The following is a 115343-nucleotide window of genomic DNA, read 5'->3' on the forward strand; positions in this document are numbered from 1 at the left end:
AACTATCGCCTTAATGGTACAAAAATGAAATAAGATGAGTTAAAATAGGGTAATGTAAAATTAACGGAGGTTTTACAATGTTTACAGGAAATAAATATATAAACAAAAAAACAGGACTGAAACTACTAGTCTATGCATTTGTGATCGGTCTATTCTGGTTGAAAATGTATTATATTCAAACAAACATTTTCACATTGGGTGTGGAGAATGCGAATGAGGCGAATATTCTGGCCTTCAACCCGCTCAGCAGTATATTCCTATTGTTCGGAGTTGGAATTCTGCTTGGACGCCGGCGAGGGATGTTTGGTGCCTACATTCTAGGATCCATCCTGCTTTATGTGAATGTGTTGTTTTATCGTGAATACAATGATTTCATCACTATTCCGATGTTAAATCAGGTAGCTAACCTGGCTGATCTCGGGGGAAGTATCACGACGATTATGAGTCCTGCTGACTTATGGTTGTTCGTTGATGTGATTGCTGCAGGCTTTCTGCTGTTTTATCTTAAACCTTCCCGTTTCCAGGCGTTCACACCGAAGCGGCCGGAGGGAATCGTTCTGGCCATCGTTGCTATTCCCCTGTTCATTGTAAACCTTCAATGGGCGGAGACAGAACGTACGGACCTGCTTGAGCGAACATTTGACCGCAACATGCTTGTCAAATACATTGGTGTATTGAACTATCATGTGTATGATATTGTTCTTCAAGGGAAGACCGAAATGAAGAAAACGCTGGCAGACAGCAATGAGCTTGTCCCGGTTATTAACTATTTGAATGAAAATCAGACAGAAGACAGTGACAGGCTGGAAGGTGCAGCTGAAGGGAAGAACGTCATTGCTGTTTCACTGGAGAGTACACAGACCTTTGTGGTGGATAACACCCTGCACGGGGAGGAGCTGACCCCTTACTTCAACGACCTGAAAGAAGAAGGGATCTACTTTGATAACTTCTATCACCAGGTTAAACAAGGGCGGACGTCTGATTCCGAATTTCTACTCGCAAACTCCCTTTATCCTCTAAACCGTGGCGCCGTGTTCTTTACGCACTCCGGTAACGAATATAAAGCGATGCCGAGCGTACTTGGTGAAAATGGCTACTTTACAAATTCCATGCACGCCAACGATAAGACGTTCTGGAACAGAAACGTGATGTATGACTCGCTGGGGTATGATGAATTCTTCTCCAAGGAAGATTATGAGGTAACGACAGAAAAGTCCCACGGCTGGGGATATCTTGATGAATACTTCTTTGAAGATTCCTTGAACAAAATGCAGGAGCTGGATCAGCCTTTCTATTCTAAAATGATTACGCTGACCAACCACTACCCGTTCACACTTCCTGAAGAGTTGAAACTCATTGAAGAAGGCGAAACGAGCAGTGGTACGTTGAACCGTTACTTCCAAACCATCCGTTATCAGGATGAAGCGTTGAAAAAATTCGTCGAGGACTTCAAGAATTCAGAGCTGTATGACAATACAATTCTCGTCATTTATGGAGATCACTTCGGCATTTCCGAGAATCACCAGGAAGCGATGGGTGAGTATCTAGGAAAAGAAATAAATGAATATGAACAGTTCCAGCTTCAACGTGTTCCTTTCCTTATCTACGGGAAAGACATCGAACCTGAAGAGAATCATACGGTTGGTGGACAAGTTGACCTGCGTCCAACCCTCATGAATCTTTTAGGGATTGAAGATGAAAACCCTGTCCAATTCGGTCATGACCTGCTGGATGAAGACCGCCGTCAGCTGATGATTACACGAGACGGAAACTTTGCCAACGAAGAATACGTTGGTATTCAAGGGACATGCTATGATCGTGAAACCGGAGAAGAAGTCGAAGATGGTGCTGCCTGTGAAGATGGCTTCACGGCCGCACAGGAAGAATTGGAGATGTCCGACTCCATCGTATACGGCGACCTGCTTCGCTATCTGGACGAAACGGAATTGGTCACAGAAGATGAACAGTCTCAATCGAACGAAGAATAAACCAAATCCCTCTGCTTGAAAGCAGAGGGATTTTTTTATGCCCTGCACTCAATAAAAAAGGTTTCCTAAAGTAGATGGGCATGTTCACCTCATAGATCAAGGGCGATGACTTCGAAGAACTTTCATATGGGTGGGGTTATACCCTTTCACTACACAAACGTCTTTAAAATGGAGGTAAGGTACCGGTAAATGAGGTGGCCACTCCTCCTGACCGGGTACAAGTTACATGTTTCCTATACCAGTAAGAAGATGCCGCTGGTATATGTGTATACAAACCTTTTGGCTTCGCTGTCATGAGGTATCTGGTTTGTTCTCCAGTTGTTGTAAGGAAGTATACTATGCTGCGTCTATGACTTCAAAACGCAAAAAAAGGGAGATTTTCTGCAAACAGAAAATCTCCCTTTTTTCAGGCTTATAATTGGTTCGGTTATGAGGAGCTTATCGGTGGTGACACCTGCGGGAAAAACATGCGCTGAAGTTCCATTTGGGCAGGTGATCTTCCTGTCCAAGTCAGCTGAGGCCGTGCCCGCGGCAAGCATCCACCGATAAGCGGAACATGACCGTCACCAGTTCATGTGAAAAGTACAATGGATAAGAAATCATTTATCGATCGTTCGAAAAGACGGAGAGGGTCCTTTTTAAAAGATGTCCATCCAGATCTTAACCGTCGATGCCAGGATCAGGACAGCAAGGACCGTCTGGAGAATCTTTGTATTCACTTTTTTACCAGCAGATGCTCCGAGAGGGGCCGCAATCAAACTAGCCACAATCATAATAGCAGCAGGCGCGTACTCCACCTGCCCGGTTGTAACCTTCCCAATCGTAGCACCAATGGAAGAAATGAACGTAATCGCCAGAGAAGAAGCAATCGTCATTCTTGTTGGGATCTTTAATACGACAAGCATAATCGGTACAAGCAGGAAAGCTCCGGCCGCACCGACGATCCCAGCCCCAATCCCAACAATCAGCGCAAGCCCGGCGGCCAGCGGTCGGTTAAATGTCACGTCGTCCATCTCCTGGTCATCCAGTCCATTTTTCGGAATAAACATCATAACGGTAGCAATAAGGGCGAGGATTCCGTAGACAAGGTTGATGCCTGCTTCCGGCATGAAGCGCGACCCGTACCCTCCGATAAAGCTCCCGATCAGAATGCTGATTCCCATATAAATAATCAGCGGCTTATTTAAGTAACCGCCTTTCCGGTATGCCCACACACCGCCGATGGTGGCAAAGAAAACCTGGACGGCACTGATCCCGGAAACTTCATGAGAGGTGAAAGCTGTAAAACCGACAAGGGGTGGAATATAAAGCAGCATCGGATATTTTATGATCGATCCGCCAATTCCGAGCATGCCTGATACGTAGGAACCGACAAAACCGATAAGGAAAATTGTAAGGATAAATCCAAATTCCATGAAGGTGACCTCCTTAAAAAAGGGAACCTCTACCGGTTCCCTCTGCATTTTTTATACGTGAATCTGTGTGCTTACTCGCCTTTTTGAATCCAGAACTTGAATAAGCCGTCTTCTTCTTCATGTTTCAGCAGTTCATGACCGCCGGACTTTGCCCATGCTGTCAAATCGCTTTTCGCACCTTTATCCGTAGCGTGAATTTCAAGAACTTCACCGGCTTCAACGTCTTTCATCGCTTTCTTTGTTTTTACAATTGGCATTGGGCATGCCAGACCTTTTGCATCAAGTACTTTTGCTGCGTTCATATTGTTTCCTCCTCATTTTTAGTTGGTTGCATGCGCCCGTAGTGGACGGACGCATGTGGAATGGTTTACCTTACAGCACAGCGGTTTGGTCCAATTTCCATTTCCCGCTGTTCTTCATGGTCGGGGCTGATTTTCCCCATATTCGTTTCGCGGATTTGTTGATAGGCGTTCGGCTGTGGAGGAAGGTTTTCTGTAACCATACGGCGGAATTCCTCTTCATTCGTTATATTCAAGCCGTGGTTGCGGGAAAACAAAGTTCCCAGCCTTTCCGCTACCGTGCCGTCCTCGTTCAATTCATCCATGATCATGAAGTGGGCAGGAAGGACGATGAGTTCATCAGAGAGCTCCTTATAACGGGTATATAGTGTTTCCCTCAGGTCGCCTACCCAGTCTTCAGCCTTTCCAGCCAGATCTGGGCGTCCGATGGAGTCGATGAATAGAATATCTCCTGTCATCAGAAATTTATCATCTACAACAAAAGAGGTGGACCCGATCGTGTGTCCCGGTGAATACAGGGCTTGAATATCAATATGGGACTGACCGATCTGCACATGATCCGCATCCCGGAGCGGCTGATAGTTGAAGACAACTTCGCCGGCATCCTCCGGTGGCAGCCAGTAAACTGCTCCCGTCGTCTCTGCGAGGCGACGCCCCCCGGAAATATGGTCCGCATGGAGATGGGTATCGAAAACATTCGTAATCGTTACCCCGAGCTTTTCAGCAAACTCTGTGTAGGCTTCGGTCATCCTTACCGCATCAATGATGGCTGCTTCGCCTCCGGATGTGACCATATAGGAAAGGCACCCTTTCCCAAGGCGGACAAACTGATACAGTTCACCACCATCTTTAAGGTCACTGACTTTCCTTGGTTCTAAATGTTCACTCCAGGCTTTCATGCCGCCCTCTACGGAATAAACGTCAGTCAGCCCTTCCTCAACCAACATCTCCGCAACCATTTGTGAAGAGCCGCCTTTGGCGCAGATGACAGCAATCGGCTGATTCTTCGGAAGTTGTTCCATGATCTCTTCGACACCATCAAGCAAATCGAAATAGGGAACATTCAAGTAGGAAAAATTCCCGCTTTCAATTTTCCAATCCTGATAGGCATCTTCAGTGCGGACATCCAAAAGGAACAGTTCTTCGTTATCCAGGACTTTATGAGCAATGTCTTGTATCGTCATATTTTTCACTGTCATATATTTACCCCCTTAGGTATTATTTTTGTCAAAAAAATTATTGATTCAGTGATTTGGTTTCTCCGTTCCAGCCGCTCATACCAGGAACTACGTTATAGACTGCGCCGAATCCTTTAGAGGTGAGGTTTTGGGCAGCCAGGTCACTCCTGCTCCCAGTCCGGCAGACCATATAAAGCGTCTTATTCTTATCCAGTTCATCGGCACGATCATCAAGTTCACCCAAAGGAATAGAGACAGCCTCAGGAATATGATGGAAGGCATATTCTGCCGATTCGCGCACATCCACAATGACGGAGTCGGGATTTGAGCGGGCAGCTTCCAGTTCTTCGTTGTTTACGACATCCGGATGCGTCGTCTCTACAGCTTCCTCATCACTTGATTTACGCACATAGTGCTTGAGGATTCCGTCTTCTTCAATGGTTCCCAGGTACTGATGACCGGCACTTTTCGTCCAAGCCTGCAGGTCGGCTGTGGACCCTTTATCTGTGGCTTGGACTTCAAGCACCTGTCCCGGTTCCATATCTTTCATCGATTTTTTTGTTTTCACAATCGGCATCGGGCAGGCTAACCCTTTGGCATCCAGTGTTGCATTTGTTTTCATATCCATGTCAATTCCTCCTCTACCCTTAAGGGTGGTGTTTTTATTTTGTCGGCCCTTCCCAGCTCATCATGCCGCCTTCCATGTTTGTTATATCAAACCCTTTTTCTTCAAGGATCTGGCTGGCACGGCCGCTGCGTCCACCTGAACGGCACACCATGATATAAGGTTTTTCTTGATCAAGTTCGTCTGCACGGTCTGCAATGGAACCCAGCGGAATGTGCGTGGCACCAGGGATCATACCTTCTGCGACTTCTTCGTCTTCACGAACATCTACAATGTTTAAAGTTTTACCTTCATTCAGCTTTTGTTCAACTTCTTTTGCGGTCAATGTCTTCATTCTTTATTCCTCCTTGATTATATAAACAGGTTAACAGCGCCGTCTTCAGCATCAGCGAGATAGGCAGCTACGCCGGCATATTGAATGTCATCCATCAGTTCTTCTTTCTGCAGTCCTAAAAGGTCCATGGTCATCGTGCAGGCCACAAGGTTTACATCTTGTTCCTGGGCCATGTCGATCAAGTCCGGCAGCGGCATAACGTTATGCTTTTTCATGACGTCCTTGATCATCTTGGGGCCGAATCCGGCAAAATTCATTTTGGAAATCCCCATTTTATTTACCCCTCTAGGCATCATCCGGCCGAACATTTTCTCCAGGAAATTTTTCTTTAATTGGATGGGTTCGTCTTTCCGTAACGCATTCAATCCCCAGAATGTGTGGAAAATGGTGACTTCATGATCGTAGGCCGCAGCCCCGTTGGCAATGATGTAGGCGGCCATTGCTTTATCATAATCCCCGCTGAATAAAATGATATTCGTCTTCTTTGTCTCGGACAATGTTATATCCTCCTTATACTATATACACCATGGGGTATATGGAATGCTAAAAAATTATCTGCTTTTGACGAGCAGTTGAACAGCCTCATTGATAGAGGCTTCTTTATCTTCCTGTTGGTCGGCTTCCTGGATGCACTCCACAAGGTTGGAACTTACAACAAGCCCAATCGTCCGGTCAATGGCACTCCGTGAAGCAGAAAGCTGCGTAATGACATCTTTACAGTCTTTATCTTCTTCCATCATCTTCAATACACCCCGCAGCTGGCCTTCGAGACGCTTGACTCTGTTCTTCATGGCGTCATTATACTCCATGTTTTTCCCTCCTTGTGAAGATGTTTGCTGTTGAACAGTACATGACACATAATATACCCCTATAGGTATAATGTCAACACCTTCGTCTGAATTAATGGATAGGACGAGAAGGAAGGGTGAAGCTAGGAAAGGAGGTGAGGGTCCATGGATTTATGGAAAGACCTGGTCATTGTCGTCCTTCGGATTGTTACGATTCTCCCGCTGATGCTCGGGGTTGGGATTTTTATGGGGAAACGTTCGATTGGGGAACTGCCGGTCTTTGATTTTCTCGTCGTGCTTGTTTTAGGTTCTGTCGTTGGCGCAGATATCGCGGATCCGGATATCGACCATATACATACGGTTGCTGCCATTATTGTTATAGCCCTGCTCCAGAAATTTATTGTTACGGTCAAGCTGAAAAACAGGAAGCTGGGCAGACTGCTGACATTTGAACCGACCATTGTCGTTTATGAAGGAAAAATGGTGGAGAAAAACCTCCAGCAGATCCGTTATTCTATTGATAACATTACTCAGATGCTTCGCGAACAGCAGGTCTTCGATCTCACTCAGGTGGAGCTTGGTATCGTGGAGGCCAACGGGCAGTTATCCGTGAAATTAGTGCCTGAAAAAGAACCGCCCACACGTGAGGATTTCCAGATGCCTTTAAGGGGAGGGGGGTATGATATCCCCATCATTCTTGATGGAACCCTCCAGCTTGATATCCTCCAGAGAATGGGGCGTGACCGTCGGTGGCTGGAATCAGCGCTGGGAGATCATCAGGTAGCAGATGTTTTCTTCGGAGCTTTAACAAGTAAAGGAGAATTTCATTACTCGTTAAAAGGAAGTCCTCCAGACAACCTTCCTCCGCTGAATCATTAAATAAGAGCTGCCACAAGGCAGCTCTTCAGATTATAGAAATAGTACTTTTCTTCTAGTGGAACTGGGGTTGTCATTTGTGGCTGGTCACGTTCCGCTTATCGGTGGATGAATGCTCCTCGTGTCGACGTTAGAATATAGAGGAGAGAAATTGTGCACGAAGCAGCTTCACAGATTCAAAAGAACGGCATGGTCTGCGCTGTTGCCGGTTGCGTGGAGAATAAAAAGGGAAAGAACAGGCGTTGATACGGCTGGATGCCGGACTATGAAAAAGATTGTCCTCCATCCAGCAAGGGTGAGCGGGGTGAAGGAGAGTCTTTTTCGATGTTAAAGAACTCCCAGGGAGTGGTGCCCCTTTCACTCCTGCGGAAGAACGAGTGGTCCGAGATCGCCGAGCGTGGGTTTTTCGAGGAAACTCGGGCGCTCGTCCGCGGAAAGGCAAGGGGATTTCGCTCCTGGCGGGAAGAAAGAAAAAAGCTTGTAAAGAAACAGAGGTTTCTCTACAAGCTGAGAGCTGCCACGAGGCAGTTCTTTTTACCCTTATATCGATTTGTCCATACAGCGGATCAAACGTGATTCAATATCTTCAGCCATGGCAAGAATTTGGTCGTCATTCACCATTTGTGTAAGGGAGGATGGTTTGGGCATCCCGATCCTTGTTTGCTCCTGCTCTTTATAAACAACCATTTTACAAGGCAGGAAGTATCCAGCCATTTTGTTCTGCTCCAGGACACGCTGGGCTTCTTTTGGATTGCACACTTCAAGAACCCGGAAATCGTCCTCAAAATCCAAGCCTTTCTCGTTCAACTTTCCCTTCAGGTCGAAATTCCAAAGGACACCGAACTGTTCCTCTTTCAAATTCGCTTCCAGGCTTTCGACTGCCTGCTCTACGCTTTTTTCTGTTTCAACCGTATAATGAAACATGTTCTCCCTCCTTATGAATTCTCCTTTACCATACCCGTTGCGGTATGTTGTTAATCATGTGCGATCGGAAAGGTGTGAATTGTAAGAAGGCCGGCCTTATATTAAAATGGAGTGTAGATATAGAGAGGACGTGACTGGAATGGCAGAAGATATCAAATTAATAGCCCTTGACCTTGATGGTACGTTGGTGAATCACGCAGGAGAGGTGTCAGAAGCGAACGCTGCTGCTGTGAAAGAGGCGAAGGAGAAGGGGATCCATGTGGTCCTGAGCACAGGACGCTCCCTTTCCCGGTGCCGGAATATTTCTGAAGCGCTTGGACGCTCGTCGTACATTGTCACCATTAATGGTGGAGAGATTTATAATCATGATTACGAATTGGTGGATCAGACGAAGCTCGATCACAGCCATGTGAATCGTTTGTGGGAATTGAAAAAGGAACATGGCCTTTATTTCTGGTCATCAACGGTCCAGGGGCTGTATAATACGCAGAATCCTTTTGACAATGAAATTGAAGACTACGACTGGCTCAAATTCGGTTTCGATATCGAAGATGATGAGGTCCGTCAAGTGATCCTGGATGAGCTTCAGGCCAATGATGCGTTGGAAGTGACGAATTCAAGTCCTACCAATATTGAGGTGAATCCCGTAGGCGTCAACAAGGCAGCGGCCTTGTTGAAAGTGTGCCAGTGGCTCGATCTTGATATGAAGAATGTCATGGCTGTCGGCGACAGCATGAATGATATAGCTATGATCCGGGAAGCGGGTCTGGGTGTAGCGATGGGCAATGCTCAGCAGATTGTCAAAGATGAAGCATCTTTTGTAACGACATCAAACAGCGAGGACGGCGTAGCCGCAGCAATTAAAAAAGTTATAGAATAACGAACAAAACCAGTCCGGCATGGGCTGGTTTTTTTGTCATTCGAAGCAGAAAAACAATTTTTTGTAAGCGTTTTCCGTCAAGGGCAGGAAAAACGAGGGAGAGAGGAGAAATAGGTGCTTAGTACAGGCGGGGAGGGTGGACATGAAAGCAGGATACATAACAGAAGAACATGAAATGCTCCGAGCTTCCTTCAGGAAATTTTTGAAAAAGGAGGCACTCCCATACTATGAGGAATGGGAGAAAAAGGGGGAAGTGCCCCGGGCCTTTTGGAGAAAACTCGGGGAGCAGGGCTATTTGTGTCCATGGCTTAGTGAAACCTATGGCGGGATGGAGGCAGATTTCGGTTATTCTGTCATCATTAACGAAGAGCTTGAAAAAGTAGGAACCGGTTTAATTGGAGTCGGCCTTCACAATGATATTGTCGTTCCTTATCTGGAAGCCTATGGAACGGAAGAACAGAAGGCAAGGTGGCTGCCGAAATGTGTGACAGGAGAGGTGATCACAGCTGTTGCCATGACGGAACCGGGAGCGGGGTCCGACCTTGCTGGCATTCGTACAACAGCAGTAAAGAAAAATGATACGTATGTCATGAATGGAGAAAAGACATTTATTACGAATGGGATTCATGCTGATTTAATTGTCGTTGTCTGTAAAACAGATCCTCAGGCTTCCCCGCCGCACAAAGGGATCAGCCTGTTCGTTGTCGAACGGGGGACGCACGGTTTTTCAAGGGGAAGGAAACTTGAAAAAGTCGGACTGCACAGTCAGGATACCGCGGAATTGATTTTTGAGGATGCCATCGTCCCTTCCTCCCAGCTGCTGGGAAAAGAGGGAGAGGGATTTTATTATTTGATGAATCAGCTGCAGCAGGAGCGGCTGATTGTAGGCATCGGGGCTGTTGCGGCCTGCGAACGGATGTTGGAAATAACCGTGGATTACGTCACTCAGCGTCAAGCTTTCGGAAGGTCCATCGCTTCTTTTCAAAATACTCAGTTCAAACTGGCTGAGCTTCATACAGAAATTGAAATCGGCCGCACTTTTCTGAACCGGACGATTGAAGCTCATATGCAGGGAGAAGACGTTGTAAAGGAAGTATCGATGTCCAAATGGTGGACGACAGAACTCGTGAAAAAGACAGCCATGGAGTGCATGCAGCTCCACGGCGGCTATGGATATATGGAAGAGTATGAGATTGCCAGGAGGTTTCGTGATGCCCCTGTAACGGCTGTCTATGCAGGGTCCAATGAAATCATGAAAACCATTATTGCGAAGAAGATGGGATTGGGAGGATCAAAGCATGAATGAAGTCGTAATTGTTGAAGCGGTTCGAACGCCTGTAGGGAAAAGGAATGGCGTGTTAAGTTCTATCCGCCCGGATATGCTTTTGGCCGGCGTTTTAAATGAGGTCGTAGAAAGAGCCGGTATTCCAAAGGGAGCCGTGGAGGATGTGATTGCGGGTTGTGTGTCACAGGTGGGGGAGCAGGCCCGTGACATTGCCAGAATTGCAGCCTTGACGGCCGAATTTCCTATTGAAGTTCCTGGGGTAACCCTTGACCGTCAGTGCGGATCCAGCCAGCAGGCTGTTCATTTCGGCGCACAGGCGATCGCATGCGGCGACATGGATGTCGTTATTGCCTGTGGTGTTGAAAGCATGTCCCGTGTCCCGATGTTTTCAAACATGAAAGGGATCTCCTTCAACGAGATGCTGACGGAGCGCTTTGACATGATTAACCAAGGGGTATCAGCGGAAAGAATCGCCGAACAATGGAAGCTTACGAGGGAAGAGCTGGATGCTTATGCAGCAGAAAGCCACCACCGGGCTTTGACAGCCATCCAGGCAGGGCATTTTCATAAGGAGATCATGGCTGTGGAAACAGAGGCCGGACGGGTTGAAGTGGATGAGGGGCCCAGACCAGGGACATCTGTGGAAACTTTATCCACCCTGACGGCGGCCTTTCAGGAAGGCGGCTGCATTACAGCAGGGAATGCCAGCCAAATTAGTGACGGCGCGGCAGCTATCCTGCTGATGTCGAAAGATAAAGCGGAACAGTTCGGACTGACCCCGAAAGCAAAAGTCCTTGCCCGTGCAGTGGTGGGATCAGATCCAACGCTCATGTTAACAGGGCCGGTTCCAGCAACCTGGAAGGTGTTGAAAAAAGCCGGATTGAGAATAGAGGATGTGGATGTGTTTGAGGTGAATGAAGCCTTTGCGCCCGTCCCGATGTTCTGGATGAAAGAGACCGGAGTATCTCATCAGAAATTGAATGTCAACGGTGGAGCAATCGCTTTAGGACATCCGCTCGGGGCTACTGGAGCCAAGTTGATGACGAGCTTGGTTCACGAACTAGAACGAACGGATAAGCGTTACGGATTGCTCGCTGTGTGTGAAGGACATGGCATGGCTAATGCCACAGTGGTGGAAAGGGTGGGGAGGCGGTCATGAATGTATCAGGTATGACAGCATTCATCACAGGCGGAGCTTCTGGACTTGGAGAGGCTGTTGCCCGGAAAATCATCCGGCAGGGCGGCTGTGTAGTGATTGTCGATCAGAATGAAGAGAAAGGAAAGGCACTTGCGCGTGAACTTGGAAGCCGGTCGCTTTTTATGCAGACGGATGTAACATCTGAGACAGAAGTCCAACAGGCTTTGGAGAACGGGGTGGATGTGTTTGGGGGCATTCAAGCGGTGGTCAACTGTGCCGGTATTGTCACGGCTGAAAAAGTAACAGGCAGAGAGGGGCCCCACTCGCTGGATTCGTTCCAGAGGGTCATCCAAGTCAATTTGATAGGCACCTTTAACGTCATCCGCCTGTCTGCTGAAGTTATGCAGAAAAATGAAGCTGTTGAAGACGGGGAACGGGGCGTCATCATCAATACTTCTTCTGTCGCTGCTTTTGAAGGCCAGATCGGTCAGGCGGCCTACAGTGCCTCAAAAGGAGGCGTTGCCGGGATGACGCTTCCTGTTTCCAGAGAGCTGGCACGCTGGGGTATCCGTGTGATGGCCATTGCACCCGGACTTTTTGAAACGCCGATGTTCGACCGTCTTCCGGAACAAGCTAGAGAAGCTCTCGGTCAAATGACACCATTTCCGAAGCGGCTGGGAAAACCTTATGAATTTGCCAATCTGGTTGTAAGCATCATAGAAAATTCTATGTTGAATGGGGAGGTGATCCGCCTGGACGGAGCCATACGGATGCAGCCGAAATGATTCTTCCGTGTCCTTGATTTCCTTGTTGAACCGGCAGCAAAGCCACGGGTAAAAACGAAAAGGAGTCGATGAAAATGGGACCAACATTAAAGAGCATGTTTGAGCAGACTGCTGCAAAATATCCGGATAAAGAGGGCCTTGTAGATGTTCGGCTTGGAGTGCGGTGGACGTTCAAGGAGTGGGAGGATGAAGTGGACAGGACAGCCGCAGCGCTTTCTGCTTCCGGTGTGGAGAAGGGGGATAAAGTATCAACCGTGCTGTACAACACAGCAGAATTTGCCACGGTTTTGTTTGCCTGTATGAAAATTGGTGCTGTATTCAACCCGATCAACTTCCGACTCACAGAAAAAGAGATCCGCTTTATTTTGCAGGACGCCGGCCCGAAAGTTGTCCTGTTTGAAAAAGCGACGGCTCCTCAAGTGGAGAAAGTGGCTGGGGGGATGCCGGAAGTGGAATTCTGGTCGATCGATGAAGCCTTTTCTTTTGCCTCTCATTATTATGATCGTATGGAACAAGTCCTGGAACGTCCGCCTGTTTGTGAAGTCCAGGAGGATGACCCTTACGCGATCATGTATACATCTGGAACGACCGGTCTGCCGAAGGGAGTCATTCATACCCACAGGGATATGGTGGACCAGGCGCTCATTATAGCGGCTTCCATGCGGCTGCAGGAAGAAGACAGAGGGCTGACCGCGGCACCTATCTTCCACTGCGCGGAACTGCACTGTGCCTTTTTCCCAAGAGTTATGATCGGCGCATCCAATGTTCTTCTCCATCATTTTGATGCCCCGGCAGTGATCGAGACCGTAAGAGAGGAACAGATTACAACGTTCTTCGCTGCCCCGACGATGTGGAATATGCTGCTGCAGGAAGACTTCTCCCATGAGGACTTTTCAACACTGCGTCAAGGGCTGTATGGCGGCGCACCAATGGCTCCAGCGCTTACTTTAAGACTGCATGAAGTGCTCGGAGTGGAACTGGTCCAGGCGTACGGGATGACTGAAATGGGACCGGCGATTACGGCGTTGTTCGACCACGAGCAGATCGAGAAAGCCGGATCGGCGGGAAGGCCGATTTTCCATCATGACATACGGGTCGTACGGACGAATGAACACGGTCCTGCAGAGCCCAATGAAATTTGTAAGCCTCAAGAACTCGGGGAAATTATCGTGAGGGGGCCGAGTATGATGAAGGAGTACTACAACAACCCGGAAGCGACGAAGGAAGCGTTGTATAAAGGCTGGTACCACACCGGGGATATCGGCTCCTTTGATGCAGACGGCTATTTGTGGGTGAGTGACCGGGTGAAGGATATGATTCTATCCGGTGGAGAGAACATCTACTCGCGGGAAGTGGAGGACTGCTTATTCGCACATCCGGGCGTCCTGGATGCCGCTGTTATCGGTGAGCCGGATCAGCTTTGGGGAGAGCGGGTGGCCGCTTATATCGTCAGAAAAGATCCCGGATTATCGGAGAAGGAGCTCGATGAATTCTGTATTTCAAGTGGACAGCTGGCCCGCTATAAGAGGCCGAGACGCTATGAATTTGTGGACGAACTGCCGCGGAATGCCAGCGGGAAGCTTCAAAAATTCAAACTGAGGGAATCCGTGGAAAAGGTAACAGAATAGCAGAAAGAAAAGGGTGCCCCTGATCAAGGCACCCTTTTCTAATGGAAAAATCCAACGCAGAAATCTGTGCGATCGGTTTAGGATATGATATAGGATAGGGGGAGAGATGGAAGAGAGGAGAGATGCTTATGAAGCGGCGCTTTCGCATCGGGGAAATGGCCCGGTTGTTTCAGATTTCTGCTTCTACGTTAAGGTATTACGATCAAATCGGGCTGTTTCGTCCGGGGTATGTGGATTCGGAAACACAATACCGCTATTACAACTTTGAACAGTTTGTCGTATTGGATACGATTATATTTCTAAAGAAGAACGGTTTTTCCATCGATGATATCCACCACCAGCTGGCAAACCGGACAGCTGAAAATACAAAAGAGCTGCTGGAGAGCAAACAAAGGGAAATCGAAAACGAAATGGCAAGGCTGAAGAAGGTTTCTGCTATGATTCAAAGCAAGATTGAGACCATTAATGAGGGACTTACGCTCCGCCAGTCACCTTCTTTCGTCTATCGTTATTTTCCAGAACGTCCGATTACGTATTTGTATAATGACCAACCCGTGGATCTTTTTGTAGCATCAGACGCCATTTTTCTGAAGGATCTGGAAGAACTCGCTTCTGCTGGTGGAGGTTATGACGGATTTTTCACGGGGGATATGGGAACGATGGTCGATATGGACAGCCTTCATGGAGAAGGGCCTGCTAAATATTTCGCTGTGTTCATATTTATTTCAAAAGACAAGGAAACAGCGGCGAGTCCCAGCCTTCCTGAGGGGACATATGCCTGCTACCCCCACCGGGGGCCTTATGAGACGATTAAAGAGAGTTATGCCGTGATGCTGGATCATTTGAAGGAGGACGGAAGGCAGATATCAGGGACACCTCTGGAAGTGTCTGTTCTTGATGAATCGGTAACGAACGATTCATCTGCCTATGTCACTTGGATTCAAATTCCTGTAACAAAAAACGATTGACCTTAAAGTTACTTTAAGGTTTATACTTTCTCTTGCAAACAGATGCAGGAGGTCATAAAGATGAGTGGAACACATGAGACGTTGAGAACCAAACCTGTAAAACAGGTATTCTTTCAATATTTCTTCCCGGCGTTGTTCGGGATGATGCTGATGTCGATCAACATCCTGATCGATGGCATATTCGTAGGCCGCGGTGTAGGTGAAGAAGGGCTGGCTGGTGTCAATCTTGCTATGCCGGTTTTCTCATTGATCTTCTCCATTTCCCTCTGGATCGGAATCGGAGGAGGGACGATTTATTCCATGCATATCGGCCGTGGAGAGCCTGACAAGGCGCGGAGTGTCTTTTCACTTTCCACTGCGGCATCTCTCGTTATACTGGCTGTAATTGGAACAGCCGGATACTTCTTCGTTGAGCCAATCGCTTATTGGCTCGGGGCCAATGCGGATACGTTTGCTCCTACCGTGGACTATTTAACGGTTTTATTTCTGCTGGGGTGGTTGATTGCCCTTCAGCAGCTCCTCAGTATCTTCGTCCGGAACGATGGAAGTCCGACCCTCTCGATGGTGGCTCTTGGGGTAACCGCCATCGTGAATATTGGATTGAACTATTACATGATTTTCATATTGGAAAAAGGGGTGTTTGGAGCGGCACTGGCGACCGTGCTTGCCAGTGTGGCAGGTCTTGTTGTGCTGCTGCTTCACTTTTTCAAGGAAAATACCCATCTGCGAAAGCCGGTTTTTCTATGGTCATGGAAGCTTCTCGGGGAAATTATGACCATCGGTTTTCCGAGCTTTCTTGCAGAGGCGGGGACGCTTGTATTTGTCGCTGGCTATAATATAGCCATTGGTGCATTGCTTGGAACCGAAGGTGTCGCCGCTTTTTCAGTAGTGAATTACCTGCACGGCTTTATGTTCTTATCCTTTTTCGGCATTGAGTCGGCCCTCCAGCCGATGATCAGTTATTACCATGGAGCAGGAAGCAGGGCTGCCATCAAGGATTCAGTGAGGATAGGTGAACGGACAGCTGCAGGTCTCGGCATCGTACTGCTTATCATAGGAGTTTTAGCTGCCCGTCCTCTTGTTTCCTTGTTTGGAGTGGAGTCCGAAGATGTCACGGATCTTGCGGTGAACGGCATCCGTCTGTTCTTTACCGGGTACTTGTTTTTAGGCTTCAACTTCGTTTATATGACCTATTTCCAATCCGTAGGCCAGATCCGCCCTTCGACAACGATTATTGTTCTGCGGAGCTTTGTATTCATCCTTCCGCTTTTATGGCTGCTTCCAAATTGGTTTGGAGCTGCGGGTGTATGGCTGTCTCTTCCTCTTGCGGAAATGCTCGTCGCTGTTCTGCTTGCTGTCATAACCCGGAAACAGGTGTTAAAGGCTTGAATCATAAGTCATAGAAGGCAGCTGAGGACCGGGAAGGTTGGAAAAAAGGAGGGTCGACCGCTGGGCTGCTCCTTTTTCCAACACCTCTACATAAAAAATTGAACCTCGAAATCCGTCTGCATGGGAGAAGGAATTGCGTCTTCTCCTATTTCCCGGGCAATATCCGACATCAATAGTCGAGCAGTGCTTGAATCTGATCCATAGGCTGTAGGGCTCTGGCTTTTTCATAGTCCTGAAAAGGATCCCCTCTTTTTTTGAGCCTTTCCATCATGTTCTCCACCGTGTATGACCGAGGGTTCAGCTCATCCTGTACTTCCTCCCAGTACAGAGGGGCGGCAATCGGAGCGCCGTCCTTCGCCCGTACAGAATAGGGAGCGATGATTGTCTTCCCTTCCCCGTGCTGGACGTAATCGATGTACAGTCTGTCTTTCCGCTTGCTTTTGAATCGTTCCACTGTGAAAAGATCCGGTTTTGTCTCAACGAGGAGCCGGGCTAATGTCTCTGTGATGACCCGCGTTTCTTCATAAGTAAGATCTCCCTCTTGGAACGGGAGATGAAGCTGGATCCCTTTGCTTCCCGATAGTTTAATGAAGCTGATCATGCCCAGCTCATCCAGCCATTTCCGGCAGAGAAGAGCGGCTGTGAGGCAGAGAGGGAAAGCATCTTTTTCTGGAGGATCCAGATCAAGAATGATTTCATCCGGGTGAACACCGCCTGCTTTTTCAAAAGGAAGATGAAATTCTACGGCTCCCTGATTCGCCAGCCAGAGAAAACCCTGGAGTTCTTCGCAGATCATATAAGGCTCTCCTTTTTCCATCCACAGTTTCAGTGCATCCGGCGCATAATCCGGCCGGTGTTTCTGGAAGAAGGATTCGTTATGGATGCCGTCAGGAAAGCGGATCACGGTCAATTTCTTTTCTTTCATGTAAGGCAGCATATAAGGGGCGATATGACGGGTGTACAGAAGGTAATCCCGCTTGGTCACACCTGGGAACAGCTCCTTTTCAAGGCTGGTCGGCTCAAAACGGTCGGGGAATAAACTTAAATCCCACGTCATCTTCCTGGATGTACATTGTTCTGGTGTATGATCGAAGCGGAAACGGTGAAACATCGGCTCTCGGAACTCTCCGTTTTCTGCTTCTAAGCAGTGGATGTCGGCACAGACGCTCGGCGGGAGTGTCCACTTGTTCTTCTCTTTTTTTCCTTTCTCCTTAAAAAATTGACGAAGAGTGCCAGCTTCTTCACGTGGAAGACCATGCTTAAAGCGGCCGGCTTTTCGGATCTGCTCCTCGTTATACACAGCTGTATCCACATATCCATTATCCGGGTCGAAGTGGGTGAGGAATACAGAAGCTGTTTTCCACTGCTTCCACTTCACCCAGTGCCGGGTCCTTTCTCCGAATTGGTAGGTGCTGGTGCTCCGTTTGGCAATGATCCCTTCACCAAAGTGCAGATGGATAATGTCTTTCAGTTTATCCACATGTTGATAAACGGCCACCATTTTAATTCCTGGGTGTTCCCACTTGGCAAGGAGTTCGGCCAGCCGTTGTTTTCTTTTTTCTAATGGAATTTGTTCCTGAACGAAATCAAAAGCTGCAAATAAGGCAGGCCGCTCCGCCGCTGCTTTTCGAATGTTCTCCGTATTTCTTAAACGTCCCCGCTTTTGGAGAAGGTCGAAATTGGCTTGGAAAGCTGTATTTAAAATGACAATTTCCCCGTCCAAGACGAAGGGAGTTGTATCCGGAGGAGGGGCGGCTTCGCTGATTTCAGGGAATTTATCTGTTAAATCCTTCCCGTTCCGGCTGATCAGGCGGATGCCTTCAGATGTACATTCGAGGAGTGCCCGGAAGCCATCATATTTTGGTTCATACATCCACTCCTGGCCTTCGGGTAGATCGTCGGACGGGGTGAGCAGCATCGGACGTTTCATACGTTTCCTCCTTTTTCCCTTAGGTTGTCCTTTCACGATGGAACATATTTTCACTTTGAACGCAAAAGCTAAGAAAAAAGGAGCCATCACTATGCACACCATGTGGAAAGGAACCATCAGTTTCGGTCTGGTCAACATTCCTGTGAAACTGCATGCTGCTACAGAAAATAAGGACATTAAGCTGAGGCAGCTGCATGAAGAGTGTCATTCGCCGGTGGAATATGAAAAGCGCTGTCCTGTCTGTGACAGGGAGATCGAGAGTGAAGAAATTGTTAAGGCCTACGAGTATGCGAAAAATAAGTTTGTTGTCCTGGACAACGAGGATTTAGAGCAGCTGAAAAAGGAACAAGACGATAAAGCGGTGGAAATCCTCGATTTTGTAAAACTGGAGGAGATCGATCCGATATACTTTGAACGGAGCTATTTCATCTCTCCAAACGAAGGCGGGGCCAAAGCCTACAGCCTTCTGCGCCAGGCTCTGGGGGATACCGGTAAAATCGGAATTGCCAAAATCATCATCCGCTCGAAGGAGCAGCTGGCTGTTTTAAGGGTGTATGAGAACACCTTAGTCATGGAGACCATTCATTATCCTGACGAAGTGCGCAGTGTCCAGGATGTCCCAAACGTCCCTGAAGAATCCGATTTAAGCAAAAAGGAACTGAGTACAGCCGTTACATTGATTGACCAGCTGACCACCGAATTTGATGCTGGGAAATATAAAGATGACTACCGGACAGCGTTGATGGAACTGATTGAAGCGAAGAAGAATAATGAAGAAATTACAACAGCGAAGGATAAACCGGCTCCGGATAACGTTACAAGTCTGATGGATGCCTTGGAAAAATCCCTTGAAAAGACAAAAGGACCCACGAAAAAGCGCAGGACAAAAGCACGAACGAAAACAACGACGTCCGGAAAAAAGAAATCATCTTGAATACATCAAGCCCTCCCTGTCACGGGAGGGCTTCTTTTGTAGAGGATTTTGAAAAGATTCCACACTCTGCCCCTTTTCCGACTATCGTTCCATCCCCTATAATGAGTAATAATCAGAATTTTTTATCTATTTACAGGGGGGAGTTATTTGGGAGAGATGGTGTTGAGAGATGTGTGGTTAGCGAGAAAACGTATCGAGAGCATCGTGAAACCGACGCCGCTTGTGTATTCGGAGTTTTTCTCCGAACGCTCAGGGCAGCCGGTTTATTTGAAAATGGAACAGTCCCACCCAGCAGGGTCTTTTAAAATAAGGGGGGCGGCAAACAAGCTGCTATCTTTAACAGAAGAAGAAAAAAAGCGTGGTGTGACAACATTTTCAACAGGAAATCATGGAATCGCCACCGCCTATGCGGCACGGCAGATGGGTATCTCTTGTACGGTTTGTATTTCCCGCCGTGTGCCAGAAGCGAAGCTTAGCCGTCTGAAACGTCTGGGGGCGGATATCGAACAAACAGGGGCCGGTCAGGATGAAGCTGCTGTTCGCTGCAGGGAGCTGGCATCTAAATATGGAATGACGATCATCCAGCCCTTTGATGACCCCGAGGTGATTGCAGGACAGGGAACCATCGGTCTTGAATTGATGGAACAGCTTCCTGAACTGAAAGAAGTGGTGATCCCGCTGTCCGGGGGCGGCCTTTTATCCGGGATCGGTTTCGTTTTGAAAAAGATGGATCCCACTGTTTCTGTGACCGGGGTGACGATGGAACGAAGTGCTGTCATGCAGGCAAGCCTGAAAAAAGGGGCGGTCGTTAAGCTGGAAGAAGAATACACCCTCGCAGACAGTCTGCTCGGGGGCATTGGCGAGGATAATCGTTATACATTTTCTATGACCCGGTCGTTGATGGATAAAGGGGTGCTTTTACAGGAAAACCGCATTAAAGAAGGATTATACAGTCTCCTTGATCATCATAAAATCATCGTAGAGGGAGCAGCTGCTGTTGGAGCCGGCTATCTTCTTGATCAGCCGGTTTCGGAAGGACCTGTGGTCTTGATCATTACGGGAAACAATGTAGATACAAATACGGTTAAAACGTGGATGGACAGCTGAAAAAGGGGGAGTGGGGATGGGTGTACCTGTTGAAGAGGTATTGAAGCTGCCGATGTTAGAGAAAGCGAACGTGCAGACACCTGTTTATGACCGTGATGTGGAGTGGATCTCTGTCATAGAGACGCCTGTCGAAAATTTTGTGAGAAACAATGAATTCGTTCTCAGCACCGGAGTGGGATGCGGGGAGAATATCCCGGCTCTGGAGGCCTACGTGAAGGATGTCATCCGGTCAGATGCTTCCATTCTGGCTTTTGCCACCGGCCGTCATTTGTTTAAAATCCCTGATCGTATCATTGCTCTAGCTGAACAACATGAGCTCGTGCTTGTGGAAATCCCCTGGGAGGTACGGTTTGCGGATATTCTTCAAGGCGTGCTGCAGTTAATCAATGAAGAGAAACAGAAGGTTCACAAGCATGTTGAAGGGATCCGTCAGGAATTGATCAATTGTGTCCTGAATGGGAAGGGACTCCAGGAAATCACGACCATCCTCTATCAATATACAGGGCTGCCCAATGCCATCAGCGACCATTTGAAGCACATCCGGGCCAATCAGCATTTTGATTCTTCCCTGATTGATGCGTTGAACGGACGTAAAGAAGCGGTTGTTTCCTTAATTGAGCATCCTTTCCATCTGGAGCACCCGCTTACACATTTTATAGAAGCTTATCAAATCGGTGAGGAATGCTGTTATCAGCTTACGATTCTATCCAACTATAAGAAGCAGGGATATCTGTTGTTTCAGCCGGAAAAGGATCAAGAGGTAACAACAGAGATGATGACAATTCTGGAGCACACGCTGACCGCCTGTGCCCTTTATTTCGTGAAGGAAAATGCCATCGAAATGACAGAAATCCGTCTCAAGGATAACTTTCTTTTGGATCTGGCGAAGCAGGAGCAGCGCATGGACAAGCAGCTGTTGTCGAAAGCCGGGCTTCTCGGCTATGATCTTGAGAAACCTTACGTCTGTTTTGTCGGAGAGGTTCTGTTCCATCAGCCGGCAAGCCGGTCGGTAGGAAACGACGGACAGCTTCCCTCTTCTTCTTCTCTACAGAGCCGCAATTATTACATCCAAAAGGAGGCTGCTTATGCCGGGCACATGGTGGGGCGGCAGGTGATGACGACCTTTGATGAAGAGAGAGTCATCATCTTTTTGGAGGCGGACAAAGAAGGCAGTGAGGAAGCAGCGAATCAATTTCTGGACCTTGTCGAAAGGCGTTTGTTCGAGCTGCTGGCAGGTGTCACGATTCAATGGGGGATTTCGTGTCATAAAGACGGGTATCAAGTATTCCATCACAGCTATGAGGAAGCGCGGACAGCCCTGCAGATGGGAGAGCAGCAGAACGAGGCAGGGGGACGGACATTCTTTAAGGAGACAAGGATGAACAGGCTTTTGATGGCCTTATCCCATAAAAAAGAAATCGAGGAAATTGTTCAGGATACTCTCCAGCCGCTTATTGATTACGATCAGAAAAGGCAGGCGGAGCTTCTCCATACATTTATGGTGTATAACAAGTACAACAGCAATGTCAGCCAGACATCGAGAGCTCTGAATCTGCACCGGCAGTCCCTTCTGCACCGGCTTAGGAATATTGAACAGCTGACGGGGTTGTCCCTGTTGAACGCGGATGATTTATTTTTACTGGAGCTGAGTGTGCGGCTGTGGCTCCTGAAAAAAGTAGAAAAGCCCGGGCCGCTGTGAACGGAAATGTTTTTGCTTGGAGGTCTCTCTGCCGGCTGTATGGAGCAGGAGAGGATGACAGATTCAACCAGTTTTGATATGATTGATGCAAATGAATAGATTTCAAAACTACTAGGGGAGCCTGAAGAGGCTGAGAGGAAAGCATGGACGCTTTCTGACTCTTACGTACCTGATCTGGTTAATACCAGCGGAGGGAAGTAGTCACATGATCGTCATTGATCGACTTCTTCTATCAAAACCAGGTCCCCGGAGGACCTGGTTTTTTTATTTTATTCACAGGAAGGAGCTGACCGATGAATAAAACCAGAATCCTTACATTCATGGCCGTCCTTGTGGCAGTAGGGACACTTGGCTCGCAGTTTTTATGGTTTCCCGCTGGAGTAGCAAAAGCCTATCCTGTCCAGCACGCTGTCAATGTCATGGCAGCCGTTATGCTCGGTCCGATTCCAGCGGTGGCTGTCGCTTTTGTCATCGGCCTGCTGCGTTTTCTGCTGGGGCTCGGGACGATTCTGGCTTTTCCCGGAGGTATGTTCGGGGCGTTTTTTGCCGGTGTATTTTATAAGGTATATGCACGGAAGCTTTCTGCAGCAGCCGGAGAAGTGCTGGGCACAGGTGTGATTGGTGCTCTGGCCGCCGCTCCCGCCGCCAACTGGTTCATGGGAAGCTCAGCAGCGGTCTTTGCGTTTCTTCCGTCGTTTCTAGTGAGTAGTCTGTCAGGAGCGGTCATTGCTGTGTTCGTTTTATCAAGAGTGAAGGTGGAAAGCCCGCTCCCGCAGTCCTGATGGAATCCAATTGAAAAGAATCATTTATAGGAAAGGAAGTGGTTCAATGAACCCCGCATGTGTATTAACAATTGCCGGTACGGATCCAAGTGGTGGAGCTGGTATCCAGGCCGATTTGAAGACATTCCAGGAATTGAAAAGCTATGGTATGAGTGTGGTGACTTCGGTTGTCGCCCAAAATACGACAGGAGTTAAAGATGTGCATCACCTCCCTGACTCCTTCATCCGTGAGCAGCTGTTTGCGGTTAGTGAAGATATGCCGGTACATGCTGTGAAAACAGGGATGATTGCCAATAAGGAAATGATGCAGGTCATTAAAGACTGGATGCAGACCATCGATGCTCCGTACATTATGGATCCTGTTATGATTGCTCAAAGTGGAGATCCGCTTGTCGAGCAGGAAGAACAGATCTATTTAAAAAGGCATCTTGTGCCAGAGTCGACGCTTGTGACCCCTAATATTCCGGAAACAGAAACCCTTCTCAATCGCAGGATCGATCATGAAGAAGATATGAAGGAAGCGGCTGTGGAAATTGTAGAACAGCTGGGAGCCGGTGCTGCGCTTGTAAAAGGCGGCCATTTAAAAGGGAAAGCGGTCGACTTTTTATATGACGGATATCAGCTGCACAGCTTCGAAGAAGAACGGATTGATTCAGCGAATACCCATGGCACAGGCTGCACGTACTCGGCTGCTATAGCCGCTTATATGAGCCAGGGATATCCGCTCACGCAGGCGGTAGAGAAGGGCAAGCATTTTGTTACAGCGGCCATTCGCCATTCTTTCGATCTTGGTAAAGGGGATGGCCCGACCAATCATTTTGCCGTACGCAGGGAGGTTTTTCATTCATGACACAAACGTTGATCCAGCAGCTGCGGAGTGAACGCCCTTTGATTCATAACATTACCAATGCGGTCGTCATGAATTATACAGCCAACGGCCTGCTTGCTCTCGGCGCTTCTCCGATTATGTCGAATGCCGTTCAGGAAGCCGGGGATGTCGCTCGTTTAGCAGACGGCCTTCTGTTGAATATCGGCACGTTGAACGAGCAGCAGGTGGAAGCGATGCTGGAGGCAGGAAAAGCGGCGAATGAGGCCGGCGTACCTGTCGTTCTGGATCCTGTGGGAGTGGCTGCCACCTCCTACAGAGCAGAGGCCTGCCGGAAAATATTGTCGACGGTTAATGTCGATGTGATCAAAGGCAATGCGGGAGAACTGGCTTTCCTTGCTGGAGAGAAAGTCGAAACAAAAGGGGTGGACTCTGGAGAAGCCTCCAACACCGATGAGATTGCTCTCAAAGTTTCTGAACTCTATGAGACGATGGCCGTCTGCACAGGAAAAACCGATGTGATCGGGTATCAAGGAGAAGTCTTCAATAACGATACAGGACATCAATGGCTTTCAAAAGTTACAGGATCCGGATGTCTGCTTGGTGCCGTTCTCACTGCGTTTCTTGCCATTGAAGGAGACCGCGTAGGAAACGTCAGGGCCGGTCTCTATCATTTTGGCAAAGCAGCAGAACAGGCCGCTTCTCATCCTCATGTGTCAGGATCCGGGACATTTGTTCCTGCGTTTATCGATGCTCTTGGAGCAGAAGAGGAGGCGGGCCGGTGAAATTGGAACAGCAGCTCAGAAAATACTTGATCATGGGTAGTCAGGACTGTGACAGAGACCCTTTATCCATCCTGGACGAAGCGATTGAAGGAGGTATTACGGCTTTCCAATTCCGGGAAAAAGGAGAAGGATCGCTGCAGGGAGATGAAAAATATCAGCTGGCAGCTGCATTGCAGCAGCGCTGTAAAACCGCCGGTATTTTGTTCATTGTAAATGATGATGTGGACCTTTTCCGCCGATTGAACGCGGAAGGCATTCATGTCGGTCAGTCGGATGAACATGTGAAGGGGATTCGGGAGGCACATCCTGATGCGGTGATCGGCCTGTCCGTCTCCGACCTGCATGAATGGGAAAACAGCCCTGTTGACCTCGTTGATTACCTGGGAGCAGGACCGGTCTATCCTACAACGAGTAAAAAGGATGCCAACCCGGTTTCCGGTACGGAATGGATCAAAGAATTAAAAGAAAGACAGCCGGACATGCCTGTGGTCGGCATCGGCGGCATCACGACGGAAAATGCACACAGAGTCATGGAAGCCGGAGCTTCCGGCACAGCTGTCATATCCGCCATTACGAAAGCGGAGGATATCCGGAAGGCAGTTGGAGAATTATAAATGTTGAAAAGGACCGGAATGACGCGATGACGAGCGTCGTTCCGGTCCTTTTTTTAGAATCAAATGTTTGTAAATGAATTACGGTACATCATGGCCCATGGAGCTCTGGAGAATTTCAAACCATTGATCATGATTGAGGGTGTAATCCAGGCTTCTTACGGACCCGGCAATCCGGTTCTTTTTACCGGATCCGACGATCGGCATAATCCGGGACGGATGGTTCAACAGCCAGGCATACATGACTTCATCTATGCCCTCGGCACCGATTTCCTCCTGGATCTTCGTGAGTGTGCCTCGCAGCCGCACGGCTTTGTCATCGTTGGATGTAAAGACTTCTCCGCCGGCCAGAGGGGACCAGGCCATAGGTGCGACGCGCTTCTGCTGACAAAGGTTTAACGTACCGTCTTCAAAGTTTTCCAGTTGATAGGCGGAAAGCTCCAGCTGGTTGGTTACGAGAGAAAACGGCAGATAGGATTCAAGCATCTGCCATTGATGATCCTTGAAATTGGACACACCAAAGGTACGTACTTTTCCTTCTTTCTGCAGCTGAATGAAGGCCTCAGCTGTGGATGCAGGGTCCATGAACGGGTCGGGGCGATGGATCAACAAAGTGTCTATATACTCTGTCTGAAGATCGGTTAGCGACTGTTCAACTGACTTGATGATATGTTCTTTCGTCGTATTGTAGTGATGGGACATATGCTCCGGGCGGTTTTCTGAAGGAAGTACGATGCCGCACTTCGTAACAATCTCCATCTGATCCCTGAGAGATGGTTTCAGGCTGAGTGCCTCTCCGAAAAGCTTCTCACAAGTATAGCTTCCGTAAATATCGGCATGGTCAAATGTCGTTATGCCTTGACCGAGATTATGTTCAATCAAGTCCAGTGTCTCTTCCTTCGATTGGTTCCAGTCGGCTAAACGCCATAATCCGTGTACAATGCGTGAATAAGAGAGGTCTTCTGCTATTTGTATGCGTTCCATTCTATCCCAACTTTCTTTAAGAATACTTTCATCATACCTTTCTTTTCAGAGCGTCACCAGGTTGAAGGACTGGAATATCCAGATCTACGGTGTCCGGGTATTTGATGCCGGCTCCGGTATTCAATACGACGACGTGCTCTTCTTCCTTGATCCAGTTTTTCTGCCGCAGCTGACGGGCAGCAGAAAAAGCAGCCGCTCCTTCCGGGCAGACGAATGTTCCTTCCATTTGTGCCGCCCGCTGCTGTTCTTCCCGAATCGATGATTCAGATACAGCAGCCGCACAGCCATTGGACTCATAGATTGCCTCCAATACAAGGAAATCACCGATGGCTTTAGGAACGTTGATTCCAAACGCCATCGTTTCTGCACCCTCCCAGAAATCGGACTCTTTCCGTCCCTCTTCCCAGGCCTTCACAATAGGGGCACAGCCCTCTGACTGGACAGCGACAAGTCGCGGCATCCGCCCGTTCTCTACCCATCCCAGTCGCTGGAGCTCCCGAATCGCTTTATAAATACCGATTAAACCGACTCCCCCTCCCGTCGGATACAAAATGACATCCGGCAGCTTCCATTCGGTCTGTTCTGCGATTTCAAGCCCCATTGTTTTCTTTCCTTCGATTCTATAAGGCTCTTTCAATGTGGATACATCATAGATGTCCGGGTCCTGCGCGGCCCGGGAAATGATTTGTCCGGCATCGCTGATCAAGCCGTTGACTAGGAAGAGTCGTGCTCCCGAGACCGCGCACTCGTTCCGTGTGATTTTCGGGGCATCGACCGGCATAACAATTGTAGGGGTGATGGACGCCCTGGCGGCATAGAGGGACCATGCCGCTCCTGCATTGCCATTTGTCGGCATTGCCAGTTCCTTTACGCCGAGTTCACGGGCTTTGGATACCCCGACGGCAGCTCCGCGGGCTTTAAAAGAGCCCGTTGGAATGACGCCTTCATCCTTCATATCCAGATGGGGGATGTTCATGTCTTTTCCGAGCGCGGGCAGAGAAAGAAGCGGTGTCATCCCTTCTCCCAGGGAGACCCGGTAAGATGGGTTCTGTAGTGGAAGAAGTTCATGATAGCGCCAGAGATCGGGATTACGGTCTCTGAGGCTGTCTTTTGACCAGGATGAAGACAGCGCTTCCAAATCATAGTTTACAAGCAGTGGTGAGCCGCATGTACATAAGTGGTGAGGTTCTGAGGTGTTGTAGGTTTTCGAGCATTTCGGGCAGTAAAGGTGAGAGATGTAACTGTACGTCATGGATCATCCTCCTACAAGCATTTATAAAGAGCATAACATCAAAGGGGACATCTGTGTCCATTGTGTAGCAAGGACAGCCTTGAAAATTCATACAATTTTTACATTACATAAAAAATTTCTGTTGAATACAATGGACGTAATAAAGATTTAAAATTCCGACTACTTGGATGGAGGGGATGGAATGGTTCTTCCGTTTGACATTTTGGAGTACCAGAAGCGTCTGCAGGCCGTCAAAGAAAATATGGCGGACAGAGGGATTGATGTGCTTCTGATAACGGATCCTGCCAATATGAATTATCTCTCCGGTTATGATGCATGGTCCTTTTATGTCCATCAAATGCTCGTGATCTTGATTGATGAACCTCAGCCGCTCTGGATTGGGCGGTACCAGGATGCCGGCGGTGCCAAAGTGACGACATGGATTTACGATGAAAATGTCATCGCCTATCCGGATTACTATGTCCACTCAGCCGTGTACCATCCGATGGATTTTGCAGCGGAAATTATCAGGCAGATCGGTCAGGGGAAACGGCGCATCGGTGTGGAGATGGATCATTACTATTTCACGGGTATGGCCCTGGAACGGCTGAAGCAGGGACTTCCGGACGCTTCTTTTGCGGATGGTTCACTTTTGGTCAACCAAGTGAGAATGGTCAAGTCAGACCAGGAAATTGAATACATGAGGCGGGCAGCCCGGATTGCGGATCTCGCCATGACTCAAGGGGTGGAAAGTGTCCGGCCCGGTGTCAGGGAATGTGATACGGCAGCGGAGATTTATTACCATCTCGTAAAAGGGACGCCGGAATACGGAGGGGATTATCCATCCATCGTGCCGCTGCTGCCGACCGGAGATCATACATCGATCCCTCATTTAACGTGGACAGACCGGCCGTTTGTGGAAGGAAGCGCCGTCATTATAGAACTGGCGGGGTGTTATAAGCGGTACCACGTTCCACTTGCAAGAACCGTAGCCATCGGACAGCCGAATGAGAAGATGAAACAGGTCGCTCCTGTGGTTCTCGAAGGTATTCAGACGGTACTTGATTTTGCGAAGCCCGGAGTCACCTGTGGAGAGCTTGAGGAAGTATGGCGGCACACGATCAAAAAATACGGATACGAAAAAGAAGCCCGTCTCGGGTATTCTGTCGGCATGAATTACCCTCCGGACTGGGGCGAGCATACAGCCAGTATTAGAAAAGGGGACCCGACTGTCCTGCAGCCTAATATGACCTTTCACCTCATCCCGGCACTCTGGTTTGATACAGATGGGATTGAAATATCGGAAACGTTCCGGGTGACGGACTCAGGCAGTGAACGTTTCACCACTTATCCTCAGGAATTAGTCATTCGTGACCATTTGGATTTGAGCGGACAAATCAGCTGAAAGGAAGTGGCCGTGATTCAATTGTATACCAGGGAGGAGATCGAGCGCCTCATACGTCTCGATCCTCCATTAATCAAAGTCATCGAACAAGCCTTTACGGCATTAGTCACAAAAAAGGTGACGATGCCGCCAATCATGCGTATGGATGTGCCGGAGCATAACGGAGAAGTTGACATCAAGTCGGCCTATATTGAGGGCGATGACAGTTTTGCTGTTAAATTATCTTCCGGCTTCTTTAACAACCCTTCCGTAGGACTTCCGACATCCGGGGGGATGATGATTCTGCTTGACAGCCGTACCGGACAGCCGCTTGCCGTTCTGGCTGATGATGGTCTTTTAACAGATCTGCGCACCGCTGCCGCTGGGGCCGTAGCAGCAGCATTCTGCATCAGGAAAGTGGCTGGTAAGGCCGGTATCATCGGGACAGGTGCCCAGGCAAGGCTTCAATTGAAGGCTCTGACGCTTGTCCGTCCTATCGATCACGTGTATGTGTACGGAAGGAGAAAGGATCAGGCAGCCATGTATAAAAAAGAGGTGGAAAACGAACAGGGACTGCCGGTAACGATCTGCTCAAGCGTGAAGCAGGTCGTCGATGAAAGCGACATCGTTGTAACGACCACACCATCCCGTGAGCCGCTCATTTATGCAGAATGGTTAAAACCCGGCCTTCACATCACAGCGATGGGATCGGATGCGGAACATAAGCAGGAGCTTGATCACGGGGTGTTGGAAAAAGCGGACAGCATCACCTGTGATGTTATTCATCAGTCCAGACGTCTCGGGGAACTGAGAGGGGTACCGGATCTGGAAAATCGAGCTCTTGAACTCGGAGAACTCACCAGCGGTCGTAAACAGGCCCGAACTTCTGATGAGGATATTACGATCTGTGACTTAACAGGAACAGGGGTGCAGGACACAGCTATAGCAAGGTTTGCTTGGAAAGCTTTGAAAAATAAAGGAGATGATCTTCGTGAAAGAAGCTAAAATGAGCACAAAATCCATCTGGGCTGGTGAAAAGGAACAGCTGGCTTTCGGAGCGACACAGGTACCTGTCGTCCACAGCGTATCCTTTGGTTATGACGACATGGATGAATGGTATGACGTTGCGGTAGGCGCAAAGCCTGGTCATATTTATGGCAGAAACACCAATCCGACGGTGCAGGCCTTTGAGGATAAAATCCGTATTTTAGAAGGAGCGGAGGCGGCCACAAGCTTTTCCACCGGCATGGCGGCCATCAGCAATACGCTCAGTACGTACCTGTTCCCGGGCGACAGGGTGGTGTCCATTAAAGATACGTACGGCGGAACGAATAAAATCTTTACTGAATTCCTTCCCAAGCAGCAGGTCGAGGTCGTCCTTTGTGAGACCGGAGATCACGAGTTGATTGAAGAGGAAATCGCGAAAGGGTGCAAGGTTTTGTACTTGGAAAGTCCAACCAATCCAACCGTGAAGATTACGGATATCAAGCGGATGGCTGAGGCCGGAAAGACTGCCGGTGCACTTGTCATCGTCGATAATACTTTTGCGACACCGGTCAACCAAAACCCACTGGAGCTTGGGGCAGACCTTGTCATCCACAGTGCCACGAAGTTCCTCGGTGGTCATGCCGATGCTCTTGGTGGAGCGGTCTGTGGCCGAAAAGAATTGATTGAGCCGATATACCACTACCGTGAAATCAACGGAGCCACCCTCGATCCGATGGCTGCCTACCTGCTTCTGCGCGGCATGAAGACGTTGAAGCTGCGCGTCGATCAACAAAACAAAAATGCTGCAGCCATCGCTGAATACTTGAAGTCCTTTGACGAAGTCGAGGCCGTCTTCTATCCGGGCCTTCCGGAGCATCCGCATCACCAGACAGCGAAAGAGCAGATGAGAGGATTCGGTGGCATGCTCAGCTTTTCTGTGAAAGGCGGAGTGGCAGGTGTCCGTGATTTACTGCCTAAATTGAATTACGCCAATAGAGCCGCCAACTTAGGGTCTGTAGAAACCGTCGTCGGCCCTTCGAGAACGACGAGTCATGTGGAATGTACACCAGAAGAACGAGCGGCCATGGGAATTCCTGAAGGCTTGATCCGCTATTCGGCGGGAATTGAAGACATTGAAGATTTGAAGGCGGACTTAGCCCAGGCATTCCAATCGATGAAAACCTATGTGAATCCTTAAGGGGGGAGCGGTGTGGAAACCAGAAACCCGGACTTGGCCTTGAGATCCCGTCAGTTGTTTGAGCAGCTGGTCAGCTGGAGAAGGGATTTCCACCGTTACCCTGAACTCAGTTTTCAGGAAAAGCGGACGAGTGAAACGATTGCTGCGGAACTTACGAAGCTTCCACTCTTTAAGGTGGAAGAAAAAGTAGGCGGCCATGGCGTGGTTGCTTCCATCCGTCATGGAGAAGGTCCGGTGGTCGGGCTGCGGGCGGATATGGATGCCCTCCCAATTCAAGAAACGACCACCCATTCGTTTTCATCCAGGAATCCAGGGGTGATGCACGCCTGTGGCCATGATGCCCATATGGCTGTACTGCTGGGTACCGCTCAGCTGCTGCATGAAGATGCTGAACGGGGGCGTTTCAACGGCACAGTAAAGTTGATCTTTCAACCGGCCGAAGAATGCTGTGACTCAAAAGGAGAAACCGGAGCTGTGAAAATGCTGCAGACAGGGAGACTGGATGATATTCAAAAAATGGTGGGGCTTCATATGTGTCCGTGGCGTAAACCAGGGGAGGTGCAGTGGCATGACGGGCCGAGTATGGCAAACAACGATGAATTTTCCATTATCATTCATGGATCCGGCGGCCATGCCGGTTATCCCCAGCATGTGAAAGATCCAATCTGGATGGCCTCGTCGCTGCTGGGAGCTTTATACAGCCTGAATGGGCGCCGGATGGACCCATTGGAAGTCGGGACACTCAGCATCGGCCGTGTTCAGGCTGGTGAAGCGGGAAACATTATCCCGGATCGGCTTTATCTGGAGGGTACCATCCGTTCTTATAAGGAATCCGTCCGAGAACAGCTGCTGGAAGAATTGAAGCAGACCCTTACCATCGTGACAGCTCTTGGCGGAAATTATGATCTTACTGTCCAAAGGGGAGAACCAGCCCTTGTGAACGACCGCGATATCAACACAGCCATCAAAACAGCCGCAGGTTCTTTGAAGCTTATCGAAGGACCTTTTGGCATGGGGAGTGAGGATTTCAGTTTTTACACGAAAACCATTCCCGGTGCGATGTTTTTCTTAGGCTGTGGCCTCACCAAAGAGAAAAGTCTGCATCAATCCGATTTTGATTTGGACGAACAAGCACTGCCCCATGGTGTTCAAGTCCTTTTAGGGAGTGCTTATGAACTATTAGAGCGAGGGGGATGACAATGCCTGTTAAAATCGCCTTTATCGGTTTTGGAGGAGTCGGGCGCGCACTTGCGGAAATCATCGAAGAGAAAAGATTCCACCTTAGGGAGGATTATGGCTTGGATGCTGTCGTTGTCGGAGTCAGTGATGTCTTGAAAGGGGCGGTGTATCATCCGGATGGACTTGATATTCCCATTCTACTGAAAGGGCTTAAAGACCATGGGACTGTGGAAGCCTATCCGGAACAAGCGGGTGTTGTTAAAGGCTGGGATAGTATGGAGATGATCGACCACTCTCATGCAGACGTTATCGTGGAAGTCACTTATACGAATGTAGAAACAGGTGAACCGGCATTGACCCACTGCCGCCGGGCTCTGGATCAAGGGAAAAGTGTCCTTACGACGAATAAGGGACCTGTCGCCCATGCCTATGAGGAGTTGACCCGGAAGGCGGAGGAGAAAGGTGCATTTTTCGGTTTTGAAGGCACGGTCATGAGCGGAACACCGGCGCTGCGTCTTCCAGAGCAGACACTTGCAGGAAATACCATCCATAAAATCAAGGGCATCCTGAATGGTACGACCAATTATATTTTGACGGAAATGGAACGAGGACTGGAGTATGGGGAGGCTTTGAAGCAGGCGCAGTGCCTCGGGTATGCAGAAGCTGATCCCACCAGTGATGTGGAAGGGTATGATGTCCGCTATAAGCTTGCCATCCTGTCCAGTCATGTGTTTGGTGTGGCGTTGTCCCCGGAAGATATTCCTTGTACAGGGATTACAGGAGTGACCGCATCGGATATACAGGAAGCGGAAAAAGTGGGAGAGAAATGGCGGTTGACCGGTACCTTAACCTTGGACGGTGACCGCGTTACAGGGGTCGTCAAGCCGGAACGCATCTCCGCCCACGAGCCTCTTGCAGGAGTATCAGGAGCCTTGAACGCCATTTTATATGACTGTGACATGTCCGGCCCCATTTTTATGACAGGAGCAGGAGCGGGACTGAAGGAAACCGGGTATGCCTTGCTGATTGATTTGATCCATTACCATAAACAGCAATCCAGAATAAAGGTGTAGGAAAGGAGCAGAGCCATGAAAACGAATCCTGTTGTTGAAAAAATGCTGTGCGCAGGGCGGTGGGTGGAAGCCGATTCCACCTTCCCTGTCTACAATCCTCAAGACGGGCGTTTACTTGCCGAAGTACCTTCCGCCTCCAAATCAGATATGGAAGAGGCGGTGGAAGGGGCGCATCGTGCTTTTACAGCCCGGCGCCCTTGGCCGACGCATGAACGAATGACTGTGTTGAAAAAAGCCGCCGCTTACGTCCGGGAGAATCAAGAGTCCTTTGCTGAAGTGATCGCCCTGGAAGGAAGCAAAACGATTACCGAAGCCAGGGGGGAAGTGAAGCGGGCGGTTCAGACGATTGAAATCAGTGCCGAGGAAGCGCGGCGGTTGAAAGGGGAAACCATCAATTTTGACCAGAATGAAGGCGGAGAAAACCGAGTCGGCTATTATCAGCGCTTTCCGATCGGTGTCATCGGAGCCATTACGCCGTTTAATGATCCCCTCAACTTAGTGGCGCATAAGATCAGCCCTGCGATCGCTGCGGGTAATGCGATTGTCCTGAAACCGGCCTCTGTCACTCCCTTAAGTGCTTTGAAGCTTGCTGAGGCTTTTACAGCCGCAGGGCTTCCAGAAGGGTATTTGTCCGTCATTACAGGCTCAGGAAAAGATATTGGTGACACATTAATTACTCATCCAGCCGTTCAGATGATCTCTTTTACCGGTGGTCCTGAAGCAGGTGATGCCATTACGAAAAAAGCAGGGACAAAGAAATTGAGTATGGAGCTCGGATCCAATTCCCCTGTCATCGTCTTGAACGATGCAGACCGGGAGGAAGCTGTGAAAGCCTGCGTTTCAGGGGCTTTTTCAGCGGCCGGGCAGAATTGCATCGGTGTGCAGCGGATTTATGTGGAAGAGCAGCAGTATGGAGCTTTTCTTGATGAGTTCGCAGCCGCGTCAGCTGCTCTCCATGTTGGTGATAAAATGGAGGAAAGAACGGATGTCGGGCCGATGATTCAGGAAAAAGAGGCGCTCAGGGTGGAAAACTGGGTGGAGGAAGCGGTCAGCGAAGGGGCGGAAATCGTCCTTGGTGGAAGAAGAGACGGAACCTTTTACTATCCGACCATTCTGACCGGCGTTCCGCACGATGCAAAAGTGGCTAAGGAGGAAATTTTCGGACCTGTTGTGCTCGTACACCCGGTTAGAAATCTGGATGAAGCGATTGAATTGTCCAATTCTGTGAACTACGGACTGCAGGCGGGCATTTTTACAAATAATATCCAAAAAGCGTTTGAAGCCATTCAGTATATGGATGTTGGAGGACTGATGATCAACGACAGCAGCGATTACCGGATTGATGAGATGCCGTTTGGAGGAACCAAGGGATCGGGGATCGGCCGCGAAGGTGTCCGCTTCAGCATGGAAGCGATGACCGAGCAGAAGGTCGTCTGTTTCCGATTGAATCATCGTTGATAAATACGTAGGCTGCGGGGTTCCGCAGCCTTTTTTATGCGGAAAAGCAAGGGGTTATGCTGGTACTTCTTTTCAGGGATAAGGTTACGGAAAGAGCAGATAGTATAGATGAACCTATTCCTTAAGGAGGATGAATATGAGCAAGAAAACCCTTGTGATCTTATCAGTCATCATGCTGCTCGGCTTGCTGGCTGCTTGTAATACAACAGAAGAACGCGCGCGGGAAAGTCAGCGCAACAATTTGAACCAGGTTACCTTCGACCCGGAAGATGAGAACATGCAGCAGGAACAAAGATATGCCGTGGATCCCCGTTCCAATGAACAGAGCCGCTTTGATGCCAACGTCTATTTTGAGGGCATCAATCCTAATGGTCCAAATGGAAGAATGGAAGGCCCGTACTTTTTCGATCAGGAAGGCCGTTATGACCAACGTCAGGCTGCACCATCCGGGGATAACCAAGGACAGCCGGAGTCTGCTGAGCGAAACAATAACCAAGCTGAAAAAGACTCCAGCCCAGGCGAAAGCCAGGCAGCATCCGGTGATTTTCAGAAAAAAGTCATTGAGTTAACAAATGAAGCCCGTAAAAAGAATGGGTTGGAGCCACTGAAGAATAGTGCAGAAGTAGAAGAGGTCGCCCAGGTGAAATCAGAGGATATGGCGGAGAATGATTATTTTTCCCACACGTCTCCAACCTACGGCAGTCCGTTCGATATGCTGAAGGACTTTGACGTCGACTATTCTACAGCGGCTGAAAACATAGCGGCAGGCCAGCAGTCTCCAAAATCCGTTGTGGATGGATGGCTGAACAGTTCCGGACACAGGAAAAACATCATGAACAATAGTGTCACCCACATTGGTGTAGGCTATGCCAAGGATGGGAACTACTGGGTTCAAATGTTCATAGCGAAGTAAAGGAAAGCGGCCGGCTCTGCCGGCGCCTTTCTACATAAACCAGCAAAGGACGATATACATGAAGAAGACAGGACTACTACTGTTTCTGCTCATATGGATGACGGGATCTGTCCATGTCTACAGCTTCTCTGAAAAGCAGATCACAGCGCTTGGTGACTCCATCCCATACGGGTATCACCTTACCCCCGTTAATAAACAGCCATCACCTTATGCTTTTCCTTATTTGATTGGGGAAAAAGGGAACATGTTCGTCAATAATCTCAGTGTCCCGGGGCTTACATCAGGAGAACTGCTTCAGGAGTTAAAAACAAATAAGGTTGTCCGTGAAGCGGTCGCTGATTCGGATTATATCCTTCTTTATATTGGAGGGAATGACCTGCTGAATTTCCTTAAGAAAAACGATAACCTTCAAGGGGTGGATCTGGAGAAAGCGGCCCCTGTCATCAGAGATCTTATTTATAATGTGTATTCGACAATCCTGGAAATCGACGCTCTGTCAGACGGGGAAATCCTTGTCTATAATCTATATAATCCTTATCCGGCAGCCTCTGACCAGTTGAGTGCACCCCTCTCCTACATTAATCAACAGTATCAATCGCTCGTCCAACTGGTCCGTCATTTTGCCTCTGTTACGTTGATTGATGCGTACGGAGCTTTTGAAGGACATCCGGAATACATCATTGAACGGGATGTTCACCCGAACAAAAAGGGACAGGAGAAACTGGCTGAGCTGGGCTGGAATCAACTGAAAAACAAGCGGTAAATATAGGGGTATCCCATGGTTTCATGTATAATGACCATAAGGAAGGGGCGGTGTATCGTTTTGAAATTTGCCATCATAGGAACAAATACCATTACCGAAAAGCTGATTGAAGCCGGGCGCAGCCATCCGGAATTTGAATTGACAGGGGTTTATTCAAGAAACCAGGAGCGGGCCGATGCGTTCGCTGATCAGTACGGAGCTCCACTCCGTTTCACAAAAATGACAGATCTGGCCCTCAGTGAAGAAATCGAGGCCGTCTACATAGCCAGTCCGAATGCTCTCCACGCCGAACATGCGGTCACTCTTATGAAGCATGGAAAACACGTACTCTGTGAGAAACCCATGGCGTCAAACCAGCAGGAAATTGCCGGGATGATTGATACAGCCAAAAATCAGGGGGTCGTCCTGATGGAAGCGATGAAGTCCACGCTGATGCCTGGATTTTCAGCAGTGAAGCAGCATCTGCATAAGCTGGGTCCTGTCCGCCGGTATGTAGGGAACTTTTGTAAGTACAGCTCCCGCTATGACGCGTATAAGCAGGGAGAGATTCTGAACGCCTTCAAGCCTGAATTATCCAATGGCTCATTGATGGACTTAGGGATTTACGGCATCTATCCGATGGCGGCTTTATTCGGGGCTCCACGCTCCATTAAGGCAAGCGGCCTGTTTCTGGAATCCGGAGTCGACGGCCAAGGATCGGTTACAGCGGACTATGGTGATATGGAAGGAGTCGTTATGCACTCCAAGATTATCGACTCCCATTCTCCTTCAGAAATTCAGGGGGAAAGAGGGACCATGATTATTCCGAACATTTCTGAACCGGAGAACATCTACATCCTTTACCGGGACGGAACACGGGAAGAACTGACCGCCGTTAGTGATTTTCCTCCTATGTATTATGAAGTGGCCGAGTTTATCGACGTCATTCGACGGGGCACGAATCAGTCTTCCGTAAACTCCTTCGAGCATACGTTGATCACTGCCCGGATTATGGAGGAAGCCCGCAGACAGATCGGTCTTCTATATCCCGCTGATGAATAAGACGAAGAGAAAAGAGGCACGTGTATGAACGTGCCTCTTTTTTCTTAAGATGTGGATTCGTCACCTGCCCGGTCAGGATAGGGCTGTGCAGCTTCCAATTCCTCCTGATGCTTGATTCCCCACTGGTTCATAGCATGGAGGAAGGAAGCTGTTGAGCGGCCGTAAGGGGATAAGCGGTATTCAACATGAGGCGGGACGGTCTGATGATCAATTCTTTCCACAAGTCCGTCATTCATCAGCTGTTTCAGCTCACGTGCCAGAATCCGCGAAGAAATATTACCATCAAGAGAACGGCGCAGCGCATTAAACCGCATTGATTCATCCTTAAGAAGCTTCCAGAGAATCAACCCCTTCCATTTCCCACAGACGACCTCCAGTGTGACACTAATGCCGACTCTGCCTCCCATCAGTCCCGCCTCTTTTCCATTTATTTTTTCTGCCCCTGCTTCTGCATGGCTTTTTCATAGCCTTCCATGACGCCCTGGGCATATACTCTATTTAATACCGTCATTGTTTGAGGAATGATTTTTTCTTCCTCTGATGGAGATATTTGATTCAACAAGTCCACAAGTTCGAGCAATTCTTCCGTAACCGGAAAAATAGGCTTTATATTGTCCAAATGGATCACCTTCCTGATAAATCGGAAAACGCTATTACTATAATTCTATTTCCTTTTCATTTACATCACAAGTAGTTACAAAAAGGTTAGTTTCAACATAGACCATTATGAACTAAAAATAGTTGGTTAAGCAACAACTAAGTCCGTGTTTTTGGTTTGTACAGCCTATTGGAAAGGGTTGTACAGGTTATACAAAAGTTATACTTATATAATAAATTTTAGGATTTTTGTATAAGTGCATGCGTCGAACCATACATAACATAGGGGCTGTATACGGAACATCTTGTACAGTGGGCACAGCCGGAAAGGAAGAAATATGAAACGAATATTTTCTTATGCCACTCCATATAAGAAATCTGTAGTTATCGCTTTACTGCTAATGGTGGTTGAGTTGATCGTCGAACTGACTCAGCCCATCCTTATGGCGAAGATTATCGATGATGGAATTGTCACGGGTGATTTATCGACGGTTACGATATGGGGACTTGTTCTGCTCGGGTTATCGTTTACCGCCTTTGCTGCCGGGATAACAAATTCCTTTTATGCCGCCGATTTCAGTCAAGGGGTGGGGCATGACCTGCGTCGTGACTTGTTTGAAAAGGTCCAGTATTTTACAGGTGATCAATTTCAAAGGATCTCGACACCGAGTCTCGTCACAAGAATTACAAACGATGTCATACAGCTGCAGTCCCTGCTTTTCATGCTTGTGAGAATCGGGCTTCGCGCCCCTCTTTTCATTATTTCTGCCCTTATTATGGCGCTGACCATTGATGTCCGGCTTTCAATGATATTAATCGGGGGTGTTCCCGTATTTCTCGTATTCTTATTTTTCATTTTAATGAAAGGGGTCCGGTACTTTAAAAAAGTGCAGGAAAAGCTCGATGCTTTGAATAATGTAATCAGACAGAATTTATCTGCCGTCCGCCTTGTGAAGGGATTCAATCGCAAAGATTACGAGGAAGAGCAGTTCCGCACGGCAAATGCGGGGCTCGTCGCTGAGAATAAAAAGGCGCTCTGGTTGATGGAAACCGCTATGCCGATGGTCATGCTCGGCATGAACGCGGTCATTCTCGTTCTGTTATGGACGGGCTCCGGTTTCCTGGCCTTCGGAAATCTGCAGCCGGGAGAACTCGTCGCCATTATCAATTATGCGACTAGAATTCTTTTCACATTCTCTGTGTTCACCTTCCTCATTATGATGGTTTCCCGCGGCCAGGCTTCTGCCGCGAGGGTGGAAGAGGTTCTTTTGTCATCTGTGGAGACCGACCGTGCTGCCGGTTCTTCTGCTATTGAACATGTCGAAGGTGGAATATATTTCTCAGATGTTTCTTTCCGTCGGGGCGGTCATCGTATTTTAAACAACATTTCCTTTGAAGCTGAGAACGGAAGCACCGTGGGAATTATAGGAGAAACAGGCTCAGGTAAAACGTCTCTCCTTCATTTAATACCCCGATTATACGAAAAAGAATCCGGTCAAATTCTTTTGGATGGAAAAGATATGGAGGATTACTCCCTGAAGGTGTTAAGGCAGTCCGTCAGTCTTGTTCCTCAGGAGGTCCAGCTTTTCTCAGGAACGGTTCGTGAAAATATCAGCTGGGGCAGACCGGGGGCGGACGAAGCAGAAATCAGGGAGGCGGCCGCTCAAGCGCAGATAGCCGAATTCATTGAATCACTTCCTGGTGGTTATGATACACAAATCGGGCAGAAGGGCGTCGTTTTTTCCGGCGGGCAGAAACAACGGTTGTCTATTGCCCGGGCCTTAGTGCGGAATCCGTCTGTTCTGCTGCTGGATGACAGCACCAGTGCCCTCGATGCCCATACCGAAAAGCAGCTGTTGAAAAGTCTGGATGATCAGTCCTGTACGGTCTTCATTACAGCGCAGAAGATCAGTTCCATCCAGCAGGCGGATCTGATTCTGCTGCTTGATCAGGGGAGGATGGCTGCGAAAGGGACGCATGAGGAACTGCTTGAAACAAATGCCTACTACAGGCGGGTGTTTGAGTCACAAAAGGAAGGGGTGATGTCATGAAGCGCCGGGAAGCAGGAGGAGGCCATCACTCGATCGGAATGTCAGGACAGAAGGCGGATCAATTTGGTTCGACTTTAAGGCGGATTTGGAGCTATATGAGTGGACACAAATGGGCTTTTTTCCTCGTTATAACAGCCATTGTACTAAGTGCGGGCCTTTCTCTTCTTGGACCATACCTGCTCGGAAGAACAGTAGATACCGTCATTGAGAGTCCGGGTAGAGGACAGCTGCTCATCATGCTTGGGCTCCTGTTTGGTGTGTATCTGCTGCACTCTGTCTTTTTATGGCTCCAAAATTACTGGATGATCGGGATTGCCCAGGAGGCCGTCCAGGGAATGCGGGACCAGTTATTTGTCCATGTCCAGCAGCTACCTGTCCTCTATTTTCAAACGATGCCGCAGGGGGAGTTGATGAGCCGTCTGACCAACGATATTGAAAATGTAAGTCGGACGCTGAACACAGCGGTTGTTCAATTCGTTACGAGCGTGTTGACCATTGTGGGTACAATCGGAATGATGCTTTGGCTGAGCCCGGTGCTGACTCTTTTGACAATGACGATCGTTCCGGTCATGTATGCGGGTATGAAATGGATTACGAATCGGACAGGTCCTTTTTTCAAGAAACAGCAGCGAAATCTCGGTGATGTGAATGGGTATGTGGAGGAAATGTTCACTGGTCAGTTCATCGTAAAAATGTTTTCAAGAGAACAACACGTCATTGAGGACTTTGCTGAAAAAAATAAGGCATTGAGAGAGTCCGGCTATTACGCACAGGTGTATACCGGGTTTATCCCCAAACTGATGAACATGCTGAATAACGTCAGCTTTGCCATTATTGTAGGAGCAGGCGGTCTTCTGGCGGTCAATGGATTCATCTCCATCGGAATTATTGTGACTTTCACAACTTATTCCCGTCAGTTCACCCGTCCCCTTAATGATCTTGCCAACCAATTCAATATGATCCTGTCGGCTGCTGCAGGAGCGGAAAGGGTTTTTCAAGTGATGGACGAACGGGTGGAAACGGAGGATGAATCCGGGGCTGTATCGATTCCCCTGCAAGGGGAAGTGGAGTTCCAGAATGTCTCGTTCGCCTACAAGGAAGGTCAGGATACATTGAAGGACATCAGCTTTAAGGTGAAACAAGGGCAGACGGTGGCCCTTGTAGGACCGACGGGGGCAGGAAAGACCACTGTGATCTCCTTGTTATCCCGCTATTTTGAACCTGATCGAGGAAGCATCCTGCTGGATGGTACAGCTTTGAGCGATATCCGCCGGGACAGTCTGCGCAGTCAGATGGGAGTCGTTCTCCAGGACGCTGTCATGTTTAACACGACGATTCGGGAAAACATCCGGTACGGCCGTCTTCGTGCTTCGGATGAAGAGGTGGAACAAGCCGCCATTTCTGCGCATGCTCATGATTTTATTGTCCGGCTTCCGGACGGCTATGATACGAAACTCGATTCGGATGGGAAAGGGGTCAGTCACGGGCAGCGCCAGCTCCTTTCTATCGCTCGGGCCATGATCGCTGACCCCGCACTATTGATCCTTGATGAAGCGACAAGCAGTATTGATACAGTGACGGAAATGAAAATCAATGCAGGACTGACGGAATTGATGAGAGACAGGACAAGTTTTGTCATCGCCCACCGTCTGCATACAATTCGATCGGCGGATGTGATTCTTGTTATGGAGAAAGGGGCCATTGTAGAGCAGGGGACCCATACGTCCTTAATGAAACAGGGCGGCAGATATGCGGGATTGATTCATGCTCAGTCCGGGACTCAGCGTTCATCAGCTCGGTGAAAAATACACCACCCGGGTCCCTGTGTCATATGGTATGACATAAGGGAGGGGAAGCGTATGTCCCGTAATCACAACTATCCACTTTGGACGGAACTGCCTTACGCAGGAGAAGATCATCCTCCGACGCTCGATTCCGGTGTTGAAGTGGAGGCAGGCGAATGGAAAACTTATTTTATTCACCACAGCCGCCGACATGGGTTCAAACGGCTCGATGGACATCCAATCCGTTTAATGATCCAGGACCCGGAAACGATCCACTGGCAGGAAGAGTTAAAGAAAGTGAAGAACGTACTAGCTGGTTTGACAGACCATGACATCCGTGTAGCAAAATATTGGGGGGAGGGGCCGGCTTCCAAGCAGTGGCTTCCGATTGCTGATCGTTTGATCGACACTTACGGGGTGGAAGCTCCACGGGCTGCCCGCATGTTAGGGGCCTTGTTCAGCGGGATGAATGATGCGTTCGTCGTCTGCTGGTCTTTGAAGTATAAGTGGCTTGTGCCGCGTCCGAACCAGCTTGATCCATCTCTGGCCACCGTCATCTGCACACCGGACCATCCTTCGTATCCGTCCGGCCACGCAACCATATCCGGAGCCGCAGAAGCCATATTAAGCTACTTCTTTCCGGCAGAAAGGAAAAAAATCAGGGAGCTCGCGGAGGAAAATGCCCGGTCACGGCTGCTCGCTGGTGTTCACTATCCTGTCGACAACGATCAGGGCCTTCGGCTGGGGCGCCAGATCGGCGGCATCGTTGTTGAAGAATTGAAGAAGGATCAAGTCCGGGGTGTCCCGCTCGATCGACCTTTCACCCAGTATAGAAATGCGGACGTGTACCCTGCGGATTATACGCAGGCTATACCATTTGATTATGATCAGCGGTGCCGGTCCCTGCTTCTCAGCGAAGACGATGAATCTTCGTCCTATACGGAATGGATTGATCCAAAGCTCTTTTTCTAATACGGATGAGAGAGAACAGCCGGGCGGCTGTTCTTTTTGTATGGGAAAAAAGAGACAAGTTCCCCCGGTGAACCTGCATATATATGTAAGGAACATCTACAGGAGGGATAAACATGGAAGCGTGGATATGGTCGGCAAAGAAAATCGGTCTGATCGGGGGAGCCCTTGTTATTGCACTGGCCGCTTATTTTATCGGTTCATTTTTTTGGAAAGGCGCCGTCTCGACAACGACAGCCCCGGCAGGTGAAGAACCGCGGGTTGTCCAGCTTGTAACAGGGGAATTCAAGGCGGAAAAAGCGGATGGCACAGAAATTGAAGCCTACCGATGGGACCCTGGAACGATTTTTATTGAAAAGGGAGAGGATGTTCAATTATCCATTTATGGAGTGAATGGGAAAGAGCATCCTTTCTATATTGAAGGTACAGACATCAAAGGAATGGTGGAGCAGGGCAAGGAAACGGTGGTGGATTTGAAATTTGATAAGGAAGGCATCTACCGGCTGATCTGCACAACGCACGCAGGGATTGATACCGACGGACCTATGATTGCCTACATTGTCGTTGATTAAATCTGCAGGGAGGAGAATGGATGGTTACTCTTCTTGCAGGTTCCATTGTCCTGGGATTGTCCATAGCAGCGCCTGTCGGACCCATTAACATAGAAATTATCCGGAGAGGGCTGACCTTTGGTTTCTGGCCGGCGCTTTGTGTAGGGCTGGGGGGGATGTCTTCCGACTTACTGCTGATGTTTGTGATGTTTTTAGGAGCAGGCATGGTGCTGTCATGGTCTTGGGTGCAGATTACTTTAATGCTTCTTGGATGTTTGGTTTTAACGCATGCCGGCTGGACAAGCTTCCGTAAACCTGTCGTATCGGAATGGGACGCAGCGGAAGGAAACAGGAGAAGCAGGGGTGCCTCTTTGGTTTCCTATGCCCGCGGCGTGCTGATCGCCGGCACCAATCCCATGAATATTCTTTTCTGGGTAAGCATTTATGGATCTGTGCTAAGCGGTGCGCTGCAGAAAGAGGACGTCCTTCACTCTTTTTTGATCAGCTCCATGGTCTTTATTGGAATCGGATTATGGAACATGAATCTCGCTTTTATTGTCCATTTCAGCAGATCCATCATGACCTTTACCCTCCTGAAATGGATACAGAGAACGGCCGGTCTTGTTCTCCTTTATTATGGAGTGAAATTCGGATTTGAAGCATGTCTTCTCATTGGAAAGTCCGGGTGGCTGTAGTAGACGGATATATATAAACAGATCCTTAAGACTGCCGGGAAGGTTCCCGGCAGTTTTTTGATGGACGAAGCTTGTTCACCTCTCTTTGTGAACGGCTCTCCGGGAGTTCTTTGATTTGTCAAAGCTTCTTATGAAAGACGACCATGTCGATCCCGCGGATGCCGTTTTCATAGAACGGTTCCGGATAGGACAGGAAGAAGTCTTTTTTTATAGAATGAAAGCGGAAGCCGGCTTTCTGATAAAACAAGAGGTTTTCAATGCTGGAGTTGGATGTTCCGACGATCACATCTGTTTTTCGTTTGTTCCTGTAAAGGGCTTCAATCTTTTTAATCGCCGCTTTCCCGATCCCCTGCCTGCGAAAAGCTTCCTTTAAAGCAATATTCTTAATTTCGATTGTAGATTCATCCGGGGAGGTACACACACATCCCCCTGCTGTTCTGCCGTCTACTGTAATCGCATAGAAATCGCCCTCCTTCATATACGACCGGATCAGCTCTTCGCTTTCATCAGCCAGCAGAAGGACATCCATGTAAGCAGCGGGTTCCCTTTTATGTATCATCACTTCATCGTTCAAGTATATCTGCTCCTCTCTACGAACATGCTGAGCATATGATAACATAAGACTAGCAGATCAAATTCTGAAATCTATCACTTTTCAGATAAGGAGTCGTGGATGATGGAGCAACGAGAAAAGGTTTATGACTTAATCGGTGTAGGGGTAGGACCATTCAATCTCAGTTTAGCAGCACTTTCTGAGCCGCTTGAAGATGTAGAGGCCCTGTTTTTTGAAAAACAGCCCGCCTTTGAATGGCACCCAGGCATGTTGATCGAAGGGACGAAAATGCAGGTCCCGTTTCTCGCCGACTTAGTAACGATGGCGGATCCGACAAATCCATACAGCTTTTTGAATTACATCAATAAAAATGGTCGGATGTATCCTTTTTATTTTCTGCAGCGCTTGGATATCCCGAGGAGGGAGTATAACGATTACTGCCAATGGGCGGCTGAACAGTTGACCAGCTGTGTGTTTGGAAAAGAGGTTGTGGGATTGACGCTTGAGGAAGAAAAGTCGTTGTATGCGGTTGAAGTCCGGGATGTAGGAACACAGGAAATCCGCACGTATTTCGCAGAAAATCTCGTGCTCGGCACAGGCAGTGTCCCTGTGATGCCGGCCTCGTTCCGAAAAGTGGAGGGCGGAGGAGTTTTTCATACGTCAGAATTTCTATCACACTATGACGACTGCAGGAATGCGGAATCGATCACAGTTGTCGGTTCAGGACAGAGTGCTGCCGAAACGTTTCGTGAACTTCTGAAAGAGCAGAGGAGCGGGGGCTACCGGCTGGATTGGATCACCCGCTCTGCCGGTTTTGAATCGATGGAAGAATCAAAGTTGAGTCTGGAGCATTTTTCTCCGGATTATGTGGATTACTTTTATCAGCTTTCCCAAAAGCAGAAAGATGATATTTTTGCCGGACAGGGATTGTATTACAAAGGAATCAGCAATCATACCATTAATGATATCTATAATTTGTTATACGAGCATTCGGTCGGTCGGGAGACATTGAACGTCGGATTGAAAGTGCTCAGTGAAATCAATGGAGTAGAAAGAAATGAAGCGGGGGGTTATACCCTTGAAGGCCGTCATATTCAGAAGGATGAAACATTCAGCCATGATTCTGAAGTGATTATTGCAGCTACAGGTTATCAGCCGTATGTTCCGGACTTTGTCACGGAACTCACCGATCTATTGGTGTGGGACGATGAGGGTCGTTATAAAGTGACAGAGGATTACCGTCTGGTGCAGCAGAAACCGAACTCCAATCATATTTATGTCCACAGCGGCATTTCCCACACCCATGGCGTTGGTTCCACGAATCTCGGGTTGTCGGTACACCGGAATAAGGTGATTATTAACCACTTGACGAAGAGAAACGTCTATCCTCTGAATGAGACAAACGTTTTCCAAACCTTTGACGTCTAATAACCGAAACGATGTGGCACATGCTGGACCATTTCATTGTATAGACAACCCTGTGATTTCTGCTTTGGCTGTTATGATCCATACGGATGGTTTTCCGGTGAAGGGGAAGCACATTTTTTCGCACCTATGACTTTATAGGATAAGAGAGGAGTTTTTCTAGTCAACAGAAAAACTCCTCTTTTTCATTCCGTCAAACCTTTTATGTGGAAAGATCCTTACCTTTTCTTAGATAGGGAGGGGCATATAAGACTTTGATTGTGGTTTTTGTGTATAAATGTGTGTATATGTGAATAAAAACAGAAGTTTTCAGGGATAGGTGTCAGTTATGCACATGTGGATAACTATGAGCTTGAAAAGCTGGGTGGATTGCAACAACCGCAGTCTATGAGATTACGACTCTGTAAAATCGTCAGAATGTGGCAGCTGCCTATTGACAGATGACTTCTAAGGGTTAATAATATTGTAAATATACAGACCTTATCATATTTATACATAAAGGTGGTTTTTTCGTTGAAAGCAGGAATTGTAGGGGCGACAGGATACGGAGGCATGGAACTGTTCCGGATCCTCAGCACCCATCCGCAGATCAGTCAAATAACGCTGTACTCCTCATCAAGGGCAGGAGAAGTTTATGAGGAAATGTTTCCCCGGTTTGCAGGGGGGAGCCGACACGAATTACAGGATCTTGACCCTGAAAAGATGAAGGAAGAGCAGGATGTCCTGTTCCTGGCAGCACCCTCAGGAGTGTCGGCAGAACTTACACCTGAACTGCTTGGAGGAAAAGCTAAAATTATCGATGTATCCGGAGATCTGCGCCTGCGGGATCCTGAAGCTTATCAGCAATGGTACAAAAAGCCGCCGGCTCCTGTTGAAACCCTTCAGGAAGCTGTTTACGGACTTCCTGAATGGAATGCAGAAGCCATTCGTGCAGCCGGAGTGATCGCTAATCCGGGTTGTTACCCGACGGCTTCTCTGCTCGGACTCGGTCCAGTGATATCCGAAAACCTTGCTGACCCATCATCTATTGTCATCGATGCGAAATCGGGTGTTTCCGGAGCAGGTAAAAATGCCAATCCATTGACGCATTTCGCTCATGCCCAGGAAAATTTCCAGATTTATAAAGTGAATCAGCATCAGCATATCCCGGAGATTGAACAGCAGCTTTCTGTATGGAGTGGAGACACGCGTCCGGTGACGTTTTCCACCCATCTGGTTCCGATGACGAAAGGAATCATGGCTACGATCTATGTAACCTTAAAAGAAAAAAAGACAGCCGAAGAACTGCATTCTCTTTTTCTCAAATACTATGAATCCAAACCATTCGTCCGTGTGCGAAGGCCGGGAGATTTTCCAGCTACAAAAGACGTATACGGGTCCAATTATTGTGATATTGGTGTAACGGTCGACCTAAGAACGAACCGGGTGACCATCGTCAGTGTCATTGATAACCTAATGAAAGGTGCAGCCAGTCAGGCCGTTCAAAATATGAATCTATTATTCCAGCTTGACGAAAGAACAGGACTTGCGCCACATCCTGTCTATCCCTAACTAAAGAAGGAGAGAAATGATTTGATACAAGTGGATAAATCAAAGCAGATGGAAAAAGTAACGGGAGGCTCCATTTTGTCTCCAAAAGGGTACCGTGCAGGCGGGATTCACAGCGGCCTCCGCTACCGTAAAAAAGACTTTGCCCTTCTGCTCAGTGAAACACCAGCTTCTGCTGCAGCCGTTTATACACAGAGTCATTTCCAGGCTCCTCCATTGAAGGTGACTCAAGAGAGTGTCAATGAAGAAGGAAAACTCCAGGGGGTTGTCATTAACAGTGCCGTAGCGAACGCCTGTACAGGAGAAGAAGGTTTGCAGAACGCCTATGAAATGAGAAAAATGATCGCCGGACGCTTTGGTCTGCCTGAACATTTCGTAGCCGTCGCTTCAACAGGTGTAATTGGACAGCAGCTTCCTATGGAGAAAATATCCTACGGGTGTGAAACCGTTGAAGTATCGGAAGAGGGGTACAGCGATTTTCAACAGGCGATTTTAACGACAGATACCTGTCAGAAATCTGCTTGCTACCAGGTAGTCATTGATGGGAAAACCGTGACCATCGGCGGCGCGTCCAAGGGTTCAGGGATGATTCACCCGAATATGGCGACAATGCTTGGTTTCATTACGACCGATGCGGCTATTGAACCAGCAGCGCTCCAACGCGCTCTCGGCCAATCGATAGATAAATCGTTCAATCAGATTACTGTGGACGGGGAAACCTCCACGAATGATATGGTTTTGACTCTTGCCAACGGCCATGCGGATAATGAACCGCTTGATGAGGATCACGAAGACTGGGATGCATTCCAAACGACCCTTCAGCTGGTGTGCGAGGATCTGGCCAAGCAGATCGCTAAAGACGGGGAAGGGGCTACCAAGCTCATCGAAGTGAACGTTTCCGGTGCTCGTTCAGATGAAGAGGCACGGATCATTGCCAAAAAGGTAGTCGGCTCAAGTCTTGTGAAGACGGCCGTCTACGGGCTGGATGCCAACTGGGGTCGGATTGTCGGTGCGATTGGTCACAGTGAAGCTGAAGTGAACGCGGAAGCGTGTGACATTTACATTGAGGATCAGCTCGTCTTCAGCAAAGGGACGCCGTGTCCGTTTTCAGAAGAGCAGGCAACGGAGGACCTGGACAATGAAGAAGTGCATATTTCCATCCATCTTGGTGAAGGGTATGGAGCTGGAACGGCCTGGGGGTGTGACTTAACGTATGACTACGTCAAAATCAACGCCAGCTACCGAACATAAACCAACCATTGTCATCAAACTCGGCGGCAGTATGCTCGATAAGCTGACAGACGATTTTTATGACAGTTTCCAGGAACTCCTTACCCATTACCGCTGCATCATCGTGCACGGTGGAGGACCTGCTATCAGACGGCTGCTTGATCGTCTGCAGATCAAAGGGGAGTTTATTGAAGGATTGAGGAAAACGACAGCAGATACGATGGAAGCTGTTGAGATGGCCCTTGGTGGTACCGTGAGCAGTCAAATTACAGGAAGACTTTCCGGACGAGGGGTAAAAGCTCTCGGTGTGAAAGGCTCTGAAGCCGAATTGTTGACCGCTGACTTTGTGGACGAAGCGCAGCTTGGTTTCGTTGGAAAAGTTAAAGAGGTCGATCCATCCGTGCTCGATCACCTGCTTGAGGGTGGATACGTACCGGTCGTCGCTCCATTTGGAAAAACGACAGACGGACGCACGGTAAACATCAATGCCGATACCGCCGCCGCCGCAGTAGCAAGAGCTGTTCAAGCAGAAAAGCTCCTCTTTGTCACAGATGTTCCCGGTATTTTAGTCGATGGGAAGCTGGTTGAGGGTACGACCCCGGAGGAAATTAATCAGTACATCCAGGAAGGTATCATTTATGGGGGGATGATTCCAAAGGTGCAGTCCGCCGTCGAAGCCTTATCCGACCGGCTTCAGGAAGTGTGGATTGTAAGCGGCGGGGATCGTCTTGTACAGGGCAGCCAACTGAAAGGAACCTCCATCCGTTCTGGCCGAAAGGAGACCGTATTATGAGTTTATTTCCGACATATAACCGTTTTCCGTTAACGATTGTATCTGGAGAAGGTACAAAAGTGACGGACGATCAAGGAAAGGAATACCTCGATTTTGTATCAGGGATCGCTGTCTGTAATCTCGGACACCGTCCACCGAAGGTCCAGGAAGCCCTTCAGAAGCAGCTCGATCAGGTATGGCACGTATCCAACCTCTACGAAATTCCTGCTCAGCGGAAAGCAGCGGAGCTTTTATGTAAAGGATCCGGTCTGGATTATGCATTCTTCTGCAACAGCGGGGCGGAAGCTAATGAAGCGGCTATTAAGCTGGCTCGAAAGCATACAGGAAGAGAAAAGATTATTTCCTTCAAACAGTCCTTCCATGGACGGACCTTTGCGACGATGAGTGCAACAGGCCAGGCGAAAATTCAGGAAGGGTTCGGAAGTCTGCTGCAGACGTTCGAATACTTTCCTTACAATGACAAGGAAGCCATTGAGCGCGTTCATGATGGTTCTGTTGCCGCCATTATGGTTGAGGTGATTCAAGGAGAAGGGGGCGTCATCCCCGGTACGACAGAATTTCTGCAGGCGGTTGAAGCCAAGTGCGACGAACTCGGAGCACTCATGATCATTGATGAAGTACAGACAGGGATCGGCAGGACAGGAAAACCGTTCGCCTACCAGCATCATGGTCTGAATCCGGATATCGTAACGACAGCGAAAGGGCTTGGCAGTGGGTTTCCTGTCGGGGCCATGATTGGAAAAGAAGAACTGGCCCCTTCCTTTTCAGCCGGGTCCCACGGCTCTACATTTGGCGGAAATCCGCTGGCTTCTGCCGCTGTGCAGGCGACGCTGGAAGAGATTTTTGTTTCTTCCTTCTTAACCGACGTAGAGGAAAAGGGGCACACGTTCGTTCAAGCGCTCCAAGAAGAGCTTAGCTCTCTAAACAGCGTCAAGGATATCCGTGGAAAAGGATTGATGATCGGAGTGGAGGTGGACACGCCGGCCATTGAGCTCGTCCACTCCCTCAGAGGCAGAGGACTGCTGGCTGTTGTAGCCGGACCGAATGTCCTGAGACTGCTTCCGCCATTAACGGTGGAAACGGAGGAACTACAGCGGGCTGCCGCTTTGATCAAGGCATCCCTTGTGGAACAGGAAAAAAACCTGCAGAACGCCTAAAAGATAAGACGGTGACTTTTAAGCACCGTCTTTTCCAGACACTCAATGTATAAAAATTCAGTATATATAATAAATATTCATTCAGCGAGGTGAAGGTCATGAAAAGTTACCTACATTTACAAGACGGCCGGACATTTACAGGAAAGGCTTCTTCGACGTTACAAGAACCCATGCAGGGGGAGATTGTTTTCTTTACCGGAATGACCGGATATCAGGAAGTTCTCACAGATCCCTCCTACAAAGATCAGATTGTCGTTTTCACGTATCCACTCATTGGTAACTACGGCATTAATGATACGGATGAAGAAAGCAGCGAAATTCAAGTGAGCGGAGTGGTCATGTACCAATGCACACAGCAGCCTTCTCACTTCCAGTCGACCCAGTCGCTCGGGGCGTATTTGGATGGGCAGCAGGTGCCCTATCTCACGGGCGTAGATACAAGGGAAGTTACGAAAGCGATACGGGCTCATGGGACACAACAGGCGGTCATGAGTCATCAGAATCATCACGACTTTTCCGAACCGTCTGATCAGCAGATATTCGCTGTACAGGGGGAGACGGTAGAGACGTATGGTGAAGGAAGTCTTCATGTCGCTTTAATCGATTTTGGCTGGAAAAAATCCATCCTGCAGGCTTTGCTGAAGCGCCAAGTGAAAGTTTCGGTTATTCCTTTTACACAGGTTGAAGCGGTTCATAAGGTGAAACCAGATGCCATTATTTTGTCCAACGGTCCTGGAGACCCGAAAGATGCTTTACCGAAGATTGAACAGATCAAATTCGTTCTCGACGAGTATCCGTCCTTCGGAATCTGCATGGGACATCAGGTTATTGCACTGGCCTACGGAGCGGATACGGAGAAGCTTCCATTTGGTCACCGCGGTGCCAATCACCCTGTCAAAGACGCCGTAACAGGGAAGGTTTTTCTAACGTCCCAGAATCATAACTACGTTGTGAAAAAAGACAGTTTATCAAAGACGCCGCTGTCAGAGCGTTTCTTTAATGTGAATGATCGTTCGATTGAAGGGTTGATGCATGATTCAGGACAGTTGATGTCGGCTCAGTTCCACCCTGAAGCCCACCCTGGTCCACAGGATGCGGAATGGTTGTTTGATGACTTCATTAGTCTTGTAGGCAGCAAAGGAGTGAAGGAACATGTCTAAAGTATTGGTTATCGGATCAGGTCCGATCATGATCGGTCAAGCCGCAGAGTTTGATTATTCCGGAACACAGGGATGTCTGGCGCTGAAAGAAGAAGGTCATGAAGTCATCCTCGTCAACAATAACCCGGCGACCATTATGACGGATTATGATGTTGCGGATAAAGTCTACTGCGAACCACTGACAGTAGCGAGTCTGGAAAAAATCATTGCGATGGAGCGCCCGGATTCCCTTTTAGCGGGACTGGGAGGGCAGACGGCACTGAACCTCGCCGTCGAACTGGAAAAGGAAGAAGTGTTGAAAAAATATGACCTCACCCTCCTGGGGACAGGAATCTCCTCGATTATGCAGGGAGAAGACCGTGAATTGTTCCGTGCCTTGATGAACGACCTTGATCAGCCGGTACCGGAAAGTGAGGTCATCACTACGACGGAACAGGCGCGCGTGTTCGCTGCGGAGGTCGGTTATCCAATCATCAGCCGCCCGGCCTACACCCTTGGGGGACGCGGTGGTGGAATCGTTCACGATGAGGCAGACCTGGATGAATTGATAGCTACAGGTTTAAAGGCGAGTCCGATTCATCAGGTCATCGTCGAAAAAAGCATTGCCGGCTTTAAAGAAATCGAATATGAAATCATGCGGGACCATAAGGGGACGTGTATTTCGGTTTGCAACATGGAAAACTTCGATCCCGTCGGTGTGCATACGGGGGATTCCATCGTCGTCGCGCCTTCTCAATCTTTGACAGATGATGACTATCAAATGCTTCGTTCCGCTTCAATAAAAATCGTATCAGCGCTTGAAGTCATTGGAGGATGCAATGTCCAGCTGGCCCTCGATCCTGTAAGCAAGCAGTATTACGTCATTGAAGTCAATCCGCGTGTCAGCCGCTCCTCCGCCCTTGCTTCAAAGGCGACGGGCTACCCGATTGCTAAAATGGCTGCCAAGATTGCACTTGGATACACACTGGATGAGCTGGAGAATCCATTAACAGGATATACGTACGCAAGTTTCGAGCCTGCTCTTGACTATGTTGTCGTCAAATTCCCAAGATGGCCGTTTGATAAGTTTCCACAGGCGGACCGTTCGCTTGGTACAAAAATGCGGGCGACCGGCGAAGTGATGGCGATCGACCGCACGATGGAGGGAGCGTTCCAGAAGGCTGTACAATCGCTCGATACGAAAATTCCTGAAGTGGACAATCATTGGTACCATCTGCACCAGCCGACGGACCTGCGCTTTTTTGCCATCTATGACTTGATTCGGAAAGGGACGTCGATGGATAAAATCCATCAGGAGACACAAATCGATCCTTTGTTCCTTCAAGTCATCCGTCATTTAGTCGATACAGAAATGGCTCTTGGTACGGAAGGACTGTCACAGCCGCTGCTTCATCAGGCAAAAGTCTACGGGTTTTTGGACGACCATATCGCAGCACTCGCCGGGTGCACAACAGCCGATGTGGAAGAGGCACGCAGAGAGTATGATATCCAGCGTTCCTTTAAACTTGTCGATACATGTGCGGCCGAATTTGAAGCCGCAACAAACTACGTATACAGTACTTTTGCCGGTATGAATGAAATTGCACCGCTTCCTTCAAAAGGGAAGAAGGCGTTGATTCTTGGTTCCGGGCCCATTCGAATTGGTCAGGGTGTTGAATTCGACTACAGTGCAGTTAAGGCGATTGAAAGCCTTCAGAAGCAGGGATGGACGACGATCATGATCAATAATAATCCGGAAACGGTCAGTACCGATTATGAAACCGCCGACCGCCTTTATTTTGAACCGATCCAAAAAGAAATCATCGCTTCCATTGTGGAACACGAAAGCATTGATCTTGTCTTCCCACAGTTTGGAGGACAGACGGCGATTAATCTGGCCGAAGACTTGGAGAAAGCGGGCCTTCCGTTAGCTGGGGTCCGCGCCGATGTGCTTGATGCCCTGGAGGACCGTGATAAATTTTACGCAGCGCTGAAAAAACTCGGTATCCCGCATGTGGCCGGAACGACCTGTCATTCCAAGCAAGAAGCGCTGGAAGCTGCGGATTCTTATACCTTCCCGCTTCTCTGCCGCCCCTCGTATGTCATTGGTGGTCAGGGAATGGTCATTGTACAGGATAAACAGGAGCTGGAGCAGGCGCTCGCTGAATCGGATGATCGTCATTATCCGATCGTATTGGACTCTCTGCTTCAAGGGGCGGAAGTAGAGGTGGATCTCGTGTCGGACGGCCATTCGATCTACCTGCCGGACATCATCGAACATATCGAACCTGGTGGAGTTCATTCAGGCGACAGTATGGCTGTATTTCCATCCACACTGACAGATTCATTGAAGCAGAAAATCCGCACGTATAGTGAAAAAATTGCGGTGGAATTCACCTATTGCGGCTTAATGAACATTCAATTTCTCATTCAGCAGGATGACGTGTACGTTCTGGAAGTCAATCCGCGGGCAAGCCGTACGGTTCCGATCGTCAGTAAGGTCGCAGATATCCCGATGGTGGACTGGGCCGTCCGGATCCTGACCGACGACGCTGAATTCAGTCTATCCCAACAGCCGGATCCCATTTTTCAGGAGACAGCTGTCAAATATCCGCTTTTCTCCTCTTATGCCATGACGGACCTGGATCATAAGCTTGGCCCGAACATGAAATCGACGGGTGAAGGCATGTGTCTAGGCAAAACGGTCGAAGAAGCTCTTGCCAAGGTATTCGCTCACCTCCCTGATCTGTATGACGTGAAGGAAGCGTGTTTAGTGGAACTGGAAGGAAGACACGTCCCGGAAGCTTCTGACCTGCCATTCGAGGAATGGATTACGAAAGAAGATGCTGCTGTTTATGTCAATGACCAATCGGGTGAGGAAGCAGAAAAACGCAGAATTACAGCTGTCAAAAACGGCCTGACCGTCATGAGCGAGGCAGCGACCTTTTATGCGTATGTAAAAGGATTGGAATGCAAAGATCCTGTCCCTGTCCCTCTGCCGCAACAATCCCTAGAAGGAGTGAAATCCCTATGAATTTAATGGAACAAATGCACGCAGCCAATGAATCCCTGCACGGCCGTCACCTGCTGACGTGGCTTGATTATACCCAGTCGGATGTCTCCCGGCTTCTGGCGGCCGCCCAGTATGTGAAGGAGAATCCTTACTCGCAGTCCATGAAAGGGAAGACGCTCGGCATGATCTTTGAGAAATCTTCCACAAGAACCCGGGTGTCCTTCGAAGTCGGAATGGTCCAGATGGGAGGGCACGCCCTTTACTTGAATTCAAGGGATATTCAAATCGGTCGTGGTGAAACGATTGCCGATACGGCACAGGTTCTGTCAGGGTATGTGGATGCGCTTATGTACCGGACCACCTCCCATGAGAAACTCGAGGAACTGGCTGCCCATGCTTCTGTCCCTGTCATCAACGGGTTGTGTGATCGCTACCATCCGTGTCAGGCTCTTGCGGATATCTTTACGATTCTTGAAATCAAGGGCCGTCTCTCTGGATTGAAAGTGGTCTATATCGGCGATGGCAACAATGTGGCCCACTCCTTGATGATCCTATCCGCTATGGTGGGGATGGAAGTGGTCATCTGTACACCGGAAGGCTATGAACCGGACACGGAGCTGACAGAACGGGCCCGCGGGCTTGCCGGCAAATATGACGGGAAAGTGACGATCGAATCCGACCCCACGCGTGCCTCATGGAAGGCTGATGTCATTTATACAGATGTCTGGGCGAGTATGGGGCAGGAGGACGAAGCGGAGGCCCGCCTTCGGGACTTCAACGGTTACCAGGTCAATGGTGCATTGTTGGAGCAGGCGGCTGACGATGTGACCTTCCTCCACTGTCTTCCTGCCCACCGGGGAGAGGAAGTGACGGCCGACGTCATTGATGGAACCCATTCGGTCGTTTTTCAACAGGCTGAAAATCGTATGCACGTGCAGAAGGCTGTTCTCCAGGCGGTTATCGGCTGGAAATAAAAGTGACATAAATGCTCCTCCCTCCACCGTAAGATAAAGGAATGGAACTTTATACTTTATCTTACGCCAGGGTGCATAAAAAGATAGTCGAATGGCTGCGAATATCATCGAACGCGATATTTCTACAAGGGATTACAAGGTTTCATGTGGAAGTAGTCAAAGAGAGATCAAAATCAAAAGGAGTGGCCATGCAATGAGTGAGCAAGTGACAACAGCAGTGGAACCCAAGGTCGTTCAAAAGCCCCATTTCAAGGTGGTCGGTGTCTCTTGTCAAACGATGATGGATGAACGGTCCATCAAGGTGCCGAGGCTGATGGAGCAGTTTCATACGATGAAACTGCCGAAAGTGAAGAACCGTGTCCACGCCCCCCGTTCGATCGGAATGTTTGTAGACCCTCCGAATTGGAATGAATCCAGAGATGCTTTTTATTGGATTGCTGCCGTGGAAGTCGAGAGTTTTGAAAAGATTCCACAGGATATGATTACAAAAACCGTCCCTGCTCACACGTACGCCATGATCGATTATGACCCTTCTATTCACGACTTTGACCCGTATACGTTTCTTCATCAATGGATTGTAGAAAATGGATATCAGCAGGTGGAAGGATTCGGCTTTGAGGAGTATCATCCTTACACAGGACAGGAAACAAGATACTGTCTCTATCTGCCAATCAAATGAGACTCTGAAAAAAGGAGCTGATCTGTTTAAGCGGATCAGCTCCTTTTTTGTGCTTCAGTGTTCAAGTAAGGAAGAAGGAAAGCATGAAATAGAGAACAGCGGCAGCACCGGCGGCAATGAGAGCGGGCCGGAGCTTGAACCGGGCGTACTTCATAGGATTCAAATCCAGAATTCCGGCCGTCGTATTCGTATCGTCACTTAAAGGAGAAGCGAAAGCTCCGAACGTACCACTTGCAAAAACAGCTCCGATTACCATAGGAAGGGAACTGTCGGCGACAGCTGCAATGGATACTCCGACAGGCATCAGGATGCCCCAAGTCCCCCAGGAGGACCCGATGAAGTAGGAGATGCCGCAGCCTGCAATAAAAGTAATCACGGCGACAAATCCTGCAGGGACCCAGGAAAAGGAGGAGGAGATCGTCTCCGCAAAACCAAGCGCTTCCGATCCGGTGCTCAGCCCCCATACCATCGCAAGGAGAAGGATGACGCCCATCATATCATTCCCGCCGGCAATTAAGCTGTCCATCATTTTTTTCAAGGGTTCCGACCGCAGCTTCAGGTAGATGACAAAGGCTGTTAACGTAAGCACAACCGCAAGGACCATGGCATCAAGCACATTGGCGTTGATCAGAGCATCGATTCCTTGGCGTCCGGCTTGAACGCCGAGACTGTACATGAGTAGAAAAGTCAGGAGAATGACGCTGATCAAAGGGACAATCAAATGCCACGGTTTGGCAGGAAGATCTTTCGTTACGGCCGGGTGGCAGTCCTCCCAATGATCATCCTCCGTCTGCTCCCCATGATTTTCAGCATCGGTGGCAGGCGTCTTATTTTTGTGGAAGAAACTCAGATAGAAGCCTACCCCGAGCATTGCAAAAGCGAAAAAGTTGTAGGGAATGCTTTGGATGTAAAGGCTGTAGGAGTCTCCCTCCAGTCCTGCCTGTTTAAGTGATAATTCGATGACGGAGGTCATGTAGCCGACGAAGGCTGTAGCAATCGGAATCAGGACGACGAGGGGGGAAGCGGTCGTCTCGATGACAAATCCAAGCTCCTGTTTCGTCATAGGGATGGATTTTCTCAGCGCTTTCATGACAGGTCCAATCGTGACGATCCGGAAGCTTGGGGCGCTGAAGGTTCCGACAGAGGAAATCCAGGTCAGCATGAAAGCTCCCCGCTTATGTTCAATCCGTTCGGCCGCCTCCTGCACAAACCCTTTAATCCCGCCGGACATTTTAATCAGACCGATCAAAGCAGAAAAAGCATATAAAAACAGGATGATTTTAATGTTGCTTTCATCCTTCAGGCCGTCAATAATAAAACCGAGAGCCGTCAACATCCCTCCAAGCCAGTGGAAATCCATAATATATCCGGCAACAACAACCGCGAAGAGGAGACTTGGAACGACCTGCCTGGTCCATATGGCTGCGAAGATGACAACGATAAATGGAAGGACGGATAACCAGTCCATAATCGGTCCCCCTTTCATACCTCTATTTTTCGTAGGTTGTGTGTTTCCGCACGTGTTATACCTCCAGGATCGGGAGAAATGGAATCATCATCTGGAAAAAGGGGGAAGGGCCTTTTGTGGAGAATAGGAAAAGGAGAGAGAGGAGGAAGACTATGAGTTTTATGACCCAGACGGTCCTGATTGAACGGCCGGTAGAAGAAGTATTCCAAGCTGCCGTGGATTTTTCCAACAGTCCGCAGATTATGGAAGCAGTCGTTGCGGTGGAACTGCTGAGTGATGGCCCTGTAAGAGAAGGGTATAAATTCAAAGAGACGAGAGAGATTAGAGGCAGGAAGGTCTCGGCGGTCATTGAGGTCACCGCCTTGGAAGAAAACCGGTCGTATTCGGTGAAGAGTGTGCAGAGTGGTCTTGACCTTCGTTACCATTATCAGTTTGAACCGGCACCGGGAGGAACGAAGGTGGTCTTCAAGGGTGAATTGTTCACACAGGGACTGCGCAATACGCTGACCCGCCCGTTAATCAAACAGATCATAAAAAAAGAAGATCAGGATCACCTGCAGCACTTGAAGAAGTTTATCGAATCTTAAACCCAATCATGCTATACTGGAAGTAAGCTGTGGATCACACATGAAGGCCTCTCCATCAAACGAAATGGGAAGAGGCCTATTTTTTATACCGTGGATCATATACTATGTTTTTCAGATAGAAAGGAACGAATAAATCATGACAGATAAACAACAGGAATGGCTGGAGAGCTTATCTTCCTCTACGAAACAGGCATGGGAGGAATCCGGCTTTGATTCGTGGACAGCTGTGCAGGAAGCGTCTCTTCCTCCTATTTCAGCGGAGGAGGATGTGCTGGCAGAAGCACCGACAGGAAGTGGGAAAACCCTTGCCTATCTTCTTCCACTGATTGAGAAAATCGACAGCAGCCAAAAGCATACCCAGGTCCTGCTCCTTGCTTCTTCCCATGAGCTGGTGATGCAGATCCACCAGGAAATTCAAAAGTGGACGAAGGGAAGCGGGATTACGAGCACAACGTTGATTGGCGGGGCAAATGTGAAACGTCAAATCGATAAATTGAAAAAGAAACCACATATGGTGGCAGGGACGCCGGGGCGTGTCCATGAGCTCATCCAGAAAAAGAAATTAAAAGCCCATGAAGTAAAGGCTGTCGTTCTTGATGAAGCGGATCAGCTTCTCGTCCCTGAACACAAAGAAACGATCAACCATATTTTAAAAAGCGTCCAGCGTGATACGCAGAAGCTGTTGTTCTCTGCGACTCTTCCAGATGAAGTCATCGACCTGGCGCAGACATTCATGGATGAGAATGCTGAAGTCATCCGCATTGATGAAGAGATGAAAAAGCCACAAGTGACCCACCATTATATCGTGAGTGAAGATCGGGAAAAAATTGAAATGGTCCGGAAGCTGGCCCACACCGAAGGGTTCACAGGACTAGCCTTCATGCAGGATATCGCCAAACTGAATGTGATGGCTGAAAAACTGGTTTACAAAAAGCTGGACCTTGGTCTCCTTCACAGTGATGCGAAAAAAGAGCAGCGAGCAAAAGCGGTCAAGGAGTTCCGTAACGGGACTTATCCATTGTTGATGGCGACAGATGTGGCCGCGAGAGGACTGGATATCCACGAAATCAATCACGTCGTCAATCTGGATATTCCGAAGGACCCGAGCTCTTATGTGCATAGAGCAGGAAGGACCGGCCGCATCGGGGCAGTGGAAGGACGTGTCGTTTCCATCGTCAACCCTGTGGAAGAGAAGCGTTTGAAAAAGATGGCTAAAGACCTTGATATTCCGTTAGAGGAAAGTATCATCTATAAAGGCCGTCTGCAGACCCGGTAGCAGACAGCGGGACAGTTGCCTTTTGAAGGGGAGCATGGAATACTGGAGATAGAATCATACCTTCACAAACCAAGGAGAGAATCATCATGATAAAGAAATTTGTCCTCTTTTCAGCCGCCTTGTTTGTCATTATTGTTGCAGCTACTCCTGTCTCTGCTCAGGACCTTTTTAAAGAAGGGCCGAAAGCTTCTTATGAAAAAGTGAGCCAGCATATTCAGGGATGGGTACAGGAAACCAATTTTCAAAAAGAAGTGGAAGGATTCCGGTCGGACCTTCAGGACTTCTTTACTTTTATAGATCAAATTGAATGGACCTATCCAGATGAATCCCCCTCGGAACAGGAAGGGGAACAACCTTCAGCTGAGTCTTCCTCCTCTTCTCAACCAGATGTAAAGGACGGAGCCGAGCCGACAGCGGAGGTACAGGCACTGGACAGTTACACCCCTGGTGAATATGAGCGGGAAGTCGTTGTCCTTGTCAATAAAGAGCGGGCTGAAGAAGGTCTGCCGCCTTTAGAAATGCATGATCGATTGAGCGGCATGGCCGATGTGAAGTCACAGGATATGGCGGATAAGAATTATTTCAGTCATGAATCGCCCACTTATGGAAGTCCGTTTGATATGATGGATCAGTTTGACTTCTCCTATCTTGCTGCTGGTGAAAATATTGCAGCCGGACAGCGGACACCGGAGGAAGTAGTCGAAGGCTGGATGAACAGTGATGGTCACCGGGCCAACATTCTTCATGAGGATTTCACTCATATCGGAGTGGGTTACGTAGAAGGACAGGGCCGGTTCGGTACGTATTGGACCCAGTTGTTCATGAAGCCGAGATCGACGTGAACAGGAAAGGCTGCCGGGGAAGTTCCCGGCAGCCTTTTTTTCGTCTACGGTGGTGAAAATAGAGGTGTACTTGTTACCCTGTAAGTATGGAATCATGAGGGCTTATTGCGTTGGAAACGGTGGAACTGTCCTTTAACCGTTGGACGGTCCGTTTGTTCTTCTGCAGCTGCCCATGCATGGATGAAATAGAAAAGGTACATGATCAATGCGGTGGTGCCTGTGGTCATAAACGTGATGGATACAGGTTCTCCCTGTACATAACCGGCGGCTTGGTGATAAAAGTAGAAAAGCATGCCTGTAACAATCAAATAGGCGAACTTTTTCATAGAGGTTCGTCTCCGTAAAAAAGGAGCCGGAATCAAAAGAGGAGACCAGAAAAGCAGCGCCGACCAAAACGACAGAGTCAGATGGATGCCCATCCAAACGGGGGACAGCGTCTCTCCGGCCGGGAAGTCGTATGCGGCGGTGGTGCCTGCCAGAAAAACCGCTGCAGTTACCGGCAGGCAGGAGACCGTAGGAAGCAGTCGTTTCCAGGAACAGCGGAACCAGCAGCCCCTTCTTGTACTGTATCCAATCAAAGACGGAGCTGCACCAAAACAGAGAAACGTCCGGGTCAGCTGAAGCAGTCCTTCCTGATGGGTGGCACTGATAAACAAGGACAAAGTCATGAGAGCGGCCGCATACGCCGCCCAGAAGATATTAGGGTGCACACCTTTTCCCCCTCTTTTGTTTGTTTTACTTTACCCTGGTATAAAGGGGACAAACCTGTACATATTCAGGAAAGTATAAAGGAGGAAACATAATGGAACACCGTGAACTTTACCGTTATGATGCGTGGGAGCTTCGAATGAAACTCCTTCAAAAAGAATGGAAAATTGAAGAAGTGATCGATCATTACCGGGCTGTAATCAACCGGAAAAACCCGGATCTCAATGCGGTTGTTCATCAAATTGAAGAGCCTGTGAACACCGATGGTCCATTTATGGGGCTGCCCTTCTTGATTAAAGATTTGAATGCTGTGAAAGGCCATCCTTTAACATATGGCTCTAAAGTGATGGAAGGGTTCAAGGCTGGGTGGGATGATGAATTCGTCAAGCGCTTTAGAAAAGGAGGCTTGACCATTATTGGAAAATCCAACACCCCGGAATTCGGCTTTACACCAGCGACAGAGTCTGTACATCTCGGGTTTACAAAAAATCCGTGGAACAGAGATTTCTCACCCGGCGGATCGAGTGGTGGAGCTGCAGCGGCCGTCGCATCAGGGATGGTTCCTTTCGCCCACGCCAGTGACGGTGGAGGCTCTATCCGGATTCCTGCTTCCAACACCGGGTTGTTCGGATTTAAGCCCACAAGGGGGCGGACGCCATTCTCCATGCACTTGAACAGTTTTGCGGTAAGTCATGGGGTGACTAAATCTGTCAGGGACAGTGCAGCTCTGCTTGATATTTTAGAAGGCCCGCAAAAAGGGGATCTATTTGCCACTCCTGCGCAGGGAAAACCTTATGCCGGCCTGGATCATCGCGATCTGGGCTCGTTGAAAATCGGATATATGGCTGATTTCGGCGACGTTATGCCGATCAGTCAAGATGTTCGGAAAGCCGTAAATAAAACGGCACGGCTGTGTGAATCGCTCGGTCATCACGTCGAGCCGGCGTATCCGGACATTGATTTGAACCGGTTTATGGACGCTTTTGTCGTGGTGTGGGTGGTAGGAGGCGCCTTGGCCGTGAAAGAAGCGGCACGGATGAATGGGAAAACGGCAGACCGTCACAGCGTAGAACGGATGCTTTCTACACTTATTGAAAAAGCAGAAGGCTATTCAGCTCTAGATTATGAAAAAGCACGTCTCTATCTGGCGGCTGAAAGTGCGAAATTCCATGCGTTCTTTGAGAAGTACGATGTTCTCCTTCACCCGGTCAATGCTTCTTCAGCACTTCCGCTCGGCTGTTATAACGGGGAAGAGAAGACGATTGATGAAATCCTTGCTGTTTCAGCGGCCTATGCCCACCTGGCCCCGGCAGCCAATGTGACGGGGCTCCCTGCGATGAGTGTGCCTCTGTATTGGAAAGAGAACCATGTGCCTGTCGGTTCCCACTTCACGGGTCGGTTCGGAGATGAAAAGACGCTCTTTAAACTGGCGGCGCAGCTGGAGGAGGCGGAGCCATGGTTCCACCGTTATGAAACATTAATATAATAAATAAGGCTGGCGGGTTCTCCCGCCAGCCTTATTTTTTTCATAGATCAGGTCATCTCCGTCTCTGCATGCCGTGTTTTAAGATTTTATGAGTGGTGGGTAACCGGGAAAATAAAGGATATTCGCAGGAAGAGGGGATCATTTTTCTGGAATAATAGTAAAAATACTTATAAAAAAACGGTTACATAGAAGAATGGAGTTTTACTGAAAAAAAACCGGGGTATTTCCTGAAAATGTTCCCATACAAAAGACGATCAGGAGGTACCATACATGAAGAAAGGGAAAAGTTTACACGCTTTAATCATTTTAATGTTTACTCAATTTATATCAGGCGGGGTGACCAACACCAAAGGGATTGTCCTAGACCAGGTGGAAAATGATCTGGGTCTGGACATGAGCCAGTTTGGTCTTGTCGTTTTAATCTTCCAGCTTGGCTTTACGCTTGCCAGTGTCATCATTGGATATTACACAGACAAAAAAGGTCTGCGTACGATGACCATCATCGGTTCGATTATTATGGGTCTTGGATTCCTGGGTACAGGCCTTGCCCCCAATATTATGTTTTTCCTCGGTTTTTATATGATTGTCGGTTTTGGTCTTGGAGCGCTCGGGGTAGCTTCCAACGCGATCGTTCCCGCAGCTTATCCAGAAAAGCAGAACCAGATGTTCAACCTCGCGATGGGTGTTTATGGTCTTGGGATGGTCATCTTTCCACAAGTATTGAACTTCCTTTTCCAATTCGCGTCCTGGAGATATTTTTATATAGGCATTGCGGTTTCACTGGTCGCTGTCATTATCTATATCACAAGTGTAGCCTTCCCTTCAGGGAAAGCGGAAAAAGTCGATTTGAAGGCTTTTATTCCGATGTTGAAGGATGCTCAATTCGTTTTCCTTATGATTTTTCTCGTCTTTCAAGTATCGGCGGAGGTTTCCTTTACAAACTTCTTCCCGGTCTACCTCAAATCGCTTGATTTAGGAGGCATGGCATCAGCAGAAAAAGAAGATCTGGTAGCCGCTATTCTATCGATTTTCTCTGTCTTCTTTATGGTTGGAAGACTCGCAGCCGCCTATATTACAAAATGGGTGAACGAGCGGGTGATCCTGATCAGCTTTTCGGCAGGGGCGCTGCTTATGGTCGGTATCAGTTTCCTTGTAGCGGAAAGCTTCCCGTATCTTTTCGCAGGAGCCGGTCTATTCTTCTCAGCATTGTTCCCGACAGCGACAGCGTTTGGGACGCAGATGTCTAAAACAAGCGGCTCTGCCTTAGGACTGATTTATATTGCCGCCGGTATTGGCGGGGGTATTGCCGGTTACATCGTAGGCCTGGCCTCTGAAATTTTCGGAATGGCTGGTGGATTCAGCATCGTGCTTGTATTCCTCGCCCTTATGCTGCTCATGACCTTCTTTATGAACAGCAGCAAATCCCGTCAGCAGCAGGCTTGATGTTTACTCCGTCTCCTTGAAGAGGCGGAGTTTTTTTATTGAAGTTGTGATATTCACCTGGATTTCCTGTAAAATTTAAGAAAGGAAAGGGTGGGGAAGCGATGGATAAGTGGATAGGGGGCATCTTCCTGGTCGTTCTTTTCTTAGCTGGGTGTCAAACGGGAGAAAGTGGAGAAGATGAAAGGAGTGTTGAAATGCTGGAAGGAAGATGGGAAGGTTCCATTGAAGTGCCGGGACAGCCGCTTGGCATTATTATACATATGGATAAACAAGAAGAATGGAAGGGAACCATCAGCATCCCCGCACAAAACGTGGAAGATTTCGTCTTGTCGGATATTACGGCAGGCGGGGAGGAAGTAGCTTTTACGATGCCGGTACCGGGTCAATCCATTCAATTCCATGGACAATTAACAAACGGGGAGCTTGCGGGGACATTTACCCAGGAAGGACAGTCCTATCGTTTCCAAATGCAGAAAAAAGAAGCGGCCCCTGAAGAAGTGGGGGAGTTTCTGAGTATAGAGACGGATTCAGCCACCCTCTACGGGGAATTGATGATGCCTGAAGGGCTGGAACAGGCGCCGGTCGCCCTGCTCATCCCCGGATCAGGTCCGACGGATCGTAACGGAAATTCGCAGGGTGTGCAGGGGAGGAATGACAGCCTGAAAATGCTTGCTGGGAAACTTGCGCAATCCGGCATCGCTTCTGTTCGCTATGATAAGCGGGGCGCGGGGAAGAACCGTGAGGCTGTTATGGATAATCAAAACATGAGGTTTGAAGTGTTCGTTCATGATGCCAGCCAATGGATCGACAAACTCTCCAGGGATGACAGGTTTACGAAAACAGCTGTCATCGGGCACAGTCAGGGATCGCTTGTCGGCATGATGGCCGCTGAAGGCCATGCTGTGGATGCTTATGTCTCCCTTGCCGGCGCTGGACAGCCGATTGATCGAGTACTTGAAGCCCAGCTTGAGGAGAGTTTGACCGAGGAGTTGTATGAGGAAAGCCTGGACGTATTGGAGAAACTGAGGAACGGAGAGGATATAGGAAGCGTCAGCCCTCCCCTCCAGAGCTTATTTGCTTCTGACCTGCAGCCGTTTCTCCGTTCGTGGATGAGCTACAATCCATCTGCCCAGTTGAGGGAGCTGGATATGCCGGTTTTACTTGTGAACGGAACCCATGATATTCAGATTCCAGTAGAGGAAGCTGAACGGTTGAAGGAAGCGGCGCCGGAGTCGGAGCTTCTTCTCGTGGAAGGGATGAATCATGTATTGAAGGAAGCCCCTGAAGACCGCGAAGGAAATCTGGAAACGTATGCTGATCCGGAACTTCCACTGCCGGAGACTCTCACGGAGCCACTGATCACATTTTTACAGACCAACGGTTTTTAGTGATCTTGTTATAAAAGGGCAGCCTCTGAATCTTCAGGAGCTGCCCTGAAAAAAGCATGGAAGGAACCATGAGATTCCTTTCATGCTTTTAGTGTTTCAGCGCCGAATCTTCTGTAAGAGTCTGAGAATCTCAATGTACAGCCAGACCAGCGTGACAATCAAACCGAAGGCACCGTACCATTCCATATGCTTAGGTGCACCGCGTTCCACTCCCTGTTCGATGAAGTCAAAATCAAGGACGAGATTCAACGCAGCGATGGCGGTAATAAATAGACTGATGCCGATGCCGATGGGGCCGCTTGAATGGAGATAGGGCACTTCCATGCCGAAAAACTGCAGGATGAACTGCACAAGATAGACGAGTAATATTCCGAGGGTAGCGGAAACAACCATCAAACGGAAGTTCCTCGTTACCTTAATGATTCGGGCGGCATATAGAAAAAGCAGTGCAGCCATGACCGCCAGTGTTAAACTGACCGCTTGAATGACAATCCCGGAATAAGCACCTTCCGCATAAGCAGAAAGACCGCCGATCAAAAACCCCTCCAACGCTGCATAGATGGGAGCGGTAATGGGAGCGGCTTTAGGTATAAAAGCGGTAACCAGAGCGAAAATCAAACCTCCGACCGCCCCGATCAACATCATCATCGTCACGTCGGTACCCTGGGCGTACTGGTACCATGTATATCCGGCAGTTCCAAGCAGGAACAGGAACAAAACGGCTATTTTGGCGATCGTTCCGCCCAGTGTCATCGTTTTCCCCTGTTCGCGGGATCGCTGGAACGCTTCTGTTTTCAATATCGGGTTGCTGGTTCTCAATAGAGAGCCTCCTTTATAAATCGTTCGATACCCCTGTACCCTGATGGCGGGGGAAGTATGTTAGTGAGCATACCATTTATATAATTTCTTCGGACGGCCGATGCGCTGGTGGCTCACCACCTGTTTTACTTTTCCTTCTTCCAGCAGGTGCATTAAGTAACGGTAGACCGTTGGATAGGCAAGGCCGATTTCCTTAGAAATCACGTCGACAGGGAAGGCTTCCCGGTTTTCCTGTAAGTATTGAGCGATGGAATGGAGCGTGCCTTTACTGATTCCTTTGGCGGTAAAGACATCTTCCTCTTCTTCCTGAACATGTTTCATATTCGCAATCTGGGCGTGAAGCTTGATCCGCGAAATAAGATCAGGAGCTTTCACAGGCTTTAATGCGAAATCCGTCGCCCCTTCTTCGAGGAAACGGTCGGCGACCTCCTGCCTTTCGTCGACGGTCAGGACAAGGATAGGCACGATCGAGTTATGCCGGCGGATTTCCTTGACCGTCTGTAAACCGTCCATCTCAGGCATATGGTAGTCTACAAGAATCACATCATAGCTTCCTTTCAGGAACAGGTCCACGCCTTCACGGCCATTGGCGGCCGTATCGGACTCCCATTGGGCATGGCGGCAGAATTCCGTAAGCATGTATCTAAGAGATTCGTCATTATCCATGATTAATATTTTCATCTCGTACTCTCTCCTTCGGTAAGTGAATCCAGAACGTAGTTCCTATGCCTTTCTTACTTTCAATCGTCATTTCAGCGCCATGCTCTTTCACGACGTTTTTCACAAATGTCAGGCCGACGCCCGGATGGGATTTCGTACTGTAGCCTGCATTCCATATTTTATTGATGTTCTCTTTGCTGATACCATGGCCGTTATCCTGGACACCGACGGATACGCCCTGCCTGCTCTCTTTCGTAGCAATCGTGACTTTGGCATCTGCTTTTCCTTCGACCGCATCTCCGGCATTATCAATTAAGTTGACAAGCGCTCTTGTCATACGGATTTTGTTGATGTTGATTTCCAGTTCTTCATCCGCAGCCAGGTCAAACGTGTACATCGTCTCCGATTCTGACAGTTTATTGGCCCTGACATATTCGATGAAAGTCTTTAATGAACACCAGTTCTTTTTTTCATGATAGAGGATTTCGGAAACCATATCGCTGGTGGCTTGGATGGATGAGGATATTTTATTGGTGTACTGCAGGATTTCCCTGTCTTCTGTCTTCATCTGGATGAGGGAGTTGAGCCCTTCCATTAAAGAGAGTGGTGTTTTCAAATCATGCACGAGGTGCAGAGCTTCCCGGCCGGATCTGGATTCCACCATGTCGAGACGGGCAATATCGAGGTCCTGCCTCATTCGTGTTTTCTGTTCTGCCATAGTCAGGTAGACAGCAAGGACGGTAGCGTTACTGATAAAGAAGGCGAAGAAAAGGAAGCTGTAAAGGCTGATCGCCTGTTCAAATCCGAGCAGTTCTGCCGTAGTTTTCACCAGCATGGAAAGTTCTCCGCCCCCGAATCCGAATGCTGTCAGGTATGTGATCGTGTCCAGCCACTGGAATCCGAATAAAAGCTGGGCGAGAATAAAGGCTTTGTAAATCGGGCGGAGCTGCCCTTTTCCTAACAGGTGAAGAACAGCTATGGACAATAATAGAATGATGGCGGGTCCGCCAAAATGATAGTTGATCGAATTATACCCGTTGATGATGGCATAGACAAGAGGAATGATGACAAACGGTACAGCAATCTTCAGCCAGGGCCGTTCCAGGCGTCTGCCTAATTCATCACCAAGAAGGAGGGCACCGATATAATGGGGCAGCGCCCGGATGGTGTTCAGCATGACAAGGCCGAAGGCAGCAAGCATCAGGGTGCTTCCATCGGGGTCGGTTTGGAGGGTTCCCATCCATTCATCAATGCCTGTCCGCTCAATACTCAGCCACAACGGCATCGTAATACCGATTACGATACAGGCGATTTTGATCCATATGCTTTTTGAATAAAGCAGTTGTTTCCACATTTGATTCATCCTCACTGGAGCGCATCTTTTTATACATTCTAATATATCCATCAGGCATTTTCGATTGTTTTTTCCTGAGCTGATGGATTTTACCAGCAGTTCTTCCTATGAGGAGGACCTCAAAGGGTAGTATAATGAAAGCATTATGATTACGGACGAAAGGTGAACGAAGCTATGATCATCGTTATTGATAACTATGATTCTTTTACGTATAACTTAGTACAGTATTTTCGGCAGATGGACACAGATGTCATCGTCAGGAAAAATGATGCCGTATCGGTAGAGGAAATTTCCCTGCTTGCACCAAACCTGATTGTGTTATCCCCTGGGCCTGGTAAACCATCAGAGTCCGGCGTCTGTCTGGAGGTGCTCCGGACCTTTGAAGCCGACATCCCTATCCTCGGTATTTGTCTCGGCCACCAGCTGATCGTAGAAGCTTATGGAGGCTTGGTCCGTAAAGGGAGGAAGCCGATGCATGGAAAAGTAACAGCAATCACCCATGACGGGGCACACGTGTATGAAGGGCTTCCGGAAAAGGTTCAGGTCACACGGTACCATTCCCTTGAGGCCGATAAGCACCAGCTTCCGGAGCAGCTTAAACGGACAGCTACATCTGAAGATGGAAGCATTATGGGGGTCCGGCACAAAGACTATCCAGTGGAAGGGATCCAGTTCCACCCGGAATCGATTCTCACTGAATACGGTTTTACGATGCTGTGGAACAAGTATCAGCAGGCTCTGCACTACCAAGCCGGCAGGAAAGGAGCGGTTGTATGAACGAAACGCCTTTCCTGCATTTTGAGTTTGTGAACGAGCACGGGGAAAAGGAGAACAGCCGATTTGAAAAACCGGTCGAAATCTTAACCACCGACGATCACCGGGAAGTGAAGGGGATTTTCGATCGGCTGGAGCATGTTCTCGATGAAGGGTATTATGCGGCAGGATTTGTCTCCTATGAGGCAGCACCGGCTTTTGATGAGGCGTTCGCTGTTCATGATTCACCGGAATGGCCGCTCGTCTGGTTCGGTATCTTTGAGCAGGCGATAGACGCTCCTGAGCCTTCCTCGGACCTGCCTTTTCATGTGTCCCAGTGGAAAATGAAGGGCAGCTATGAGCACTACCAAAAAGGCATCGAGCAAGTAAAGAAGGGTATAGAAGAGGGGGACACGTACCAGGTCAATTATACGACAAGACTGGAAGCAGCGTTTTCCGGGGATGCCTATTCGTTGTATAAGCGTTTGATTAAAAATCAGAAGCCTGATTATGGTGCTTATATAAATATAGGAGGACAAAGTCTTTTATCCGCGTCTCCTGAACTTTTTTTCCGGATGGACGACGACACGATTACAGCAAAGCCGATGAAAGGGACGGCTGCGCGTGGAAGGTTTCACCGGGAAGATGAAGAGCAGTACAGACATCTTCAAGTCTCTGAAAAAGAAAAATCAGAAAATTTGATGATTGTCGACCTTTTAAGGAATGACCTCGGCCGGCTTGCCGTACCCGGGTCTGTGCGTGTACCGGCTCTGTTCGATATAGAAACCTATCCTACGGTCCATCAAATGACTTCCACCGTCACAGGGGAGCTTCCTGCCTCTTTTACGATGTATCAGGTATTTGAAGCGTTGTTTCCGTGTGGGTCAATTACGGGGGCGCCTAAGGTGCGGACAATGGAATACATCCAAAAGCTTGAAGATTCTCCCCGTGACGTGTACTGCGGAGCGATCGGCTTTATCACTCCCCGGAGGGAAGCCGTTTTTAACGTCCCGATCCGGACGATCATGATCAATCATGACAGCGGAAGGGCGGTATATGGAACCGGGGGCGGAGTAACATGGGATTCGACATCAGAAGGGGAATATCAGGAGGTATTTACCAAAGCGCGTCTTCTCACTGAAAACCGTCCCGATTTTCATCTTCTGGAGACGATGAAGCTGGAGGAGGGACACCTTCACCTAATGGATTACCACCTGGAGAGGCTGGAACGATCGGCCCGGTATTTCCGATTCTCTTTAAATAAATCCCGATTGAAGACGCGTTTACTGGATGAAGCGGCTCAGCGGCCGGAGGGGCTGTACAAAGTAAGGCTGCTCATGGGTGAAAAGGGTCGGGAGGAAGTTCAGGTCACACCGATGGATCCGCCTGCTTCTCTGGTTCAGACCGCTCTTGCCGACGCTCCTGTGTCCGACCAGAATCCTTTTTTGTTTCATAAAACCACCCACCGGGAAGTGTATGAGAGACACAAGAACCCCGGTAAAGCGGCTGTTCTGCTTTGGAACGAACGGGGGGAACTGACAGAATTCACAATAGCGAACCTTGTCGTTAAATACCAAGGAGAGTATCTCACCCCACCAGTAACCAGTGGTCTTCTCGGAGGGACATACCGGCAGTACCTGTTGGATGAGTCACGGATAAAGGAACAAATTCTCTACAAGGATCAGCTTGGAGAATTCGATGAAATCTGGATGGTGAACGCCCTGCGCGGATGGGTGAAGGTGGAGTTTTCATAAAGGAGTGATCCAGTGAAGCATATCGTGTTTTACGATGCGCAGTGTCCTTTCTGCTTCTATGTAAAAAAAGTATTGAGAAAGTTTGACTGGATGGGGCAGATTAAATGGGTAGCTGTACAGGAAACAGAGAAAAATGGGAACTACCCTTACTTAGAGGATCGAAATGTCCTCGACGAGATTCATATGCTGACAAAGCAGGGAGAAATCACTCAGGGATTTGAGACGATTCGGCGGCTGATGCTTGCCCTGCCTTTTTTTGCAGCCCTGGGCGTCCTCTTATCCCTCCCTGGCGCCTCCCGGATCGGGTCACCATTATACCGTTGGTTTTCCGCCCACAGGCATCAGTGGTTCGGGAGATACGATCTTCCCAGATATGCATAAAAGCCTGTGTTAACCAGTTAGAGTTGTCCATTTGTCGTGTAAAGGGTCACACCGCTTGTTGGTGGATGAATACCGCGGGCACGCCCTCAGCTGACTTGGCCAGGAAGGTTGCCTGCCCAAGTGGATCTTCGGCCCGTGCTGTTCCCGCTTGCGTGGAAAAGAAAAAGGGAAAGAACAGGCACTGATGACGGCTGCCTGCCGGAATATGAAAAAGACTCTCCTCCATCCAGCAAGGGTGAGCTAAGTGAAGGAGAGTCTTTTTCGATGTTAAAGAACGCCCAAGGAGCGGTGCCCCTTCCACTCCTGCGGAAGAACGAGTGGCCCGAGATCGCCGAGCGTGGGTTTTGCGAGGAAGCTCGGGCGCTCGTCCGCGGAAAGGGAAGGGGCTTTCGCTCCTGGCGGCAAGAAAGAAAAAAGCTTATAAAGAAACAGAGGTTCCTCTACAAGCTGAAAGCCTTCTTTACAGAAGGCTTTATTTTTGGTTTTTCTTATAAAGGCGGTAGGATCCAAATGCAATGATCAGCAGGGCAATGATCAGAGAGGTCCATTCCCCGTGGGAAACACCAATGTAGAGCCCCCTGGTCAGGAAGAGAAGACAGAGTACAAGAAAAACAATCAAAGTCGCTTTATTCATATTGATCCTCCATGGATAAACTATTTCTTTCTCATCATACAAAAATCGAACAAAGAAGAATAGGCATAGTTATTCTTTCAAAAAATAGTTTATGGTATGGTTAGGACAAAAGAATACTTTAAACAGGGAGACGGTTGCAGATGAATAATGAGCTGTCCTACATAAAAGAAAAGATTTTATCCAGCAAGGAGACGCTGGGTGAACAAGTCAAGGCGTTGAAGAAAAAAGAATATGGGGTACAAGCCCTCATGACTGCTGACTGGGAGCAGTTGTTCATTTATATTGCCCAGAGCCTGGAAGAAGAGACGTTGGAAATTCATGAAAAAGTGAAGAACTGGTCGGAGAAAGAAGTGGAAAGCAAAATCAACCAGGGTGGGGAGTTATCTCAGTCGCTGCGAGCTGTACATTTCGTCCGACGGGTCCTTTGGGATCACTTTCAGGAAGAGGTGGAACAGGACGTTTTTTCTTCTTCAGTGATTATAAAAGTAAGTAAAACGATCAGTTCCATCCTTGATGAAGTTACCCGGCATTTCAGCGAATGTTATTCAAGGAGCATCCAGCAGGAGGCAGACCGGAAAGAAACCAGACTCGCAGAATTATCTGTGCCGGTGGTTACCATCGTTGAAGGGGTGGCGGTTCTGCCCCTTATAGGAGAGGTCGATCCCCCAAGGGCAAGAATGGTGATGGATACGTCTCTGCGCCGGAGTACGGAACTGGATCTTGATGAGCTGTTCATCGATGTGTCCGGGGTCCCGATCATAGATACGTATGTAGCCAATTACATTTATCAAATCTTTCATGCATTGGAGCTTGTCGGTGTGAAAACGACATTGACAGGGCTGAGACCGGAAATGGCAAAAACAATGGTGGACCTTGGGGTCAACTTTAAACGGATCCATACGAAAGGCGGCCTTGAACAGGCGCTTAGTGATCTGGGGATCCAGCGCCCTTCCACATCGCTTGAAACGTAAAAAACCTGTAGAAGGCTTCCCTTCTACAGGTTTTTTAAAAATTAGGAATGGGAAGGTTCAGCTACTTTGACGAGCTGTTTTCCGAGGTTGGTCCCTTCAAACAGTCCAAAGAAAGCGTCCGGGACGTTTTCAAAACCTTCGATGATCGTTTCTTCATACGTCAGCCGGCCTTCCTGAAGTTTCTGAGACAAGTATTGGAAGCCTTCACTGAAACGATCCTGATAATCGCCTACAGTAAATCCTTTAACAAGGGCGCTTGCTTTAATAAGGTGGGACTGCATGCGAGGCCCCTGGGCATTTGGCGTATTGTAAGTGGAAATCGCTCCACACTGGGAAATTCGGGCAAATTTATTCAGGCGTGGATAAACCGCATCGGAAATTTCACCGCCAACGTTATCAAAGTAGATATCGATTCCGTTCGGGCAGGCTTCATCAAGACGGGCAGGAACGTCATCCGTTTTATAGTTGATGACTTCATCGACACCCAGCTCATCTTTTAAATACGCGAGCTTTTCATCAGATCCGGCGATACCGACGACATGGCAGCCTTCAATTTTCCCGATTTGAACGACAGCTGAACCAACAGCTCCAGCCGCGCCGGAAACGACGAGCGTCTCTCCTTGTTTCGGCTGACCGATATCCATCAATCCGAAATAAGCTGTCAGTCCCGGCATACCCAGGATACCGAGCGAGGTGGTTACAGGCCCGAGGCTTGGATCAATTTTTCTCAGAGTAGTTGGATCTGCCGTTGTGAATTCCTGCCACGGAAGCATGCCGGTTACGATATCTCCCGATGCAAGCGCTTCTGATTTAGATTCCACAACTTCAGCGACAACGCCGCCCTCCATCGGTTCATTTAGTTGGAAAGGGGCCACGTAAGACTTCGCATCACTCATACGTCCACGCATATAAGGATCAACAGATACGTAAAGAAGTTTCACAAGGACTTCTCCCTGCTTTGGTTCAGGTGTTTCTGTTTCAGCGATGTTGATATGCTCATGGGTAGGTGCGCCTACAGGTCTTTCTACCAGCTGGATTTCTCGATTACTCATTTGATCATCCTCCTTTGTTTCTATATTTATCGTAACGCTTTTTAAACCCTGCTGAAAAGTAATAGGGTCTGCGTAATGAACATTCATTCAATAGAAGGGGATACATGTATGATGCCTGCAGAAGAAGGTTCCATCAAACGAATCGAAGGTGATAAGTATATCACCATTGAAGATACAGGGAGATTGTCTGCAACGGATATCTGCTCATTGGCAGATGTCCTTGAACAGGACGCTTCCCCGGGTCAGGTCATTACGCTTATGCTGGAAAATCAACCTGAAGCAGCGGTGTACCTGCTGAACAACGGCTTTACCAAGCATAACACGACCGTTTTTTACCGGAACTCTTTAAAGTCTCTGCGTTCTGTTTCCTCTTCCTACACATGGAAGACGGTTTCAGTGATAGGAGAACCTTTATTTATGAAAGTCTGGGAGCAGTCGATGAATGATTCTCCAAACGGAAGATCAACGCTGACGATGGACGATCATATGGAAAGCGTCAAACAGGAATTAGGCAAAGGGTATGAATCTTCCTGCCTGACCGTTTTTGAGGAAAGCCGACCGATTGGGATTGTTATGCCTCATATTGAACCTGGAACAGAGAAGGAGGGACGAATTTTTTATTTCGGACTGGTGCCTGAAGAGCGTGCAAGAGGAAAGGGTACACTGTTGTTTTTTGATGCTCTCCGCAGGCTGAAGCATGACTTCGGCGCCTCCTCCCATGTAGGTTCGACAAGCATCCATAATAAAGCGATGCTGAGGCTGTTTGAAAAAGCGGGTGGTGTCCAAGAAAGAGTCACGACGGCTTACAAGAAACAAAAGTGAATGAACCGCAGGGGATCGAAAAAGACTGCCGGGAATTTACCCGGCAGCCGGTAGAGAGTCCTTTTACTTCTTCACTTCTGCTTCTTTCAACTGCTGATACTCTTCATCTGTGAAGGCGCGGGACCTCGTAAGAAATCTTTTCCCTTCCACTCCTTCAAGAGAGAACATGCCTCCCCGGCCGTCCACTACATCTATGATCAGCTGGGTGTGCTTCCAGTAATCAAACTGCCGCTTATTCATATAGAAGGGGGTGTCTCCGATTTCCCCGAGCCGGACATCCTGACTGCCAATCATCAGATCGCCTTCTTCATAACACATCGGTGAGCTGCCATCGCAGCATCCGCCCGATTGGTGAAAGAGAAGGGGACCGTGCTTATTCTTCAGACGGTCGATGAGATCCAGGGCAGCATCAGTTGCTTTTACACGTTCCACCATTTTAAAGAGGTCTCCTTTCTTTTAGGAATCTGAGAGGGGATCAAAAGAATCCAAGCTTTTTAGGGCTGTAGCTGACCAGCATGTTTTTCGTCTGCTGATAGTGATCGAGCATCATTTTATGATTCTCACGGCCGACTCCGGACATTTTGTATCCACCGAAGGCTGCATGGGCGGGGTAGGCGTGGTAGCAGTTTGTCCAGACACGCCCGGCTTCAATGCCGCGTCCGAAACGATAGGCGGTATTCATGTCGCGCGTCCAAACACCAGCTCCGAGGCCGTAAAGGGTATCGTTGGCAATTTTCATGGCTTCGTCGTGATCTTTGAATGTGGTCACAGACAAGACGGGTCCAAAGATTTCCTCCTGGAAAATCCGCATACTGTTATTTCCTTTAAAGACTGTAGGCTGGACATAATAGCCATCCTTAAAGTCACCGTCCAACTGGTTGCGTTCTCCACCCGTCAGACATTCCGCTCCCTCATCCTTACCGATTTCCAGATAGGACAGGATTTTTTCCAGCTGTTCAGAAGAAGCCTGAGCACCCATCATCACTTCAGGGTCCAACGGGTTTCCGGTTTTGATTTCTTTTACCCGCTTAATCGCACGTTCCATGAATTCATCATAAATGGACTCCTGGATGAGGGCACGGGATGGACATGTACAGACCTCACCCTGGTTCAAGGCGAACATGACCATGCCTTCGATCGTTTTATCAAGAAAATCGTCATCTTCGCGCATCACATCTTCAAAGATTATGTTCGGTGATTTACCACCAAGTTCAAGCGTGACAGGGATGATATTTTGAGAAGCGTACTGCATAATCATACGGCCTGTCGTCGTTTCTCCGGTGAAGGCCACCTTGTTGATGCGGGGGCTCTGCGCCAGAGGCTTACCAGCTTCCAGACCGAATCCGTTTACGATATTCAAGACGCCTGCAGGAAGAAGATCCTGCACCATCTCCATGAAATAAAGGATGGACGCAGGTGTCTGCTCGGCCGGCTTCAGGACAATCGTATTTCCTGCAGCCAGAGCAGGTGCGATTTTCCAAACGCCCATTAAAAGCGGGAAGTTCCAAGGGATGATCTGACCGACAACGCCCAGTGGTTCTTTAAAATGGTAGGCGACCGTATCCTGATCGATCTCCCCAATGCTTCCTTCCTCCGATCGAATAACAGAAGCGAAATATCGGAAGTGGTCTACAGCAAGAGGGATGTCTGCATTCAGGGTTTCGCGTACGGCTTTTCCGTTTTCCCATGTTTCAGCGATGGCAAGCTTTTCAGCATTTTCCTCCATACGGTCTGCAATCCGGTTGAGAATCAGCGATCGTTCCGTGACGGAGGTTGTCCCCCACGAGTCTTTCGCTTTATGAGCTGCATCCAGAGCCAGTTCAATATCCTCTTCTGTGGATCGTGCGACCTGACAGAAGGTACGGCCGGTAACAGGTGTCACATTTTCAAAGTACTGCCCCTTCACGGGAGCTGTCCATTCCCCACCAATGAAATTATCATAGCGGTCCTTAAACTGAACGTCCGACCCTGCTGTGTTCGGAAAAGCATAAACCATAGATCCATCCTCCTATTTAAAATTATTTTGCAAGCGTTTACATAAACCTTCAATTTGAAACTACCATCAAGATGGAAAATTGTCAATTTACAGAAAACAAAACCGGAAAACAGCGCTCGATGCTGTAGACATTCTTGTTATAATAAGAGTATCTAGTGAAAAAGGAGCTTATGTATGACAACCAACCGTGTACTTCTTGTCGATGGCATGGCGCTATTATTCCGCGCTTTTTACGCCACGGCTATGAGTAATTATTATATGATCAACAGCAAAGGGACGCCGACGAATGCTGTCTATGGGATGATGAAGCATTTATTCACCGCGTTGGACACATATCAGCCGACGCACGTCATCTGCTGCTGGGATATGGGAAGTAAAACCTTCCGTAACGATTTATATCCGGATTATAAAGCAAACCGTGGGGAGCCGCCTGTTGAGCTGATTCCCCAATTTGAACTGGCTAAAGAAACCGTGGCCGCCTTGGATATACCGAATGTTGGGCAGATCGGGTATGAAGCAGATGACTGTATGGGGACGCTCAGCCGCGTGTATAGTGAGGATTCCCAGGTTTTCCTGCTGACAGGAGATCAGGACCTCCTTCAGCTATTGAAACCGAACGTGAATGTTGTCCTATTGAAAAAGGGATATGGAAACTATGCTGAGTATCATGAAGACAGCTTTTATGAGGAAAAAGGCATTACACCATCCCAGATGATTGATTTAAAGGCTTTGATGGGGGATACAAGTGATAACTATCCAGGGGTGAAAGGGATTGGCGAAAAAACAGCCCTGAAACTTCTCCTGAAGTATGGAACTATTGAAGGCATCCTTGAAAATATTGAGGAATTGACGAAAGGGCAGCGCTCCAAAATAGAAGAGAACCTGGATATGCTTCATTTATCACGGAAGCTTGCTGCGATTCATTGTGAAGCAGCTGTCGACTGTTCTCTTGATGATGCGCTGTTTTATATCGATGAGGAGAAAATGGGTGCCAAATTCGATGAGCTGGAATTTAAGAACTGGAAGAAAAACATTACCGGGATGTAAAAGGAAAAGGAGGAAGCGGATGCTTTCTCCTCAGGCTCTAGAAAAATCCGTGTTATCCAGTCCGAGTTCTCCGCTTATCGGTGGATGCTTGCCGCGGGCACGGCCTCAGCTGACTTGGTCAAGAAACCCATTTGACCAAGTGGATCTTCGGCTCGCGCTGTTCCCGCAGGCGTCACCACCGAACGCTCCTCGTGGCGACGTTAGAATATAGAGGAGAGAGATTGTGCCCTATGCAGATTCGCAGATTTAAAAGAACGGCATGGGCTGCGCTATGGCCTCTTGCGTGGAAAAGAGTAAGGGAAAGAACAGGCGTTGATGACGGCTGCCTGCCGGAATATGAAAAAGATTGTCCTCCAGCCAGCAAGGGTGAGCTAAGTGAAGGAGAGTCTTTTTCAATTTTAAAGAACTTCCAAGGAGCGGTGCCCCTTTCGCTCCTGGCGGTAAGAAACAAAAAAAGCTTGTAAAGAAACAGGGGTTTCTCTACAAGCTGAGGAGGAAGCAGATGCTTTCTCCTTTTTTTATAGTAAATCTTTTTTTTGGGTTTCTCTGTAATGGTTGGCTTCTTTGTAGTACATCGCGGCTTTTTTGTACATGCGTTTTTCGTAATAGAGGTTTCCGAGCATTTCTACAAATTCTTTATAGTCTTTGTATTCATTCAACCGTCGGAAGTCAGGAATAATTGTATTCTCGAGCTTCTCCATGAAGGAATCTTCGAGTGTTGTTTCACTCACCATATTCCTTAAGATGTAAAACTTGTGTTTGTATTTCAGGAGATTTTCTTTTTCCGACTCAGCCTCTCCATCCGCAATGTACTTCCAGCATTGGGTTAAATCATCACTATAGTAACTGGTTAAAGCGAGCAGGTATATGGTGCTGGATCTGAACATAGTTTCCTTCGTATCGATTTCGTAGGCTTGTTGAAGGTAGTGATAGGCATCTGAGTATCTCTCCTGATTAATATAGTTGATCCCGAGGTTGTGATAGATCCTTCTTTTTTCTGTAACAGGCAGCTGATACTTAGCAACCTTCAGAACTTTTAAGAGGAACCTTTCAGCAATTTGGTGCACGCCGAGGGAGTTGTAATTAATCGCAATAATAATATAGTTGTCAACCATGCGTTGATAATAAAGGTGATCCTCATAAATCTCTAAAGCCTGGTAGGCATAGTAGGTGGATTCAACAAACGATCGGATCTTTGAATAAGCTAAAGCTAAATGGAAATAAACCTCCCCCTCGTGGATGGGAAGTTTATTCATGAGTTGTTCGGCTTCCATAAAATGCTTCAGGGATTTCTTCAATTCCGCTGATAACAGATAATGAACGCCAATGGTTTTATGGAAGAAAAATCGATATTCTGGATTTGCACCGTCATAAATATTCGAAAGTTCCTTCATGACGTCATCCGACAGGGTTTTTCCGATTTTAGTCATTTGATGACGGGTGTGAACAATTTTATATAAGTTGGTCAACTCAATATTCTGGTTATCGTTCAATTGGTTAGTACACTCTTCATGGAGTTCGTCCATAAGGGGGAAATCCCTCATCTGGGAAGCCTCGTGCCAGGCGTGCAGGTTGTTGTATATTGCCTCGTCGAACTCTTCGTTAATATCAATCAGTTTAATTTTTAAGCGCTCACCGAGGAGGCGGTAAATTTCTTCGCTGGCATTGATTGTATCGTGCTCAATCTTACTCAAATAAGAGACTGAGCAGATTCCTGATGCAAGTTCTTCCAAGGTCATGTTTTTAAATTTCCGATGTTGTTTGATTAATGATCCTTTCATCATTCACTACTCCTTTAACGCATCAGTTGTTAACATTATAGCAGAGAATTATATTTTTCAATACTTTTGTCCTATGAAATGACTTTGTGCCTATGTTGATTGCTTATGTATAAAAAAACCAGGCGCGCGGCCTGGTTTTTTGTGATTATAATGTTTTTAATGCCTCTTCAATCTGCTGGTCACCGGAAATCATTTCAAATGTCTTGTGATAGCAGTTCTGTTCTTGAAGGCAGGCAATCATTGTTTTCGCAACATCTTCTCTGGAAATCGTTCCGGCGTCTACTTTTTCACCGACCTGGATTTTGCTCGTGCCGGATTCATTGGTCAGACCGCCGGGACGGACGATGGTATAGTCAAGCTCCGTGGATGCAAGATAATCATCCGCTTCGCCCTTCATTTTCATGTAATGCTTCAGTTCCTCAGGCCCGCGTTCCGGTTCACCTGCGGCCATACTGCTCAGCATAATGAATTTCTTAATGCCGAGGTTTTCGGTTGCTTTGACGAGGTTGATCGCGCCATCACGGTCAACAGCTTCTGTCTGGTCAGCACCGGTACTGGATCCTGAACCGGCTGCGAAAATAACCGCATCCATTCCTTTAACCGCATACCCTACATCACTCTTGGTTACATCGGCAAGGACTGGTGTTCCACCAAGCTTCTCGACCGCTGCTTTTTGTTCTTCTTTACGAATCAGGCCGTAAGGCTCATGGCCGTCAGCTTTTAAATATTCTACTAATAGACGTCCGGTATGTCCGTTTGCTCCTGCTACAAGTACTTTCATGTCGTATACAGCTCCTTCTAGAATGTCTTCTGCTAATTGTTTAGCCTTTTCTCATCTTTCTCAAACATTCGAATTGGAAGGGAAGCAGAGTTCCTGATAATTGCACCGTGAACAGATGGAAGGATTGCTCTGCATCGGAAACTGCTGAAGGGGGAGGGGCTCATTTTTATCCGGATCGGCCAGGTAACGCTTCATCTGCTCCATACTGATTTGATAGAGGTGCTGGACATTGATCAGATCCTGATCGTCCAATTGGTGTTCCACATGTGTTCCATCAAGGAGATATTCGTTTCGGATAATGATGTCGTCCAAAGATGGAATTTCGTACTTTTGAAGCAGGTACAGGGCGTAGAGAGAAAGCTGACTGCGGTCTTCTTCGGAGGACTTTCCCGTTTTCCAGTCTACGATGATCCATTTATTTCTTGTGACATCTTTGTAGACAAGGTCCATCACAACAAAAATCTTCACGCCGTCCGCTTTCATGAAACGAAAGGTTTCCGAATCGATGAATTCCATTGCTTCTTTATTCTGAACATCCTTGAATGTCCGGCTGTTAAAAAAGTGTTTCACTACATGCTGCAGCCTTCCTGTAATTTTCTCCACCTTGGCTGCCGGCAAGGTATTGGACTGGCTGTAGTATATTTCATGAAGCATGGTGTAGTGCTTCGGTCTGTTCATCCACAAGTGTTCTTTTTTTGTGGATTCAACGAAACCACGGTTCAGATGGTGGCGGATGTCATCCAAAAGATGATTCTCGCCCGGCAGGGGCTCATCCCTGCGCACTTTTTGCAGGGTTTGATAAATCAAGTCGTGGACAATGCTTCCGAACAGCATTTCCAGATTGGTGATTTTCTTTAAACGGTACGCCTGTCGGGCCAGCGAATCAGCCTGACGCAGCCATCCATTATGGGAAACGTAGTAATCATAGGCGTATTTCCTGGAACAGGTCAGCATGGTCTTATGCCGCGAAAGAGACCAGGACAACTCGGGATACGGTTTGATTTCAAACATAGAAAAACATCCTTTTTTCACACATTCAGCTATATGGATTCATAAGGCTCATGATTCACGTATTGATAGGTCTCCAACGACACCTTATTATGAAGTACCAAAACTCCTTCATTCTCTAAAAGGTTCCGCTGAACAGCCGCTTTTTCTTCATCTTGAAAAGCGATCCGCCCCTGGGCATTCACGACACGATGCCATGGGAGCTGGTATTTGGAGCTCATACTGTGAAGGATACGTGAAACCTGCCGGGCTGCGCGTGGGTTACCGGCTGTACGGGCGACCTGTCCATAGGTCATGATGTGTCCTTCAGGGATCTGTTTAATGATGGTTATGGTTCTTTCGGTGAACGGTTTCATCTTCACGTCTCCTTTGTCTTTATTCTACAGGATAGAAAAGGGGACTGGATAGCTTTGGACCTTTTGTTTTTGTTACAATTTATAAACAGAGAAGAAAGAGGAGGTCCATGATGGGACAAATACCAAGAGTCTTAAGTATCGCTGGTTCAGCCTCACAGGGAAGTGCAGGCATTCAGGCGGACTTGAAGACATTTCAAGAATTTGATGTTTACGGAATGAGCGCTGTAACAGCTCTTGTTGCAAATAATAGAAAAACAGAGCAGGGCATTTTTACACAGCCGCTGGTGTCTATCGAAGCTCAAATATACGCATCACTTGAGCATGTAGGTGTTGATGCATTAAAAACAGGAATGCTGTTTACAGAAGAAATTATTAAGCGGACGGCTGAAATCATTGAAGAGTCTCAGGTGGAGAATGTAGTGGTGGACCCTGTTATGGTCGGGAAAATGGGATCACAGCTGCTGAAGGATGAGGCTGTTGAGACACTTATGAACGAACTGCTGCCATTAGCAAAAATCATTACCCCCAATCTACAGGAGGCAGCCCATATGCTTGGTGTTCCGGTACCGGAAACACCTGAGGATATGAAGGCAGCTGCGCGGGATCTCTATCACCTTGGTCCGGAGTATGTATTGATTAAAGGGGGAGCATTAAAGGATTATCCAGCCGTTGACATGCTCTATGATGGAAGTGGGATGATGGAACTGGAATCAGAACGTGTCCAGACGATTCATACGAGCGGAGCGGGTTGTACGTATTCTGCAGCCATCACCGCTGAACTGGCCAAAGGTAACAGTGTGGAGGACTCTGTCCGGCGGGCTAAGTCTTTCGTTACGACAGCCATCCAGCATGCGTTATCCTTTGACCGCGGCATCGGTTCCACTTATCATGCCGCCCACCGGCTTAAAGGATAAGTCCAGGCCTGATGGAGTGCAGAGTAATAAAAGGCTTGTTCCCAAGGAGGGAACAAGCCTTTTTGTTTATCCGTGAATACGGTCGTATTTATCAATCTGCTTTTTCTGTACAGCATCCCAGCGGTTTTCCGGGTGCTCTTTACATTCAGCTGTGCAGGCTGCGTGGTGCTCTTCTTCACAAGCTTCACAGCAGACATACTGACGGTTGCAGACTGGGTTGCTGCAGTTGATCATACGGTCTTCTGCTTTTCCACAGTGCTCACATTCAGCAATGACTTTTTCTTCTACATGGTTGACAGGAATAGAGATACGCTCATCAAAGACGTACATCTTTCCGTCGAACAACTCACCTTTCACTTCCGGATCCTTACTGTACGTAGTGATCCCGCCTTCGAGCTGGTACACATCCTCAACGCCGTTTTTCTTAAGAATGCCGGTCAGCTTTTCACAGCGGATGCCTCCTGTGCAGTAAGTCAGGACTTTCTTGCCCTTCCACTGGTCTGCATTTTCAGCAATCCATTCAGGAAATTCGCGGGAGTGGTTGACGTCCGGCTGAATAGCATTACGGAAATGGCCGATCCTGTATTCATATTCGTTCCTGCCGTCGATGACAATCGTATCTTCATCTTTCAGCATTTCATTGAATTCCTTTGGCTTCAGGTGCTTCCCACCGAAGGTTTTAGGATCGATATCATCTTCATCGATACTCCAGTTGACAAGCTCCTGCTTCACACGGCAGTGCATTTTCTTAAATGCGTGGCCTTCATGCTCATCCATCTTGAAGTGGATGTCTGCGAAGCGCTCATCGGAGCGGACGTAGTTCATATATTCCTCGACCTGTTCTACTGTACCTGAGACGGTTCCATTGATTCCTTCATGAGAAACAATGATTCGTCCTTTCAGCCCGAGATCCTTGCAGAATTTCAGGTGGTTTTGGCAATACTCTTCGTAATCAGGAAGGTCAACATACTTATAATACAGCAGAACTCGATAATCTTTTGAGCTCATAAGTGATTCCTCCTATTGTTCTATCTATATCAGTTTGGGTTAATTAAAATTTTTCCATTCTCCATCATATTCGATTCTGCGGTAAAATTCAAATGTCAGTTTTTTGAACGTTTGGAACTTCCGTCTTTCTTGTATAAAGCGCCAGTGTCAGAATGGACAGAGCCATAAGAACAATCAATATGCCGAATGGAAGGGAGAAGTCAGACACCGTGTACGGCTGCTTCCTGAAATCCAGGAGAATCCCCGCAAGGACAGACCCGGACGCACTGCCGATAAACTGGATCTGTTGTTTAAGCCCGATTCCGGCCCCGATCTGTTCATTGGGCAGGATATGGGATACCTCGTTTGTTGAGCTAGACGACAAGCTGGAAAATCCAAAGCTTGTAAACATATACCCGACCATAATGAGATAGGGGCTGAGCCCGGATAACATGTAAAAGATAAAGGCGGCGATCATTAATAACACCTGTGACAATAATAGGATTCTAATGTTTCCGTAGCTGTCAATGAGACGGCCGATATACACCGCAGCCACAGCTGAAAGCATGGCTCCCGGGAAAATAATCAGGCCGATGGCTGCCGCTCCTTTTCCATACACCTGTTCAAGCATAATCGGCATCAGGAATAGAACAGCAAAGTGAAGCGTGAAACCGAGAAAACTCATATATAAGATCTTCCGGTACTGAGCATTCTTTAAAATCTCAGGTTGAATGAACGGTACATCTGTATGATTGATTCTTCTCCATAATAACAGGGCGGCCAGAATGCCCCCGGCTAAATACCACGGCGTAAAGGTGGAAAAGTATAAAAGGAAAAAGGTAGCCGTACCTCCTGATAATACAGCGCCCCACACATCAAAGCTTCCACGTTTCGTTGTTTCAGCCGGCATGACCCTGTAAAGGAGAGGAACGATGAATAGAACCATAACGGTGACAACAAATAAGAAATTCCAATCGACGTAGTCCGTAATAAACCCGCCGGCAACAGGCCCGAGACCAAAACCGAGGGAAGAGGAGGAAGCGATTAATGCATAAGCACTTCCCCGGCGTGCCGGCGGAATATACCTTCCGGCGAATACCATGGACAAGCCTGGGATAGCAGCGGCCCCTGACGCCTGTAAAAGACGGGCAGTCAGCAGCCATAGGTAGGAATCTGCAAAGAATCCCAGAATGGAAGATAAACTGAAAATGGTGATCCCGATCGTCAACAGATGACGGATAGGGATATAATCCGTTAACCGCGTGTAGGTGATCGTAAAGACAGCCAGGACAATGGAATAGCCGGAAACAATCCAGGCTCCTTCGGAAGGTTCGAGTGAAAACTCCCGCAGAATGCTCGGGAGTGCTATGTTAAACATCGTTGTATTCATGACAACAATGAGAACAGCAGCACTTAATATAAACACGGTTTTAAAATATTTCATAGATGGTTCTGGGGATGGTGACAACCTCATCACTCCCTTCCTTTTGGTTCTGTTATGCCGGGCCATAAGAAAAGCTTCCGCTTCCCCAACGGGAAACGAAAGCTGCGCCTGTTAGATAACCTTGGCACCAAGCACGGTTTCAAAATGGGCCAGTGCCCATGCATGACCAGTTTCATTGAAGCTGGCGGTCCCTTCCTTATAAATCGTAAGGGAATATCCGAGATTGTAAGCGTCCACTGCTGTATGAAGCACACAGATGTCTGTACATACCCCTGTAAGATGAAGGTCAGTGACGCCCCGTTCGCGTAATTTCAGGTCGAGGTTGGTTCCGGCGAAAGCACTGTAACGTGTCTTATCCATGTATAAAACCGAGGAGCGGGTGGCATTAGCCGAATAGACTTTCCCTGTTTTTCCATATAGATGTCTTCCTTCTGATCCTCTTATATTGTGAGGAGGAAACAGCTTCGTTTCCGGATGATAAGGATCGTCTTGCTCATGAACATCAACCCCGTAAACGAGGGTCTGCCCCTGCTCAACAAAATCCCTGCTCAACTTGGTAAGGAATGGGTCGAGCGCCTGAGCTGCTTTTCCACAGGTCAATGCCCCTTCATCCGCCACAAAATCGTTCGTGTAATCAATGACTAGTAGTGCACGATTCATCGAATCCCTCCCGGAATGTCTTTACACCTATATTAACAGATAAAATCTGTTAGTGACTGGATGCGTGATTGAAAACGGGTTTACGTCTGCGAATAACCCAAAACAACATGCCTCCGGAGAGAAGAAGCAATCCACTGGTAACGAAAAAGACCATCGAAAATCCATATGCACCTGCAACCATACCGCCCATGGCAGGGCCGATGATGTTTCCAAGGAAGCGGAGACTCGTATTGTAACCAAGGACTTCTCCCTGCATGGCTACAGGGGCTTCCTGTCTAATGTAAGCGGTTCGAACAGGGATAATGCCTCCGATGGAAACACCGAGAAGGAACCTTAATAGAACAAGCTCCCATATGTTCGTAACGAAGGCAGCCGGCAGGTATACGACACCTGCCATAATCAGAAGGAAGATGAGAATTTTTATATAACCGACCCGGTCTGCAATTTCCCCCCATCTTCTAGCCATCATTAAATTACCCAGTCCGGCAGCGGAAAATGCAATTCCCGAAAACAAGGCCAGGTTTTCCGGGCCGTGGAGTTCCCCGACAAACAAGGAAAGAATCGGTTGAATACTAAAGTGTGCAATCTGGACAAACAAGGACACCACCATGACCATTAGCAGCAGTGGATGGTGAACAATATGGCTGAGCACTTCTTTCGTATTGTAGCTGGATTTCTCACCCTCGCTTTCTTTCTGCACTTGTTGTTCGTGGACACCGAGAAAGACGATGATGGCGGAAAGGGCTACGGCGAAGGAAACGTATTGGAATGTAGCGGCGTAACCAATGGAATCTGCAATCCATCCCCCGAGCAGCGGTCCGAGGAGACTGCCGGTAATACTCCCGGTCTGGAGCGTTCCCAGTACCCGTCCAGCCATCTCCTTAGGTGTCTGCGTAGAGATGAGTGCCTGGGACATGGGGATGAATCCGGTAAATACGCCCATAAATAAACGCAGGAAAAAGAGCTGCCATACAGAAGTGGCATGCCCCATGAAGAAGACCGATAAGGCTAATCCGAGCGCAGACATGACGAGAATTTTCTTTCGTCCATATCGGTCTCCAATCTTGCCCCATATCGGTGAACATATAAAAGCAGTTACGAATGTGACGCCGAACACCCATCCTGACCATGTCTGAACGTAGGCATCTGAAAAGTTTCCGAATGTTTCAATATACAACGACAAAAAAGGAAGAACCATCGTGATGCTTCCTGCAATAAAGAAATTTGCAAACCACATGACCCACACATTTTTCCGGGCTTCTGCTTTGCTGGTCTGCATGCTTATCCCTTCTTCCTGTTTATTTCGACACCCTAAATATATACCATAACAGAAAGGGATAAAAAAACAATCTGCTCATATAATAAGGTTCTTTCTAACGGATTTTCGCTCCCTTTTCATGGAAGGGAATTCCATGCGGAAATGTTGATGTTAACGGTTGCATAACTTGTATATACAAATTATAATGAATTTAAATCGTGTATATACAAGTTTAGTTCAAAGGTAGTTGTAAGCGTTTAAGATTATCGCTTGGAAACCCGTAGATGAACCTCGTTGTTTGGGAACAAAAAAATAACATCTGGAGGTAAGGATATGAATCACAAAAAACAGGCTGAAGAAATTTTAGAAGCCATTGGTGGAAAGGAAAACCTGTCGGCTGCGACGCACTGTGTCACTCGGCTGCGGCTGGCCCTGCACGATGAAGGGATTGTCGATCAGGAGAAACTGAATCAGATTGAAGCGGTCAAAGGTTCCTTTTCGACGAATGGTCAGTTCCAGGTTGTCGTAGGCCAGGGAACGGTTGACAAAGTGTATAAGGAATTCGTAGCGCTGGCCGGTATCGGAGAGTCTACAAAAGAAGAAGTGAAGCAAGCGTCAAGTGAAAAAATGAATCCGCTTCAACGAGCCATCAAAACATTGGCTGATATTTTCATACCGATTCTGCCGGCGATCGTAACTGCTGGTCTGCTTTTGGGAATCAACAACCTGCTTACAGCACCCGATATTTTCTTTGATGATCAGGCCTTAATTGATGTGTATCCTCAGTGGTCAGATATCGCAAACATGATTATTATTATCGCCAATACGGCATTCGTGTTCCTGCCTGGATTGATCGGGTGGTCCGCTGTTAAGAAATTTGGAGGAAGTCCAATTTTGGGAATTGTTATTGGACTGGTTCTCGTTCACCCGGACTTATTGAATGCATGGTCTTATGGGGAAGCTGTTTCTGAAGGGTCCGTGCCAACGTGGAATTTATTTGGTATGACGGTCGAGAAAATCGGCTATCAGGGTCAAGTGCTGCCGGTCCTGGCTGCCGCTTATCTGCTTACGAAGATTGAACTTTTCCTGCGCAAGCGGATTCCTGACAGCATTCAACTGCTTTTCGTAGGGCCGATTGCTTTACTTGTCACAGGCTTTTTAACCTTTATTATCATTGGACCGATTACATTTGCGATTGGAAACTGGATTACAGATGGCCTTGTTGCCGTATTTGATACGTTCTCCTGGCTTGGAGGACTGATTTACGGCGGCCTGTACGGCGTGCTCGTCATTACCGGGATGCACCATACGTTCCTGGCTGTAGATATCCAGCTGGTCGGTTCCACAGGCACAACATTCCTGTGGCCGATGCTCGCTTTGTCCAACATTGCCCAGGGATCAGCGGCGTTCGCGATCTGGCTTGCATCGAAGGATGAAAAACTGAAGGGTCTTGGCGTATCGTCAGGAGTTTCCGCATGGCTGGGAATTACAGAGCCTGCCTTATTCGGTGTGAACCTGCGTTTCAAATATCCATTCATTATAGCCATTAGTTCATCCGCCATTGCCGGATTGTATATCTCAGCCCAAGGCGTGCTGGCTAATTCGATTGGAGTCGGCGGTGTGCCGGGAATTTTCTCCATCGTCAGCGATTATTGGCTTGACTTCATGATAGGGATGGCTATCGTCATCGTGCTTCCTCTTGTAGGAACCTATCTCTATGCAAAACGTAAAAAAGACGTATAAAACTATGAAATGGTGGTGAGGTCATGAATGAACAGCCCTGGTGGAAAAAAGCGGTTGTCTATCAGATCTATCCGAAAAGCTTTAACGATACAACGGGAAATGGAGTCGGAGATATCCAGGGGATCATTGAGAAACTGGATTATTTGAATGAACTTGGAGTGGATGTTCTCTGGCTGACTCCGATGTATAAGTCCCCTCAGAATGATAATGGGTATGACATCAGTGATTATTACGATATTCATGATGAGTACGGAACAATGGAAGATTTTGAACGACTGCTTGATGAAACGCATAAACGAGACATGAAGCTGATTATGGATATTGTTGTGAACCATACATCGACCGAACATCAGTGGTTCCAGGAAGCTCTTCAGTCCAAGGAAAGTCCGTACAGGGATTATTACATCTGGAAAGATCCTGTAAACGGCGGTGCGCCTTCCAACTGGAAATCCAAGTTTGGGGGGAGTGCCTGGGCCTATGATGAAACGTCCGGTCAATATTACCTTCATCTTTTTGATATTACTCAGGCCGACCTGAATTGGGAAAATGAACAGTTGCGCGGGGATATTTATGAAATGATGCGGTTCTGGGGAGAAAAAGGTGTCGATGGTTTTCGTCTGGATGTCATTAACCTGATATCCAAGGACCAGGAATTTCCTGATGATGATGGCTCCAAAGCGCCCGGAGACGGCCGTAAATTCTATACGGATGGTCCAAGAGTCCATGAATTCATGCAGGAAATGAACCGGGAAGTTTTCCAGCCTTATGATTTGATGACGGTTGGGGAAATGTCCTCAACCACGATTGACCATTGTATTCAATATACAGCTCCTGAACGCAGGGAACTCAGCATGACCTTTAACTTCCATCACTTGAAGGTGGATTATCCGGGTGGAGAGAAATGGACCGTAGCCGACTTTGATTTTCATGAACTGAAAGCCATCTTATCGAAATGGCAGAAGGAAATGAATGAAGGCGGCGGATGGAATGCTCTCTTTTGGTGCAACCATGACCAGCCCCGTGTTCTTTCAAGGTTCGGGGATGACGTGAACTATCCAGATGAATCCGGCAAGATGCTTGCGACTGTCATTCATATGATGCAGGGAACGCCTTATATTTATCAAGGTGAAGAATTCGGGATGACCAACCCTAAGTTCAATCATATTGAACAGTATCGTGATGTGGAGTCTTTGAATATGTACGAAGAATTCAAAGAAAAAGGCTTTGATGAAGAGCAGATCCTTGCTATTCTCAAGCAGAAATCGAGAGATAATTCACGAACACCTGTCCAGTGGAATGATAACTCGAATGCTGGCTTTACAGATGGGACGCCGTGGATCGAGCCTGCAGATAACTACAAAACCATCAATGCTGAAAACGTCATGAATAAGGAAAACTCGATTTTTCATCATTACCGCAGGCTGATTCAGTTGAGGAAGTCCTACGATATCATTACGTTCGGGGATTACCAGCTTCTTACGCCTGAACATCCACAGGTGTTTGCCTATCTTCGAAAGTGGAATGGAGAAAAGCTGCTGGTCATCAATAACTTTTACGGAGAAGCTGCGACGTTCCAGCTGCCATTATCCATGAACAGTCAGGAAGAAATGGACGTCTTGATTAGCAACTATGAGGACGCACCATCGATCAGTAAAGAAATCTCTCTTCGTCCTTACGAATCTGTGGTTTATCATTTCCCAGGCAGGTAAAATGGAAGAGGGGGATAAACCTTGAAGAACAAATACGTAGTCATCTTTAATAAACTCGTGAAAAAGATACAGCAGGGGGTCTTTTCTGCCGGTGAGACACTTCCATCTGAACATGAGCTGACTGCTCAGTTTGATACATCCCGGGAAACGATCAGAAAGGCGCTGAATTTACTTGCTCAAAATGGATATATTCAAAAAGTGCGTGGGAAGGGATCGGTCGTTCTGGAACGGAACAAATTCAAATTCCCTGTTTCGGGTCTGACCAGCTTTAAAGAGCTGGCTGACCAGATGGGACAGGAAGTGAAAACGGCTGTGCATGAATTGACCATCGTCACACAGGCCTCCCACATACGCAGGCAGCTGGGATGTCCGGAAGATGCGAAACTTTGGAGGCTGATCCGCTCAAGAGAAATTGATGGAGAACGGATTATTCTCGATAAAGACTATATCCGTGAAGATTTAATCCCGGATATTACGAAGGAAACAGCTGAACAGTCTCTCTATCACTATATAGAAGAAGAGCTGGGACTTGAAATCAGTTTTGCCAAAAAGGAAATCGTCGTCGAAGATATCACGGATGAAGACAGGGAACTGCTTGACTTGAATGGTCATCAGCAGGTGGTCGTTATTCGAAGTTATGTCTACCTTGCTGATACGACAGCCTTCCAATTTACAGAATCCAGACACCGTCCTGACAAGTTTCAATTTGTAGACTTCGCCAGGCGGACGAAAGCTTGAACAAAGGAGGGCCGTAATGGTTCTCCTTTGTTTTTTATATTGAAAAAGGTAAAATAGGTGTAGCTAAAGAAATGAAAGAGGTGGAAAGATGTTCGTCATTGGTGCTACAAAAAAACTGCAGAATGAATTGAAATCCCCTGTTCGTGATTTGAATGAATATCAGGATGTCCCCGATTTATATAAATGGCATGCAAATATGATTACCGTGAAAGGTAGAAAGTGTCTGATGCTTATGAACAATGAAACGGGTATTAATTTGACGCTCTTCGGTTTGCAGAAAGAACAATTTGAGCATCTGGATAATGTGATTAAAGGTTCCCTTCAGCAGCTGTTTCAACTGCTGGATGTTGATAAGAAGGCAGCCTACTATATCCTTGATGCCACTGATGAAATCGTTTATACCAAAACGGATAACCGCAGTGTCATGGGTATGATGAGTGAAACAAAAGCAAGAATCGATCATACCGTCCGCGACCTGTCTTATGAGGAAATCGACGCCGTAGCGTTGAATAAGGACAATAATGTATTCCCTATGAGCCCTCTGAAGCACCTGGATCCCGTCACCACTTTAAACAAATACTTTGAAGAGTAAGCGCACACGGTTTTCGTGTGCTTTTTTTTATTAGTAAGCCGGTTCCTCACTGGAAAGTTCCTTGTTTTTCTTTGCTCAAAATGGTCCAGGCATATATAAGCTTCTTGGTTTTACATACGGTTAGGGGTATGTTATAAATTCAATATAAGCTTTTTAAGGAGGATGCGAACGATGTTTTTTAAATCATTTTTTGATGAAGAATTAGCCCAGATGTCTTATATGACAGGATGCCAGCGAACGGGTGAAGCTATGGTGATTGATCCCGCACGTGATATCAATCCTTATCTTGAAACAGCTGAAAAAGAAGGATTTACAATTACGAAAGTAACGGAAACACACATTCATGCGGACTTTCTCTCTGGTGCCAGAGAATTGGCTCAGCATACCGGAGCTGTTCTGTATTTGTCCAATGAGGGAGACAATGACTGGAAATACGAGTATTTAAATGAATTGAATCACGTGTTACTGAACGGGGGAGATCAGTTTTACGTTGGAAATATTAAATTTGATGTTCTTCACACCCCCGGACATACCCCTGAAAGTATTTCATTTGTCTTAACCGATGAAGGAGGGGGCTCCAAGGTTCCTATGGGGATTTTCACAGGAGACTTCGTCTTTGTAGGAGATGTCGGCCGTCCGGATCTGCTGGAAAAGGCTGCAGGTTCAGAAGGGACGTCCAGGCAGGGAGCGCGCCAAATGTTCCAATCCCTTGAAGCTTTCAAGGATCTCCCTGATTATCTTCAAGTCTGGCCGGGCCATGGTGCTGGCAGTGCGTGTGGGAAATCATTAGGGGCAGTCCCTGCTTCTACGGTCGGTTATGAAAAAGCGAATAACTGGGCGCTTCAGCACACGGATATCGATGAATTTACAGATGAATTGATTGATGGTCAGCCGGAACCACCGAAATATTTTGGGATGATGAAAAAGCTGAATAAAGAAGGCCCGTCTTTGAATAAAGGAAGAGATGTGCAGAAACTGACGGTGGATCAACTGGAAGATTATCGAGGAAATGATGCAGTCATCATTGATACGAGAGACAAATGGACCTTTGCGGCAGGCCACCTTCCAGGAACAATCAATATCCCTTACAATCGATCATTCTCAAACTGGGCCGGCTGGGTCGTCGACTATGACCAGTCCATCGTATTAATCGGTGAAGAAAGCCGCTTAGGTGAAATGAAAAAATCACTGGAAGCCATCGGTCTGGATGAAGTTACAGCTTATGTTGCACAATCGGATCTCAGTCAGATCGGGGGACTTGAAACCTATACGTCCATTACCCCGGAGGAATTGGAGAATCACTATAAACAGGATGATCGATATGTGGTCATCGATGTACGTAATCCAGGTGAATGGGAAGCAGGTCACATGGATCATGCCCATCATTTCATGCTTGGGCATTTGAAAGAAAGCCTTGATGAAATTCCGAACGACCGGACACCGATCGTCCACTGCCAATCCGGCGTCCGCTCCGCGATCGCCGTCAGCCTGCTGCAGGCCAACGGCTTTAAGGACACCATCAACTTGAAGGGTGGATATGCGGCCTGGGAACAACAATGGGATAAATCCTGATGAAAAACACGACCTTGGAAACAAGGTCGTGTTTTTTTGCAAAAAAAGACCCCTACTCAAGAGAAGTAGAGGCGAAAGTTTGTATAGGTATAGGATTAGGGGAGGTGTTAATTATATAGAAATTAAATTAACACGTAAATTAAACTTGCTCAGAAACTAATGGTCTAGGGTGGGTTTCAACTGCACTATCTGTAGTCAATGGCGCAGCGATAGATACAGCCAGACCTAGAACAGCGACAAATGCAATGATTTTTTTCATAACATTATACCTCCTAAGTGAGAATGTTTATTTAACAATTGCATTGCTAACCTTAAATATTCGGATGAGCGTTTATACATTCTCTGCCTTTCAAAAAGATCGGCTAAGAACTTAGAATACCTGATCACATAAACATGGTCCTTCTTTTTTTGAAAATAAGGAAGGACAGTTTCCTCAATGAAAGGGAGTGTTTCAGGCAGTTCTTTCAGTAAATTGTAATACACCTTAAAGTGCAGGTAGTGGCTTTCAGAAGCAGTTTTTTCGACTTCTGATAAGCCTTTTTCAATCCATTCAAGACACCCGGATTTATCATCCAGACGGTAATGTTCAATGATCAGCCCGTGGACGATATTCAGATATTCCTGGTAATCATACGTGGATTTTGACTCGAAAACGTAGTTTAGACTTTTCTTGTAGTTGAGTATGGCGGAGTCATGATTTTCAATTCTCGACTCCAACACCGCAATGTTGATATAAACCAGTTTGAGCTGTTGATTATCTTTGGTCTGGGATGCGATTTTTTTGGCCAGATTATAATTTTCAAGAGATTTCGTATAGTTTTTCAACCGGCTGTAACTGATGCCCAGAATAATGTGGCAGTCTGCACTTTTGGCAAGGTCATACTGACTTTTATAAATTTCCAAGGCCTGATCTGCATAGAAAACAGAGGCAGAAACATGATGGGCCTGGCTGGCGCTTAAGGATAAGTGGTAATACAAGTCGCTGATTTCCCACTTTTCGATGCCTGCTGGACTACTGTAGTTCTTAGCTTCCATTAACTGTTGAAAAGATTCATCAAAATTCCCTCGATAATATTCAAGCAGGCCGGAACTTAAATGAAAATAGTACTTCATTTCATCATCGAATGTACCTTCATGTTGTTTAATATCTTTCCATGCCTCATAAGCCTTCTCCACCTTGTTTTCTAATAGAAGATGGCGAATGCGGAAGAGCTCGAAAAAAATATACAGATGATGATTGTTCAGCGTATCCTTTTGATGAGAAAGTTCCTCCTTTAATATTTCCGCTTCCTCTTTCCTTTTAAAGACGATTGTTTCATACCATTCCTTCAGCTTTTCTTTGGAAGGATGATTATAGGAAGAGTCGTGAAAATCAAGGCCGAGGCGTTCATACAAAAGTTCGAGCACCTCAAAAGCTGGAACGGTCTGATCGTTCTCAATCTTGGATAAATACGCGGGGGAAATAATTCCATCAGCAAGCTGGTTTTGTGTTAACCCTTGTTTCACCCGATGGAACCGAAGTACTTTTCCATATTCCATTTTCCACACACCTAGTTGATCAACTGTTGATTTGGGAGAAAAAATCTCTTTCAAATCTATTTTTAGAATACATGTTCGTTTCATCATTTTCAATAAATTTCGGCAGTTTCCCAAGTCGCAGAAAAAATGGTACTTAAGAGGTGGTTTTTAGAGGGGACTTTCATAGAAGGGACAAAATGGGTGTCTATTAGATGTTTTTCAAGGGAAATTATGGGTTTAGGAGTAATGATACATGAGAAAGGGTATAAAAGGTATAGGAAAATTTCATCTATTCTTGAAATATCGACCAATCAGTGAGGAGGAGTGATTCGTGTGGGATACAATGTCACACAGAAGCTGATCCAGGACCACTTAGTCGAGGGAGAGATGACGCCTGGATCGGAAATCGGTTTGAAAATTGATCAGACCCTTACACAGGATGCTACAGGGACAATGGTGATGCTTGAACTGGAGGCTATGGGGATTGAGCAGGCTCAAACAGAGGTTTCTGCTCAGTATGTAGACCATAACTTGATCCAGGAAGACAGCAAAAATCCAGATGACCATTTGTTTTTAGAAAGTGCCGCCAAACGGTTCGGGCTTTATTTCAGCCGGCCGGGAAATGGGGTCAGTCATCCTGTCCATATGCAGAGGCTGGCGAGGCCGGGGAAAACACTGCTCGGATCTGACAGCCACACATGTGCCAACGGCAGTATGGGCATGCTTGCCATGGGGGCTGGCGGCATTGATGTCGCGATGGCTGTTGCCGGTGAACCGTTTTATGTGAAGATGCCGAAAGTATGGGGCGTAAAAGTGACCGGTTCCCTTCCAGACTGGGTCAGTGCGAAGGATGCCATACTGGAAATGCTGCGCAGGCACGGGGTGAAAGGCGGAGTGAACCACGTGTTTGAATATTATGGACCTGGCTTGAAAAACCTCACAGCCATGGACAGGCATGTCATTGCGAATATGGGAGCAGAACTTGGGGCAACTGGAACAGTCTTTCCTTCCGATGAGGAAACGAAACGATTCATGAAGCTTCAAGGCAGGGAAGACGAATGGATTGAACTGTCGCCGGATGAAGACGCCGCGTATGATGTGCATGATGAATTGAATCTCTCAGAAATTACACCAATGGTGGCCAAGCCCTCTAGCCCAGGCAACGTGGTACCTGTAGAGGAAGTGGAGGGAGAAGGAATTTACCAGTCTTATATCGGTTCCTCGGCGAACCCTGGATTCCGTGATTTTGCGATAGCTTCCAAAATTGTTGAAAATAAACATATAGCCGATGGGGTTTCTTTTGATATAAATCCGACCTCCAGACAAATGCTGATTGACTTGTCACAGGAAGGGCATATCGCTAATTTCCTTCAATCTGGAGGACGTCTCCACCAAGCGGGGTGTAATGGATGTATCGGTATGGGACAAGCACCTGCCACAGGACGGAACAGCCTGCGTACAACGCCGAGAAACTTCCCCGGCCGTTCCGGGACGAAAGAAGACAGCGTTTTTCTATGCAGTCCGGAAACCGCAGCTGTTTCTGCTTTGACAGGAGTCATAACGGACCCGAGAAAATCCGGGTTTGACTATCCTGACGTGCAGGATTTGGATGAGCCGACCGTGGACACACGTCTTTTGGATGAACCCCTGCCCTACGAGGAGGCAAAGGAAGTCGAATTAGTCAAAGGTCCAAATGTCGCCTCGATTCCAGAGATGGAGGAACTTCCAGACGAGATGGAGCTCCCTGTGCTCCTGAAAATGGGTGATGACATTTCCACTGATGAGATTCTTGCAGGAGGAGCGCGAGTGCTGCCATACCGCAGCAACCTGCCTGAAATTAGTAAGTTCACCTTTGAGATCGTAGATGACACGTACTATGACCGGGCGATGGAGCAGAGAGATAAGGGTGGTCATGCTGTTGTGGCAGGTGCCAACTACGGACAGGGTTCCAGCCGCGAACATGCCGCTCTGGCTCCTAAGTATTTAGGGATGAAAGTAGCGGTTGTCGAGGATTTTGCCAGAATTCACTGGCAGAACCTGGCCAACTTTGGCGTGCTGCCGCTTACATTCAAGGATCCCGCTCAATTAGAAGAGATTGAGCAGGGAGATGTTCTCGTTTTCACTGGATTGAGAGAACAGATCAAAAAATCGCCTGTGGTTGAAGCTGAAATTAAAGGCAGGGGTCAAACGATCAAGTTGGAGCATGCCTTATCGGACAGACAGATTGACATTATGGAAAAAGGTGGTTTGATCAACTGGGTTAAATCGCGTCTTGAATCGTAATACACATTCAATTTTAACGAAATCAGCTTGTAGGGAAAGGATCTATTTTTCTACAAGCTTTTTTACATGCTTTGGAAGCCTGCAAACCTCGCTCTTCGTGGGTGGAAGTGGGAAGATGAGTTGAATATAGAAAGCCACGTACGGTTGGTGGATCGTACGTGGCTTATCCAAAATAGAGCACAATTTATGTTCTTGAAGTATCCAGTGGAGCCAGGGTTTTTTCGATTTTTTCGCGTTCGTGTTCTAGGAACGGTGGAAGAGCCAGTGATTCACCCAGGTGTGCCGGGTCTTCATCAGTGGCAAATCCAGGTCCGTCTGTAGCCAGTTCGAATAAAATGTGATTGGCTTCTCTGAAATACAGCGATTTGAAGTAAAAGCGATCGACAAGACCTGAATTCGGATAACCGGCGGCATCGATGATTGTCTTCCATTTTGCTAATTCTTCTTCGTTTTCAACACGGAAGGCGACGTGGTGAACACTGCCCCTTCCAGGTTTTTCAGGTTGTTCGTCCGGCTTTTCTTCCACATGGACTTCTGCTCCTGACCCACCTTCCCCAGTCTCATAAACCGTCCATTGATCATAGGCGCCGACTTTACGGAAACCAAGGACTTCCGTCAGGACTTTTTCTGTTTTAACGGCTTCATGAACGGTCAAATGGACAGGGCCGAGTCCAGTAATACCGCTGTCTTGAGGTACGGGGGAGTTTTCCCAGGGGGCTCCTGCACGTACGCCGGAGTTGTTCTGATCGGATACAAGCATAAGCCGCTGGCCTTCCGGGTCTCTGAACGCAAGCGTTTTTCTACCGAAACGTTCCTGTACACGATCTACATCAAGGTCGTAAGCAATCAAGCGTTTCTGCCAGTATAACAGGGCTTCATCATCTTTAACCCGTAGAGATGTCGTGGAAATGCTCCTTGTCCCAGGATAGGTATGGCCGGCCCGGTGTATTTCGAAAAAGGTCAGGTCTGTCCCGGGATTTCCCTTTTCATCCGCATAGAAGAGGTGGTACATAGAAGGGGAATCCTGGTTTACCGTCTTTTTAACGAGCCGCATCCCCAGCACGTTCGTGTAAAAATCATAGTTTTTGGCAGCGGAAGCTGTTATGGCTGAAACATGATGGATGCCTTTTAACTCCATGATTGATCCTCCTCATTTTACTTTGAATTCGAGATAATTATATCGCAGGAAGTTATGAGGTTCAACAAGAGCGCTCATGACTTACGTACATACGGAAAAATACGTGTCTGGACGGATCTGGAAAAATAGGTGATCGGTCTATGCTGGAAATGTTCAGCAGGGAGAAAGTCCAACAGGTGATTCGTCGTTACAGTCGTTTCAGCTTTCTGCAGCTTCCAGTTATTATGAATGATGGGGCCTTTATATACACGCTTTCCCTGAACCATCCAGAGGGCGTACCTTTCCGTCAGCCAGTATAAAAGTGAGCCGGGACGGGCCTGCATAGGTTCACTGATTGTCTGGAACTCCGCATGAAAGTGGGCAGGCGGGTATCCTTTATGAGTACGCCGGCTGGAAAATTGCGTAATTGAATCTCTGTTATCCATCCGCATGGAGGCGTGTACGTAGGGGAGTCCGAAAGCAGTGCGCGCTAAAAAAACCCCGAGAGGATGATCGGAGTCGAGGGTGATGAAATAAACCCCTGGTTCGCCTTTGTAGGAGACGTACGTTCTTACATTCAGCTCCAGAAGATCCGTTCCAAACGGAAGTCTTGGCAGGCCGCGGAACCGGATATTCCTCATACGGAAGGGGACTACAGCAATCCAGGCTGAGCCGTCAAATTCATCTATATCGAGCTCCTCAGGTACATGAGGCCGCAGTTCATCTACAGGGACGGGCCAGTGTATAAAATATAAATCATCCCAATCCTGATGCATTATCCATCGGCTTTTATCCATGATTATCACCTCTGTTTAGCTTTACCCGTCCCGGAGTGGAAGCATACATTCCAGAGGTGTTCAATCGGCTGTTCCGGTCATTCGAAAGAAGCTATTTCCCCTGCTTCTCTTTCCCTCTTCCTCATCTCATTCAGCAGCATCTGGATGAACTCCTCCTCCAGCTTCAACTCCACGGCTTTATGAATGGCATCTTTCAGGAGGAAGGGAGATAGTTTATCAAAAGCCATAGCAGCTCCTCCTTCATTACGTTAGCATTTCAACAGAAACTGTTGCCGCACCTGTTAAACGTCCGTGCTGATCATAAAGAGGCTGGGCAAATACATCATATCTGGTCAAGCCTTCGGATAGGGGAAAGGCGAGGATCTCTCTTCTGGCCATTCCATCGTCGATCACACGCTGCTTCAGATTCATCAAGGCAGTTGTACCTTCATTGAAGTCCAGTTCTTCATCTGTTTTCCCCATGACTACATTCATTCTAAAGTCCGGGTGCGGGTTGAACATCCATGTATAACGGAGGTTCAAATCACAGTGAGCAATGACTATAGGTGAATTTACGAGCGCTTTTTCAAAAGGTTCACTCAAGTGCTCGGTGTAAAAAAGAGAGGGGTTGATGTGCAGGTAAGACGCAATTTGAGAAGCAACCGTCATACTGGGATTTCTGGTACCGTTCTCTATTTGTGCGTAATAAGCCCTATCAATATGAGCCCCTTCTGCAATCTCCTGCTGGGTGAGTTCCTGTTCTTTTCTTAAATTGATCAGCCAGCTTCTCATTCTGAATCATCACATCCTACAATGCTTAGTTATATAATAAATTCTACATGTTGAAGAAAATTCCTTGTGGCATATTGCAACAAAAATCACTATATATGGTAGTGTATAGAATAAAACATACTAGTTCTAGCGTTTTTTACGCATTTTCAACATTTTTTTAGTTTTTTCGATAGAGGTACTGAAGAATTTGATATAATCGATGCGGCATGACATTCGTATATCAGTCAGCGGCAGAGGGAGAGGAGAGGCATGACTTGGGAAATTTTGAACATCCTCGCCGTCAGTGCATTTGCTTTTAGTGGAGCTATTGTCGCACTGAACGAGAGGTATGATATATTCGGAACGTTTATTTTAGGAATCGCCACACCGTTCGCCGGGGGTATCATCCGGAACATTGCTTTGGATGTACCGGTGATTCACGTGTGGGAACAGGGATATTTATTTTACGTGGCTTTAATCACCATTGCCATTGTGTATTTCTTTCCGAAAACATGGGTGATGGCCTGGGACCGCTGGAATATCTACCCTGATGCTGTAGGCCTCTCGGCATTCGCTCTACAAGGGGCGTCCTTTGCTGTACAGCAGGATTTCCCGCTGGGAGGTATTGTTTTCGCTGCTATCCTGACAGGGGTGGGCGGGGGTGTGACAAGGGATGTGCTGGCCCAGCGCCGCCCAATGGTGCTTCATCAGGAAATTTACGCGGTATGGGCGATGGTAACGGGCGTGGTGATTGGTCTTGGATGGGTCGACCTTTACAATCCGTTTCATACATACAGCATTTTTCTGCTGATCATCCTGTGCCGAGTGTTGTCGTATCACCTTGGCTGGCATTTACGATTTCGGGATTTGTACCGCATATAAAAAAGGAGTCCATCGTGGACTCCTTTGGCTGTAGAAAAAGCTTGTGTTAACCAGTTAGAGTTGTCCATTTGTCGTGGGAAGGGTCACTTTCCGCTTATCGGTGGATGCTTGCCGCGGGCACGGCCTCAGCTAACTTGGTCAAGAAACCTATTTGACCAAGTGGATCTTCGGCTCGCGCTGTTCCCGCAGGCATCACCACCGAACGCTCCTCGTGCCGACGTTAGAATATAGGAGAGAGATAGTGCACTAAGCAGATTCGCAGATTCAAAAGAACGGCATGGGCTGCGCTATGGCCGCTTGCGTGGAAAACAAAAAGGGAAAGAACAGGCGCTGATGACGGCTTCCTGCTGGGATATGAAAAAGATTGTCCTCCATCCAGCAAGGGTGAGCAGGGTGAAGGAGAGTCTTTTTCGATTTTAAAGAACTCCCAAGGAGCGGTGCCCCTTCCACTCCTGCGGAAGAACGAGTGGTCCGAGATCGCCGAGCGTGGGTTTTGCGAGGAAGCTCGGGCGCTCGTCCGCGGAAAGGGAAGGGGCTTTCGCTCCTGGCGGTAAGAAAGAAAAAAGCTTGTAAAGAAACAGGGGTTTCTCTACAAGCTGAGGAGTCCATCGTGGACTCCTTTTTTATACCTTTTAATATCGGAATAGATCACCTGATAAGTAGCGCTCTCCTGTATCTGGAGCGATGCAGACGATGACTTCTCCCGGTTTTTTCTGTTTAGCGGCCTGGATAGCTGCCCAGCAGGCGGCACCACAGGATGTCCCAAGGAGCAGCCCTTCTTCACGGGCCAGGCGACGGGTGATGTCATAGGCATCTTCGTCGGTGACCTGGTAAATCTCATCATAAATCTCCTGATTCAATATGCTTGGAATGAACCCCGGGCTTGTACCGACCAGTTTATGCTTGCCTGGCTGACCGCCGGACAACACGGGAGATCCTGCCGGTTCTGCAACATGGATTGTCATGTCCTTGAAGCGTTTTTTCAATTCTTCCCCGGTTCCTGTAATGGTTCCTCCGGTTCCTGCTGTAGAGACAAAACCGGCCAGTGGTTTACCGAGTTCATCCATCGCTTCGATTATTTCTGCTGCTGTCGTATGGCGGTGAGCATCAGGGTTGGCCATGTTCTCAAACTGCATCGGCATAAAACCGCCTTCGATTTCTTCGACAAGTTCTTTTGCCTTGGCGATGGCTCCGGGCATTTTGGCGTCTCCCGGCGTCAGAACGATCTCAGCTCCGTATGCTTTCAGAAGATTAATCCGTTCCTGTGTCATCGTGTCCGGCATGACTAGAACAGCACGGTATCCTCTGGCGGCCGCATTCATCGCAATACCGATTCCCGTATTTCCACTGGTCGGTTCAATGATGGTGGATCCCTCTTTTAAAAATCCATCCTTTTCTGCCTGTTCAATCATATTAAAAGCAGCCCGGTCTTTGACACTGCCGCTCGGGTTGTACTTTTCCAGTTTCATATAAATGTCGGCCCCGCCTTCTGGAGCCAGGCGGTTTAATTTCACTAATGGAGTATCTCCGATTAGATCCGCAATATTGTTGACTACGCGCATGAACGTCACATCCTTTTGTTAGACCTGCTGCTTTAAGTTTACCATAGGAGGTGGAAGCCATTCATCCGCTGTGCTCCAGTGGCTGCTTCAAAAATTGTCTTCAACCATCTGCTGGGCGAATTGGAACGTATCTTTCGGTACAGAAATTTTAAAAGCCAGCTGGTTGGCATTCAGGTTGAAGCGGTCCACTTTCACATTGAAATTACTTGCCGTTTCCATCTGGGTAACGGCTACATAGATGTTCTCTTCATTCGGATTGACGATGACCCATTCCGGCAGATTGTAGTTATCCTTTAAGAATTCCAGTACTTTTTTATTAGGAAGAGGAAGCTGTCCAAGAGAGATTTTCTCCTGTTCCAGAACAAGGTCGCCGTTTTCCTGGACCACAGGGTTCAGCTCAACCTTGATCGGGACTACCTGTTCAAAAGCCTTGATATTTCCGGATAACGTGACGTTTTTGTCGATCGAGACGGAGTAATCAAACACGGTCTGATTGGACAGCTCGGATAAGTATTCATTGGCGAGCTGCTCCATATTCTCTTTCGTTGAGACAATGGTAAACTCGGCATCGGTATTCTCTTCTCCGCGGTCTACATTGACAAGGGTATACGAGCTTGGCAGAAAGACTAAAGCAAGGAGCCAGCCGATGATACCGATGTTGATGATGGCAAGGACCCAGAAGGACGTCCGCCATTTATTGTTTAGAAGTAATCGTTTCATTTATCATTCCACCCAGGTTATTCTTCAATATCTTCTCTAATATGAGCGAGTACGCGTTCTGCCATTTCCTTGTATCCCTGTTCATTCGGGTGGAAATGGTCTTCTTCCCATAGGAGTTCTTCTTCGTTACCATCAAAAATATCACGGATAGGAATAAAGTGGGCCTGGTCATATGTGCCGATGATCCTCTCGCTGGCCTCGTTCCAATCGCCCATGATTTCCCCCAGCTCGGGGATGTTATTAAAATATTGATTAAATGGGTTGTACAGACCAACAAAGTAGATGGGTGCTTCGTCGTTCAAGTTTTGTGTCTTCTCAATAATTTCCTTGAGCCGCTCTTCATATCCATCACGTTCGTCCCGGAAGTCCTGGTAGTTTAAATTAGTGAAGTTGTCTTTAACCACCTTCATCACATCGTTGGCGCCGATGGTGATGAGCACAATGTCTGCCTGTTCGATGGAACGGGAAATATCTTCGTCTTCCATTCGTTCTAACATCTGGTCCGTACGATTGCCGCGTTTTCCGTAATTGATCACTTCAAGAGAAGTATTGGTGTTAGTATTCGTGAAGTTGTCTTCAAGAATACCAACATAGCCGCCATTATCTGTACCGTCTCCGACTCCCTGCGTCAAAGAGTCGCCAATGGCAACAACGGTCAAATCATTTTTTATGAAAAGGTCACGTGCGCTGTCCATGACACTTGTGAAAACGTCCCGCAGACCTTCGCCAAGGGCGTTTTCGTCTTCCTCTGCTGAAACTTCCTCCTGCTCTGTCTCTGGCTGCTCTTCTACATCCGCGTTTCCTGTTTCTAACGACTGTTCTTCAGGTGTGCTGGATGACTCCTGCTCCTCTGGTGTATAGATAAAGGAGGCTGTTATAAAAAAGGCAAGGATGAGAGTAAGCAGGATGGAGGCTGTCCATCTCCACTTTTTCACGTTATGATCCCTCCTGAGGGGGCGTTAATTTTATTATATGTGGTTTTATTTTTATGGGAAATGAAAAAGTTTTATCCATAATTATAGCATGACGCCTTTACAATAGACATACGTGAACGAGTATTGGAAGATGAGGGTAGGGAACGAATTGGTCACGGGAGGCGTTTGAAAAATGGATCGAAGTATGACGATTTCTGTAAGAGAGCTGGTCTCTTATGTGTTCAGGGCAGGAAGCATTGATGAACGGTTCCAGTCCAATACAGCTCTGTTGGAGGGAACAGCCATCCATCAGGAAGTACAGAAGAAGTATAAGGACGGAGACGAAAAGGAAGTTTTTCTTCAGTGTGAATATACGTATGGAGAGCTTAACCTGATTGTCCAGGGCCGGTGTGACGGCCTGCTTGAGGGAGAAGACGGGCCGGTCATTGATGAAATCAAGTCGACATCCGGAGACCTGGAGGAACTTGACAGCTCTTCTCATCCCGTTTACTGGGCTCAGGCCAAAGGCTATGCCTATATCTATTCTCTCCAGGAAAACCTGGAAGAAATCGATGTCCAGCTGACCTATGTGCAGAAACGGACGAAGGAAAAGAAGCGTCTGCAGATAAGGTTCACGCATGATGAACTGGCTGACTTTATGAAGGAGACCGTGAAGGCTTATCAATCCTACGCATCTGTCCTTCATGATCTGGAGGAACAGAGGGAAGCCACGGTGCCTTCCTTTTCTTTTCCGTTCTCTACCTATCGGACCGGCCAGCGGAAACTGGCGGGGAGTGTGTACAGGACGATTGAAGAAAAGCGGAACCTGTTCGCTCAGGCCCCCACCGGCATTGGAAAGACGATATCGACTTTATTTCCGGCGGTAAAAGCTCTTTCTCTTGATAAAATGGACAGGATTTACTATTTGACCGCTAAAACGACGACGAGAGCTACAGCTGAGGAAGCGCTGGCCAAAATGGAAGAGCACGGCCTTTCCCTGAGATCAGTCACCTTAACGGCTAAGGAGAAAATCTGTTTTCAGGAGGAAACGATCTGTCAGCCGGATTATTGTGAATATGCAGATGGGTATTACGACAGGGTGAATGACGGCATTGTGGATGTACTAAGGAATGAGACACAGCTTACACGTCCTGTGATTGAAGCGTATGCCAGAAAGCATCGTTTATGCCCGTTTGAGTTTTCCCTTGACCTCACGGATGTGGTGGACGTGATCATCAGTGATTACAATTATATCTTCGACCCGCGTGTTGCCTTGAAGCGGCTGCTGCCTGACCGTAAGAAAAAAACAGCTCTCCTTGTGGATGAAGCGCATAATCTTGTTGAACGGGCGAGAGAAATGTACTCGGCTTCGGTTTACAAAAACCCATTCAGGGAAGCCTCTGCTGCATGGGAAGACGAGGAGGGGATCCGAAAGACCGCCCGGGCAGTGGCTGATGACCTGGAGCGCCTTGGCGGTTTTCAAGGCGGAGAGGTCGTCATCAATGAGGTCCCGGGTGAACTGGAAGAAAACCTTGAACGGTTCATTGGGAAATCGGAGCAGATCATCCAGGAACAGCCGGAGGACGAACGTTCCGAATCTCTTGTTGACTTATATTTCACCGCCCAGAATTTCCTGAGGATTTTTGAGTTTGTGGATGATCATTATCGTTTTATAGCAGCTAGAGGGGAAGACGGGGATCTGATGCTGAAGCTGTTCTGCCTTGACCCTTCCCACGTATTAAAGAAGGTGACAGATGGGTTCCGCTCCGGCACATTCTTTTCAGCCACGCTTTCACCTTTTGCCTATTATAAAGAAATGCTGGGAGGAACGAAGGAGGATTACATCCTTCAGCTTCCATCCCCCTACGATGCCTCTCAGGTTGATGTCACGATTACACCGTTATCAACCCGGTATAAAAACCGGAACCAAACGTCAGGAATTCTGGCAGAGCGGTTGAAAGACCAGGTGGAAAATTATAGTGGAAACCACTTATTCTTTTTCCCGTCGTATCACTACATGGAGCTAGTCTACCAGGAGTTCCGGAAGATGTCCCCTGTTGATGCAGTCATGCAGGAAAGAGGCATGGATGAGAGCCGGCGGGAGGATTTTCTTGCGCAATTCGTTCCAGGAGGGCGTCTGGCAGGTTTTGCTGTCATGGGTGGTGTTTTTTCTGAAGGTGTCGACCTCCGCGGAGACCGGCTGAATGGTGTGGCTGTGGTTGGTGTCGGTCTGGCTCCAAGAAATTTTGAGAAAGAGTTGATTAAAGACTATTTCAATGAAAAAGGCCGCCGGGGGTATGATTATGCTTACGTATATCCTGGAATGAACAAAGTACTTCAGGCTGGTGGACGACTGATTCGTTCGGAAGAGGATCATGGAGCTATACAGCTTATAGATGATCGATTTGCTGCTGAAAAATATACGAGTTTGTTCCCTGAAGATTGGAGAAATTATCGAATTATTAAATAAAAAGATTTCCCGGGAAATTTATTGGCGGATACCGCTGTGCCGGGAATGGATTTTGTAGAAATGAGGGATAGATATGCCTTGGATTAAACCTGTGAAACAACAGCATATGAAAGAAATAAGAGGAGAAGATGAGCCTTCCTCATTGTTTGACCGGCTTATTGCGAATGACCCCGGTTTATATGAAGCTTTTCTTCCTCTTCAACAGGCTGTGAAGAACACCGACCTGCCAGATGATTTGAGAGAGGCGGTCATCACGTTTGTGTCAATGAAAAATGGCTGCCGTTACTGCACAAAAAGTCATGCTTCCTTATTAGAAGGCCACACAGGTGTAGAAGGTGTAGAAGAATGGCTGGATGATTATGAAGCATCATCCATGAGTGAGCAGTGGAAAGCTGTCCTGCATTATGCCGAACGGTTAACCGCCAAACCTGTAGAGGTGGATCAGGACAGCGTGAACCGCCTTAAGAAAGCAGGATTTAGTGTGCGTGAAATTGCTGTGATCAACCATACCGTGGCTTATACGAGCTATACGAATCAGTTGTCGATGGGGCTTGGATTGTAAATCTTAAAGCACCGATCGAGACTGGGTTTTCTAGACTGTCGAGAACTTTTCCGGCAGTCTTTTTTTTGGACGCTGCGGCCTGGTTGTAAAAGGTGTTTATCTTAAAAGTTTATTGTAAACTAAAATAAATTAGTGTTGACATTATGCCGGGGGTTTTTTATCTTTAAGGAAGAAGTTGTGGAGGAGGGATAATGATGAAGAAGTCGAAACTAAGCGTTTATGAAATGACTTTAGGCAGTTTGTTTGTTGCGCTGATGGCTATCGGTGCCAATATTACGGCTTACCTGCCATTTCTCCAGGTTATGGGAGTTCCTCTGACCCTGCAGACGTTTTTCGCTATTCTGGCAGGGCTTATGCTTGGAAGCCGTCTCGGGTCTTTTTCGATTCTCGTGTATGTTCTTTTAGGTTTGGCGGGAGCACCGATCTTCGCTGGTTTTAAAGGCGGGTTGTCGGTCGTGATTGCTCCGACGTTTGGATTTATTTTGTCTTATATTATTCTTGCTTATTTTGTAGGGAAAATTGCTGAATCCAGGCGGACGATGCCGAGGTACATAATGGCCGCTGCCACCGGCATCATCATCAACTATTTTGTCGGTGTCCACTTATTTTATCTCGCGCTGAATTTCTGGGTGGGAGGAGACGGGATCAGTCTTGCTCTGGCGTGGTCCAGTATGGTGCCGTTTATCATAAAGGACAGCGTTCTTGCCGTAGGTGCAGCCTTGTTTACCCAACGGTTCGAAAAGGCGTGGCTTTCCAAAACAAGACTCAGACAGGCGGCATAGTCCTGTGGTTTTATGAAGTAACGAAAGGCCCTGCCCACATAAGGGACAGGGCCTTTTTATTGCCATTTTTCGGACTTTTGTGTGAGTTGGATAACGGTCTGGATTGCTATATGATGAGAGAAGATTGGAAAGGAGAGATGGAGAATGAAACATCGTTTGGATGAACTGGCTGCCTACCTGAAGGAGACGGGTATTGATGCAGCTTTTATTAATTCACCGGAAAACTTCTTTTATTTAACCGGGTTTCTAACTGACCCTCATGAAAGGCTGTTAGGGTTGGTCGTATTTCCGGAAGCAGACCCTATGGCTGTTCTTCCGGGAATGGAAAAAGCACAGCTGCAGGAAACAGGCTGGAGCCATGAAATCATTGGTTACGCTGATCATGAAAATCCATGGCAGATGATCAAGGATTCTATGAATCAGGCGGGGATCACGAACGTACATCATGTGGGCATAGAAAAAGAAGTGCTTTCCTACGGGCGTAGTGAATCCTTTTTTGCGCTGTTTGATGACGCAGAAGTCCTCGACATCGAAGGGAAATTAAACGAGATGCGTGTTGTAAAGGATGAACAGGAAATCGCTGTTCTGAAGGAAGCGGCAGAACTCGCAGATTTCGGGGTCAAGGTAGGAACAGAAGCCCTGAATGAAGGGGTCACGGAAATGGAAGTCCTTGCGGCGATTGAGTATGAGCTTAAGAAAAAAGGCGTCGCTCAAATGTCCTTCTCCACTATGGTGCTTTTTGGTGAGAAATCCGGCCATCCTCATGGAAACCCCGGAGACCGCAGGTTAAAAGAAGGAGACCTTGTCCTGTTTGATCTTGGAGTCGTCTGGAAAGGATACACGTCTGATATTACGAGAACCTTCGCTTTCCGCTCTGTCAACGAAAAGCAGAAAGCTATCTATGAAACGGTTCTTGAAGCATTGAATGCTTCCCTGACCATCAGTCGTCCTGGAACAAGGATTGGTGATCTGGATGAAGCGGCGCGTCAGGTTATTACAGAAGCCGGCTACGGCGATAAGTTTCCACACCGGATTGGACATGGACTGGGAATCAATGTGCATGAATTCCCTTCTATGAGTCATTTGAATGACGGAGTATTAAAAGAAGGGATGACGTATACGCTCGAACCGGGCATTTACGATCCTGAAATCGGCGGTGTCCGTATTGAAGATGATGTTCTTGTCACGCCGGAAGGATATGTCACGCTGACAGAAACACCAAAAGAATTGACCATCATAAAGTGAAGAGAGCAGCCGTAAGACGATCAAAGGAAAGGTGCCTGCAGAGGGCGCCTTTCCTTTTTTTATTTTGGCTCTGTTATTGCTTGGTGTTGTTAATTAACATGTGAGCTCCTATCACCCCTTTCTGTCATGGGATTTGTATGAGGCGGCCTTGGGAATGACTCCCTTTCCGTGGTGTACCGTGAGGCTCATCGTTCCCCGCGGAAAGCGGACGGTTTTCCCTGCCATCCCATGCTCTGAGTAAATAGCAGACCGGACCCCTAATTCCATACGGAAACGATTTAGTAATCATTTGAAATATCAACAACAGACTTTAACAGAGCTTTTATTGTAGAAAAAGTGTGGGCCGGACGATTGTTCCTTTTGACTGTGAAATCTTAGAAAAAGAATGGGGGGCAGAGAAACCTGTCGCGAAAGTCTGCGACAGGTTTTCTTTGATTCCAAAAGGTATATAGATCTTTCCTTTCCTATGGAAAACGAGGGCGGATGGGATATAAGCCTCTGGTCTTAGATAAAGATATATCCCCGGCTCATTACGGAAATCCTTCTGCACCGGTATGATAAAGACAAGAACAGTGCAGGGAGGGAAATACATGAAAAAGTTTCTGTTGTTCCTCGCAGGTCTGATTGCCCTTGGATTATTCATTGCGAACCTTGGTCCAATGATTCTGCTTGGTGTCAGTGTATGGCTGCTTTATATCGTTTTCAAGCAGTTTGTGAAAAGTGACTCAACAGCCGGGAAGATCGGCTGGATTGTCGTCGGCTTGATTGTTTTAAGCATCGCTGTTTCCAATGTTTACGCTGTCGTCGGCGTGGCTGCTGCTTTTGTCCTCTACTGGATTTATATCAATTGGACAAGCCGTACACGTGATTCCACGTCTGAAAAAGAAGACGACCCATTTACAAACTTTGAGCGTCAATGGGCGGACTTGAACAAATAACAAAGGAGATGGAAACATGGCCAACCTATTTACACGATTAAAGGATTCAATTACGGCAGATCTTCATGAGGCATTGGACCAAAAGGAACAGAAGAACCCGGTCGCCATGCTGAATCAGTACTTAAGAGAAAGTGAAAAGGAGACAGAAAAAGTCCGGAAGCTGGTGGAGCGGCAGTACCAGTTGAAGGATGAATTCGGAAGGGAATATCAAAAAGCTTCAGATCTGGCTGAGAAACGCAGGCATCAGGCCCATTTGGCTGAACAGGCCGGCGAAACGTCCATGCATGAATTTGCGGTAAAAGAGCAGGGAGAATATGGAGCGCGTGCAGAAAAGCTGAAGCAGTCTCAGGCAGAATGTGTAGAGCAGCTGGAGGCCCTCGAGCGTAAGTATGAGGAAATGAAACATAAACTAAAGGATATGCACTTGAAACGGATGTCGATTATGGGGCGTGAAAATACAGCACGTGCGCATCACAGAATGAACCGTGTGCTGGAGGATGGATCAGACAAGCCGTATTCCCGATTCTCTGAGATTGACCGTTACATGGAGGACCTGGAGTATAAGGTGAACAGTGCCTACTACCGTAATACGTTTGACAGTAAGATGGCAGAGATTGAGAAAAAGGTCAGGAATAAGCAGGAAGTGTCGGGGTAACTAAATCATGGTATGATAAAGGCGCAGTTCTCTGCGTCTTTCCTTTGTCTAAAGGGCGCAGGTGGATAAGAGGAAGGGGGAATGACCGCTGTGTTTAAAAGAATTTCAACAGATATGCTGAACACGATCTTAATCACAGGGGTGATTCTCCTGATCATTGAAATAGTGTTCTTTAACGGGGGCCTCATTTTTTCTGTCGGTTTTTCAGCCGTCCTGATTTACTTCGGTTGGAAGAATTATAGGCCGCTTTGGAGAAAAGCCATGTTCTGGGTCGGGGCGGTCGGTCTCGGGCTGACTGTACTAAGTATGATTGCTGTTCGTTTTCTCGTGCTGGCCATCCTTTTTCTGGCGGTCCGTCATTATTATAAAACGAAGCAGCATCCGGAAAGAGTACAGCTGGAAGGGATGGATCAGGAGCTGAATGACCCTCCGGAGGAACCTGTATTTACTCAAAAGTTTTTTGGGCGGCAGTCGACGCCCTCACATTCCTATCCGTGGCAGGATGTGAATGTGCACGGAGGCATAGGCGACCGGGTCATCGATTTAAGTGAAACCGTTCTTCCTTCGAACGAATCCGTTATATCCATCCGTCATTTTATAGGCAATGTCACGATTTATGTTCCGTATGAGGTGGAAGTGACGATCCTTCACAGTGCGATCATTGGAAGAAGCTCGATTTTTCAGTTTAAGAAGTCCAGAATGCTCAATCAGATGACGTTTTACCAAACACCGGATTATCAGGAAAATAAGCCCCGGGTGAAGGTCATTACGTCAATATTTTCCGGTGATCTCGAGGTGAAGCGGATATGAACCTTTGGCAGAGGCAGATTTGGTCGGGGCTTTTCACGTTCTTGCTATTTGCTGTTCTCCTGACTGCTGTAACCTTCGCCGCTTTTCCGGTAGAGCAGTGGTCAGTGCTCTGGACAAGAGAGGTGCTCGATCTTCCGTATGGATTTTTGATTCTGCTGTTGTCCCTGTTTATGGGACTTGTAACCGGTACGGCTCAGGGGTGGTACTGGCGGCGTCAGTTTACCCATATCGAACAGCAGCTTGGAGAAGTCGTGAAAGGCAGCCCTCTGGAGACGGACACGGCGGATCTAGCAGAAGTGAAAAGAATTGAAGATCGGATGAAACAGCTGGAAGATAAGATTGTGAAACAAGCTGAGCTTTCTCAACGTATGGTTACAGAAAGAGCGGAAGAACGGGAAAAAAGCCTTCAGGAAGTAGTCATACAGGAAAGGAATCGTCTGGCCAGGGAACTTCACGATTCTGTCAGTCAGCAGTTGTTTGCTGCTTCGATGATGATGTCAGCCATTAATGAGACGAAAGACCATGGACGTGAAGGTGAGGACCGGCAGCTGAAGATGGTAGAGAGGATGATTCATCAATCCCAGCTCGAAATGAGGGCACTGCTCCTCCATCTGCGGCCGGTTCCCTTGAAAGATAAAACACTGGCGGAAGGAATGACAGAGCTTCTTCAGGAACTGATCCAAAAGGTGCCGCTGCAGATTGACTGGACGATCGAAACATTTCCTTTAGAAAAAGGGGTGGAGGACCAGCTCTTCCGAATTCTGCAGGAATCGGTATCCAACACGCTCAGGCATGCCAAGGCATCAACCCTTTCGGTTATGCTTCTGGATCGTGATCAAACCGTTATTTTAAAAGTGATCGACGACGGTATGGGTTTTCATGTGGAAGAGAAAAAAACGAGCTCCTACGGTCTTCAAAATATGGAGGAGCGTGCCTTTGAAGTGGGCGGAGTGTTAAAGATTGTCAGTGTGAAAGGACAGGGGACACGGTTGGAAGTGAAAGTGCCCCACCGACTTAAAGGAGGTCAATCCTGATGATTCGAGTGTTATTTGCAGATGATCATGAGATGGTCCGTATTGGTGTATCCGCGTATTTGTCCTCGCAGCCGGATATCGAAGTGATCGCTGAAGCTGGAGACGGTGAAGATGCTGTAGCGCTTGCCTTTCAACACCGGCCGGACATTATTTTGATGGATCTCGTGATGGAACATATGGATGGGATTGAAGCGACCAAGCGGATTACGGACGAGTGGCCGGAGGCGAAGATCATCATCGTCACAAGTTTTCTTGATGATGAGAAGGTGTATCCCGCTTTAGAGGCGGGAGCGGTCAGTTATATGCTGAAAACGTCAAAAGCAGAGGAAATAGCCCAGGCAATTCGTGCCACGTTTGAAGGACGGTCCATTCTGGAACCGGAAGTCACCGGGAAAATCATGACAAAGATGCGTCATCCCGACCGACGGGCGCTCCATGAGGATTTGACGAACAGGGAAAAGGAAATTCTGCTTCTGATGGCAGATGGCAGGACGAACCAGGAGATTGCAGAAGAGTTGTTCATAGCTTTAAAAACGGTAAAGGTTCACGTAAGCAGTATTCTTGGGAAATTACAAGTATCAGACAGAACGCAGGCCGTCATTTATGCATTCAAACATGAGCTTGTCCATTAAATTCATGAAAGAGTATATGAACACCCCGGCCATGGAGGCCGGGGTGTTTTCAGTGGAGGAAGGTGACGTAGACAAAGGCGGTAATCAGAATGAGATAGAAGATGACCAGTTTCCAATAGAGTCTTCTCATGCTTTTCCCCCTTTACTTCGGCCCGTCGTATTCCATTAAGTTTATGTGAAGGAGGGGTGAAGAATGACAAAGTTTACCCCATCGCTGTATCTGTGGGGAACCTGTTTGATACACTTTTCCTAACACCTGTGCTTGTTTTATGAGACTTTCGGGAATACAAAGAGAGAGGTGATTTGTATGAATTGGAACAATCAGCTTGCCGGAAAACCGGTATGGGCTGGCGGAATATCCAATCGGGAAGCCAAAGAACGGGCCGCCGCCAGAGTCAGCGGATATGTTGAAGATCAGCAGGTGATCGGCGTGGGTTCCGGGTCGACGGCTTTCATTGCCCTGGAAAAGATCGCTGAACGGATAAAGAACGAGGGGCTGGACGTTTATGCAGTACCGACATCGAAAGAAGCGGAGATGAATTGTGCCTTGTTCGGCTTAAGGACGACGACATTGACCGCTGCAAAGCCCGACTGGGGTTTTGACGGAGCGGATGAAGTTGACAATGCCGGCCGGTTGATTAAAGGAAGGGGCGGAGCGTTATTCGCTGAAAAACTCGTGATGGCAAGCTCCCCTAAAACGTATATTTTAGTGGATGAAAGTAAATATGTTCAGAAGCTTGGTGAAAAGTATGCTGTTCCTGTTGAAGTGGATCCGAGAGCTGTGCATCTTGTGGAAACAAAGCTGCAGGAATTCCCTTGTGTGGACATTCAGCTGCGTATGGCGGCGGCGAAAGACGGTCCTGTTCTCACGGAAGCAGGAAATCTCCTGCTGGAAGTGCGGTTCCAAGACATCCATGATGGGTTGGAAAAAGAGCTCAGTGCCATCCCTGGAGTTATAGAAACGGGACTGTTCATTGGGTATCCCGTGGAAATTTTAACGGTTTGACGCCCATTTTACTTATATTTGTTGGTAACTCGTAATACTTTTTCTATAATAGTAGTAAATCCTTATTCAAAGGGGAATTCATTATGGGACTGCCAAATAGGATTGCTTACCAGGATCATCGCTACCCTCATGTTGTACTTGCGCCGATTGGGAAGAAGAACAAACACATTCGTTCCATCGGACATAAATTTGAACGGGGGTTATTATCCAGGCTTAACGATGCAATTGTGGATCATATCGGCAGGAAGTCTCTGGACACAGCGTCCATCCAGAATTATCTCGGACTAACCGGGGATGCAGTTCTGCCTGTAGCTTTTCAAAAGGAAGAGAGGATCCATCCACATTTGCTGCGCCCAGAATTGTTTTTATGGAAGTCCCTGCCTGAAGAACATGGACTACCTTTAAAAGATCAATATTTATATAACACAGATTTCACTCAGCTGTCCGCAGACCAGTTGTATGACCATGTCGGGGAAGTGTTGGATGAATATCTGTTTCTTTCTCACATCAGCACAGAAAGTCGTGAAAACTGGCTGGATAAAATTGCAGATGCGTTTCACCGGCATCCAATGGTGCAGCTGTTTCATCAAAAGCGTGAGGTCATCGATGCGGTCGAAACGATGAATCAATCCTCACTCATTTCTGTGCTCAACTACCCTGAGGACATTGCATATTGGAGGCACCGTGTCGAAATCGTCATGCGCCCGTTCCGAGCTCTTCCACAGGCGTGGGTGGAGCAGAAACAAGGCAGCTGCCCTCATTCAAAATGTTTACAGTTCGATGCCGGGGAGAAAACGATCTGCTGCTACTGTGAAACGTGTGATTTCTGCCTTTATTATGACACGGTGGAGGATAGGGTCCGTTTCCCGGAAGAGTTTGATGTGGAGCGGGCAGCCAAGCGCACAGCGACGATCGAGCAGCAGTTCAATGACATTGCGATACAGAACAGCAGGCTTCTCGAGCAGCTTGGACAGTTGAGAGCTTTGAAAAAACAGCTCAATACAGCAAGAAAGTCCCTTGATGAAAGCCTTGCTGTCATCAGCCGCATCGAAAAGTACCAGCGCAGAAAAGACGACCTGTCCGCCTATCCTTTACTGGACATGTATGACAAATTAAGCCGTGTCCATATTCCGGAGAAG

110 protein-coding genes, 1 pseudogene and 1 riboswitch (1 of these 112 cut by a window edge) are annotated in these 115343 nt (G+C 47.8%); of the genes and pseudogenes, 72 read left to right on the top strand and 39 right to left on the bottom strand.

The genetic code is table 11. The annotated features are described in order from the left end of the window. Nucleotides 1–77: 77 nt before the first annotated feature. Nucleotides 78–1988 (top strand): LTA synthase family protein, encoded by a 1911-nt coding sequence (locus QMA39_RS11570; RefSeq protein ID WP_027956745.1) that lies wholly within the window; start codon nt 78–80, stop codon nt 1986–1988. A gap of 638 nt (nt 1989–2626) precedes the next feature. On the opposite strand, the gene QMA39_RS11575 is transcribed toward QMA39_RS11570, so the two are convergent. The 7 genes from QMA39_RS11575 to QMA39_RS11605 form a co-directional block, all read right to left on the bottom strand. Further along, nucleotides 2627–3403: a sulfite exporter TauE/SafE family protein gene (locus tag QMA39_RS11575; protein ID WP_027956744.1), complete on the bottom strand. Its 777-nt coding sequence runs from the start codon at nt 3401–3403 to the stop codon at nt 2627–2629. A 71-nt stretch (nt 3404–3474) separates the two neighbouring features. Next, complete coding sequence (locus tag QMA39_RS11580) at nt 3475–3705, bottom strand: sulfurtransferase TusA family protein (protein ID WP_027956743.1); 231 nt, start codon at nt 3703–3705, stop codon at nt 3475–3477. 65 nt (nt 3706–3770) lie between these two features. After that, nucleotides 3771–4901 (bottom strand): MBL fold metallo-hydrolase, encoded by a 1131-nt coding sequence (locus tag QMA39_RS11585; RefSeq protein WP_281658824.1) that lies wholly within the window; start codon nt 4899–4901, stop codon nt 3771–3773. 37 nt (nt 4902–4938) lie between these two features. Further along, nucleotides 4939–5508: a sulfurtransferase TusA family protein gene (locus QMA39_RS11590; RefSeq protein WP_281658825.1), complete on the bottom strand. Its 570-nt coding sequence runs from the start codon at nt 5506–5508 to the stop codon at nt 4939–4941. A 34-nt stretch (nt 5509–5542) separates the two neighbouring features. Continuing rightward, complete coding sequence (locus tag QMA39_RS11595) at nt 5543–5839, bottom strand: rhodanese-like domain-containing protein (RefSeq protein WP_027956740.1); 297 nt, start codon at nt 5837–5839, stop codon at nt 5543–5545. Between the two features lie 17 nt (nt 5840–5856). Beyond that, nucleotides 5857–6336 carry a DsrE/DsrF/DrsH-like family protein gene (locus QMA39_RS11600; protein ID WP_027956739.1) on the bottom strand — a complete coding sequence of 160 codons (480 nt, stop codon included), beginning with the start codon at nt 6334–6336 and terminating at the stop codon, nt 5857–5859. 54 nt (nt 6337–6390) lie between these two features. After that, nucleotides 6391–6648 (bottom strand): metal-sensitive transcriptional regulator, encoded by a 258-nt coding sequence (locus QMA39_RS11605; protein ID WP_027956738.1) that lies wholly within the window; start codon nt 6646–6648, stop codon nt 6391–6393. Nucleotides 6649–6792: 144 nt separating this feature from the next. On the opposite strand from QMA39_RS11605, the gene QMA39_RS11610 reads away from it, so the two are divergent. Then, entirely contained in the window at nt 6793–7506 is a 714-nt protein-coding gene (locus QMA39_RS11610; protein WP_242520424.1) for a DUF421 domain-containing protein, read from the top strand. A gap of 537 nt (nt 7507–8043) precedes the next feature. On the opposite strand, the gene QMA39_RS11615 is transcribed toward QMA39_RS11610, so the two are convergent. Beyond that, the gene (locus QMA39_RS11615; protein ID WP_281658826.1) at nt 8044–8427 is read right to left on the bottom strand and encodes a DUF302 domain-containing protein; all 384 of its coding nucleotides are present in this window, start codon (nt 8425–8427) and stop codon (nt 8044–8046) included. Between the two features lie 106 nt (nt 8428–8533). Here QMA39_RS11615 and QMA39_RS11620 point away from each other — a divergent pair, with 106 nt between their 5' ends. From QMA39_RS11620 to QMA39_RS11650, 7 genes are all read left to right on the top strand, one after another. Then, nucleotides 8534–9307: a Cof-type HAD-IIB family hydrolase gene (locus QMA39_RS11620; protein ID WP_027956734.1), complete on the top strand. Its 774-nt coding sequence runs from the start codon at nt 8534–8536 to the stop codon at nt 9305–9307. Between the two features lie 142 nt (nt 9308–9449). After that, on the top strand, nt 9450–10613 hold the full coding sequence (locus QMA39_RS11625; protein WP_281658827.1) for an acyl-CoA dehydrogenase family protein: 1164 nt from the start codon (nt 9450–9452) through the stop codon (nt 10611–10613). Further along, on the top strand, nt 10606–11751 hold the full coding sequence (locus QMA39_RS11630) for a thiolase family protein (RefSeq protein WP_281658828.1): 1146 nt from the start codon (nt 10606–10608) through the stop codon (nt 11749–11751). Before QMA39_RS11625 ends, QMA39_RS11630 begins: the two co-directional genes overlap by 8 nt. After that, the gene (locus tag QMA39_RS11635) at nt 11748–12515 is read left to right on the top strand and encodes a 3-hydroxyacyl-CoA dehydrogenase (RefSeq protein WP_281658829.1); all 768 of its coding nucleotides are present in this window, start codon (nt 11748–11750) and stop codon (nt 12513–12515) included. The genes QMA39_RS11630 and QMA39_RS11635 overlap by 4 nt, the downstream gene beginning before the upstream one ends. A gap of 74 nt (nt 12516–12589) precedes the next feature. Beyond that, a complete protein-coding gene (locus QMA39_RS11640) occupies nt 12590–14143 on the top strand; it encodes a fatty acid--CoA ligase (RefSeq protein WP_206934588.1) in 1554 nt (517 codons plus the stop codon). Nucleotides 14144–14271: 128 nt separating this feature from the next. After that, a complete protein-coding gene (locus tag QMA39_RS11645) occupies nt 14272–15111 on the top strand; it encodes a MerR family transcriptional regulator (protein WP_281658830.1) in 840 nt (279 codons plus the stop codon). Nucleotides 15112–15171: 60 nt separating this feature from the next. Then, complete coding sequence (locus tag QMA39_RS11650) at nt 15172–16500, top strand: MATE family efflux transporter (RefSeq protein ID WP_027956728.1); 1329 nt, start codon at nt 15172–15174, stop codon at nt 16498–16500. Between the two features lie 169 nt (nt 16501–16669). On the opposite strand, the gene ligD is transcribed toward QMA39_RS11650, so the two are convergent. Beyond that, nucleotides 16670–18430, bottom strand: a complete 1761-nt coding sequence (gene ligD / locus QMA39_RS11655; RefSeq protein ID WP_281658831.1) for a DNA ligase D — start codon at nt 18428–18430, stop codon at nt 16670–16672. A 91-nt stretch (nt 18431–18521) separates the two neighbouring features. On the opposite strand from ligD, the gene QMA39_RS11660 reads away from it, so the two are divergent. The 7 genes from QMA39_RS11660 to thiE all read left to right on the top strand — a co-directional run bounded on the left by QMA39_RS11660 (nt 18522) and on the right by thiE (nt 25177). Then, nucleotides 18522–19364 carry a Ku protein gene (locus QMA39_RS11660; RefSeq protein ID WP_281658832.1) on the top strand — a complete coding sequence of 281 codons (843 nt, stop codon included), beginning with the start codon at nt 18522–18524 and terminating at the stop codon, nt 19362–19364. Between the two features lie 156 nt (nt 19365–19520). Then, nucleotides 19521–20471 (top strand): pyridoxal-phosphate dependent enzyme, encoded by a 951-nt coding sequence (locus QMA39_RS11665; protein WP_281658982.1) that lies wholly within the window; start codon nt 19521–19523, stop codon nt 20469–20471. A 16-nt stretch (nt 20472–20487) separates the two neighbouring features. Then, entirely contained in the window at nt 20488–22170 is a 1683-nt protein-coding gene (locus QMA39_RS11670) for a PucR family transcriptional regulator (protein WP_281658833.1), read from the top strand. 103 nt (nt 22171–22273) lie between these two features. Further along, a riboswitch (TPP riboswitch) is annotated at nt 22274–22383 on the top strand. 80 nt (nt 22384–22463) lie between these two features. Further along, nucleotides 22464–22952, top strand: coding sequence for an energy coupling factor transporter S component ThiW (gene thiW / locus QMA39_RS11675; protein ID WP_281658834.1), 489 nt, complete (start codon nt 22464–22466; stop codon nt 22950–22952). A gap of 46 nt (nt 22953–22998) precedes the next feature. After that, nucleotides 22999–23802, top strand: a complete 804-nt coding sequence (gene thiD, locus QMA39_RS11680; protein WP_281658835.1) for a bifunctional hydroxymethylpyrimidine kinase/phosphomethylpyrimidine kinase — start codon at nt 22999–23001, stop codon at nt 23800–23802. Continuing rightward, nucleotides 23799–24563, top strand: a complete 765-nt coding sequence (thiM, locus tag QMA39_RS11685; RefSeq protein ID WP_281658836.1) for a hydroxyethylthiazole kinase — start codon at nt 23799–23801, stop codon at nt 24561–24563. The genes thiD (QMA39_RS11680) and thiM overlap by 4 nt, the downstream gene beginning before the upstream one ends. Next, nucleotides 24560–25177: a thiamine phosphate synthase gene (thiE, locus tag QMA39_RS11690; protein ID WP_027956720.1), complete on the top strand. Its 618-nt coding sequence runs from the start codon at nt 24560–24562 to the stop codon at nt 25175–25177. The genes thiM and thiE overlap by 4 nt, the downstream gene beginning before the upstream one ends. 78 nt (nt 25178–25255) lie before the next feature. Here thiE and QMA39_RS11695 read toward each other — a convergent pair whose 3' ends face one another. Together QMA39_RS11695 and QMA39_RS11700 are read right to left on the bottom strand one after the other, a co-directional pair. Next, nucleotides 25256–26158: an aldo/keto reductase family oxidoreductase gene (locus QMA39_RS11695; protein WP_281658837.1), complete on the bottom strand. Its 903-nt coding sequence runs from the start codon at nt 26156–26158 to the stop codon at nt 25256–25258. Nucleotides 26159–26189: 31 nt separating this feature from the next. After that, nucleotides 26190–27410: a threonine synthase gene (locus tag QMA39_RS11700; RefSeq protein ID WP_281658838.1), complete on the bottom strand. Its 1221-nt coding sequence runs from the start codon at nt 27408–27410 to the stop codon at nt 26190–26192. A 181-nt stretch (nt 27411–27591) separates the two neighbouring features. On the opposite strand from QMA39_RS11700, the gene QMA39_RS11705 reads away from it, so the two are divergent. The 9 genes from QMA39_RS11705 to QMA39_RS11745 all read left to right on the top strand — a co-directional run bounded on the left by QMA39_RS11705 (nt 27592) and on the right by QMA39_RS11745 (nt 37385). Further along, nucleotides 27592–28794 carry a M24 family metallopeptidase gene (locus QMA39_RS11705; protein WP_206934568.1) on the top strand — a complete coding sequence of 401 codons (1203 nt, stop codon included), beginning with the start codon at nt 27592–27594 and terminating at the stop codon, nt 28792–28794. 12 nt (nt 28795–28806) lie between these two features. After that, nucleotides 28807–29778, top strand: coding sequence for a cyclodeaminase (locus QMA39_RS11710; protein ID WP_348646614.1), 972 nt, complete (start codon nt 28807–28809; stop codon nt 29776–29778). Beyond that, complete coding sequence (locus QMA39_RS11715; protein WP_348646615.1) at nt 29756–30958, top strand: cystathionine gamma-synthase family protein; 1203 nt, start codon at nt 29756–29758, stop codon at nt 30956–30958. Before QMA39_RS11710 ends, QMA39_RS11715 begins: the two co-directional genes overlap by 23 nt. Nucleotides 30959–30970: 12 nt before the next feature. Next, on the top strand, nt 30971–32155 hold the full coding sequence (locus QMA39_RS11720; RefSeq protein WP_281658840.1) for an amidohydrolase: 1185 nt from the start codon (nt 30971–30973) through the stop codon (nt 32153–32155). Nucleotides 32156–32157: 2 nt separating this feature from the next. Beyond that, entirely contained in the window at nt 32158–33210 is a 1053-nt protein-coding gene (locus QMA39_RS11725; protein ID WP_281658841.1) for a homoserine dehydrogenase, read from the top strand. Between the two features lie 15 nt (nt 33211–33225). Next, nucleotides 33226–34668 (top strand): aldehyde dehydrogenase family protein, encoded by a 1443-nt coding sequence (locus tag QMA39_RS11730; RefSeq protein ID WP_281658842.1) that lies wholly within the window; start codon nt 33226–33228, stop codon nt 34666–34668. A 136-nt stretch (nt 34669–34804) separates the two neighbouring features. Further along, nucleotides 34805–35581: a CAP domain-containing protein gene (locus QMA39_RS11735; protein ID WP_027956711.1), complete on the top strand. Its 777-nt coding sequence runs from the start codon at nt 34805–34807 to the stop codon at nt 35579–35581. 58 nt (nt 35582–35639) lie between these two features. Beyond that, nucleotides 35640–36344, top strand: a complete 705-nt coding sequence (locus tag QMA39_RS11740; protein ID WP_281658843.1) for a GDSL-type esterase/lipase family protein — start codon at nt 35640–35642, stop codon at nt 36342–36344. Between the two features lie 30 nt (nt 36345–36374). Further along, on the top strand, nt 36375–37385 hold the full coding sequence (locus QMA39_RS11745) for a Gfo/Idh/MocA family oxidoreductase (protein ID WP_281658984.1): 1011 nt from the start codon (nt 36375–36377) through the stop codon (nt 37383–37385). Nucleotides 37386–37429: 44 nt separating this feature from the next. On the opposite strand, the gene QMA39_RS11750 is transcribed toward QMA39_RS11745, so the two are convergent. Both QMA39_RS11750 and QMA39_RS11755 read right to left on the bottom strand, forming a co-directional pair. Beyond that, nucleotides 37430–37792 (bottom strand): helix-turn-helix domain-containing protein, encoded by a 363-nt coding sequence (locus QMA39_RS11750; RefSeq protein ID WP_051254784.1) that lies wholly within the window; start codon nt 37790–37792, stop codon nt 37430–37432. A 20-nt stretch (nt 37793–37812) separates the two neighbouring features. Next, nucleotides 37813–38004 carry a hypothetical protein gene (locus tag QMA39_RS11755; RefSeq protein WP_027956708.1) on the bottom strand — a complete coding sequence of 64 codons (192 nt, stop codon included), beginning with the start codon at nt 38002–38004 and terminating at the stop codon, nt 37813–37815. Between the two features lie 316 nt (nt 38005–38320). On the opposite strand from QMA39_RS11755, the gene QMA39_RS11760 reads away from it, so the two are divergent. The 5 genes from QMA39_RS11760 to QMA39_RS11780 all read left to right on the top strand — a co-directional run bounded on the left by QMA39_RS11760 (nt 38321) and on the right by QMA39_RS11780 (nt 44032). Continuing rightward, nucleotides 38321–40033 carry an ABC transporter ATP-binding protein gene (locus QMA39_RS11760; RefSeq protein WP_281658844.1) on the top strand — a complete coding sequence of 571 codons (1713 nt, stop codon included), beginning with the start codon at nt 38321–38323 and terminating at the stop codon, nt 40031–40033. Then, on the top strand, nt 40030–41835 hold the full coding sequence (locus QMA39_RS11765) for an ABC transporter ATP-binding protein (protein ID WP_348646616.1): 1806 nt from the start codon (nt 40030–40032) through the stop codon (nt 41833–41835). Before QMA39_RS11760 ends, QMA39_RS11765 begins: the two co-directional genes overlap by 4 nt. 57 nt (nt 41836–41892) lie before the next feature. Next, nucleotides 41893–42789 carry a vanadium-dependent haloperoxidase gene (locus QMA39_RS11770; protein WP_027956705.1) on the top strand — a complete coding sequence of 299 codons (897 nt, stop codon included), beginning with the start codon at nt 41893–41895 and terminating at the stop codon, nt 42787–42789. Between the two features lie 113 nt (nt 42790–42902). Beyond that, the gene (locus tag QMA39_RS11775) at nt 42903–43358 is read left to right on the top strand and encodes a hypothetical protein (RefSeq protein ID WP_027956704.1); all 456 of its coding nucleotides are present in this window, start codon (nt 42903–42905) and stop codon (nt 43356–43358) included. Nucleotides 43359–43378: 20 nt separating this feature from the next. After that, entirely contained in the window at nt 43379–44032 is a 654-nt protein-coding gene (locus QMA39_RS11780; protein WP_281658845.1) for a LysE family translocator, read from the top strand. Between the two features lie 118 nt (nt 44033–44150). Here QMA39_RS11780 and QMA39_RS11785 read toward each other — a convergent pair whose 3' ends face one another. Then, on the bottom strand, nt 44151–44606 hold the full coding sequence (locus QMA39_RS11785; RefSeq protein WP_281658846.1) for a GNAT family N-acetyltransferase: 456 nt from the start codon (nt 44604–44606) through the stop codon (nt 44151–44153). A gap of 102 nt (nt 44607–44708) precedes the next feature. Between QMA39_RS11785 and QMA39_RS11790 the strand changes: the two genes are divergently transcribed. The 9 genes from QMA39_RS11790 (at nt 44709) to QMA39_RS11830 (ending at nt 56543) form a co-directional block, all read left to right on the top strand. Then, nucleotides 44709–46013 (top strand): lysine N(6)-hydroxylase/L-ornithine N(5)-oxygenase family protein, encoded by a 1305-nt coding sequence (locus tag QMA39_RS11790; RefSeq protein ID WP_281658847.1) that lies wholly within the window; start codon nt 44709–44711, stop codon nt 46011–46013. A gap of 510 nt (nt 46014–46523) precedes the next feature. Further along, nucleotides 46524–47561, top strand: a complete 1038-nt coding sequence (gene argC / locus QMA39_RS11795) for an N-acetyl-gamma-glutamyl-phosphate reductase (RefSeq protein WP_281658848.1) — start codon at nt 46524–46526, stop codon at nt 47559–47561. Nucleotides 47562–47582: 21 nt separating this feature from the next. After that, nucleotides 47583–48809, top strand: coding sequence for a bifunctional ornithine acetyltransferase/N-acetylglutamate synthase (argJ, locus tag QMA39_RS11800; RefSeq protein ID WP_281658849.1), 1227 nt, complete (start codon nt 47583–47585; stop codon nt 48807–48809). Further along, nucleotides 48772–49581, top strand: coding sequence for an acetylglutamate kinase (argB, locus tag QMA39_RS11805; protein ID WP_281658850.1), 810 nt, complete (start codon nt 48772–48774; stop codon nt 49579–49581). The genes argJ and argB overlap by 38 nt, the downstream gene beginning before the upstream one ends. After that, entirely contained in the window at nt 49578–50738 is a 1161-nt protein-coding gene (locus QMA39_RS11810) for an acetylornithine transaminase (protein ID WP_281658851.1), read from the top strand. Before argB ends, QMA39_RS11810 begins: the two co-directional genes overlap by 4 nt. A 98-nt stretch (nt 50739–50836) precedes the next feature. Next, nucleotides 50837–51898: a carbamoyl phosphate synthase small subunit gene (locus QMA39_RS11815; protein WP_281658852.1), complete on the top strand. Its 1062-nt coding sequence runs from the start codon at nt 50837–50839 to the stop codon at nt 51896–51898. Beyond that, nucleotides 51891–54911 carry a carbamoyl phosphate synthase large subunit gene (locus QMA39_RS11820; RefSeq protein WP_281658853.1) on the top strand — a complete coding sequence of 1007 codons (3021 nt, stop codon included), beginning with the start codon at nt 51891–51893 and terminating at the stop codon, nt 54909–54911. Before QMA39_RS11815 ends, QMA39_RS11820 begins: the two co-directional genes overlap by 8 nt. Beyond that, nucleotides 54908–55864 carry an ornithine carbamoyltransferase gene (gene argF, locus QMA39_RS11825; protein ID WP_281658854.1) on the top strand — a complete coding sequence of 319 codons (957 nt, stop codon included), beginning with the start codon at nt 54908–54910 and terminating at the stop codon, nt 55862–55864. The genes QMA39_RS11820 and argF overlap by 4 nt, the downstream gene beginning before the upstream one ends. 193 nt (nt 55865–56057) lie before the next feature. Next, on the top strand, nt 56058–56543 hold the full coding sequence (locus QMA39_RS11830) for a GyrI-like domain-containing protein (RefSeq protein WP_027956694.1): 486 nt from the start codon (nt 56058–56060) through the stop codon (nt 56541–56543). Nucleotides 56544–56604: 61 nt separating this feature from the next. Here QMA39_RS11830 and QMA39_RS11835 read toward each other — a convergent pair whose 3' ends face one another. Beyond that, nucleotides 56605–58011 (bottom strand): Na+/H+ antiporter NhaC family protein, encoded by a 1407-nt coding sequence (locus tag QMA39_RS11835; RefSeq protein ID WP_281658855.1) that lies wholly within the window; start codon nt 58009–58011, stop codon nt 56605–56607. A gap of 152 nt (nt 58012–58163) precedes the next feature. On the opposite strand from QMA39_RS11835, the gene QMA39_RS11840 reads away from it, so the two are divergent. From QMA39_RS11840 to QMA39_RS11850, 3 genes are all read left to right on the top strand, one after another. Further along, entirely contained in the window at nt 58164–58598 is a 435-nt protein-coding gene (locus tag QMA39_RS11840; RefSeq protein ID WP_027956692.1) for an SRPBCC family protein, read from the top strand. Nucleotides 58599–58734: 136 nt separating this feature from the next. Further along, nucleotides 58735–59874 carry a DEAD/DEAH box helicase gene (locus tag QMA39_RS11845; RefSeq protein WP_281658856.1) on the top strand — a complete coding sequence of 380 codons (1140 nt, stop codon included), beginning with the start codon at nt 58735–58737 and terminating at the stop codon, nt 59872–59874. 86 nt (nt 59875–59960) lie between these two features. Continuing rightward, nucleotides 59961–60716: a CAP domain-containing protein gene (locus tag QMA39_RS11850; RefSeq protein WP_281658857.1), complete on the top strand. Its 756-nt coding sequence runs from the start codon at nt 59961–59963 to the stop codon at nt 60714–60716. Nucleotides 60717–60808: 92 nt separating this feature from the next. Here QMA39_RS11850 and QMA39_RS11855 read toward each other — a convergent pair whose 3' ends face one another. After that, nucleotides 60809–61426 (bottom strand): hypothetical protein, encoded by a 618-nt coding sequence (locus QMA39_RS11855; RefSeq protein ID WP_281658858.1) that lies wholly within the window; start codon nt 61424–61426, stop codon nt 60809–60811. A gap of 92 nt (nt 61427–61518) precedes the next feature. On the opposite strand from QMA39_RS11855, the gene QMA39_RS11860 reads away from it, so the two are divergent. From QMA39_RS11860 to QMA39_RS11870, 3 genes are all read left to right on the top strand, one after another. Further along, nucleotides 61519–62910: an amidase gene (locus QMA39_RS11860; RefSeq protein WP_281658859.1), complete on the top strand. Its 1392-nt coding sequence runs from the start codon at nt 61519–61521 to the stop codon at nt 62908–62910. Nucleotides 62911–63180: 270 nt separating this feature from the next. Further along, nucleotides 63181–64353, top strand: a complete 1173-nt coding sequence (locus QMA39_RS11865; protein WP_027956688.1) for an MFS transporter — start codon at nt 63181–63183, stop codon at nt 64351–64353. 101 nt (nt 64354–64454) lie between these two features. Next, complete coding sequence (locus tag QMA39_RS11870; RefSeq protein ID WP_281658860.1) at nt 64455–65741, top strand: alpha/beta hydrolase; 1287 nt, start codon at nt 64455–64457, stop codon at nt 65739–65741. Nucleotides 65742–65837: 96 nt separating this feature from the next. Here QMA39_RS11870 and QMA39_RS11875 read toward each other — a convergent pair whose 3' ends face one another. From QMA39_RS11875 to QMA39_RS11885, 3 genes are read right to left on the bottom strand one after another with little or no spacing between them, the layout of a single operon-like run. Beyond that, nucleotides 65838–66560 carry a Bax inhibitor-1/YccA family protein gene (locus QMA39_RS11875; protein ID WP_027956686.1) on the bottom strand — a complete coding sequence of 241 codons (723 nt, stop codon included), beginning with the start codon at nt 66558–66560 and terminating at the stop codon, nt 65838–65840. Nucleotides 66561–66620: 60 nt separating this feature from the next. Continuing rightward, nucleotides 66621–67241 (bottom strand): response regulator, encoded by a 621-nt coding sequence (locus QMA39_RS11880; RefSeq protein WP_027956685.1) that lies wholly within the window; start codon nt 67239–67241, stop codon nt 66621–66623. Continuing rightward, on the bottom strand, nt 67219–68574 hold the full coding sequence (locus QMA39_RS11885) for a HAMP domain-containing sensor histidine kinase (protein WP_027956684.1): 1356 nt from the start codon (nt 68572–68574) through the stop codon (nt 67219–67221). The genes QMA39_RS11880 and QMA39_RS11885 overlap by 23 nt, the downstream gene beginning before the upstream one ends. Before the next feature lie 174 nt (nt 68575–68748). Between QMA39_RS11885 and QMA39_RS11890 the strand changes: the two genes are divergently transcribed. The 3 genes from QMA39_RS11890 to QMA39_RS11900 are packed head-to-tail and all read left to right on the top strand — an operon-like array spanning nt 68749 to nt 71462. Continuing rightward, complete coding sequence (locus QMA39_RS11890; RefSeq protein ID WP_027956683.1) at nt 68749–69351, top strand: aminodeoxychorismate/anthranilate synthase component II; 603 nt, start codon at nt 68749–68751, stop codon at nt 69349–69351. Further along, the gene (pabB, locus tag QMA39_RS11895; RefSeq protein WP_281658861.1) at nt 69348–71081 is read left to right on the top strand and encodes an aminodeoxychorismate synthase component I; all 1734 of its coding nucleotides are present in this window, start codon (nt 69348–69350) and stop codon (nt 71079–71081) included. The genes QMA39_RS11890 and pabB overlap by 4 nt, the downstream gene beginning before the upstream one ends. A 12-nt stretch (nt 71082–71093) precedes the next feature. Beyond that, nucleotides 71094–71462, top strand: a complete 369-nt coding sequence (locus QMA39_RS11900) for a DUF393 domain-containing protein (RefSeq protein ID WP_027956681.1) — start codon at nt 71094–71096, stop codon at nt 71460–71462. A 472-nt stretch (nt 71463–71934) separates the two neighbouring features. Here QMA39_RS11900 and QMA39_RS11905 read toward each other — a convergent pair whose 3' ends face one another. After that, nucleotides 71935–72096, bottom strand: coding sequence for a hypothetical protein (locus tag QMA39_RS11905; RefSeq protein WP_206934523.1), 162 nt, complete (start codon nt 72094–72096; stop codon nt 71935–71937). A 140-nt stretch (nt 72097–72236) separates the two neighbouring features. Between QMA39_RS11905 and QMA39_RS11910 the strand changes: the two genes are divergently transcribed. Then, the gene (locus QMA39_RS11910; protein ID WP_035532791.1) at nt 72237–73067 is read left to right on the top strand and encodes an STAS domain-containing protein; all 831 of its coding nucleotides are present in this window, start codon (nt 72237–72239) and stop codon (nt 73065–73067) included. A 41-nt stretch (nt 73068–73108) separates the two neighbouring features. On the opposite strand, the gene QMA39_RS11915 is transcribed toward QMA39_RS11910, so the two are convergent. Continuing rightward, nucleotides 73109–74119 carry an NADP-dependent oxidoreductase gene (locus tag QMA39_RS11915; RefSeq protein ID WP_281658862.1) on the bottom strand — a complete coding sequence of 337 codons (1011 nt, stop codon included), beginning with the start codon at nt 74117–74119 and terminating at the stop codon, nt 73109–73111. Nucleotides 74120–74227: 108 nt separating this feature from the next. On the opposite strand from QMA39_RS11915, the gene QMA39_RS11920 reads away from it, so the two are divergent. Beyond that, nucleotides 74228–74941, top strand: a complete 714-nt coding sequence (locus QMA39_RS11920; protein ID WP_281658863.1) for a GNAT family N-acetyltransferase — start codon at nt 74228–74230, stop codon at nt 74939–74941. A 63-nt stretch (nt 74942–75004) separates the two neighbouring features. Here the strand turns inward: QMA39_RS11920 and QMA39_RS11925 are convergent, their stop codons facing one another. Together QMA39_RS11925 and adh are read right to left on the bottom strand one after the other, a co-directional pair. Then, on the bottom strand, nt 75005–75376 hold the full coding sequence (locus QMA39_RS11925; RefSeq protein WP_281658864.1) for a DUF779 domain-containing protein: 372 nt from the start codon (nt 75374–75376) through the stop codon (nt 75005–75007). A 40-nt stretch (nt 75377–75416) separates the two neighbouring features. Beyond that, nucleotides 75417–76937, bottom strand: a complete 1521-nt coding sequence (gene adh, locus QMA39_RS11930; RefSeq protein WP_281658865.1) for an aldehyde dehydrogenase — start codon at nt 76935–76937, stop codon at nt 75417–75419. 174 nt (nt 76938–77111) lie between these two features. On the opposite strand from adh, the gene QMA39_RS11935 reads away from it, so the two are divergent. Then, nucleotides 77112–77984, top strand: coding sequence for a 5'-3' exonuclease H3TH domain-containing protein (locus QMA39_RS11935; RefSeq protein WP_281658866.1), 873 nt, complete (start codon nt 77112–77114; stop codon nt 77982–77984). A 230-nt stretch (nt 77985–78214) separates the two neighbouring features. Continuing rightward, on the top strand, nt 78215–78448 hold the full coding sequence (locus QMA39_RS11940; protein WP_281658867.1) for a hypothetical protein: 234 nt from the start codon (nt 78215–78217) through the stop codon (nt 78446–78448). 54 nt (nt 78449–78502) lie between these two features. Here the strand turns inward: QMA39_RS11940 and QMA39_RS11945 are convergent, their stop codons facing one another. The 4 genes from QMA39_RS11945 to QMA39_RS11960 all read right to left on the bottom strand — a co-directional run bounded on the left by QMA39_RS11945 (nt 78503) and on the right by QMA39_RS11960 (nt 81910). Further along, nucleotides 78503–79765, bottom strand: coding sequence for a helix-turn-helix transcriptional regulator (locus tag QMA39_RS11945; RefSeq protein WP_281658868.1), 1263 nt, complete (start codon nt 79763–79765; stop codon nt 78503–78505). Nucleotides 79766–79910: 145 nt separating this feature from the next. Then, on the bottom strand, nt 79911–80546 hold the full coding sequence (locus QMA39_RS11950; protein WP_281658869.1) for an SDR family oxidoreductase: 636 nt from the start codon (nt 80544–80546) through the stop codon (nt 79911–79913). A 60-nt stretch (nt 80547–80606) separates the two neighbouring features. Next, a complete protein-coding gene (locus QMA39_RS11955; RefSeq protein ID WP_281658870.1) occupies nt 80607–81557 on the bottom strand; it encodes a PD-(D/E)XK nuclease family protein in 951 nt (316 codons plus the stop codon). Between the two features lie 29 nt (nt 81558–81586). Next, on the bottom strand, nt 81587–81910 hold the full coding sequence (locus tag QMA39_RS11960; RefSeq protein WP_206934506.1) for an MGMT family protein: 324 nt from the start codon (nt 81908–81910) through the stop codon (nt 81587–81589). 110 nt (nt 81911–82020) lie between these two features. Here QMA39_RS11960 and thiD (QMA39_RS11965) point away from each other — a divergent pair, with 110 nt between their 5' ends. Continuing rightward, entirely contained in the window at nt 82021–82824 is an 804-nt protein-coding gene (thiD, locus tag QMA39_RS11965) for a bifunctional hydroxymethylpyrimidine kinase/phosphomethylpyrimidine kinase (protein WP_027956670.1), read from the top strand. Between the two features lie 66 nt (nt 82825–82890). On the opposite strand, the gene QMA39_RS11970 is transcribed toward thiD (QMA39_RS11965), so the two are convergent. The 4 genes from QMA39_RS11970 to QMA39_RS11985 form a co-directional block, all read right to left on the bottom strand. Further along, on the bottom strand, nt 82891–83832 hold the full coding sequence (locus tag QMA39_RS11970) for a rhodanese-related sulfurtransferase (protein ID WP_281658871.1): 942 nt from the start codon (nt 83830–83832) through the stop codon (nt 82891–82893). 88 nt (nt 83833–83920) lie between these two features. Then, entirely contained in the window at nt 83921–85279 is a 1359-nt protein-coding gene (locus QMA39_RS11975) for an MFS transporter (protein WP_281658872.1), read from the bottom strand. 87 nt (nt 85280–85366) lie between these two features. Beyond that, nucleotides 85367–85915, bottom strand: a complete 549-nt coding sequence (locus tag QMA39_RS11980) for an isochorismatase family cysteine hydrolase (RefSeq protein WP_281658873.1) — start codon at nt 85913–85915, stop codon at nt 85367–85369. 49 nt (nt 85916–85964) lie between these two features. Further along, nucleotides 85965–87194: an MFS transporter gene (locus tag QMA39_RS11985; protein WP_281658874.1), complete on the bottom strand. Its 1230-nt coding sequence runs from the start codon at nt 87192–87194 to the stop codon at nt 85965–85967. Nucleotides 87195–87506: 312 nt separating this feature from the next. Here QMA39_RS11985 and treP point away from each other — a divergent pair, with 312 nt between their 5' ends. From treP to QMA39_RS12010, 5 genes are all read left to right on the top strand, one after another. Further along, nucleotides 87507–88916: a PTS system trehalose-specific EIIBC component gene (treP, locus tag QMA39_RS11990; RefSeq protein WP_281658875.1), complete on the top strand. Its 1410-nt coding sequence runs from the start codon at nt 87507–87509 to the stop codon at nt 88914–88916. A 23-nt stretch (nt 88917–88939) separates the two neighbouring features. Further along, complete coding sequence (treC, locus tag QMA39_RS11995; RefSeq protein ID WP_281658876.1) at nt 88940–90625, top strand: alpha,alpha-phosphotrehalase; 1686 nt, start codon at nt 88940–88942, stop codon at nt 90623–90625. Between the two features lie 21 nt (nt 90626–90646). After that, a complete protein-coding gene (gene treR, locus QMA39_RS12000) occupies nt 90647–91363 on the top strand; it encodes a trehalose operon repressor (RefSeq protein ID WP_281658877.1) in 717 nt (238 codons plus the stop codon). An 88-nt stretch (nt 91364–91451) separates the two neighbouring features. Then, nucleotides 91452–91955 carry a hypothetical protein gene (locus tag QMA39_RS12005; RefSeq protein WP_281658878.1) on the top strand — a complete coding sequence of 168 codons (504 nt, stop codon included), beginning with the start codon at nt 91452–91454 and terminating at the stop codon, nt 91953–91955. A gap of 171 nt (nt 91956–92126) precedes the next feature. Further along, complete coding sequence (locus QMA39_RS12010) at nt 92127–93527, top strand: MBL fold metallo-hydrolase (protein ID WP_281658879.1); 1401 nt, start codon at nt 92127–92129, stop codon at nt 93525–93527. A gap of 255 nt (nt 93528–93782) precedes the next feature. On the opposite strand, the gene QMA39_RS12015 is transcribed toward QMA39_RS12010, so the two are convergent. Next, the gene (locus QMA39_RS12015) at nt 93783–95066 is read right to left on the bottom strand and encodes a helix-turn-helix transcriptional regulator (protein ID WP_281658880.1); all 1284 of its coding nucleotides are present in this window, start codon (nt 95064–95066) and stop codon (nt 93783–93785) included. Between the two features lie 312 nt (nt 95067–95378). Between QMA39_RS12015 and QMA39_RS12020 the strand changes: the two genes are divergently transcribed. Next, complete coding sequence (locus QMA39_RS12020) at nt 95379–97328, top strand: aconitate hydratase (RefSeq protein WP_281658881.1); 1950 nt, start codon at nt 95379–95381, stop codon at nt 97326–97328. Between the two features lie 184 nt (nt 97329–97512). On the opposite strand, the gene QMA39_RS12025 is transcribed toward QMA39_RS12020, so the two are convergent. The 4 genes from QMA39_RS12025 to QMA39_RS12040 all read right to left on the bottom strand — a co-directional run bounded on the left by QMA39_RS12025 (nt 97513) and on the right by QMA39_RS12040 (nt 100013). Beyond that, complete coding sequence (locus QMA39_RS12025; protein ID WP_281658882.1) at nt 97513–98466, bottom strand: ring-cleaving dioxygenase; 954 nt, start codon at nt 98464–98466, stop codon at nt 97513–97515. A gap of 74 nt (nt 98467–98540) precedes the next feature. Next, nucleotides 98541–99242, bottom strand: a complete 702-nt coding sequence (locus tag QMA39_RS12030; RefSeq protein WP_281658883.1) for a DUF2071 domain-containing protein — start codon at nt 99240–99242, stop codon at nt 98541–98543. Between the two features lie 77 nt (nt 99243–99319). Beyond that, a complete protein-coding gene (gene sda / locus QMA39_RS12035; protein ID WP_084163229.1) occupies nt 99320–99469 on the bottom strand; it encodes a sporulation histidine kinase inhibitor Sda in 150 nt (49 codons plus the stop codon). A 16-nt stretch (nt 99470–99485) separates the two neighbouring features. After that, entirely contained in the window at nt 99486–100013 is a 528-nt protein-coding gene (locus QMA39_RS12040; protein ID WP_027956657.1) for a helix-turn-helix domain-containing protein, read from the bottom strand. 249 nt (nt 100014–100262) lie between these two features. On the opposite strand from QMA39_RS12040, the gene QMA39_RS12045 reads away from it, so the two are divergent. Further along, the gene (locus QMA39_RS12045; RefSeq protein WP_027956656.1) at nt 100263–100874 is read left to right on the top strand and encodes a trimeric intracellular cation channel family protein; all 612 of its coding nucleotides are present in this window, start codon (nt 100263–100265) and stop codon (nt 100872–100874) included. 255 nt (nt 100875–101129) lie between these two features. Then, nucleotides 101130–101294, top strand: a pseudogene (locus QMA39_RS12050) (IS5/IS1182 family transposase); the annotation flags it as partial. Nucleotides 101295–101506: 212 nt separating this feature from the next. On the opposite strand, the gene cysK reads toward QMA39_RS12050, so the two are convergent. The 3 genes from cysK to QMA39_RS12065 form a co-directional block, all read right to left on the bottom strand. Continuing rightward, entirely contained in the window at nt 101507–102436 is a 930-nt protein-coding gene (gene cysK, locus QMA39_RS12055) for a cysteine synthase A (RefSeq protein ID WP_027953382.1), read from the bottom strand. A gap of 87 nt (nt 102437–102523) precedes the next feature. Beyond that, a complete protein-coding gene (locus QMA39_RS12060) occupies nt 102524–103156 on the bottom strand; it encodes a YpmS family protein (protein WP_027953381.1) in 633 nt (210 codons plus the stop codon). A 17-nt stretch (nt 103157–103173) separates the two neighbouring features. After that, nucleotides 103174–104091, bottom strand: coding sequence for an SGNH/GDSL hydrolase family protein (locus QMA39_RS12065; protein ID WP_281658884.1), 918 nt, complete (start codon nt 104089–104091; stop codon nt 103174–103176). 172 nt (nt 104092–104263) lie between these two features. On the opposite strand from QMA39_RS12065, the gene QMA39_RS12070 reads away from it, so the two are divergent. From QMA39_RS12070 to QMA39_RS12120, 11 genes are all read left to right on the top strand, one after another. After that, the gene (locus QMA39_RS12070) at nt 104264–106540 is read left to right on the top strand and encodes an ATP-dependent DNA helicase (protein WP_281658885.1); all 2277 of its coding nucleotides are present in this window, start codon (nt 104264–104266) and stop codon (nt 106538–106540) included. A 73-nt stretch (nt 106541–106613) separates the two neighbouring features. After that, nucleotides 106614–107102, top strand: coding sequence for a carboxymuconolactone decarboxylase family protein (locus QMA39_RS12075; RefSeq protein ID WP_281658886.1), 489 nt, complete (start codon nt 106614–106616; stop codon nt 107100–107102). A 194-nt stretch (nt 107103–107296) separates the two neighbouring features. Beyond that, nucleotides 107297–107884, top strand: a complete 588-nt coding sequence (locus tag QMA39_RS12080; protein WP_281658887.1) for a biotin transporter BioY — start codon at nt 107297–107299, stop codon at nt 107882–107884. A gap of 144 nt (nt 107885–108028) precedes the next feature. Next, the gene (locus QMA39_RS12085; RefSeq protein WP_281658888.1) at nt 108029–109129 is read left to right on the top strand and encodes a Xaa-Pro peptidase family protein; all 1101 of its coding nucleotides are present in this window, start codon (nt 108029–108031) and stop codon (nt 109127–109129) included. A 590-nt stretch (nt 109130–109719) separates the two neighbouring features. Next, the gene (locus QMA39_RS12090) at nt 109720–110067 is read left to right on the top strand and encodes a flagellar basal body rod protein (protein WP_206934471.1); all 348 of its coding nucleotides are present in this window, start codon (nt 109720–109722) and stop codon (nt 110065–110067) included. 16 nt (nt 110068–110083) lie between these two features. After that, the gene (locus tag QMA39_RS12095; RefSeq protein ID WP_281658889.1) at nt 110084–110722 is read left to right on the top strand and encodes a PspA/IM30 family protein; all 639 of its coding nucleotides are present in this window, start codon (nt 110084–110086) and stop codon (nt 110720–110722) included. A gap of 81 nt (nt 110723–110803) precedes the next feature. Continuing rightward, nucleotides 110804–111532 carry a cell wall-active antibiotics response protein LiaF gene (liaF, locus tag QMA39_RS12100; RefSeq protein WP_206934468.1) on the top strand — a complete coding sequence of 243 codons (729 nt, stop codon included), beginning with the start codon at nt 110804–110806 and terminating at the stop codon, nt 111530–111532. Beyond that, complete coding sequence (locus QMA39_RS12105; RefSeq protein WP_027953372.1) at nt 111529–112566, top strand: sensor histidine kinase; 1038 nt, start codon at nt 111529–111531, stop codon at nt 112564–112566. The genes liaF and QMA39_RS12105 overlap by 4 nt, the downstream gene beginning before the upstream one ends. Beyond that, a complete protein-coding gene (locus tag QMA39_RS12110) occupies nt 112566–113198 on the top strand; it encodes a response regulator transcription factor (RefSeq protein WP_206934464.1) in 633 nt (210 codons plus the stop codon). The genes QMA39_RS12105 and QMA39_RS12110 overlap by 1 nt, the downstream gene beginning before the upstream one ends. Before the next feature lie 307 nt (nt 113199–113505). Continuing rightward, on the top strand, nt 113506–114204 hold the full coding sequence (gene rpiA, locus QMA39_RS12115) for a ribose 5-phosphate isomerase A (protein WP_206934462.1): 699 nt from the start codon (nt 113506–113508) through the stop codon (nt 114202–114204). A gap of 83 nt (nt 114205–114287) precedes the next feature. Next, nucleotides 114288–115343, top strand: the 5' portion of a protein-coding gene (locus QMA39_RS12120; RefSeq protein WP_281658890.1) for an RQC-minor-2 family DNA-binding protein. Its footprint extends 471 nt past the window's final position; 1056 of the gene's 1527 nt are visible here — the first part of the coding sequence; the start codon lies at nt 114288–114290; its stop codon lies off the right edge, out of view.

Source organism: Halobacillus sp. Cin3, assembly GCF_947311855.1.
Classification (GTDB): domain Bacteria; phylum Bacillota; class Bacilli; order Bacillales; family Halobacillaceae; genus Halobacillus; species Halobacillus kuroshimensis.

Excerpts from the sequence above, each read along its gene's own strand:
- thiD (WP_281658835.1), top strand. The coding sequence starts at position 22,999 with ATGAACCCCGCATGTGTATTAACAATTGCCGGTACGGATCCAAGTGGT.
- thiD (WP_027956670.1), top strand. The coding sequence starts at position 82,021 with ATGGGACAAATACCAAGAGTCTTAAGTATCGCTGGTTCAGCCTCACAG.
- QMA39_RS11645 (WP_281658830.1), top strand. The coding sequence starts at position 14,272 with ATGAAGCGGCGCTTTCGCATCGGGGAAATGGCCCGGTTGTTTCAGATT.
- QMA39_RS12105 (WP_027953372.1), top strand. The coding sequence starts at position 111,529 with ATGAACCTTTGGCAGAGGCAGATTTGGTCGGGGCTTTTCACGTTCTTG.
- QMA39_RS11660 (WP_281658832.1), top strand. The coding sequence starts at position 18,522 with ATGCACACCATGTGGAAAGGAACCATCAGTTTCGGTCTGGTCAACATT.
- QMA39_RS11750 (WP_051254784.1), bottom strand. The coding sequence starts at position 37,792 with ATGGGAGGCAGAGTCGGCATTAGTGTCACACTGGAGGTCGTCTGTGGG.
- QMA39_RS11775 (WP_027956704.1), top strand. The coding sequence starts at position 42,903 with ATGGAAGCGTGGATATGGTCGGCAAAGAAAATCGGTCTGATCGGGGGA.
- QMA39_RS11695 (WP_281658837.1), bottom strand. The coding sequence starts at position 26,158 with ATGGAACGCATACAAATAGCAGAAGACCTCTCTTATTCACGCATTGTA.
- QMA39_RS11740 (WP_281658843.1), top strand. The coding sequence starts at position 35,640 with ATGAAGAAGACAGGACTACTACTGTTTCTGCTCATATGGATGACGGGA.
- ligD (WP_281658831.1), bottom strand. The coding sequence starts at position 18,430 with ATGAAACGTCCGATGCTGCTCACCCCGTCCGACGATCTACCCGAAGGC.
- QMA39_RS12110 (WP_206934464.1), top strand. The coding sequence starts at position 112,566 with ATGATTCGAGTGTTATTTGCAGATGATCATGAGATGGTCCGTATTGGT.
- cysK (WP_027953382.1), bottom strand. The coding sequence starts at position 102,436 with ATGCGCGTAGTCAACAATATTGCGGATCTAATCGGAGATACTCCATTA.
- QMA39_RS11920 (WP_281658863.1), top strand. The coding sequence starts at position 74,228 with ATGATGCCTGCAGAAGAAGGTTCCATCAAACGAATCGAAGGTGATAAG.
- QMA39_RS11810 (WP_281658851.1), top strand. The coding sequence starts at position 49,578 with ATGAGTTTATTTCCGACATATAACCGTTTTCCGTTAACGATTGTATCT.
- QMA39_RS12090 (WP_206934471.1), top strand. The coding sequence starts at position 109,720 with ATGAAAAAGTTTCTGTTGTTCCTCGCAGGTCTGATTGCCCTTGGATTA.
- argB (WP_281658850.1), top strand. The coding sequence starts at position 48,772 with ATGACTACGTCAAAATCAACGCCAGCTACCGAACATAAACCAACCATT.
- thiW (WP_281658834.1), top strand. The coding sequence starts at position 22,464 with ATGAATAAAACCAGAATCCTTACATTCATGGCCGTCCTTGTGGCAGTA.
- QMA39_RS11730 (WP_281658842.1), top strand. The coding sequence starts at position 33,226 with ATGAAAACGAATCCTGTTGTTGAAAAAATGCTGTGCGCAGGGCGGTGG.
- QMA39_RS11850 (WP_281658857.1), top strand. The coding sequence starts at position 59,961 with ATGATAAAGAAATTTGTCCTCTTTTCAGCCGCCTTGTTTGTCATTATT.
- QMA39_RS11840 (WP_027956692.1), top strand. The coding sequence starts at position 58,164 with ATGAGTTTTATGACCCAGACGGTCCTGATTGAACGGCCGGTAGAAGAA.
- QMA39_RS11955 (WP_281658870.1), bottom strand. The coding sequence starts at position 81,557 with ATGTTTGAAATCAAACCGTATCCCGAGTTGTCCTGGTCTCTTTCGCGG.
- QMA39_RS11700 (WP_281658838.1), bottom strand. The coding sequence starts at position 27,410 with ATGACGTACAGTTACATCTCTCACCTTTACTGCCCGAAATGCTCGAAA.
- QMA39_RS11745 (WP_281658984.1), top strand. The coding sequence starts at position 36,375 with ATGACCATAAGGAAGGGGCGGTGTATCGTTTTGAAATTTGCCATCATA.
- QMA39_RS11950 (WP_281658869.1), bottom strand. The coding sequence starts at position 80,546 with ATGAAAGTACTTGTAGCAGGAGCAAACGGACATACCGGACGTCTATTA.
- QMA39_RS11665 (WP_281658982.1), top strand. The coding sequence starts at position 19,521 with ATGGTGTTGAGAGATGTGTGGTTAGCGAGAAAACGTATCGAGAGCATC.
- QMA39_RS12015 (WP_281658880.1), bottom strand. The coding sequence starts at position 95,066 with ATGGAATATGGAAAAGTACTTCGGTTCCATCGGGTGAAACAAGGGTTA.
- QMA39_RS12075 (WP_281658886.1), top strand. The coding sequence starts at position 106,614 with ATGCCTTGGATTAAACCTGTGAAACAACAGCATATGAAAGAAATAAGA.
- QMA39_RS11575 (WP_027956744.1), bottom strand. The coding sequence starts at position 3,403 with ATGGAATTTGGATTTATCCTTACAATTTTCCTTATCGGTTTTGTCGGT.
- QMA39_RS11925 (WP_281658864.1), bottom strand. The coding sequence starts at position 75,376 with ATGGTGGAACGTGTAAAAGCAACTGATGCTGCCCTGGATCTCATCGAC.
- treP (WP_281658875.1), top strand. The coding sequence starts at position 87,507 with ATGAATCACAAAAAACAGGCTGAAGAAATTTTAGAAGCCATTGGTGGA.
- pabB (WP_281658861.1), top strand. The coding sequence starts at position 69,348 with ATGAACGAAACGCCTTTCCTGCATTTTGAGTTTGTGAACGAGCACGGG.
- rpiA (WP_206934462.1), top strand. The coding sequence starts at position 113,506 with ATGAATTGGAACAATCAGCTTGCCGGAAAACCGGTATGGGCTGGCGGA.
- QMA39_RS12080 (WP_281658887.1), top strand. The coding sequence starts at position 107,297 with ATGAAGAAGTCGAAACTAAGCGTTTATGAAATGACTTTAGGCAGTTTG.
- QMA39_RS12070 (WP_281658885.1), top strand. The coding sequence starts at position 104,264 with ATGGATCGAAGTATGACGATTTCTGTAAGAGAGCTGGTCTCTTATGTG.
- QMA39_RS11765 (WP_348646616.1), top strand. The coding sequence starts at position 40,030 with ATGAAGCGCCGGGAAGCAGGAGGAGGCCATCACTCGATCGGAATGTCA.
- QMA39_RS12040 (WP_027956657.1), bottom strand. The coding sequence starts at position 100,013 with ATGAGAAGCTGGCTGATCAATTTAAGAAAAGAACAGGAACTCACCCAG.
- QMA39_RS11670 (WP_281658833.1), top strand. The coding sequence starts at position 20,488 with ATGGGTGTACCTGTTGAAGAGGTATTGAAGCTGCCGATGTTAGAGAAA.
- QMA39_RS11970 (WP_281658871.1), bottom strand. The coding sequence starts at position 83,832 with ATGAGCTCAAAAGATTATCGAGTTCTGCTGTATTATAAGTATGTTGAC.
- sda (WP_084163229.1), bottom strand. The coding sequence starts at position 99,469 with ATGGCTTTTGATAAACTATCTCCCTTCCTCCTGAAAGATGCCATTCAT.
- liaF (WP_206934468.1), top strand. The coding sequence starts at position 110,804 with ATGACCGCTGTGTTTAAAAGAATTTCAACAGATATGCTGAACACGATC.
- QMA39_RS11715 (WP_348646615.1), top strand. The coding sequence starts at position 29,756 with ATGATCTTCGTGAAAGAAGCTAAAATGAGCACAAAATCCATCTGGGCT.
- QMA39_RS12085 (WP_281658888.1), top strand. The coding sequence starts at position 108,029 with ATGAAACATCGTTTGGATGAACTGGCTGCCTACCTGAAGGAGACGGGT.
- QMA39_RS11635 (WP_281658829.1), top strand. The coding sequence starts at position 11,748 with ATGAATGTATCAGGTATGACAGCATTCATCACAGGCGGAGCTTCTGGA.
- QMA39_RS11605 (WP_027956738.1), bottom strand. The coding sequence starts at position 6,648 with ATGGAGTATAATGACGCCATGAAGAACAGAGTCAAGCGTCTCGAAGGC.
- QMA39_RS11835 (WP_281658855.1), bottom strand. The coding sequence starts at position 58,011 with ATGGACTGGTTATCCGTCCTTCCATTTATCGTTGTCATCTTCGCAGCC.
- QMA39_RS11580 (WP_027956743.1), bottom strand. The coding sequence starts at position 3,705 with ATGAACGCAGCAAAAGTACTTGATGCAAAAGGTCTGGCATGCCCAATG.
- QMA39_RS11815 (WP_281658852.1), top strand. The coding sequence starts at position 50,837 with ATGAAAAGTTACCTACATTTACAAGACGGCCGGACATTTACAGGAAAG.
- QMA39_RS11985 (WP_281658874.1), bottom strand. The coding sequence starts at position 87,194 with ATGCAGACCAGCAAAGCAGAAGCCCGGAAAAATGTGTGGGTCATGTGG.
- QMA39_RS12045 (WP_027956656.1), top strand. The coding sequence starts at position 100,263 with ATGACTTGGGAAATTTTGAACATCCTCGCCGTCAGTGCATTTGCTTTT.
- QMA39_RS11780 (WP_281658845.1), top strand. The coding sequence starts at position 43,379 with ATGGTTACTCTTCTTGCAGGTTCCATTGTCCTGGGATTGTCCATAGCA.
- QMA39_RS11760 (WP_281658844.1), top strand. The coding sequence starts at position 38,321 with ATGAAACGAATATTTTCTTATGCCACTCCATATAAGAAATCTGTAGTT.
- QMA39_RS12030 (WP_281658883.1), bottom strand. The coding sequence starts at position 99,242 with ATGGATAAAAGCCGATGGATAATGCATCAGGATTGGGATGATTTATAT.
- QMA39_RS11880 (WP_027956685.1), bottom strand. The coding sequence starts at position 67,241 with ATGAAAATATTAATCATGGATAATGACGAATCTCTTAGATACATGCTT.
- QMA39_RS11845 (WP_281658856.1), top strand. The coding sequence starts at position 58,735 with ATGACAGATAAACAACAGGAATGGCTGGAGAGCTTATCTTCCTCTACG.
- QMA39_RS11980 (WP_281658873.1), bottom strand. The coding sequence starts at position 85,915 with ATGAATCGTGCACTACTAGTCATTGATTACACGAACGATTTTGTGGCG.
- QMA39_RS11960 (WP_206934506.1), bottom strand. The coding sequence starts at position 81,910 with ATGAAACCGTTCACCGAAAGAACCATAACCATCATTAAACAGATCCCT.
- QMA39_RS11905 (WP_206934523.1), bottom strand. The coding sequence starts at position 72,096 with ATGAATAAAGCGACTTTGATTGTTTTTCTTGTACTCTGTCTTCTCTTC.
- QMA39_RS11570 (WP_027956745.1), top strand. The coding sequence starts at position 78 with ATGTTTACAGGAAATAAATATATAAACAAAAAAACAGGACTGAAACTA.
- QMA39_RS11590 (WP_281658825.1), bottom strand. The coding sequence starts at position 5,508 with ATGGATATGAAAACAAATGCAACACTGGATGCCAAAGGGTTAGCCTGC.
- QMA39_RS11790 (WP_281658847.1), top strand. The coding sequence starts at position 44,709 with ATGGAGCAACGAGAAAAGGTTTATGACTTAATCGGTGTAGGGGTAGGA.
- thiM (WP_281658836.1), top strand. The coding sequence starts at position 23,799 with ATGACACAAACGTTGATCCAGCAGCTGCGGAGTGAACGCCCTTTGATT.
- QMA39_RS11640 (WP_206934588.1), top strand. The coding sequence starts at position 12,590 with ATGGGACCAACATTAAAGAGCATGTTTGAGCAGACTGCTGCAAAATAT.
- QMA39_RS11650 (WP_027956728.1), top strand. The coding sequence starts at position 15,172 with ATGAGTGGAACACATGAGACGTTGAGAACCAAACCTGTAAAACAGGTA.
- QMA39_RS11770 (WP_027956705.1), top strand. The coding sequence starts at position 41,893 with ATGTCCCGTAATCACAACTATCCACTTTGGACGGAACTGCCTTACGCA.
- QMA39_RS11865 (WP_027956688.1), top strand. The coding sequence starts at position 63,181 with ATGAAGAAAGGGAAAAGTTTACACGCTTTAATCATTTTAATGTTTACT.
- QMA39_RS11585 (WP_281658824.1), bottom strand. The coding sequence starts at position 4,901 with ATGACAGTGAAAAATATGACGATACAAGACATTGCTCATAAAGTCCTG.
- QMA39_RS12095 (WP_281658889.1), top strand. The coding sequence starts at position 110,084 with ATGGCCAACCTATTTACACGATTAAAGGATTCAATTACGGCAGATCTT.
- QMA39_RS11830 (WP_027956694.1), top strand. The coding sequence starts at position 56,058 with ATGAGTGAGCAAGTGACAACAGCAGTGGAACCCAAGGTCGTTCAAAAG.
- QMA39_RS11820 (WP_281658853.1), top strand. The coding sequence starts at position 51,891 with ATGTCTAAAGTATTGGTTATCGGATCAGGTCCGATCATGATCGGTCAA.
- QMA39_RS11910 (WP_035532791.1), top strand. The coding sequence starts at position 72,237 with ATGAATAATGAGCTGTCCTACATAAAAGAAAAGATTTTATCCAGCAAG.
- QMA39_RS11735 (WP_027956711.1), top strand. The coding sequence starts at position 34,805 with ATGAGCAAGAAAACCCTTGTGATCTTATCAGTCATCATGCTGCTCGGC.
- QMA39_RS11610 (WP_242520424.1), top strand. The coding sequence starts at position 6,793 with ATGGATTTATGGAAAGACCTGGTCATTGTCGTCCTTCGGATTGTTACG.
- QMA39_RS11860 (WP_281658859.1), top strand. The coding sequence starts at position 61,519 with ATGGAACACCGTGAACTTTACCGTTATGATGCGTGGGAGCTTCGAATG.
- QMA39_RS12025 (WP_281658882.1), bottom strand. The coding sequence starts at position 98,466 with ATGGAGTTAAAAGGCATCCATCATGTTTCAGCCATAACAGCTTCCGCT.
- treC (WP_281658876.1), top strand. The coding sequence starts at position 88,940 with ATGAATGAACAGCCCTGGTGGAAAAAAGCGGTTGTCTATCAGATCTAT.
- QMA39_RS11625 (WP_281658827.1), top strand. The coding sequence starts at position 9,450 with ATGAAAGCAGGATACATAACAGAAGAACATGAAATGCTCCGAGCTTCC.
- QMA39_RS11595 (WP_027956740.1), bottom strand. The coding sequence starts at position 5,839 with ATGAAGACATTGACCGCAAAAGAAGTTGAACAAAAGCTGAATGAAGGT.
- adh (WP_281658865.1), bottom strand. The coding sequence starts at position 76,937 with ATGGTTTATGCTTTTCCGAACACAGCAGGGTCGGACGTTCAGTTTAAG.
- QMA39_RS11705 (WP_206934568.1), top strand. The coding sequence starts at position 27,592 with ATGGTTCTTCCGTTTGACATTTTGGAGTACCAGAAGCGTCTGCAGGCC.
- QMA39_RS11615 (WP_281658826.1), bottom strand. The coding sequence starts at position 8,427 with ATGTTTCATTATACGGTTGAAACAGAAAAAAGCGTAGAGCAGGCAGTC.
- QMA39_RS11940 (WP_281658867.1), top strand. The coding sequence starts at position 78,215 with ATGCAGATTCGCAGATTTAAAAGAACGGCATGGGCTGCGCTATGGCCT.
- QMA39_RS11890 (WP_027956683.1), top strand. The coding sequence starts at position 68,749 with ATGATCATCGTTATTGATAACTATGATTCTTTTACGTATAACTTAGTA.
- QMA39_RS11915 (WP_281658862.1), bottom strand. The coding sequence starts at position 74,119 with ATGAGTAATCGAGAAATCCAGCTGGTAGAAAGACCTGTAGGCGCACCT.
- QMA39_RS11630 (WP_281658828.1), top strand. The coding sequence starts at position 10,606 with ATGAATGAAGTCGTAATTGTTGAAGCGGTTCGAACGCCTGTAGGGAAA.
- QMA39_RS11885 (WP_027956684.1), bottom strand. The coding sequence starts at position 68,574 with ATGTGGAAACAACTGCTTTATTCAAAAAGCATATGGATCAAAATCGCC.
- QMA39_RS12005 (WP_281658878.1), top strand. The coding sequence starts at position 91,452 with ATGTTCGTCATTGGTGCTACAAAAAAACTGCAGAATGAATTGAAATCC.
- QMA39_RS11725 (WP_281658841.1), top strand. The coding sequence starts at position 32,158 with ATGCCTGTTAAAATCGCCTTTATCGGTTTTGGAGGAGTCGGGCGCGCA.
- argF (WP_281658854.1), top strand. The coding sequence starts at position 54,908 with ATGAATTTAATGGAACAAATGCACGCAGCCAATGAATCCCTGCACGGC.
- QMA39_RS11620 (WP_027956734.1), top strand. The coding sequence starts at position 8,534 with ATGGAGTGTAGATATAGAGAGGACGTGACTGGAATGGCAGAAGATATC.
- QMA39_RS12010 (WP_281658879.1), top strand. The coding sequence starts at position 92,127 with ATGTTTTTTAAATCATTTTTTGATGAAGAATTAGCCCAGATGTCTTAT.
- QMA39_RS11935 (WP_281658866.1), top strand. The coding sequence starts at position 77,112 with ATGACAACCAACCGTGTACTTCTTGTCGATGGCATGGCGCTATTATTC.
- QMA39_RS11945 (WP_281658868.1), bottom strand. The coding sequence starts at position 79,765 with ATGAAAGGATCATTAATCAAACAACATCGGAAATTTAAAAACATGACC.
- QMA39_RS12060 (WP_027953381.1), bottom strand. The coding sequence starts at position 103,156 with ATGAAACGATTACTTCTAAACAATAAATGGCGGACGTCCTTCTGGGTC.
- QMA39_RS11870 (WP_281658860.1), top strand. The coding sequence starts at position 64,455 with ATGGATAAGTGGATAGGGGGCATCTTCCTGGTCGTTCTTTTCTTAGCT.